Below are 115,343 nucleotides of genomic sequence, written 5' to 3'. Positions count from 1 at the left end.
CTTCTTTAGAGTTTACTAACATGTACTCTGCAATGTTTTTAATTTTAAAATTACTTCTGCATTGTAATTTAATAAGCTGCTCTGTCAGCTCGTCTGCACTATAAGCCACGTGTAATCCCTATTAGTTAAATTTACGCGTTAGATTAACGTATACACACAATAAAATCTGAATTTATTTGTCTACTTTACTTATTTATATCACATACAAAAGCGAGCTTTTCATTGTTGTAGCTCATTCTTGTTATATTTGTTTCGCAGTAGGTGCTTAAATCAAGCCATTGTGATACTTCGTTGCTTCCATCGAGATTACGCTGATAAACACGATTTTTAATAGCATAAGCGATAGTCACGTCATCTTTCAAAATAAAATCTTGAACTTGAACAGGTAACCTTAGTAGGTCTTCAACTTGTTTATTTTTTGGATTAAAACTCGCTAAAATATGTTGATCGTTTTTAGTGTAACTAAATAAAAATGTTGCTGTTGAGCTATTATAAATAAGCGTACGGCCAATATTATTTGCAACCACTTGCCCTTTAGCAGCTTGTACAGAAGTATATTGCAGAGTATGTGGCTGGCCCAAAATAAACATTACTAAATCATTTTGAACACCCCAAGCATGGTATCCAACAGGTTCAATCCAATCAAAAATACGGCTAGGTGCGTTTTCACTGTTAAGTGGGTATTGCCATAACTTTTGCTTGCCGTCCTCTTCAACCACAATCGCTGATAGTGCATCACCACTTGGCATAACCGTTGGTGAATATTCGCTTACAGGAGAATTGCTTATATTGGTAACTTGCTTTGATGTTAAGTCATAATAAGCAATATCGGTTTGGCTTTGCCCATCAGTAATCATTTCATGAGTAAAGTATAAACCTGTACTTGTTAAGTGCGGCTGGTTGTTATAACTGTTTTTATCACTCACTATACTAACTTGTACCCCATAAGGCGTATTTAAATCAGCAAGTAATACTTGGCTTTTTGGCATGCTAGCCTGCACCACAATTGGGCTCAGCGCTGCTATATAGAATAATCCAAGTAATGGTTTAATAAGTTTCATGCTTTCTCTCGTTTTAATTTTAAGCACCTCATGATAACGTTATTTGCTGATGGCGTCACTTGACCTAAATCAGTCAACTCTTAAGATACCCAAACGACTTAAAATAATGTTAAGTTTAGTCTGGTTATAAAATCGGGTCCTAAAAAAGAGAATTAACATGTCAGCTAAAAATCCTATTATTGCAATTACGGGTTCGTCTGGTGCAGGTACAACAACGACAACGAATGCAATTAAACATATTTTCCGTAGCCTTAATATTCAAGCGGCTTTCGTCGAAGGAGATAGCTTTCATCGTTACACTCGCCCCGAAATGGATAAAAAAGTACGAGAAGCACAACAAGAAAGTAAACATATTAGTTATTTTGGTCGAGAGGCCAATGACTTTGGCGCATTAAAAGCATTGTTTGAAAACTATAGTGAAACAGGTCAAGGTAAGCTGCGACGTTACTTACATACTTTTGATGAAGCAGTACCTTACAATCAATTACCTGGCACTTTTACTCCTTGGCAAGATCTTGATCACAATACCGATATTTTGTTTTATGAAGGGCTGCACGGTGGCGTAGTTGATCAAGATGTAGATGTGGCAAAGCATGTTGATTTATTAATAGGCATGGTGCCTATTATTAACCTGGAGTGGATACAAAAACTAATACGTGACACCTCAGAGCGCGGACATTCTCGCGAAGCCGTTATGGGCTCTATTGTTCGCAGTATGGATGATTATATAAATCATATTACCCCGCAGTTTTCTCGCACCCATATTAATTTTCAACGAGTGCCGACTGTTGATACCTCAAATCCGTTTAGCGCAAAAGACATTCCATCGCTTGATGAAAGCTTTGTTGTTATCCGCTTTAGGGGTATTGAAGATGTTGATTTTCCTTACTATTTACGCATGATCGAAGGCAGTTTTATGTCACGTATTAACACGCTTGTCGTACCCGGCGGTAAAATGGGTTTAGCTATGGAGCTTGTACTCACTCCACTAATTAAAGATATTATTTTGAAAAAGCGTGCACTTGAAAACTTAGCCCCGCTTGATTTGCCTATTTAACATTAAGTTAGTCGTATTGCTCTTTTTTGTTAAAGCTAACTCACGTACACTGCTGATTTTGCTCAAGGTGAGATCAGCATGCCACAACAATTAAAAATTATTGTCGGTTCTAAAAATCCTGTAAAAATAAATGCAGCTAAGCATATTTTTACCCTGTATTTTCCAGATCATATTATTAATTGTGAGGGTGTTAACGCCCCTTCTAATGTTCCTGATCAACCTATTGGTGAAGACGAAACCCGAATTGGCGCTCAAAATCGAGTAGATTACTGTAAAACTCACCATCAGGCTGACTATTATGTAGCCATGGAGGGCGGTGCAGAGCAATTTAGCTATGGGCCTGCAACATTTGCTTATGTTGTTATTGATAACGCCTTAAATCAAGTTGTAGGACGCAGCAGCAATCTTCCCCTCCCCCAAGTTCTCTATAACGCATTACTCAAAGGAGAAGAGCTTGGTGATGTAATGGATAAAGCATTTAATACCACCAACGTTAAGCAAAAAGGGGGCGCTATTGGTCTACTTACAAACAATCATGCCACGCGCGAAAGCACTTACACACAAGCACTTACTTTAGCAATGTCACCTTTTCTACACGCAGAGCTTTACAGCCAAACAAATTAATTCAGGAAGTTTAATGAAATACAATTATGTATTGTTTGATGCAGACGAGACCTTATTTAGGTTTGATATTTTAGCGGGCATGACTCGCATGTTTAAAGCTTATGGTGTCAATTTTAGCCAAGACGATTATATTCATTATCAAAAGACCAATAAGCAACTGTGGGTGGATTATCAAAACGGTTCTATAACTGCTGATTACTTACAAGTAACGCGTTTTAATGAATGGGCTGCAAAACTAAATGTGCCAGCAAAAGAGCTAAACGATGCATTTTTAGATGCTATGGCACAAATTTGCGAGCCATTACCTGGTGCGATTGAGCTTTTAAATAAGCTTAAGCCAAATGCTAAGTTAGGTATTATTACTAATGGATTTGCGCGATTACAAACCGTACGCCTTGAGCACACTGGCTTAAAAGATATGTTTGAATGGTTAGTTATATCTGAACTTGTAGGTATAGCAAAACCGAATAAAGCTATTTTTGAGCACACATTTGAGCTAATGGGTAACCCAGATAAAAGCGAAATACTTATGGTAGGTGATACTGCTGCAAGTGACATACTTGGCGGTAACAATGTAGGTATTGATACTTGCTGGTTACAGCACCCTGGTGAGCAACTAGCCGATGGAATAAAGCCAACTTATACTGTAACTAGTTTAAACCAGCTACAAGCTCTTTTGGAGTTATAATAAAGTATAGAGCTATTAAATTTCACGCAAAAAAAATGACGCTAATTAGCGTCATTTTTTATAACTGTTTGGAGCTTCGCTATAACACTTTTTAAGCGTGGGCTAACTCAAGACCGGGTGCAGGCATCGTCACAGGCGTTTCAAATGTTGCCCACTCCCATGCTGACTCTGTAGCCATAATTTTACGAAGTAATTTATTATTTAAATCATGACCTGATTTAAATGCAGTTACCTTACCTAAAAGGTTATGGCCTGTCATAAACATGTCACCAACACAGTCTAATATCTTGTGCTTAACAAACTCATCGCTATAACGTAAACCGTTAGGATTTAACACTTTGAACTCATCAAGTACTACTGCACTATCCATGCTACCACCTAGCGCTAGGTTGTTAGCATGCATGTATTCAATGTCTTTCATAAATCCAAAAGTACGCGCGCGGCTAATTTCTTCAATAAAGCTTTGCGTTGTTATATCCAACCCAATACGTTGGCGACTTTCATTGATAGCTGGGTGGTTAAATGCGATCTCAAAGTCGATATGAAAACCATCATATGGTTCAACTTCGGCCCACTTACCATCTTCTTCAATGCGTACTTTTTCTTTAATACGAATAAAGCGTTTAGCAACGTTTTGCTCTTCAATTCCGCCTTTTTGTAGCAAATATATGAATGGTAATGCACTACCATCCATAATCGGCACTTCTGAGCTGTCTAATTCTACAATTAGATTATCAATGCCCATTGCAGCAACAGCTGCAATAAGATGCTCAGTAGTCGATAAGCGAACACCATCTTTGTTAATTAAACAGGTACACAACTGCGTATCACCAACGGCTTCAGGTGTTGTTTCAAAATCAACAACCGGATCAAGGTCGACACGACGAAATACAATCCCAGTATTTGCGCTCGCAGGTCGGAGAGTTATTGTGACCTTCTCACCTTTATGAAGTCCAATTCCTATGGCTTTGACTACTTCTGCAATCGTACGCTGTTTAATCATAGGTATGCTCACTTTTAAATCAGTTACAGTTATGTGGCGGAGTTTAACATAAATCCTTTTGCCTTTCAATATTCGTACATATTTCAAACAAAAGCATTACTTAATGTTAATCAGCCTGCTTACGTAAAAAAGCGGGGATATCAAAATAATCACCACCTTCTGATTTATCCACTTTTTTACTGTTTTGCGCTGAAGAACTTGCACTGCTCGAACTAGTTGAAGGCGCTTTTTCTTTGCTTTGCGCTTGCTCTTTAGCAGTGTTTTCTTCAGTGTTTGTATCTTGGCTTGCAAAGCTTGGTACGTACATACTGCTCGTTTGGTTTGATGTGCTTGCAACATCAGAACCTGACGCTTTTTTAAAGCCGTTATCAACAATACCAAACTGTGGACGACGATCGCCGCCTAAACCAGTTGCAACAACCGTTACACGTAGCTCATCAGTCATTTCTGGGTCGATTACCGCACCTACAACAACCGTTGCGTTTTCTGACGCAAGTGCTTTAACGTGGTTACCAACAATTTCAAATTCTTCAATCGCAATGTCCATACCAGCGGTGATATTAACTAAGATACCTTTAGCACCGGTTAAATCAACATCTTCTAGTAGTGGGCTTGAGATAGCCGCTTCTGCAGCTTCTTGTGCACGATCAGGACCTGACGCAGACGCCGTTCCCATCATGGCTGTACCCATTGCTGACATTACGGTTCTAACATCGGCGAAATCCACGTTAATTAGACCAGAACGTGTAATTAGCTCAGCTATACCTTGTACCGCGCCAAATAATACGTCATTAGCTTTAGCGAAGGCATCTAGAAGTGTAGTCCCTTTTCCTAAAACTTTAAGCAATTTATTGTTCGGAATTGTAATAAGTGAGTCTACAATTTCTGACAATTCATTAATGCCTTGTTCAGCGGCTGCTGCACGTTTTTTACCTTCAAAATCAAAAGGACGTGTTACAACTGCAACGGTTAAAATACCGAGTTCTTTAGCAATTTTAGCAACTACCGGTGCTGCACCAGTACCTGTACCACCGCCCATACCTGCTGCAATAAATACCATATCGGCGCCTTCAAGGCTGGCACGAATTGTATCTGCATCTTCTTCAGCCGACTTACGACCTACTTCAGGGTTTGCGCCCGCACCTAACCCAGAGGTTATTTGCGTGCCTAGTTGAACTGTAATATCGGCAGCAGAGTTACGTAATGCTTGCGCATCCGTATTAGCGGCTATAAAACGCACGCCTTCTATTTGTTGTTTTACCATGTGCTCAACAGCGTTACCGCCACCACCGCCCACGCCGATTACTTTTATTACAGCTTCTTCGCTGTGTTGTTCCATTATATCAAACATGTTTACTCTCCGACTTGAGTCTTAAAACTCGCCTTGGAACCATTTAGTAATGCGGTTCCACCAATTATTGTTACCCTCTGCTTTCGACTTTTGTGCATTCATCGATTGCATGGTACGTCCGTATTGTAACAAACCAACAGCGGTTGCGTACGAAGGATCGTCTACGTAATCTGTCAAACCAACCATCCCGATTGGTTTGCCTATTCTTACTGGCATTTGGAAGATGTCTTCTGCCACTTCCATCGCGCCAGTCATTTTAGCAGTTCCGCCTGTAATAACGAGACCTGCCGCAATTTGGTCTTCTAAGCCTGAACGACGAATTTCTTCCATCGCAAGTTCAAATAATTCTCTAAAACGAGGCTCTACCACCTCAGATAATGTATGGCGCGACATCAATCTTGCTGGTCGCCCGCCTACACTAGGTACTTCAATCGTGTCTTCACTACTAGCCATTTGGCTACTAGCACATGCGTATTGTACTTTGAGTGACTCTGCATGTGATATAGGTGTACGAAATATTTTTGCAATATCACCAGTAACTTGGTTACCAGCCACAGGTATAACGGCAGAGTGACGAAGCGCACCATTAATATAAATGGTGATATCCATAGTACCGCCGCCAATATCAAGCACTGCAACACCAAGCTCTTTTTCATCTGGCGTAAGCACAGAATAACATGATGCTAACGCAGTAAAGATAAGCTGATCAACTTCAAGACCACAGCGCTCTACGCATTTCTCGATATTTTTTGCCATATCGTTTGAGCACGTAATAATGTGTGCACGCGCTTCCATACGAACACCACTCATGCCCAATGGGTTTTTAATGCCCTCTTGCATGTCGATACTGTATTCTTGCGGCAATGCATGCAGCATTTTACGCTCTGCCGAAATAGGCACAGAACGCGCAATATGAATTACATTTTCAATGTCTTCTTCAGTGACTTCAGTGTTATTAATAGCGACAACACCACTTTCGTTTTGACACTGTATATGTTTGCCAGAAATACCCAAATACACAGAGCTAATACGACAATCAGCCATTAACTCGGCTTCATCTATTGCTCGGCGAATAGACTCAGACACTAAGTTTAAATCGTTAACGCCGCCTTTATCCATACCATGAGATACTTGGCTGCCCACACCAACAATGCTGAGCTTGTTATCTGCGGTGATTTCACCTACCGTGGCAACCACTTTCGAGGTGCCAACGTCTAACCCTATTACTAGGTTTCTTTCTGCTGACTTAGTCATGCCTTACTCTTATTTTGTAATTGTTCTTCTTGCACTGGCTTAAAGCTTACTGCAAGGCCGGTATCATACCGTAAATCGATTGTATCTACTTGTGCATCTGCACGTTGTTCCATTCGTGGGTAAACGTCTATAAAACGTTGTACACGCTTGGCTTTATCTTTACGCCCTAAATTTAAGCGTATTCCGTTATCTAGCCATAGTTGCCACGAAAAGCGCTCCGACAATGCCAAACTTGTTAATGTTAAACCATTAACTTTTAGCATTTCATCAAATTGCTTAAAAGCAACCCACGCCTCTTCTTCGCTACCTTCTGGGCCATATAACTGCGGTAAGTCATCATCTAACTTATCGCTGCTGGCTTGAAATGCTTGGCCACTCTGATTAAGCAATAAGTCGCTATTCCAGTGGGCTACAACTTCATGTTCAACAACATATACTTGTATAGTATCAGGCCATTGTTTACGTACCGAAGCCGTAGCAACCCAAGGCAAGTCTTGAACTAACTGTTGTACGTGCTTAACATCAAGTTCAAAAAAACTACTTAAATCGGCTTTTTTAATCGCTTTTATAATTGCCGTTTCATCTGTGTATTTAGGCTGCCCTTGCACTGTAAGGTGCTTAATTTGAGCATCTTTGTTTTCAACTAACCAATCCGAAACACCTGTGGTTATTTGTATTAGGCCAATAACCACAACCAGAAAAAAACTCACTCCAAAAATCAGCGACCAATTAAAGTTAAGTTGCTGTTTTAATTGCTGAGCTTTTTCTAAAAGGGGATGCATATTAAAGCGTTTGCTCTAAAATGCGAACAACTAATTGTTCAAACGTTGCCCCATTCGCTTTTGCCGCCATTGGCACTAAGGACTTTTCAGTCATGCCTGGTACTGTATTTACTTCAAGCAGATAAAAGTTACCTTGCTCGTCTTGCATAGCATCAACACGACCCCAACCACTTGCGCCTACTAAATCAAATGCATCTAGCGATATAGCTTGTAAGTACTTAGTATCTTGCTCTGATAAATCTGCCGGGCAATGATACAGCGTTGTATTTGATTGATACTTAGCTTGGTAATCGTAGAAGCCATTTGGCGTAGTCATTTCAATGACTGGTTGTACTTCGTCGCCAAGCACTGTAATTGTAAATTCACGCCCTGTGATCCACTGCTCTACAAGCACTTGGTTATCAAACTTAAATGCATTAGCTAATGCGTCTTCAAGCTCTTGTGCTGTACTCGCTTGCGCCATACCTATGCTTGAGCCTTCATGTGATGGCTTAACCATTACTTTTTTAAACTCATCCATAATAGCTGCAGCGTCAAAGCCTTTTTTAGCATCAACTACGGCATAAGGTGCGGTGCTTAAACCTGCTGATTTAAATAAGTGTTTACAACGTACTTTATCCATAGCAAGCGCTGAACCCAGTACATTACTGCCCGTGTAAGGCAGGTTCATAAATTCAAGTGCGCCCTGTACTGTACCATCCTCGCCACCACGACCATGTAAAGCGATAAAAACGCGCTCTACATTTAATTCTTTTAGCTCCCACAAAGAGCGATTTTGCGGGTCAAATGCAATAGCATCAATACCACTATTTTGCAGCGCATTTAAAACAGCCTGACCCGATCGTAAAGACACTTCACGTTCTGCTGAGTTACCACCTAGCAGTACCGCTACTTTACCAAATTGTGTATTTACCTGAGTCATACTTCACCTTGTTTAAGTTTTTCTATCGACATACCCGTTGCAGCTAATGTTTTAACTAACTGACCTATATTACCAGCGCCTTGGGTTAATACTAAATCATTGTTTTGTAAATTTGCGGCCAAAACACCTGCAAGCTCTGCATTTGTTGCTACGTGTAGCGGCTCTTTACCACGCTGGCGAAGGCTACGACATAAGCTTTTGCTGTCTGCGCCAACAATTGGCTCTTCACCAGCGCTATACACGTCGAGTAATAATAACTGATCGACATCAGCGAGTACTCTTACAAAGTCTTCGTATAAGTCGCGTGTGCGAGAAAATCTATGTGGTTGATACACCATAACTAAACGCTTATCAGGCCAACCTTCACGTACTGCTGCAATTGTTGCTGCAACTTCAGAAGGATGATGTCCATAATCATCCACCAACATCACATTGCCACGCTCGTTTTCAAATTCACCATAGTGCTGAAAACGACGACCAATACCTTCAAACTTCTGCAGCGCTTCTAAAATTGCATGGTTCGCAATGTTTTGATCTTTTGCCACCGCAATGGCAGCGGTTGCATTAAGTGCATTATGTCGACCAGGCATATTCAACGTGGCAGTTAAACTTTCGCCTTGCTTGTTAGTTACTGTAAATGTGCACGTGTTAGCTGATTGGCTAAAGTCGCTCATGCGATAATCAGCATCCTTCGATTCGCCGTACGTGATGACTGGACGACCAAAACGCGGTATTAGCTCAGCAGCCACCTCAGAATCAATACATACAACGGCTAAACCATAAAACGGCAAGTTATGAATGAAATCTACATACGTGTCTTTCATTTTTTCAAGACTGCCGCCGTAGGTATCCATGTGATCTTCTTCAATATTTGTGATCACCGATACCATTGGTTGTAAGTGTAAAAACGATGCGTCGCTTTCATCAGCTTCGGCAATTAAAAAATCACTTTTACCTACTTTTGCGTTACTGCCTGCGCTATTTAATAAGCCACCGATAATAAAAGTTGGATCGAGCCCTGCTTGCCCATAAATACTAGCGATCAAGCTTGTTGTTGTTGTTTTACCATGCGTTCCCGCAATAGCTATACCGTGGCGAAAACGCATTAGTTCAGCAAGCATTTCTGCACGGCGAACCACCGGTACTCTCGCTGCCTTTGCTGCAATAATCTCAGGATTTGTTTCGTCAATCGCACTTGAAACAACCACTACATTGGCATCTTTCACGTTATTTTCGTGATGGCCAATAAATACCTCAGCACCGGCTTTAATTAAACGATCTGTCATAGCGCTATGGGCAATGTCAGAACCGGTAATACGGTAGCCTTCAAAAGCGAGTACTTCTGCAATACCGCCCATGCCTGCTCCACCAATACCAATAAAATGAATGGTTTCTATTCGACGCATTGCCGGACGCGTGTGTTTTTCTTGTACTGACGTTTCTTTCACTTATTTTCTCTTATTTGTTACTTGCTCACAGTGCGTTGCTACGCTTGCTGTGGCACCTAAAATGGCTTGTTTTTTTGCATTAGTCGCCATTTCAGTAATTAATGAAGGTTGGGCTAAATAAGGGCTTAATAGTTCAACAATTGATTGCTTATTAAACTGACCTTGTGGCATTAATAATGCGCCATTAGCCATCACTAAATATTGTGCATTCGCTGTTTGATGGTCGTCCACGGCATGTGGAAACGGAACAAACACGGCCATTTTACCTGCTGCTGCAATTTCGCTAACAGTTAACGCACCAGCACGGCAAACTACAATGTCAGCCCAGCTATAGGCTGCGTCCATATCATCAATAAATTCAGCTATTTTTGTATTATCGTCAACAAAGCCATGCGCTTTATAAGCTGCTTCTACAGTGGGTAAATGACCCTTACCTGTTTGATGCCATATACTTATTGGAGCTGTATTATTTAGTACTTTAAATGCTTCTGGTAATGTTTGATTAAGCACTTGTGCACCAAGCGAACCGCCCACTACTAAAATATTAATAGGGCTTGATACATCACGTTTGGCTATATTCATAACGCTTTGGCGGACTGGGTTTCCAACTAATTCAGCTTGGCCTTGTGTAAAAGCGCTTGGAAATGCCGCTAATACACGTGTAGCCACCTTAGCTAACAGTTTATTGCTCATACCCGCTACAGCGTTTTGCTCGTGAATAACCAGCGGAATGCCTAAAATTTTTGCGGCAATTCCCGTTGGACCCGTAACATAACCGCCCATTGCAAGTACTACATCAGGGCGCTGTTTTTTCAATACCTTACGCGCCTGCAATACTGCATTAATTACCATGAATGGGGCTTTAATAAGACGCTTTAATCCGTTACCACGAACACCTTTAACATTAATAAAATCAATATCTATATTGTGTTTAGGTACAACGCTCGCTTCCATTCGATCAGGTGTGCCTATCCAGCTAACTTGCCAGCCTTGCTGTTTTAAATAATCAGCCACTGCAATACCGGGGAAAATATGCCCGCCAGTTCCACCAGCCACTACTACTAATTTTTTACTCATCGCTTACCTCCACCTGAGGTGGCTTGTTTGGTTGCCATTTTGGTTTCAAAATCTACGCGTAATAAAATACCCGTGGCAATTGTCATAATTAATAAACTTGAGCCACCATAAGAAATGAACGGCAGGGTTAAACCCTTCGTCGGTAAAATTCCCGCACTCGCACCTACATTCACCATAGTTTGAAATGCAAACCAAATACCGATAGCAAACGAAAAATAACCTTCGTATTCTTTGCCACATTTAAGCGCTTGTTGACCAATTAATAATGCTCTAAATACCAAGGTACCAAGCACCGTTAAAATACTTACAACGCCTATTAAACCAAGCTCTTCGCCTATTACAGCAAAAATAAAATCGTTATGCGCTTCAGGTAAATACTGTAGCTTTTGTACGCTGTTACCTAAGCCTTGGCCAAACCAACCGCCTTGGCTATACGCCATTAGTGATTGCACCAACTGATAACCCTTACCAAAAGGATCATCCCAAGGGTCTAAAAAGCCTACAACGCGCGCCATACGGTAGGGTTCAACAATAATAAGTAATACAACCAGACCAACGCCCGTTAAAATAAGTACAAAAAATTGCCATAACTTAGCGCCAGCTAAAAACAGCAAACCAACCGTTGTAACAAACATAACAACCACTGTGCCCAAATCGGGCTGTAGTAAAATAAGCAGTGCATACACTGCAAATACAGCAATTGGCTTTGCAAAGCCTTTAATATTTTCTTGTACTTCTTCTCGTTTTCTTACCAAATAACCCGCAATATAACTAAAAAAGTACAATTTAGCAGCCTCAGCCACCTGAAAACCAACGGGGCCAATAGGAATCCATCGTTTAGCGCCATTCACTTCACGACCAATAATCAATACCGCTATTAACAGCACCATACCTAGTATTAATAAATAAGGGTTTGATCGTTTCCACCAATCCATTGGCACACAAACACTTATCCAAAAAAGCACAAAAGCCATTGCCAAAAACATACTGTGGCGAATGGTAATATGGTATGGGTCATCAAATAACCGCTCTGCGGTAGGCATTGAAGCGCTGGTTACCATGATAAAACCAACACCAATTAGCATAATTACACAGTACAGCAGCGGTACATCATACAACTGACCTGAAGGTTTAGGTGTTAATGCATCTTTTATATCGGCAAAGGCAATCATAACTGCCCTTCCATTACGCACTGAACAAAGTCATCACCGCGTTGCATATAGTTGTTATACATATCAATGCTGGCACATGCGGGGGCTAATAAAACGATATTACCAGTACTACTAAGTACTTTGGCCAAAGTAACGGCTTCTTCCATGTTGTTAGTTAAATAGCTTTTATTGGTAATCGCAGCTAAGTCACTTGCATCTTTACCAAAACAAATTAATGCTTTTACATGCTGTTCTATGTAGGGTTTGAGGGGAGTTAAATCAGCGCCTTTGGCATCGCCACCGGCAATAACAATTAGGTTTTCGCCGTTGCTTGCCAAGCTATCTATTGCAGCAATAGTTGCTCCAACATTCGTTGCTTTTGAATCGTTAAAATACTTTACACCGTTAAGATCAGCTACAAACTGGCAGCGATGAGCCAACCCATTAAATTGACCTAACGCGTTCTTATATTGCTCTTTGCTTACTTCAAACGGGCTTAAAAGCGCCATTACTGCAAGCGCATTTAAATAATTGTGCTTACCCACTACCGCAAGCGTATCAACAGGTAAAAAGGCATCGCCTTTAACCATAAAGTGAGTTTCGCCATTATGTTGCGCTAAATGGTAATCACCTTGTTGAGCACCAAAGCTGATTAGGGGGGTTGTACCGCGCTCAACTGGATGTGTTTGCATATCGTCTGCATTGACAACAATAAGCTCTACACCGTCATAAATACTTAGCTTTGAGTCTATATAAGCTTGGTAGCTGTCGTAGCGATCAAGGTGATCTTCTGACACATTTAATACCGTTGCACTCACAGGTTTTAAACTCGTTGTGGTATCTAGCTGAAAACTCGATAACTCAAGTACATACACGTCAAAATCATCACTGAGTAAATCAAGCACCGCAGTGCCAATATTTCCACCCAATGCAACTTTGTAGCCTGCTTGTTTTAACACTTCGTAAGCGAGTGTAACTACGGTTGATTTACCGTTAGAGCCCGTTACTGCAACAACCGGTTTTGTATTAATGCGCGCAAATAACTCAACGTCGCCAATCACTTCAACACCTGCGTTAATTGCATCTGCAACAGCTGGTATTTTTAAGCTAAGCCCAGGGCTTATAATAATCATATTGCTTGAACAAAGCTCTGCGTCATCCAAATTACCAAAGTGAGTATTTAGATTAGGCGCATGCTCTTTTAACCAATCAATCCCCGGCGGGGTTGCTCGGCTATCAACGACCTTTGGTGTAAGGCCATGAGATAATAGAAAACGCACAATGCCCAGACCGGTTACACCGAGTCCGAGCACTGTTATTTGTTTGTTTTTTATCTCGTTTAAATACTGCATTTATCGAATCTTTAAAGTAGCTAAGCCAGCAAGCACTAGCACAACAGAAATAATCCAAAAGCGCACAATAACGCGAGGCTCTGGCCAACCTTTTAATTCATAATGATGATGAATCGGTGCCATTCTAAAAATGCGTTGCCCGCGTAATTTATACGACCCCACTTGTAATATTACCGATAGCGCTTCCATTACAAATACACCACCCATAATAATAAGCAGTAACTCTTGACGTACTAAAACAGCAATAATACCTAATGCACCACCCAGCGCTAATGAGCCAACATCGCCCATAAATACTTGTGCTGGATAAGTGTTAAACCATAAAAAGCCAAGCCCTGCACCCACAATGGCAGTACACACAACCACAAGTTCACTCGCCATCGGTAAATGTGGAATATGTAAGTAAGCCGAAAAGTTAATATTGCCTGTTAAATAAGCAATTATTGCCAGCGCCGCAGCTACCAAAATAATTGGCACAATGGCTAAGCCATCTAAACCATCGGTCAGGTTTACCGCGTTTGATGTACCTACTATCGCAAAGTACGTAAGCACGATATAAAACAAACCTAATTGCGGTAATACGTCTTTAAAAAATGGAACAACAAGTGATGTTTCAGATGCTTGTGCACTGGTAAAGTACAAAGCAGTGGCTACAACTAATGCAATGACCGATTGCCAAAAGTACTTCCACTTAGCAATTAGACCTTTTGGATCTTTACGAATAACTTTACGATAATCATCAACAAAGCCAACAATACCTAAAGAGCCAATTACAAACAGTGTTGCCCATACGTATTTATTTGATAAATCGGCCCAAAGTAGCGTGCTGGTAAAAATAGCCGCTAAAATAAGTAAGCCACCCATGGTAGGTGTGCCCGATTTTGACAAATGTGACTGCGGACCATCATCTCGAACTGTTTGACCTATTTGCATCCGTTGCAAACCACGTATTAACTTAGGCCCTAAATAAAGAGACATAATTAGCGCAGTTAAAATACCTAAAATGGCACGTAGCGTTAAATACGAAAAAACATGAAAACCACTAAAATACTGTGTTAAATACTCTGCCAGCCAAACTAACATTTTGATACTCCATTGATGGCTTGTTGCTGGCCATTTACTAAATCGGTTACTAATAATTCCATGCGAGAACTGCGCGATCCTTTCACTACTATTGTTGTTTTTGTATTCACTTTATTAATACTGTCTTGAATTTTTTGCTGCATCTGTTCACGGCTCGAAAAGTGGCGATTAGGTAGCTCAAACACATCACTTGCGTATTTACTTAATACACCTAATGTAAATAACTCATCAATCCCTTGCTCAAGTGCATACTCGCCCACTTCTTGATGGTACTTACGTGCGTCTTCACCTAGTTCGCCCATGTCTCCCAGTGCTAAAATGCGGTGACCTTGCATATCACTTAACAAGTCAATAGCAGCCTTTACCGACTTAACATTGGCGTTATAGGTATCATCAACCACGGTCAGTAAATCAGACACTTCAATTAAATTAACGCGCCCTTTTACATCACCCATTGTGGCAAGTGCGTTGGCTATTTCTTCAAGAGTTACATCAAATTCACTCGTAAGCGCTGCTGCAATAAGCGCATTGCTAATATTGTGTTTACCAGGCAACGCCAAAGTAACAGGTACTTGCTTGTTTTGAGTGCAAAGCGTAAAGCTTGCTCGTGCATTGGTATCAAGCGTGATGTTCTCTGCCCAAATATCGAGTTTTTCGGTTGTTGAAAAGCGTTTAACTTTGCGTCCTTCAAGTTTATCTAACCAATACTGGCTAAATTCACTATCGCAGTTAACAATCGCAACACCGTCATCTTTAAGGCCGTCAAAAATCTCACCTTTAGCTTTTGCAACCCCCATTAAGCTACCAAAACCTTCTAAGTGGGCTGCTGCAACATTACATACAACGGCTACATCTGGTTTTGTCATTGCCGTGGTGTAGGCAATTTCACCTAAGTGATTTGCACCTAGCTCAATTACCGCAAAACGATGTTGTGGCTCTAAGCGTAATAACGTAAGTGGGACGCCTATATCGTTATTAAAATTACCTTTAGTGGCTAATACATTACCGTGAACCGACAAAATTGCCGCACACATTTCTTTCACGGTGGTTTTACCCACACTCCCTGTAATTGCAATTGTTTTAGGCGCTACTTGCGCCATAACAGCAGTACCAATTACACCTAGCGCAATACGTGTATCGCTTACTATAAATTGTGGAATATCGACATCAACTTTGTGCTGAACAATAACGCCAATAGCGCCTTTTTGTTTAGCCTCAGCTATAAATTTATGGCCATCAAAATTTGGCCCTTTCAGTGCTAAAAACACTTCGCCATCGCACACTGTGCGAGTATCAGTATTTATATTAAGCACGTGTTGATTATCACCTTGATAATCGGTTGTTAGCACATTAGCTAACCAATTAAAATCCATTGGGATCATTGTGTTATCCCTCTTACTGCTTTTTTTAGTTGTTCTTGTACATAACGGCGATCGCAAAAGTCGATGCGCTTATCGCCTATAATTTGATAATCTTCGTGGCCTTTGCCTGCAATCAAAATAACGTCATCAGCTGTAGCGTTTTCAATAGCAAAACGAATTGCAGTTGCTCTATCAACCTCTAAATGTGCATTGTGAGGATGGGTTAAACCGCCCGCCACATCAGCAATAATGTCATCAGGGTTTTCTGAGCGCGGATTATCACTGGTAATAATAACTTTATTAGCGTTTTGCTCTGCAGCTTGCGCCATTAATGCGCGCTTACCTTTATCTCTGTCGCCACCACAACCAAAAACACAACTTACTCCACCTGGCACGTGTTGCTGCAATGCTTGTAATGCAAGCGTAAGTGCATCTGGCGTATGGGCGTAATCAACAACACACGTTGGCATGCCTGCTTGACTAAATGCTTGCATTCGTCCAGCTACTGGCTGTAACTGCGCACAACCTGCAACTAATTGCTCAAGCGGATAACCAAGCCCTAGTAATGTAGCGAGCGCTGCCGTTAAGTTATATAAATTAAATTCGCCAAACAGAGGCGATTTAATCGACATATCACCCCAACTCGTCGATAACTGAGCCGAAATACCTTCACTTGAATATTCAACATCAGAAAAATAAACGTATCGGGCATTCTTAGGGGCTAAGTTTTTGCGGCCATAACAAATTAAGTTATTGAAGTCATACTTTTCAAGCCATTGCTCAGCTTGAGAATCATCTTGATTAAGCACTACAACTTGAGGCTCAAAATCACGAAAAAGCATTAGTTTTGCATCACCATAACTTGCCATATCACCATGGTAATCTAAGTGATCGCGCGAAAGATTAGTAAACACAGCCGCTTTAAACGCGCATTTAGCAACACGCTGTTGTACTAACCCATGAGATGACACTTCCATAGCTACCAGCTTTTTATGCTGCGAATTTAAATCGCTCAAAATATGTTGTAAATCAACCGCAGAAGGCGTGGTATTAATCAGTGGAATTAAATTATCAGGGTGGCCGTAACCTAAAGTCCCTATAATGGCCGACTCTGTATTACAAAATTGCGCCAAGTGGGCAATCATTGCTGTGGTGGTCGATTTACCATTTGTACCTGTCACGCCAATTAAATCAAGAGTCTGACTTGGTTGGTTATAAAAGCGACTTGCTAATTCTGGAAGCTTTTTATCAAGCTCCGAGACTAAATATAGTGGCTCAAAACTTGTTTCAAATTCACATAATCTGTCAGCAATAATAGCTGTTGCGCCATTTTCAATTGCTTTATTAATAAATTGTCCGCCATCAAGTGCATGGCCTTTAATAGCAACAAATACATCGCCTGGCGTTACTTCACGACTATCAAGGCGTAAATGTTTTACCAACTGCGAGGGCGCATCAATTTCGATGTATTTTAAAATGTCCTTTAAATCACGCATCGTTGTCCTTACCTTTTACGTACGCAACCTCTTCCTTGTCAGGCGCTACGTTTAATATTCTTAATGCGTTAGAGATGATTTCTGCAAATGCAGGGCCAGCGGTGGCACCTCCATAGTACACATCACCACCTGGTTCATTAATCATAACTACCACGGCTAAACGAGGATTACTTGCCGGTGCTACACCTGCAAAATAACCTACATATTCATCACCATAACCACCTGCTACAGCTTTTTTAGACGTACCTGTTTTACCAGCAGCACGATACCCATCAACTTTTATGTTACGAGCCGTACCATCTTTTTCAAATACACTTTCCATCATGTGCACTACGGCTTCTACGTCTTTTTGTTTAAAAACACGCTCGCCTTCGGGTATATTATCTTGCTTTAAAATAGTTAGAGGGCGATTAACTCCACCAGCGCCTAACATGGCATAAAAACGCGCCATTTGTGCAGTACTTACCGAAATCGCATAACCGAACGATAAAGTCGCAATTTCAAAATCAGACCAACGGCGATTTGGATAAAATAAACCGCTGCTTTCACCGACCATTCCAGTACCTGTATCACTACCAAAGCCTACTTTTTGGTATAAGCCAACGAAGTAATCTTTAGGCACTAATTGAGCAACTTTAGCGACTCCCATATTTGAGGAATATTTTAGTATTTCGCGCAGTGTTAGTTCGCCGTGATTTCGGGTATCTCTAACTAAACTACCACCTAAACGCATCCAACCTGGGTAGGTATCGATTGTGTCATCTGCCTTAATGGCGCCGTATTCTAGCCCAGCCAAAATGGCTAGAGGCTTAACAGTTGAGCCTGGTTCAAACAAATCGGTAATTGCGCGGTTACGGCGCTTATGAGGGGCTGCATCGCTTAAATTATTTGGATTAAATGAAGGACTGTTTACCATTGCCAGTACTTCACCGGTTTTAACATCAACCACCATAGCCGATCCCGATGTGGCTTTATAAGTCAGTACAGCTGATTTAACGGCTTTGTAAGCAATGGCTTGAATACGTTGGTCAATACTTAGCTGAATACTTTCTGGCTCTACACGCTCGCGCTCATCAAGTACTTCTACTTCACGCCCTTGTGCATCTTTACGAATAGTACGGCGGCCTTCCTCACCCGTTAACGCATTTTCGTATAGCTTTTCAATGCCTTCAATGCCTTTACCATCTATATTAGTAAAACCAATAACATGTGCGGTAACTTCACCTGCAGGATAGTAGCGTTTAGATTCATCTAGTAGATGGATGCCAGGCAAACGCAAATCGCCAATATAATTTGCTACAGCTGGAGTAACTTGGCGCTTTAAATACACAAAACGACGAGAGGGTTCGTTTAAAAGGCGAGAATTAATCTTTTTAGGGTCAATACGCAATACGTCTGCAAGCTCACGCCAGCGTAAATCGTTTTTATAATAAAGTGCGGTACGTTTATCAAGTTCAACAGTATTTTCAGCTAATAATAAGTGATCTTCACCGTTTTTACGCGCTTGTTTGATTACTTTAGAGACAAGCGACTTATGCAATGCTTTAGGGTCTGCATATACGCTCACAACCGGTACGCTTACCGCTAGTTCTTTACCATTACGGTCAAAAATCATTCCGCGCTGCACATGAAGTTTTTCAACACGCACTGTACGTTTATCACTTTCTGAACGTGCTTTGTCAGGTTCTATTACTTGCAAATAAGCGGCGCGAGATACGAGTGTTACAAACACCATAAACACAACTGCACACACCAGCATAAAGCGCCATGTGATTAAATTAGTGACTGGTTTTTTGCCTCTATTTCTCATTGTACTATTATTACCTGCTCATCTTGACTCGTAGGTCGTTTCATTTTTAATTGTGATATAGCAACTTCTTCAATGCGCGCATGTTGCGAATAAAATTCTTCTTCAACAAGTAAGTAGCGCCACTCTAAATCGAGTTCATCACGTTCTTGTAATAACTGATCTTGCTTTATAAGTTGCCCACGAGCTAGGTGTGTTGTTTGCACAACAGTTAAACTAGAAGCGAATATCACAACCAATAAGGCCGAGGTTAGCTTGTTAGCTCCTAGGCCTTTTAATATTTCAAAGAATAAATTAGGTTGCCGATAGCTCGCTTTTTTACTCATCCCAACCTCTGTGCAATCCTAAGTACAGAACTACGAGAACGAGGATTACGCTCTACTTCTACAGCACTTGGCTTAATAGCCTTACCCACTGCTTTTAACGTCAGATTTTTATTTATTTGTGCATCAGTTAAAGGCAGACCTCTGGGTAACACTTCTCCCCGACTCTGTTTTCTAATAAACTGTTTTACAATACGATCCTCTAGTGAATGAAACGAAATCACCACTAAACGCCCACCAGGTTTTAACACTTTAACTGCTGACTGCAACGCTGTTTGAATCTCTTCAAGCTCGCTATTAATGTAAATACGAATAGCCTGAAAAGTACGTGTTGCAGGGTGTTTAAACTTATCTTTTACAGGCACAGCTTCATCAACAAGGTCAGCAAGTTGCTTTGTAGTTGTAATTGGCGTGTGCTCTCGAACTTCAAGCACTTTGTGCGCAATGCGTTTACCAAACTTTTCTTCGCCCAATTTTTTAATTACGTGAGTAATATCATCTAACTCGGCTTCTGCTAACCACTGTGCAGCACTGCGACCTGTTGTTGGGTCCATACGCATATCAAGTGGCCCATCTTTCATGAAACTAAAACCACGCGCAGCGTCGTCAAGTTGTGGCGACGAGACACCAATGTCTAATAAAATGCCGTCTACTTTACCAATCAGATCGTTTTGCTCTGCTACTTCGTAAAGATTTGAAAAACGAGTATGGGCAATTGCAAAACGTGGATCATCTGCAAATTTTTCGGCTGATTGTATCGCTTGTGGATCTTGGTCAATTGCTTGCAGGCGACCTTCATCACCAAGGCGTGCTAAAATTTGTCCAGAGTGGCCGCCACGTCCAAAAGTTCCATCCATGTATATACCGTCTGGCTTAATTGCAAGGGCATCGATGGTTTCGTCCATTAATACGGATACGTGTTCAAATTGCGCTGTCATTAGCTATTATTTGCCTTTTTTTGTGCCGTTAAAGTGTGAAGTTATCTAAATCTTGGTTAGGTTCAAAGTCACCAAGCCTTTCAAGCTCAGTATCTTGTTGCATTTGCTCATGCCAACGCGCCTCATCCCAAATTTCAAATTTATTCATCAAACCAACTAGCATGATTTTTTTGCCAAGTGATGCATGAGCCCGTAATGATGGCGCAAGCAAAATTCGACCGTTTTTATCAAGTTGATACTCTGTCGCGTTACCTAGCAACATACGTTGCATTCGTCGAGCTCGTGGATTCATATTAGAAATTTTTGCTAAACGGCTTTCTATTTCGAGCCACTCAGCCAGCGGATATAACCATAAACACGGCTCATTTAGTGCGACGGTACAAATAACCGTTCCCTGATCTTCAGACAATAGAGATTCTCGGTACTTGGTCGGTACCGCAAAACGCCCCTTATCATCCAAACTCAGCGAACTCGCGCCACGAAACATAAAAAACCTACTTTAAAATTGTTTTATTCAACTTTTGTTTATTTTTATCCAGTGTGATCCACTAAAAACCACTTTTTACCACAGTGCTCCAGTTTAGGGCTTGACAAGCCATTTTGTCAAGTAAGCTGACCAGCTTTAGTAAGTCCCAAAGCTAGAAAAAATAAGGCTTTGAGCGAAGCGTTTGAATTACGTGGGAAAAAGTGGGATTGTAATGAAAAAAATATCGCTTCTGTTTTTTATAACCTTTTGTTTACATGCATTGCTTACTGAATAACCAATGAATATTTACAATTTTTTATGCGCTTTTATCTTCTTTGTAAAATTTACCTAACGATGTAGTAATACTTACTGTTTGGTTTAAATTGCCAACTATAAAAAAATAAAGAAACAAAATAAAAATCATAAAATTCAATATTTTAAATAAAATAACAAGCTTGGTTTAATCATTGCATCATCTAAATCACTATTTAAATTTTTTAACTCATTAAGGATTGATTATGGCTACTGCAACAAATACGAAACCGAACACAACTTCAGATGTTAAGCCTGACGTTAAACTAACAAATACTGAATCTCCTCTTACAGAGAAAGCAACATCAGCGGCCCACGACGCTGTAGATGCACTTTCTAGCAAAGCAGCAACAGCTGAAAGTAGTGTTCGTAAAGGCGCTTCTAGTTCAGCAGAAGCACTAAGTGAAAAACAACTTATTGCACGTGAAAAGCTAGGTGAATGTACAGCTAAAACCCGTGCCTTCGCGTCTGAAAATCCACTAGCAACTGCGGGTATTGCTTTTGCTGCGGGTATGCTAATTACTTCATTGTTCCGTCGTAAGTAATTAGTGATGAATAACCCACAAACAACCGCAACCAAGGATGGTAATGCACAAGACCAAGCTACTGAGCAGCAGCGCCAAAAGGACGATTGGCAAGATCATATAGCAAAGCTTTTAGAGTACTCTAAGCAGCTCAAGGATGATTACCAAACTCAAGGAAAGATCACCCATCAGCTAGCTAAAGCTGAATGGCGGTTGTCGCTTAGATCGCTTGCATTGATCACTATATTTTTAGGCTGTTTTGCCAGTGGTTTGGTGTTGTTGTGGGCAGGAGTATTAGGCGCTGTTGGATACGGTGTATTCGATCTTTTTGGATCAGTATGGCTTAGTATTGCGACAGCTACTCTGCTGCAAGTTGCTTGTTTAGCATGGCTCTGGAAAAATACAGTTTACTTAAGCAATAAAATTGGCTTTAGTAAAACGCTTAAAAGCTTAAAACAACTGTTTAACTTATAAGGAAATTACTATGTTAGTTAACTACTTAATTAAAGCACCGAATGAAAACGTTGATGCTCTTAGTAAGCAGATGGATACGCGCAGCGAGTTGAAACGCCAACATCATGCAGCGTTTCAATACAGACTTAAGCGTTTTGCCGCAACTAAAGTGGGACTAACAAGTGCCTTTTTAGCCGGTGCAGCTGTACAAGCAGGGAAAGGCGAAACCAGCCTGGTAAGAAAATACGGCTGGCTTGTTAGGCTGTTGGCTTAAACGCTAAACATTTCTACCGTGATCGGATAAGTAATCAATACTTGGGCCACTTGGCACAATTTGTGTTGGATTGATCATTGTATGGCTAAAATAGTAATGACGTTTAATGTGGTAAAAATCAACCGTTTCTGCCACACCTTCAACTTGATATAAATCTCTAAGGTATCCGCTCAAAGCTGGGTAGCTTTCAATTGTCCGCAAATTACACTTAAAGTGACCAACATACACACTATCAAATCGAATGAGCGTGGTGAATAATCGCCAATCAGCTTCTGTGAAGTTATCCCCTGTTAAATACCGCTGTTTGTTCAGTATGCTCTCTACTGAATCGAGTGCTTTAAATAAATCGTTAAACGCCTCTTCATACGCATCTTGAGTTGTAGCAAAACCCGTACGATAAACACCATTATTTATATTTGGATAAATCAGTGCATTTAATTCGTCAATTTTTGGTTGCAGTGCCTCAGGATAGTAATCATCTTTATTACCTGTTAATTCATTAAATGCACTATTAAACATACGTATAATATCGGCAGACTCATTACTAACAATTTTATTGAGCTTTTTATCCCACAATACGGGAACCGTTACTCGCCCAGAATACTCAGGGTTATTTTTTGTATAAACTTGATGTAAGTAATTACTATTAAATAATGCATCGCCAGTACTATGATTTTTCGTATCAAACTCCCAACCACTATCAAGCATATCAGGACTAACAACCGACACAGTAATTAAGTTTTGTAACCATTTTAATGCTCTAAATATAAGTGTTCGGTGCGCCCAAGGACATGCCAGCGATACATATAAATGATACCTGTTCGCTTGAGCTTTAAAACCGGCCTCGCCCGTTATTCCAGCGCTACCATCAACAGTTACCCAGTGACGTAATTGCGCCGCCTCGCGCTCAAACTTACCATTACTTGAATCAGTGTCGTACCATTTATCTTGCCATTGACCGTTAACTAATAATCCCATGAAACTCTCCTAAAAATACCGTTAAATTTTGCCAAACTCGCCGTTTTGATAATCACGCACTGCTTGCTGGATTTCAGCTTGAGTCGTCATTACAAACGGCCCCATATGAGCAATCGGCTGATTAAGGGGATCGCCGGCTAAAACCAAAACACCAGCGCCGTGCTCAGAGCTAATATTAATATCACTACCTGATTCTAAAATAAGTAACTTGCCCGTTGGTATTGTTTGATTGTCGCTCATTATTAGTGAGCCGCTATGAATATAAAGCATTACTTTTTGTTGGCTAATAGGCTCTAAATTCATGCTTTTACCAGCAGGTAATGTAATATCAGCAAGCGCCGCATTAGCAGCTAAACTTTGCAGAGCGCTTGTAAGCGTTTCACTTTCGAACTGCCACGATCCTGCCAGTGCTTTTAACGTCACCCCTTGTGTGTTAGTAAAACTCGGAGCTGGATTTTTTGTAGTATCTTGATAGCGTGACTCACGCATTTTTTGCGCGCTTGGCATGTTTATCCAAATTTGAAAGCCATGCAAACCGTCAACAGCATCAGCGAGTGGCATTTCACTGTGCATAACGCCGCGCCCGGTACTCATCCATTGTACATCGCCAGCTTTAATTGCCTCTCTGTTACCCATTTGGTCGCGATGTTCAAAGCCGCCTTTTAGAATATATGTAAACGTTTCAATTCCTCGGTGCGGATGCTCAGGAAAGCCTCCCATATAATCTTTTTTGTCGTCTGACTTAAGTTCATCAATCATTAAAAAGGGATCTAAATATTTACCATCAAATCCTGGAATACGGCTGATGCTTACGCCGTCGCCATCTTGAGTTGTATAAGCGGTAAGTATTTTTGATATTTTCATTTTTTAATTCACTCGAAAGAATAAGTTGATAAAGTTATTAAATCATTCATTAAACAAAACAACTATGTCTTTAAATCGAGCTAAACATTCTATTTTTTAGAATCAAAAATGCAGAATTTATTATTTATGTATTTAGGACAATGATTTACCTTTTTTAAAATGCCATATTTATAGAAAAACACTTAAATTTTAATAACTATTTAATACAACCCTATATGTTGTATGGTTATTTTTATCATTATTGACTACAATCATTTTTTAGAAATTGAGCTTAGGGAAAAACTTATTTTTACTTCATCACTTAAAAGCCAGCTTTACCGGTTATTAATTTTACTCAGTATTCCCGGTGCAGTCGTAACTGCATTTACACTGTGGTTTGAGCGCGACGCTGCGATTGAGAAAAGTGAAGAAAAAATAATTAACATCGCCAAGCACTTGACCCATCATCAAAAAACAATGGTCGACGATGTACAGCGGTTAACTATTTTTTTAGCTGGTAAAGCTGCAAATACTGGAAAGTTACCCACTACCTGCCCTAGCTATTTTTTTGAAATAAAAGCTCTATACAGCAATATTGCAAATATAGGTATTGTTGATAAAAACGGCGACTTAAAATGCGTAACAAATGGCCGAAGTAATAATATTAATATAAGCGATAGACATTATTTTCAAAATGCCATTAATAATAAGAGTTTTTCTGTTGGGTACTTTCAATACGATAGAAGTATTCAAGCTCAAAGCGTTAACTTTGCGTACCCTATAATAAATAGTAATAACCAAGTACAAGGTGCACTTGTTACTGTAATTGCATTAAATTGGTGGAACATTGCGTTAAGCCAAGCTGAGCTACCTAACAATGCCAAGGCAGTTATTGCTGACTCTAACGGCTTAATACTCGCTAATTACCCTAAGCGCCCAAGCGAGTTGGGTAAAAAAATCACAGATACAGATTTACTTCACGACAATAGTTCATTAGCTGTTTTCAAAAATGCGAGCGGCGAAAACCAAGTTTTTCATCGTTCTGTTATCTATAACGACAAACACAATAATAATTTAGATATCTACATCGCGGTCTCGGTAGACGATTTTATTAACGAGGTTAATGCTAATTTTGCTAAAACAATCATCGTATTTTTAGTCGCGATTCTATTACTCGTATTACTTGCCAGACGACTTATTAAAATAAGCATATTTGACCCTATCACTGATTTGTCACATGCAACCGACGAACTTGCTAGCGGCACAATGCCTAAGCACGTAAAAAAACCAAATAGCCCCGAATTACACACACTTTACGACCGTTTTGAAGTAATGGCTGTGACTCGCTTATCGGCAGAAGCTAAATTAAAAAATAAACACAATGAATTAATGAGCTTACTCAATGCACTACCTGATACCTATTTACGTATAAACGCGCTTGGAAAAATACTTTATATCGGTGGTAATATTAATTCGCTATTTGAAATAGAAGCCGGATCAACCTCAAAGCTCTCTGACTTATTATCGAAAGCTAATACCCAATTACTCCTTTCACATTTAGACAGCTCGCAAACTATTGAATTTAAGGTAAGAGAAGGTGTAACAGAGCATTTTTTTGAAGCTCGTATTAATGCGCTTAAAAAAAATAATGAATACATCGTTGTGCTTAGAGATATTAGTCAGAAAAAAACCAATGAAAAAGCACTTCACTTAGCATCGCTTGTGTACAACAACAGTAGTGAAGGCATGACGATAACCGACCCCAACGGCATTATTTACGATGTAAACCCCGCTTTTTGTAAAACAACGCAATACAGTAAAGAAGAAGTCATTGGTAAAACCAGTCATATTTTGTCATCAGGCAAGCACACTAAAGAGTTTTATCAAAAAATGTGGGCAGAACTTAGAAATACTGGCCGTTGGCAAGGTGAAATAGTAAATCGTAAAAAGAACGGTGATATTTATACCGAGTGGCTAAAAATAGACACTGTATACGATGAGAAAAATATTCCAACCCGTCGCGTGGCTATTTTTACGGACATAACAGAAAAAAAACAAGCTGATGAAACCATATGGCGACAAACTCATTTTGACCATCTAACTAGCTTACCCAATCGTTTAGAATTAAAAGAGCGCTTAAATAGACGATTTTCAAGTATTGTTAATTCCGATAATCAATTGGTTGTCATGCTTTTAGATATTGATCACTTTAAAGATATTAATGACACATTGGGCCATCACTATGGCGACAACTTATTAAAACTCGTATCGCAACGCATAGTACAGTCGGCAAAAAATGCTGAGTTTGTAGCAAGAATTGGTGGTGATGAGTTTGTTATTGTATTTAATCACATTAAAAGCACCCGCCATATTAATCAAATTGCGAGTAATATTTTACTTAGCCTATCGTCAGCTTTGTACCTTGAAAACGAAGAGTTATTTATTAGTGCAAGCATGGGTATTGCGTGCTCACCTAATGATGGCGAAAGTACTGAACAGCTTTTAAAAGCAGCCGATCAGGCAATGTACAAGGCAAAAAGTAACGGTCGTAACTGTTTTGAGTTTTTCTCTGCTGACATGCGCGAATATGCACATGCGCGCATGGTGCTATTAAAAGACTTACGAAGTGCCATAGAACTTGAACAGTTTGAGTTATTTTATCAGCCCATAGTTGCTTTAAACGATTTACATATTCATAAAGCTGAAGCGCTTATTCGTTGGCAGCATCCCGAAAAAGGCCTAATTAGCCCTATCGCATTTATTCCACTTGCTGAAGAAACCAGGCAAATAAATGCAATTGGTCAATTTGTATTTGCCCAAGCCCTGCAAACACTTAACGATATAAAAGCAATAACCGATGAAACTTTTCAAATAAGTGTAAACGTATCGCCTGTGCAATTATCCACTCCAGAGAGTGGCATAGATGAATGGTACGATATGCTAAAAGCAGCAAAACTGCCTGCTTCGTCAATTGTCGCAGAAATAACTGAAGGCTTAATGGTTAACCCTGAAGCTCTAACACAAAGACGCCTAAAAGAATTAGTAAAATCGGGGATGCAACTTGCTCTTGATGATTTTGGTACCGGGTATTCGTCGCTCGCTTACTTACAAGAAATGGACACCGATTATTTAAAAATAGATAAACGTTTTGTCGATAATATTAAAGCAGACAGCCAAGAACTTGCATTATGTGAAGCCATAATCGTTATGGCGCATCAATTAGGCTTAAAAGTAATTGCCGAAGGAATTGAAACTAAATTACAAATGGAACTACTACTGGAAGCTGGATGCGATTACGGACAAGGTTATCTATTTTCAAAACCTTTAAATAAAAGCAGTTTTATGGCACTTCTAGCTGATAAAAAAGTAGCTTTATTAAAATAAGTAGACAAAAAATCACTGTTACGCAATAAATAATGCGTCTGTGCGGTCAAGTTAAGCAATCAGATATAAAGTAGTAGCAGGATTTTAAAATGGCAAAAGCAACATTAGAGCAATGGCGAATGTTTAAAGCGGTTGTGGATCATGGCGGGTTTGCAGGCGCAAGCGCAGCTGTACATAAAAGCCAATCAACCGTACACCACGCTGTGCAAAAACTTGAAGCCGCCTTGCAAATTAAGTTGCTTGAAGTAAAAGGTCGTAAAGCATTTTTAACCGATAGCGGTAAGCTCATTTTACGCAGAGCTGAATTTTTAATTGAAGAAGCAACTAAAATAGAATCAGTAGCCAGCACTCTTAGCGAAGGCGTAGAAAGCACCTTAAAAATAGCCGTTGATGAAGTTTTTCCACACGCTATTTTATACCAAGCACTTGCTAAAACGAGTGAGCTTTACCCTCTTTTAAAAATTGATTTAGTAGAAAGCGTGCTAACAGGTGCAAACGAATTATTACATAACTCAGTAGTTGATTTAGCTATTTCGTCAATTCCTATCTATGGAATTAGTTGCAGTACGTTATGCGATATAGAGTTTATAGCGGTTGCGCATAAAAACCATGTATTACAACAACATACTGAACAACTCAACTTTCGTGATTTAAAGCTACACCGGCAAATAGTAGTTCGCGACTCAGCAACTCACACTAGTCACAATGAAGGCTGGCTAGGTGCTGATATGCGCTGGACAGTAAGCCACTTACGCAACTCTATTGATATGGTTAGTCAAAATTTAGGTTACGCTTGGCTGCCAAAAACACAAATTGCACATTTAATTGAAGATCAAACCCTCATTGCACTTAATTTAGATCAAGGGACTACTCGCACTCTTAACTTATATTTAATGTGCAACGACAACGACAGGCTTGGTCCCGCAGCACAAGAGTTTAAAGAGCAGCTTACTGCACTCACTAACTTAGCTAACTAATCGGCAATTTATTCGTTTTTTACATCGAGGTGATCTGCTACATAGGCGCCTCGCTGCCCACGCTCTTTAGCTGGGCCTATAGTACTGTCTTTACCTGTTTGCTGCTCAGTTGCTGCATTAATTACCGCACCTAATGTGATTATATAAGCGCTGATATACAGCCACATCAACATGATCACTACACCACCAAGCGAGCCATACGTTTCGTTGTAACTAGAAAAACGCGACACATAAAATGAAAAACCTATAGACGCCAAAATCCAAAGCACGGTAGCAATAGACGATCCCATTGTGATCCAACGCCATTTAGCAGGTTTACGATGCGGGGCGTAACGATATAAAAGCACCAATGCAAAGTTAAAGGTAAAAGCCAATAATGGCCAAGAAATGAGTTTAATTAATAAATCTATACTTTCTTTTAGCCCCACTAAATTAAGTACAATAGGTAGGATACCAATAATCAATAGCGCAAAAATTGCAACTACAATCGCTCCTACCGAAAATAAAAAGCGTACTAATTGAGCCTGAAAAAATGAGCGTTTTTCATATTCACGATAACTAATATTACATGCAGTAATAAGTGCTTGGCTGCCCTTAGAACTACTCCAAATGGTAAGTATGAGCGTACCAATTGCACTTAAGCTCAAGCTGGCACTTGATGTTTTAGCAAGGTTAGAAACCTGAGATAAAATCAGTTCGCTGGTGCTTGGTGGAAGCAAAGTAACTACTTTACTTAAGTGCTCACTAATATCTGTTGGGGATGAAAAGTACGCATACACTGATACCATCGCCGCAATGGCTGGAAAAATAGCAAGCAGTGCATAAAATGCGACACCGGCAGCTACTATAGATAAATTATCTTCGCTCATTTGCTTAAAAATACGTTTAACAATATCCCACCAGCCTATAAAAGGGATATGTGCAGGCTGCTCTGCTTGCTGTCCTCGTTTAGCTTCTTTCATTCTAAACCTCAATATTTGTATTACATTACTACAGCAAAATGTTTGCCAAGTTAAATAAAGCGTTTGGTACTAAACTTGCTACTGCCTATTATTAACGGTCTATTATTAACGATTATAAAAACTAAACACGGACGATAAGCCATGCCTAGCAGCCAATCAAACAATATAGCGTTAAACAATACGCTCCCCAGCATACAAAGTTTTCAAGGGGATGTGTTTTCGTGGCAGTTTTTTCACGAACAAGCTGTGCAATTACTTCATGCAACAGCGCAAATATTACCCACACTGTTGCTCGGAATAATACTTTTAGCACTAAGCTACTTAATTTCAGGGCCGCTTTCACGATTGCTTATAAAGCCCATTGACTATATGACAGACAGTAAACTGGTTCATTTAGTTGTAAGGCGCAGTATAAGCACTTTAATTATTTTATTTGGCGTGTACTTATTTTTACGTTTAGCAGGGCTTACTCAGTTTGCTGTTGCCATTATGAGTGGTACGGGGCTAATCGGTTTAATACTAGGCTTTGCTTTTAGAGACATAGCAGAGAACTTTATTGCCAGTTTATTACTGAGCGTACAAAGACCTTTTAAAATTGACGATGTAATTGAAGTAGATGGCCGATTAGGTATTGTTAAAAAAGTAACCGCAAGAGCAACCACGCTTGTTGATTACGATGGCAATCATATTCAAATACCCAATGCAACAGTGTACAAAAACACTATTAAAAATCTGACTGCTAATCCAAAAATGCGCGGAAAAGTAGAAATTGGTATTGGCTACGATAACGATATACGCAGCGCACAAACTCTTACCCTAGATATTGCCAATCAACAAAATGCGGTACTTAGCGACCCACCTGCGCAAGTTTTAATAAAAAATTTAGGCTCATCTACTATTAACTTCGTTTTGTATTTTTGGGTTAATAGCGAGCAGCACAGTCCATTAAAAGTAGCCTCGCAGCTTATGCGCGAATTAGTCAATGAGTTCACTAAACAAAATATCAGCATGCCAGATGACGCACGAGAGAGAATTATACTCACAACCCCTAGTGAACATGTTTCTAGCTTAGAGGAAAAACAACCATCGCAAGTACAAAGCGAAAAAAGTGAAACTGTTGAGCAAACTAAAACGCTTGATGATGTGAGCAGTGATACCGACGAAATACGCGAACAGGCAGAGCAGTCTCGCGATCCAGAACAAGGGAAAAATATAATTTAAGGATATTTAAATTATATTGACTACTACAGCAATAGACTATAAATATAGACCTTTGATATATGAAGTCAAGATCTGACCCTGAGGGATCTAAAACACATAAAAACTACTCCGAAATATAAATACAGCTAACCAAAAGCCGATTAGCTTAACATAGAGATGTTAAATGTGAGATGGGGCTAAATTTAAGCACGCTTTAAACTGCTCTTTATAGCGACGAGATATGATTATAAAATTTTTAATTTAGCTGCTATTTCATCTGATTGAGCATTTAGATGTGTGACTGAAGTTAAGTTACCTAATTTTTTTTCTATTTCAGCCACCCTCTTTAAGGATATAGTTAGATCTTGAAGCACTGTTACTGTATCCCCTAAATTAGTTTGAAGTTGCCTGTCGAGCTGTAAGCTTTGCGTATACGCGGCCTTAGCTGCGGGTAAATCCCCGAGTTTCAGCTCAATGTCGCCCACCTTATCAAACGAGACAGACAGGTCTCGTAATACTTGTGGTAAATCACCAAGGCTCGTTTGAAGTTGTTGGAAAATTGCTAAGCTTTGCATATAGGCGGCTTTGGCAGTGGGTAAATCCCCTAGTTTCTGCTCAATATTACCCACCTTATTAAACGAGACAGACAGGTCTCGTAATACTTGTGGTGAGTCACCAAGGCTCGTTTGCAGTTGTTGGCAAATTGCTAAGCTTTGCATATAGGCGGCTTTGGCGGCGGGTACATCCCCGAGTTGCAGCTCAATGTCGCCCACCTTATTAAACGAGACAGACAGGTCTCGTAATACTTGTGGTGAGTCACCAAGGCTCGTTTGCAGTTGTTGGCAAATTGCTAAGCTTTGCGTGTATGCGGCTTTGGCGGCGGGTACATCCCCGAGTTGCAGCTCAATGTCGCCCACATTATTAAACGAAACAGACAGGTCTCGTAATACTTGTGGTGTGTCACCAAGGCTCGTTTGCAATTGCTGGCAAATTGCTAAGCTTTGCATATGGGCGGTTTTGGCGGCGGGTAAATCCCCGAGTTGCAGCTCAATGTTGCCCACATTATTAAACGAGACAGACAGGTCTCGTAATACTTGTGGTGAGTCACCAAGGCTCGTTTGCAGTTGTTGGCAAATTGCTAAGCTTTGCATATAGGCGGCTTTGGCGGCGGGTACATCTCCGAGTTGCAGCTCAATGTCGCCCACATTATTAAACGAGACAGACAGGTCTCGTAATACTTGTGGTGAGTCACCAAGGCTTGTTTGCAGTTGTTGGCGAATTGCTAAGCTTTGCATATATGCTGCTTTGGCGGCGGGTACATCCCCGAGTTGCAGCTCAATGTCGCCCACATTATTAAACGAGACAGACAGGTCTCGTAATACTTGTGGTGAGTCACCAAGGCTTGTTTGCAGTTGTTGGGAAATTGCTAAGCTTTGCATATGGGCGGCTTTGGCGGCGGGTACATCCCCGAGTTGCAGTTCAATGTCGCCCACCTTATTAAACGAGACAGACAGGTCTCGTAATACTTGTGGTGAGTCGCCAAGGCTCGTTTGCAGTTGTTGGCAAATTGCTAAGCTTTGCGTGTATGCGGCCTTGGCGGCGGGTACATCCCCGAGTTGCAGTTCAATATTACCCACCTTTTCAAACGAGATTGACAGGTCTCGTAATACTTGTGGTGAGTCACCAAGGCTCGTTTGCAGTTGTTGGCAAATTGCTAAGCTTTGCGTGTATGCGGCTTTGGCGTCAGGTAATTGGCCGATATTACTTAGTAAGTCACCTAATCTATCTAAGGCGATACTCAAATGCCTTTTTCCTTGGTTTGTAACCGTACTTTGCAATTGCTCTATTTTGGCCCTAGTTTGGTAGATAGCTTCATCAAGTTGTAAAGATGACAATAGTGGTTCATTTAAAGCTTCAGTTTGTGGCAGCTTGGTATTTAATTTAATATTAGAAGGTAGTTCAATTATTTGTTGGCGAACACTCCAGATATCAGGCGCCCAAGTGACAACACTAGCTGCACATGTATAAGGTAGCTCAATAAAAATGGGGCTTTTTACAATATCTTCCAGCTGCGAACGGCGTTTATTTAAAGTTGCTAAGGTTTTGGCTCTTAGCGTATCCCAAATCCCTTCTTGATCTACCTGTGTTAGCGCTAACCAAACGGGAGAGTGGCCTGCGTTAGCGTTAAAAATTTCATCAATAACTTTATTTGGTAAATCTGTTTGAGTTATAGGCTTTATACGGCGTAACGGTTTACTGTGACTGCGCATAAAGTCATCTAGCCGCTGCTTAAGGGCAAAACTCGCTTGAGTATTTTCAACAAATACAAAAAAAAGAGAGAAGTCTTCGTGCCACTCAAGTGTGAGTTTTAATTCTGACCAGATGGCCTCAAAATCATGATTGTTCATCAAAGTAGTCGTTCATAATTGGAGGAACTTGGTACCAAATACTACCATTTTGATAATTTAAAACTAATGAATGATCAAATAAACGAATAATTGGTGGTAAATCGCTGGCAAGGTCATTTATATATTGTGCTAGGTTACCGCTATGCTCTCTGCAATGAATTAACCATTTTCTATCTTGTGCATTTAACCATTGAACATTTTTAGTTTCTTCTAAAATTGCTTGCTTCACAGGAGTGCTATTAACCATATTTACAGGAAAATTGACTTTACCAAGTACTGCTTTTTTAGTGGTATGGCGTATTAAAGCAAACATCCGACGAACGTTACCACCGCATAGCCATGCAAACTCTTCTATCACGGGCTTTGAAATATAATTTTCCCACTCAGGAAAACGTTTTTCTACAACACACACCATTTTTGCGATACCTTCTGGGTTTTTCTCAATTGGCTTTTCTTTTTTAGGTGTTTGCATAACTTTAAAATTAGGCAACGAAAAGCTCCCAGAATAAAATTGATCAATGCTAGGAAGTACAGCATGGATATACGGGGGAACAGTATAAATGACGGTAATATTTTCAAAAGATAATCGGGCAGGAGAGTTAAAAAATAAGTCTTTAAGGGATTCAAATAATACGTTTTCTTGACCATTAGGCGCAGACAGTCTTTCTAATGAATCAACAACAAGAACAACTTTATCTTGATTGGTATGTTGTTTAACTGATGCAGCTACATCGTTTGCAAACTTGATAGCCTCTTGAAAAAACTTATTTGAGCTATTAGCAAATTTTATTAATTCTTGTTTAAAAGTTACATTTTCCTCTAGAGAGAACTCAACCTCAGCCCCTGCTGCTTTTAGCTTAGGTTTTAGCTCTACTTTTGAGTCCATTGCTTTTTTTGTGCGCTCCCAAATTGTTTCAGTAAGGAAGTCATCACCATATGCTTTTTTAACGGCGTGAGATAAGCCTGCTAATGCAGTGAAAATTAATTCAGTTTGAGTAATTGCAGGCTCATTTAAATCTAAAAAAGAGTCTGCACTACAGTAAAAAGCCGGTATGTTTTTTACTTTGAGATCCGCTAATAAACGCTGGAGTTCAGTGGTTTTACCTGCGCCTCTAAGTCCAGAGAATAAGTAACAGCCAGGTGTATCTTCCCATTCGATAGCCTGTTTCATATCTTCAACACTGTCGTGAGCATCATCAGGAGCACGATTAACATAGTAATTTAATATATCATCGCGTTTAGCTGTATCTAAAAATGAATTATGAAAATCTCTAGGAGTGCTCATCAAATGTCTCATTCGTTTGTGTTCGATCTTAATTAAGGTAAAGATAACACGCAAGATAAATTAGTGTCACTAGATTACTACTGTATATTGATGTGTGTTACCCAAATACACACCTAAAACATGCACCTTGTGGTTTTTGTACATAAATTAGCCACCGCCGTGGTTGAGCATAATTTGCCGCGACAAGCTCAAACCAATACCCGAGCCTTGTTGTTTAGTAGGAGCCAGCGGGGTCGGAGCCAGCGTGGCCAAATCTTGACTTCATACATCATAATTTCTCACTATCTGCTTATAGCTCTTTGCTTAAACTTAGCTGAGTATTACAAGCCGACGGCCAAAAACTAATGGCTTATCTTAATTTTTAAACACAAAAAAGCCCGCAGCGTTAACTGCGGGCTTTTTATTGAATGAGTGAGTCAGCCGTATAAGCCGGGTTTTGTCCTTTCCGAAGAAAGTGATAATCATTCGTCTAGGCCATAAATCGCTCTATGGCTCAAGCAACCTACCCGGTTCCAACGTGGGCCACGCCATAAGGAACCCTATTTGGTCTTGCTCCGAGTGGAGTTTACCTTGCAACCGACTATTACTAGCGGCCCGGTGCGCTCTTACCGCACCCTTTCACCCTTACCAACCCGAAGATTGGCGGTCTCCTCTCTGCTGCACTTGTCGTGGGCTCACGCCCCCCAGCCGTTAGCTGGCACTCTGCCCTATGGAGCCCGGACTTTCCTCCCCCTGATCATTTTCGTCACAGGCAGCGATCATCTTGGCTGACTCGGCGCGCAGTATACATGAGGCTAATACCAAGCGCAGTAAAATTTACTCTTTTTCTTCAATAATTGTTTTATATAAAGCGTTTTTCTTCATTCCAAAGTATTCGGCTACAACGCCACAGGCCTTTTTCATGGGCATTTCACTTTCAAGAAGTGCCAGCATTTTGCGCGCTTCAGGCGGAACATCGTCTATTTGCTTTGGTTTACCTGGAAGCATCAGCACTATTTCGCCGCGCTGCTTAGTAGGATCATCCGTCAAAAACTGTTTTAGCTCGCTTACGCTACCGTTAAAAAATGTTTCAAAGGTTTTGGTTAGCTCTTTAGCAAATACAACTTGTTGCTCATCACCAAGGGCTAGTGCTAAATCATCAAGACTTGCCATAATACGGTGCGTACTTTCGTACATTATACTAGTAATGCCCGAGTTAACTGCTTCGGTAAAAAAGTCTTGGCGAGCTTTGCTTTTAGCTGGCGTAAAACCAATAAACTGAAAGCGGTCGGTTGGTAGGCCTGAACAACATACGGCTGTAATTGCTGCACATGCACCGGGTACGGGTGTAACATTAGCGCCTTGTTCGCGGCATAAGTTTACAACGGCATAACCTGGGTCACTAATAAGCGGTGTACCAGCGTCGGATACTAAAGCAATATTTAAACCTTGATTTAGTTGATCGATAATTTGCTGTGCTTTTTGCTTTTCGTTGTGGTCATGTAATGCAAACGTTTTTGCCTTAATACCAAAGTGGCTAAGTAGCTTGCCAGTATGGCGAGTGTCTTCAGCAGCTATTAAGTCAACCTGCGATAATGTCGCGATGGCACGGTGACTTAAGTCGTCATAATTGCCAATTGGGGTGGCAACAATGTAAAGAGTGCCAATTTTCTGTGAATTCTCCTCATTTAACATTGAGGTCTCCTGCGTCAGTCAGTAATATAAGCAAATCGCGTTAACGTATTGGGAAATCATTTGTGCGACTTAAACTAGTTAGTCTATTAATTATATTGTCAGGGTTATCGGCGTGTAGCACAACCGAAAAACCAACTAAAAACAGCGATAACGTAAGTAACCGCACTAATGCACTGCAAAATCAGGCAACCAGTGCGCAATCTATCTATCAATTGGCGCAAAACCGCCAAGGTGCCGATAAAATACAGTTATTGTATAGCGCCCGTGATGCAGCAATTAGTGAGCAAAACTGGCCTTTATTAGAGACAATTGGAAATGAGCTTGAATTAACCGCAAGTGTTGATCAAATTCAAAACCGTCTTTATATTGCATTTGCACAAAAACAACAAAATAAAAACGACCAAGCCTTAGTGATTCTGCAATCGCTAGACGGACAACTTACTCAACCTGAGCATTTTGCATGGCACCAGTTTTTAACTGCCACTATTTACGCATCACAAAATTTTCCTAAAAAAGCAGCACCCTACTTTTTTAAAGCCTCTGAAACAGCAGCAAAAAACAACATAGAAATCCCTCAGCTTAATCAAAGTTTATGGGATAACTTAAAACAGCTTTCTTCTTATGCGCTTGAGCGCTTTAACCGTGGCTCGGTTATTCAGCAAGGCTGGACTAACCTAGCGTTATACCATCAAGTATACGCAGGTAGCGGTGTAGAGTTAGATCAAGCAATCAATAATTGGCGAAGACGCTATATTGGGCACCCCGCTTTTAGTGTTTTACCTAAACAAGATGAAATGCTTACTGAATTTGCGCCTCTGAATATAGAACGCTTAGTTGTATTGTTCCCACAATCAGGCCCTAACGAACGTTTAGGTGATGCTCTTAAGGCCGGTGTATTGGCTGCGCTTGATACGCAAAATATCAACGACACTATTTTTATTGATGAAAACTTAAGTACAGAAGAAATTGCAACACAACTTGAAGAAATAAAGCCTGACTTTGTAATTGGCCCTCTACTTAAAGCAAATATAGATAAACTAGCTAATGCGCAAACGCTTATCGATACGCCAGTACTACATTTAAACACCTTTGATGGTGAACGCATTTCGCTTCAGCATTATTACTTTGCATTGAACCCTGAACACGAAGTAGAACAAGCCCTAGAGCACTTTTTAGCAATGGGTTACCAAAAGCCGATGTTACTTGCGCCTAATAACGCTAACGGGCAACGTCTTATTGATTATTTTAACTTACAGTGGCAACGCTATAGCGAAACTAAGCCGCAAATAGGTTTTTATAACGATAAAAAAGATATGCCAAATACGATTACAAGCTTGCTGGAAGTAGATAAATCAAAAGAGCGCATAAAAACGGTTAAGGCATTATTTAAACAAGAAGTAGAAAATGAAACGCGCTCACGCAGTGATATTGATGTTATTTATATTTTAGGTGATGCAATAGAAACACGCTTAATTAAACCTTATCTTGATGTAAACGTAAGTACTTTTGCAGATCGCATTCCGCTTTACGCTAGCTCTAAAAGCCACAGTAAACAGATTGACAGTACTGACAAAGGCGACTTAGACGGCCTATACTTCACTGAATTACCGTGGATGCTCGATTCGCAAATTAAACAACATAATTTACGCCAGCAGTATGATTCGTTATGGCCGGAACAAGTAGATATTAGCCAACGCTTATTTGCTATGGCGTACGATGCAGTCTCTATATTACCTGACATTAGGCAGTTAAGCGTAATGCCAGGTAATCAATACAGTGGTTTAAGCGGTAAGTTATCTGTTAATACAAGCGGTCATATCGAGCGTATACTTAACTGGGCTCAATACACAAATCGCCGTATTAAACCCGTGCAATTAAAAACACAGCGTCCTGTGCCATTGTTTATGCAATCAGCAAGTGAGATGCAAACTATAAATTAAACTTAATTAAGTTGAGGGGGCGGCATGTCGTGGTTTAAAGAGCTGTGGCACAATAGTCGCGAAAAAGGCCAGTATTATGAGCTTGAAGCGCAAAAATACTTAGTTACTCAAGGGTTAACGCCTATTGAACGTAATTATTACTGCCCCTTTGGTGAGCTTGATGTCATTATGAAAGAAGGCAACACCCTTGTATTTGTTGAGGTTAAGTTTCGCAAAAATAATGCAAGGGGCGGCGCAAACTATGCGCTTAGCCCGCAAAAGCAAGCTCGATTAAAACGTAGTATTTATCATTACTTAGCAGCTAAAAATTTGACTAACCAAGCACTAAGAATTGATTATGTAGCCATTACAGGAGAAGCATCTCCTAATATTAATTGGCTGAAAAATGTATTTTAAACACAAATACAAAGATAAATTATTGGTAGGCTATGCAAGATACAATTAAAGAAATTTTTACAGAGAGCATTCAAGTTCAAATCGCTGCGGGTGAAGTACTACCGAGTGCACTTGAGTCAGCTGCATTTACTATTGCACAAAGTCTGATCAACGGAAATAAACTCATTTGCTGCGGTACTGCAAATTGCCACATGCTCGCCCAGCATATGGCAGGTGTATTGGTTAATCATTATGAAACCGAACGCCCCTGCTTACCTGCAATTGCTCTATCGCAAGAAAACGTTAACCTTGGACAAAGTACTCAGGTAGACGATCACGATACATTTGCTCGTCAAGTCCGTGCTTTTGCCCAGCAAGGCGATTTATTACTGGTGCTGGCTATAAACGGTAACGAAAAGCATGTTATTTCTGCCGTTGAAGCTGCACTAACTAAAGATATGAAGGTCATAGTGATGGTTGGTGATGATGGTGGCGAGTTGGTTGGCCTACTTGGACCTAATGATGTTGAAATTAGATCTCCATCTAAACGCCCTAGCCGCATTATCGAATCCCATTTAGTTAACTTACATTGTTTAAGCGAACTGGTTGATTTAACGCTTTTCCCTCAGGATGAAAATTATGTTTAAACGCTCTCTTATTGTTTTAGGTACTGTTGTATTACTGCAAGGCTGCGCAGCCGCTGTTGTTGCAGGTACAGCCAGTGCAGTAACTGCAGCGAACGACCGCCGTACCATTGGCTCTCAAATTGACGACAACAATATTGAAATAAAAGCCAGTATTGCACTTAGCGAAGTAGAACGTCTTGAAAAGTTTGCCAATATAAGCGCTGTAAGCGTTAATGGTATTGTTTTACTTGTTGGCCAAGTTGCCAATGAAGAAATGAGAAACGAAGCGCAGCGCACCATTGAGGGCGTTGCAGGCATTCGTAAAATACATAACCAAATTCGTATTGGTTCAAATATTGGCATTACTACACAAACTCACGACTCTTGGCTTACTTCTAAAGTAAAGGCCCAATTACTAACAGCAAAAGACATTAGCAGTAATAATATTAAAGTGGTTACAGAAAACGCTGAAGTATTTTTAATGGGTTTAGTGTCTGACTCTGAATCTACCCAGGCGGTAAATATTGCCCGTAATGTATCAGGCGTAGAGCGTGTAATTAAAGTGTTTGAATATATGTAAAGTTAAACACAAACATAAAAAAAACCGCTTATTAAGCGGTTTTTTTGGCATTTACTTATTATTTAATAACGCGTAAATGTGAGCCTTTTTTCTTCTCAGGTTTTTCTGGCGGTGTTTCATCAATAAACTCAGCTGATGTATCAACACTTTCAAGCTCTGGCACAAAATCGTCTTCGTCCTCTAAAAACTCATCTGCGGTAAAGACTGTTCCTTCGCCATTTTCACGCGCGTATATTGCAAGCACAGCACCTAGAGGTACATACACTTGCATTGGCTGACCACCAAAGCGCGCATTGAAGCTAAGTTGGGTTAAGTCTAACGAAAACTGTGTGACCGCTGATGGACTTATGTTTAAAACAATTTGTCCGTCTTGAACAAATTGTGTTGGCACTTGTACATTTGCAAATCCAGCGTCTACCACTAAATGCGGTGTACACTCGTTATCGACTATCCAATCAAAAAAAGCACGTAATAAATAAGGACGATTAGGCGTCATTATAAACGGATCTCACGCTCAGCTTCAGTTAAAGAGGCTTGGAATGACTCACGTTCAAATAAACGGATCATGTACTCTTTAAGTTCTTTAGAACCTGCACCATTAAGCTCAATACCAAACTCTGGTAAACGCCATAATAGTGGAGCTAAATAACAATCTACTAAGCTAAACTCTTCACTCATAAAGTAAGGTGCTTCGCTAAAAATAGGTGCTACAGCAAGTAATGCTTCTGTTAGCTCTTTACGAGCTTGAGCTGCATCTGATGTGTTGTTACTGATTTTGTCAGCTAGGCTGTACCAATCTTTATCAATACGATGCATCATTAAGCGGCTACGACCACGCATTACCGGGTAAACAGGCATTAGTGGAGGATGAGGAAAACGCTCATCAAGGTATTCCATGATGATGTTTGCCTGGTATAAACCAAGCTCACGGTCAATCAGTGTTGGCACTGTACCGTAAGGGTTAATTTCGTGAAGTGCTTCTGGCAAATTATCTTTTTCAGCCAAATGAATATCTACACTTACACCTTTTTCCGCAAGTACAATACGTACTTGGTGGCTATACATACAGTTAGCACCAGAAAAAAGGGTCATTACAGGGCGCTTATTGGCAGCTACGGCCATGCCTATACCTCCATTAAATAACTAAAACAGCAAAAGGGGCTTAAGCCCCTATTGCAAAATTACCTTTAAAAATGTTCAACTTAATGAACATCTCTCCAGTATTCTTTCTTAAGCATAAATGCCAAGATAAATAGGATGATTAAAAATCCAATTACCTTAATACCTAGCGCTTCCGATTCAAGACGTGAAGGTTCACCCACGTATTCAAGGAAGTTCGTTAAATCACGAGCCGCATGGTCATATTCATCTACGCTTAATTCACCCGAACCATCTGTTTCAGTAGCAATAACTTTGGTCACAGTGTGACCATGTTCTTCTACTTCTTTAGTGATAGCCGTTGGTAAACCTTGTAGTTCTTGAAGAACATGCGGCATACCTACCGATGGGAAAACAATATTGTTAACACCAAACGGGCGAGATTCATCTTTATAAAACGATTTTAAGTACGTGTAAATATAATCTGGTGATTTTACACGAGCAATTAGTGTTAAGTCCGGCGGAGCCGCACCAAACCATTTTGCTGCATCGTCTTTTTTAATCGCATTTGTAATATGGCTACCTACTTTAGAACCGTCAAAAATCAACTGCTCTAAACCAACTTCTGTTGGGATACCAATATCACGAAAAGTACGTTCATAACGTTGATACTGCATTTGGTGACAACCAAGGCAGTAGTTCATGAACAACTTTGCACCGCGTTGTAAAGATGCCTGATCAGTAAGGTCGTTATTCGCTTCCATTAAAGGAACCGACGGACCTGCTGCCATAACCATGTTAGGTAACAAGTTTACTGATAAAGCAAATAAACCAATAATAAGCTTTTTCATCATTTCGTTAACCTCTCTGGCAATGGCTTAGTTTTTTCGTTCTTACTGTATACAAACAACAGTACGAAGAACATAAAGTAAGTCACAGTACAGATTTGAGAAATAATCGTTTTCAGATCAGTCTGTGGAGTTGCACCCACCCAACCTAAAAGAACGAAAGTTACAACAAAACCTGCAATGTTCCATTTATGGAAACCACAACGGTAACGAACCGATTTAACTCTACCACGGTCTACCCAAGGTAGTAACGCAAGTACCACAATCGATGCACCCATCGCTGCAACACCGATTAACTTATCAGGGATTGCACGTAAGATTGCATAGAATGGCGTAAAGTACCAAACCGGGAAAATATGCTCAGGTGTTTTAAGTGGGTTAGCTGCCTCGAAGTTTGGACCTTCTAAAAAGAAGCCATTCATCGCAGGCATAAAGAACACAACCCAACAAAACAATATTAAGAAACCAACCACACCCACAATATCTTTAACTGTGTAGTAAGGGTGGAACGGTATCGCATCAACAATATCTTTCTTGTCAGTGTAATACTCGTGAAATTTAAATTTAGGCTTATCTTCTTCAGCTACTGAGCCTTTCTTACGTTTAATCTCAATACCTTCAGGGTTGTTCGAACCCACTTCGTGTAAAGCAACAATGTGTAAGAAAACTAAGATTACAATAACCAGTGGTAGTGCAATTACATGCAATGCAAAAAAGCGGTTAAGCGTTGCACCTGATATAACGTAGTCACCACGGATCCAAAGTGTTAAGTCATCACCAATTACCGGAATCGCCCCGAATAATGAAATGATTACCTGCGCGCCCCAAAACGACATTTGACCCCATGGTAATAAATATCCCATGAACGCCTCAGCCATTAGTGCTAAGAAAATAAACATACCAAATAACCACAGTAATTCACGTGGTTTTTGATAAGAACCGTAGATCATGCCACGGAACATATGCATATATACAACGATGAAAAACGCTGATGCACCTGTTGAGTGCAAATAACGTAATAACCAGCCATATTCTACATCACGCATGATGTATTCTACCGAAGCGAATGCACCTTCAGCAGATGGAACAAAGTTCATCGTTAACCAAATACCGGTAAGGATTTGGTTTACTAGTACTAACATAGCTAGAGAGCCAAAAAAGTACCAGAAGTTAAAGTTTTTAGGTGCTGGATACTGTGCAATGTGCATGTTCCAAACACGTGTCATTGGGATTCGGTCGTCTATCCAACCAATAATCTTACCAAACATTAGGCTACCCCTCTTTCTTCGCCCACTAAAATAGTGGTTTCATCTAGAAAAGTATAAGGTGGTATTTCTAAGTTTAATGGTGCAGGTACCGATTGAAATACACGGCCAGCCATATCAAATTTAGAACCGTGGCACGGGCAGTAGAAACCGTCATCAGTCCCTTCTACTTTCTCACCAAAGTTACCTTGTAAAAAGCCTGGCGAACATCCTAAATGCGTACATATACCTACAGCCAAAAAGATTTCTGGACGTAATGAACGGTAATCATTTGTTGATGATTCTAATTGTTGTGGCTCTTGCGATTGCGGATCACGAAGTTGACCTTCATGTTCTTTCATCTGCTCAAGCATTTTTGGGGTACGTGATACAACCCATACAGGTTTACCACGCCACTCGACACGTATTAATTGTCCAGGCTCAAGTTTGCTGATATCTACTTCTACAGGCGCACCCGCAGATTTAGCTCGCTCACTTGGATTCCAAGACGCAATAAAAGGAACAGCAGCCCCAGCCGCACCAACACCACCTACAACAGAGGTAGCTATGGTTAAAAAGCGACGTCGGCCATTGTCTACAGGCGCATTGCTCATCCACTTATCTCCACTATGATTCTCAACACTTGCTATATTGAGAACATCAGTTACAGCAGGTTAATTATTCGAAATTTTTAAAATAGAAGCGATCATAATTAAAACCCTTGATTAAAACAAGGTTATTCAAAGCCCCATGCTCATAAACCTGACTTGATCAAAAATTTGATTAAGCTAGCTCGAGAATAAAGCCGAACGACTATAATAACGCTTCTGTAAAAACAATATACTGACCAAGATCAACACCACTAAGAAGAAACAGTAAAAAACTGTACATAGTGTCGTTAAACCGCTCATTTTACTTACCGGACAATTGTAGCAAAAAATTCCACCAATTAACTGATGGATTTAAACTAATTACGATAATTATTTAACTTTTTTGCAGCTATCTGAGTATTTTTTAACTTTCGTTCGATTAATACGCAGTTATTGATAAATTTGATCATCATTAATTGCTGCTATTAGCTAGTATAGCTGTAGCAATAAACAAATTTACAGTAAATTAAGAATGTAAACATTTTGATTTAAAAACAAAAAACCCAGCATAAGCTGGGTTTTTGAATTCTTGATAACGTATAGATTAACGTTTTGAGAACTGTGGACGCTTACGCGCTTTCTTAAGACCCACTTTCTTACGTTCAACTTTACGTGCATCACGTGTAACAAAACCTGCTTTACGAAGTTGTGGACGTAATGATTCGTCAAACTCCATAAGTGCACGAGTGATACCGTGACGGATAGCACCAGCTTGACCAGTTGTACCACCACCGGCAACGGTGATGTAAAGGTCAAATTTTTCAGTCATATCAACTAGCTCTAGAGCTTGATGAACAACCATGCGTGCTGTTTCGCGACCAAAATACTCTTCTAGAGAGCGTTTGTTGATTACGATGTTACCAGTGCCTGGGCGTAAGAATACGCGAGCACTTGAACTTTTACGACGACCTGTACCGTAGTATTGATTTGCCATGATGGTGCTCCTTAAATGTCTAGAACCTGAGGCTGTTGTGCAGCATGGTTGTGCTCAGTACCTGTGTAAACTTTAAGTTTACGGTACATAGCGCGGCCTAAAGGACCACGTGGCAACATGCCCTTAACAGCCTTCTCGATGATCATTTCAGGCTTTGCAGCTTGAAGTTTATCAAAAGTAGTAGACTTAAGACCACCTGGAAAACCAGAGTGTGAATAGTACACTTTGTTTTTGAATTTGTTACCAGTTACAGTAACTTTTTCAGCGTTGATAACGATGATATAATCACCAGTATCTACGTGCGGTGTATATTCAACTTTATGCTTACCGCGTAGGCGATGAGCGATTTCAGTAGCGATGCGACCTAAAGTTTTACCTTCAGCGTCAACTACGTACCAGTCACGTTTTACTGTTTCTGGTTTAGCAACAAACGTTTTCATTTATAAAAATCCAATGTTTTTCAATTAAAACCACAAGTAGTTAATATTAACTACTGCTCTAAGTTTGCTATAACCCCTTCGAGTTTTAGACTTTTGCGCCGCTCACAAGTGGCTAGACTATATGAGGGCATAGAACGCAACGTGGCAGACGCGGGAGTATACCAGCACTTAAAACACATTGCTACTCCCGGTTGTTTTTTCCACAAGAAATTTTAAAATAAGAAGTACTATATACAAACTTCTTATTTTTAATGGCCGACCTATTACACTTTTGCCTACTTACTTAAACTAAGTGCTCTTTAGCTAAATACTCTAAAGACTGCATTTCTTGCAAGCGGCTTATACAGCGCTTAAATTCAAAGTTTAAATTACCTTGAGTATAAAGTTCGGTAATAGGTTTTTCAGCCGATATAATTAAAGTTACATGACGCTCGTAAAATTCATCTACTAAAGCAATAAAACGCCTAGCTGCGTCATCATTAGTTTGGCCTAACTGTTTTACGTTAGAAATAATAACCGTATTATATAAACGGCTAATCTCCATGTAATCTACTTGGCTACGTGCCGTTTCACATAACTCACTAAATTCAAACATTACAACGCACTTAGCTACTTTGCGTGTTTTGATTAGGCGTCCTTCTACTTCTATAGGTTCATCTAATTGCCCTGGCTCTGGCGATAGCTTATCGAAGTATTCAAATAGGTTTTTATCTGCATCTTCATCCAGCGGACTATGAAAAATTTCGGCTTGCTCTAAGGTGCGTAACCGGTAATCAATACCTGAATCTACATTAACTATTTCTGTATTGAGCTTAACCAGCTCTATAGCAGGTACAAAGCGTGCACGCTGCAAGCCATTTCTGTAAAGATCATCAGGCACTATATTAGAGGTAGCAACAAGTACAATACCGCGAGCAAATAGCGCCTCCATTAAACCACCAAGTAACATGGCATCGGTAATGTCTTGAACAAAAAATTCATCAAAACAAATTATGTCTGTTTCAGCTTTAAAAGTGTCGGCTATTTTTTCTAAGGGATTAGCCGTGTTGTTTAATTTTTTAAGCTCGTTATGGACTCGATGCATAAATCGATGAAAATGCACTCGCATTTTACGTGTGCCCGGCAGTGATTCGTAAAAAGTATCAACTAAATAGGTTTTACCACGCCCTACTCCGCCCCAAAAGTACAAACCTTTAATAGGCGTTGGCTCATCATTGTTAAATAACTTAGCAAAAAAACCTTTTGGTGCTGGCTTTGCCTGAGTTAAGTCATCGTATAGGCGTTGTAAATGGCGCACAGCATTTTCTTGCGCTGCGTCATGTACAAAGTCATCTCGCTTCAAATCTTGTTGGTATGTTTGCCAAGGAGTCATATCTATTTACAGTAAAAACGCAGTTTAATTTGTAAAGCATATTAACACGCATCTTAACTCGGGGTATATTACACTTAATATGATTTATAATTGAATCAAGCATTCGTTAGTTATTTTCCCAAAGGGGTAGTTTTTATGGGCACAGTTATGTGGGTAGGTTTAATTGTTATTGTTGCTGTTGTAGCATTTTTTATTGGTGCATTTGTTACTAAAAAACAATTCAAACAAGATGAACTAAAAGAGCAAGCTGAACAAGCACAAAGTGCGCTTGAGCAGTATCGTCAAGATGTCGCTGATCATTTAGCGAATACAGGTAAGCTCGTAAATAAAATGAAAGAAAACTATGACCAACTGCTTAGTCATGTTGAGGACACAAACCAGCTTCTTTTAGAAGATAGAAATAAAGCACCAGCAGAACCTTATTTTTCTAAAGAAACGACAGAACAACTACAAGCGTCTTTAAAAGAGCGTCGTTCAGACCGTTCTTCTGCAAAAGCACAACCCGCTGATTACGTATCGGGTGAATCTGGTTTATTTGCTGGTCAAAATAAAGTTTCAGAACATTCTAAAGCATCTTGATGAACTTTTTTTAGACCCCATAGTCTTTAGATATAACAGCTTTGTTGTTTATCTTAACAAACCAAAAAGGGCTGCTGCAAAGTAGCCTTTTTTGGTTTTTGCTTTATCTTAAGTGGAGTTATCCCTGACTATGAAAATGAAATTATCACTTATCAGCGCAGCTATTTTATCTACAAGCTTATTAATGAGCCCTGTAGCGTCTTATGCAAAAATGCCAATTGCAGTAAATGGTCAACAACTACCCACTCTAGCCCCCATGCTAGAGCAAATATCTCCTGGTGTTGTAAGTATCCAAGTTTCAGGCTCTAAAGAAGTACGCCGCCGTGCAGATCCACTCGAATACTTTTTTGGACAACAGCAGCCTCGTAGCCAAAAACGCCAATTTAGTGGTTTAGGCTCAGGGGTAATTATTAATGCCGATGAAGGCTATGTGGTAACTAACAATCATGTTATTCAAGATGCCGAAAAAATGGTGGTTACTCTCGAAGATGGCCGTGAATTTGAAGCAACTAAAATTGGTACCGATACAGAATCTGATATCGCTCTTTTACAAATAGACGCTGATGACTTAACTGAAATAAAACTCGCAAACTCCGATAGCTTACGAGTGGGCGACTTTGCGGTTGCGATTGGTAACCCATTTGGACTTAGTCACACAGTAACCTCTGGTATTGTTAGTGCGCTTGGTCGTAGTGGTTTAAACATTGAAGGTTACGAAGATTTCATTCAAACCGATGCTGCTATTAACCAAGGTAACTCTGGCGGTGCACTCGTTAACTTAAATGGTGAGTTGATTGGTATTAATACCGCTATTTTAGGTGCTTCTGGCGGTAACGTGGGCATTGGTTTTGCCATTCCATCTAATATGATGAAAAATCTAGTTGATCAAATTATTGAACATGGTGAAGTACGTCGTGGCTCGCTAGGTATTTCAGGTCGTCCACTTGATGCAGGACTTGCAAAAGCGCAGCAACTTGATGTGAAACAAGGTGCTTATGTAATGCAAGTAATGGACGACACTGCCGCAAGTAAGGCTGGAATTGAAGCTGGTGATGTTATTGTTAGCATTAACGGTGGCGATATTAGTGGTTTCCACGAACTACGCAGCAAAATAGCGACCCTGGGTGAAGGCCGTGAGATAAAACTAGGCATTTACCGCGATGGTAAAATTAAAACAGTAAAAGTAACGCTTGATGGCGCATCTGGTGTTACAGCGACAGGCGAAGAACTACACCCAGCATTCCAAGGTGCAGAGCTCGAAAACGTGCAAAAAAACAGTAACAAAGGTGTTGAGATTACTTCAGTAGATCCTCGCTCACCTTCTGCCCGTGTTGGCCTTGAAGAAGGCGATATTATTATGCAAGTGAATCGTCAACGAGTAGAAACAATTCGCGACATGAATAAAATCATCGACAGTACAAAAGGTAATATAGTACTTGGCGTGCAACGTGGTCGTGAGTCTATATTTATTTTGATTCAGTAATAAATAGCACTATTAATGTAATAAAAATAACAGTGGCACTTGCCGCTGTTATTTTTTTTATGTCATCATAAAGAGATTGCTCACTTACATAATAAGAAAATCGTGCTGAAACTAATAAAATTTATTCTTCCCCCTTTATTTGCAGGTCTAAGTATTGCTTTTTTAGTGGTTTTTTTCAGCCCTAATATGCGAGCGGCTTTACTTCCAAATGTTCCCCTACCAAGCGCTATGAGTGCGAGTCATCTGAGTTTTTCTGACGCTGTTAAACGAGCGGCCCCTTCTGTGGTTACTATTTTTTCAGAAAGCATTTCCAAAGAACCCCGTTATAAAAGAAAAAACACGGTACAAGAGCTAGGCTCTGGCGTCATCATGTCGCAAGACGGTTATATTCTTACTAACTACCATGTTGTTAATAATGCAGATCAAATTATGGTTATTCTAACCGATGGTCGACGCTTTTTTGATGTGCAGCTAATTGGTTTTGATACTATTACTGATTTAGCCTTACTTAAAATAAATGCAGATCACCTTCCGGTAATTCCTGTAAACGATAGCTATGTATCGAGCGTAGGCGATGTGGTACTTGCTATAGGTAACCCGCTTAACTTAGGTCAAACAATCACCCAAGGCATCATTAGCGCAACGGGTAAGCAAAAAATTACAGACAGTCCGTACAATAACTTATTACAAATGGATGCGGCTATTAACGTGGGCAACTCTGGCGGCGCACTAGTTAACTCCAATGGCGATTTAGTCGGTATTACTTCTGCGCAGTTTAAAACGCGTGAAAACTTGAACATTCAAGGAATATTCTTTGCGGTGCCTTACTCACTTGCTAAAAAAGTAATGGGTAAACTCATTCGCCATGGTCGCGTTGTACGTGGCTATTTAGGCTTTGAAGGCACAGCAGTAGATAGTACCGGTAAAGAAATAAACGACAGCCTAACCCCTGTTACTGGCATGCGCATTACTAATTTAGACCCCTTGGGCCCTGCATGGCAAGCAGGTATTGAAGAGCAAGATATTGTTATTAAAATTGCAGGGTTGTCGGTAGTAAACCCACAAAAAGTGCTCGAAAAAATAGGTAATACAGAACCTGGTAAAGAAATAGAGTTTGAGCTTTACCGAAATGGTAAAATAGAAAAAATAATGGTGGTGGTGGCTGAACTTGAAACAAAGCTATAAAGATAGCTCCCCCTCTATTAGTATTGCTAATAGTGCTGCTAATTCTTACTGGAACGTTACTCTAACAAAAATAGGTTAACGGTTTTAATATAAGGCCAGATTATCTTCGCTTCTGGCCTTATATTAAGCTTATGATTCGAACCAGTACTCTTAAGTTTAAACAAGTATTTATGGATTCAACGCAAAGCTTTATACCAATCTGCTTATATATGGGGTCTATTTAACGTTAAGAAAATTACGCTAAAACTAGGCAAAAATTTTTATATCTAGTTGTTCTCGGCAATTGCTCCCTGCATTGCTCTACCTCCTGCATCCATGCAGTCGTAAATAAAAAATTTTTAACGACGTTATAGTGCAATTTAATTCGTTAAATTGATCAAAGGTTTATGCAGGTTGGTATTACTTTGCCTTTAAAAATACAACTCGTTAATCATATAAATAAACCACCTTTGCCATCAGGATACTTTAGCCAAGTTTATAGCACGCATTTTAAATTTAACGATTGCGTAATAAACTCGACTCTACAAGAGGCATAAAAGCTGCGCCTAATTGACTCGACTTCTAAGCTTTTGGAACAACCAACTTAATCCCACTAACGAAAGCCCTAATCCAATAAACGAAAGCGCTTTAAGTAATCCCGTTAAGTTAGCCATATCAATTAAAAACACTTTAACAATAACAGCAGCTAGTAAACCTAAGCCTACTTTTTGTATTAATAACTGATTTTTAAGGTGACCAAAAATAACAGTACCTGCCCCTAGTATTAACCAAATAACCGAGTAACTATAAAGCTCTGCGCTACTTGCGCCTTTTGATAAGTAAATGTAAGGCCCTTGCCAGTATTGGCGAATAAAACTATTTATTGCCAATAATACAAAGCCACCCGCTACAGCTAATATAAATGGCGTAGCCTTAGCATTTATTGGTTTTATAAGTTTGGCTAGCCAAAGTGTTAGCCCTGCAGGCACTAACCATAATAGTAATAACCAGTTAAATATTGGCAGCTCACCTATGTAAAGTGATTCAAATAATGGGTTATCGTCAAGCAAGGTTTTAATAGCAAAAAGCCCTGCTAATCCTGCAAGTACAAAGCCCGCCACTTGGTATAACTTAGCTAAAGTACCGGCAAGTTTTGATCTGTGTAAATACACACACCCTAATGCAAGCCAGTTACAGGTAAGGAGTATTTGTTCGTAAAAGTTAAGTGAATCAAATTGCGGATAATGCCCTACTAACTGATAACTTGTTTCGGTGGTAATAAAAAGCGCTAAACAATGAAGGGCCGCACCTTCGAGCCATACTTTTAATTGTGATGTTTTAAAGCACTTAGCTGCGGCAAAAAATAACGCAATACATAACGGATAAACCACTATGCTCCAATGCAAACCAAATACCGTAAGTGCATCGTAACTTGGAGTCCAAGGCGCAAGCGTTAAGCGCAGTAATAACGCGGCAACTAATGCTTTAATAGGCCAATGCGGCATAGGCACGCTATAGCGCTTTATAAGTACGCTTATAAGTAATACTTGTACAGCAAGTGCAATAGTTAAACCGCTGTCACTTAGTAGCATAGTAATTGCTAACGTAATATTGGCATTAGCGCCTACCCAATAAGTAAAACGCTGAAAAAGCGTTGTACTATGTTGCGCGAGATGCTGCGCACACTTTATTAAAATAGCCGCCACTACAAACAGTACAACAGCCCAAAGTGGATATGCAGTACTTAACGCAGAATTAGGAATAAGCGAATATAAAGTCGCTATCATTACAAATGCGCTAAACGCCCCCGTAACATGAAATGCCAAACGCTTAATCTGTTTTTTACCGTAATAAAGCCCAAAAGCCGTCAGTAACAACCCGAGTAATAAACCCAAACCGTATTCATTTTTGAATATAAAAAGCGCGTCATCAAATAGATTTGGCGAAAGATGCGTGCGCTCAGCGCCTATCACTAATAGCGTTGAACTTGCTAATGCTACGCCCTGCCAAATATCCCAACGGCTATTTTTGAGTACTAAAAATAACATTAGTACAATACTTAACACGCCGATTGTTTGCCACTGCATATCAAAGTGACTTATTAGCATGGTAAATATTAAGGGCGCTATAAAGGCGAGTAGTAATACATGATCTGGAAGCACGTTAATTAAACGTTTTAAACTGTGCGGACGGAGCTCTATAACGTTCAATTTTAAGCCCAACCGCGGTATAGCAATTAACCCTATAATACTAAGTAAAGCAAACGTCCCCATTAACCAAACGGTATTAACTTTAAGTAACGTAAAACCAACTAAATACCAGCCAATGTGCCCAGCCCATAGTAAATACCATAGCCAAACACGCTGTACTTTATGTGCAACTAACGCAGCCGACAGGCTTACAAAGCCAACATACATTAACAGCGCAAACAAGTTACCACTGCCAGTGCTAACCCATATTGGTACGCTGTAAGCGCCAATAATACCAAGTACGGCTAATAGCGGGCCTAACCTAAGCGCCATCGCACTTGCACTAATTGCTATAATAGCTAATGCAAAAAATGCCACGGTAGGGCTCAGCATGTCGTAACTGCTGTAAGCTAAAAGCGTTAAAGCAAAACAGGTAATAAACCCACCACTAGCAAGCGCTGCGGGTATGTAATTATTAAAGCCTTCAAATATAATGCGTTTATGGTGTAAATAAGCTGCAGCTGCAATTAAGCCAAGTCCAAATAAGCCGCCTAAGCTCAGCCTCATTACAGGCGAGAGTAAACCCGCCTCTAGGCTGTATTTAGCTAAAAATATGCCTCCAAAAGCAAGTGCGATAGCGCCTATCCAGGTCATCCAGTTTTGCTCAAACCCTGCGCGTAGTTTATTAAAGAGTAATTCTATGGCTGATGCTTTAGCTGGTTTGGCTTTTTTAGGAGGTGCTGATGGCTGATTTATTACAGGTGGCGACGCGCTTTGGGACGTTAAGTTTGGCTGTGCTTTATAAGCGATTGGCTCAGACCTTGAAAGCGCTGCCTGAGCAGTAGATGCTTCGCTTTGAGGTTCACTTTGCGATATCGGTTTTTGTGTTTGTAAGTGTGTTACTTTGGCCCTTAAAACAGCAACCTCTTGTTTTAATCCATTTAACTGCACTAGCGCTATTAAGCCGCAAATAGCACCGGCAACTACAACCAGTATTACTATAACGGCTAACCCAACTAAATCATCCATGGCACACTCTTATTAATTATTATGCCCTGAGTGTACCTAATTATTAATGAGTAGGTAAATTTTGTTCAATAAAAAAGCCTAAGCGCTTGTAGGCGTTTAGGCTTTACACTACTTAAAATATGTAAATTTATTCAATACTATCGGTAATAGTGCGCTCTAGGGTCATTTTATAACCTGAGCTTGTTGTTTCATCATGCTCTAAAATCAATATGTAATTACCCTCTTGTGTAAAGTCCATATCGCTTTGTTGAATAAGCACAATTTGCTGACCGTTATCTTCATATACAGCATAAACAGTGTAGACTTGGTTATCTACAACTTGCTCTTCTTGGTCATACTTATCTAGGCTATCAACTACGTTACTGGTGTCGTCTACTGTTTCGCCGTTAAGAGTAAAGTATACATCAACATCTGAAACCGACTGCCCTGCGTAGCTTTCAATTAGGTTTACAACCGATACTGTATGACTGTAGCTACTTGGTGTTAAGTTTTCTTCAACGCTCATCATGCGTAAGCCGTTATCAACGTCGTTATAAAAAATACCCACCGCGCTTTGCTCGCGCTCTAGCGTCATTAAAAAGTTATCAGCGAGTTTAGTACCTTCTTCGTCATACATAGCAACGCTATAACTATTAGGCGAAAGCTCAACGTAGTCAGTATACGAGTCACTTGCTACTGTATTTGTTGTATTTACAGTTGTACCGCGTGTAGTCGAAAAACTTACTGGCGAATAGTCATCAACCGTATTTATAAAGCGTAATTGCCCTAACGCAGATTGGTGCTTAAGTTCAGTTACGTAGTTATTATCGGTTACTACATCAAGCGTAATACCACCGTCTCCTGTTGCATAACTTGGGCGAATCATCGCTACATAACTTGCTTCATCGTATAAATAAACAGATGACGACTCATACATAACATCACTGCTACCTGCTTGAGTTATGTAAATAGTGTAATAACCTTCATCAATACTTTGCAGGTCTAACTCACCTAAATATTGAGCCGATGAAAAAAGTGTCGCGCTTTCAAATACGCCATCATCAGTTGCTAAATAAATATCGTAGTTAGTGTCCTCCCCTGCAATATTATAAAACCCTAAGTTAAACTCACCCGTGTCGCTTGTAATAGGTACGCTAAGCTCTGTAAATGTAGGCTCATCAAAGTTACCACTCATTACGATTAACTGCGTTTTATCGCCTTTAATAGATACTTCTTGGTCGCTAATTGTTATATAGCTGTCGTTAGCATCTAGGTACTCAAAACTTACGTCAAAAGTGCCTGTGCTGTAGTTATGGCGAGTTGTTACATCGGCAAAATCAGCGCCTGAGCGCTCTGTTTCTTCAACAAATAGACGTGTGTATGGGCTGTTATACGAGCCATTATACATTTGAATGTAGCCTGTTGAGCTTGAACTATCATCAGAGCCACAGCCCGACAAAACAGTAATTAGAGTTAAGGGTAATGCAGCTTTTAAAAGGGAGTTGGTCATTAGGGTTATTCCTTATTATTAATATCCCCATTATGACCCAAACGTTCTATTTTAATTTCATGATTTACAAAGCATTACCCTCAATGACACTTCCTTACGAAAACGTTAAAAAGTGTTATAAATGTGCAAATAATAAGGACGTGCTTTTATATAATTAAGAATGCTTACGGGGCAACTTCAAAACGATCTCGACCATTCTTTTTAGCTAAATATAAAGCTTGATCGGCGCGTTTCATTACTGCATCTAGAGACTCGTTTGGCGTTTGCATTGCAACACCTATACTCACTGTTAAGTGGCGAATATTTTGAACATTAATAGTATGCGCAATGGTAATTAATTGCTGTGAAAAATCACAAGCTTGCATCATGCTACTTGTAGGTAAGTAGCCACCAAACTCCTCACCACCTAGGCGAGAAAATTTATTATTATGTACAAAAGCATTGTCATATTTGGTTGCTAATTCTTTAAGTACTAAATCACCAACATCGTGACCAAATTCGTCATTTATAGTTTTAAAGTGGTCTATATCGATAATTAAAATAACGTAAGGCGAATTATGAGAATTTTTAGCGTGTTGATAAAAGTAGCGTCTGTTATGTACCTTCGTTAAATCGTCAATAATTAGCTCACGTGCTAATCGGTTATTAATGACTTGTACAAAGCGCATCGTTTTAAATAAACCATAAGAAGTTAAAAGCATGCCGCTGGTTCTACATAAGTCTTCAAAATAAACACTTACCCAGTAAGGCTGAACAACTAACTCATCAAGCACATCAGCTGTCGTTCCAACGCTCCAAAGTAATAAACCAAAACTAGAAAAAATATATGCCTGTTTAGATAGCTCAGAACATTGAACCATCCAAAACAGAAATATAATGACAATTAAATTAATAAAATCGGTAGTAAAACCATACACATTGTTTTGTACATTTAAAGGAGGGAAAGTATCTAACGCGTAAACTGTAAACGTAACGATATAGATCAATAAAGCTAAACTGAAAACTCTATTGATCAAAGGCATTTTATAAAAGTTAGAAAGTTTAACGGTGAGTTTTACTGTTTCAATCATATTAATTGCTAGGTTTTCAGTACTTCATTTAAAAACTATAGCACAATAATAAAAACCCTCGCGAAGATAAAACCCACGATAACACTCAAAGTTACGCTTAAATCAAGGTACTAAGTCCCCATAATCCCAACACTAAAATAGTGATGCCAATCATCGCTTTAGTTTTATGTTTACTAATGATTCGCTCAGCTTCATTACCTGCATAATAAACAATAATAGCTAAGCCAAAGTAACGAATAGAACGTGCAATACCTGAGGCTAATAAAAACAGCCAAATAGAGTACTTAGTCGCGCCTGCAGCAAGCATCGCTATCTGAAACGGAATAGGCACAATGCCAAGCGTTATAACAAACCAAAAACCTTGGTCTTGCATTTGCTGTTTAACGTTTTCAAATTGCTCTGGGCTCGAAAACGTATTAATGATCCAATCACCAACCGCATCAAATAAATAGTAACCCAATGCATAGCCAAAAAGTGCACCTACAATACAACCTAAAGTAGCCATTAACGCGATAAGCCATAGCTTCTCTCTACGAGCTTGCATTAGCGGCACCAGCACTGCCTCAAGCGGAATGGGCACTATGGTTGATTCTAAAAACGACGCTACGGTAATACCGCTAAGCATATGCTTAGAGTCGATAAAGTTACGTGTTTTTTCTTTTAACTTTTTTTGAATGGCCATATGCATTCCTTATCGTGGCGAAAGTAAGTATGAACGGCTTTAATCATTACACAATCAGGTTAATACAGCCTGAAAATACTTAACTTTGTTGGTCAGCTATTTATCATTAACAAATTCGCAATACTTATAAGAATATTTTATTATGTGCCCATACAGTTAGATTCCCTATCACAGTAGTTATTAATTTATGCAAAGTGCGCGTTTTATTCCCTTCAGAAAGCAAGATATTGTTGATATGTGTAGCGAAGAGCTCAATAACAACACACAAAAAACATCGTTTAAACAGTTTTGTGATTTACTAGCCAGCCTTATTCATTACGATTACCACGCAACACTTGAGTCACTTAAAAACAACTATGCGCCGTTTGATCCCAATAGCGATACGCGATCGTTAGCCCCCGTATCGGTTGATCAAAAAGCGCAGTGCCAACGTGATTTTGCTAAAGATTTTGCCAAGGTACTTAATGCCGCTAATTTTGAAGTGATCACCAATGAAGACTTACAAGATGCATTAAACGAAGAATCATTGTTTAAAGTGCGCCTTGAGGTTGAATTTGACGACTTTGAAGAAGTAGTTTTTTATCGCCGTGGCGAGTCGCAACTTAGTGAAACCATCACCAGCTTTTGGGGCCTTCGTAAAAAGCCGTTGCACTTTACTAATTACGATCGCGTAGCGGTGTTTATTCGCTTTAAAGATAGCGCTTATTTTAAAGCTAAAAATAAAACGCCTCTGGGGTTTGAGCCAAGTTCAACCATAGTAAAGTTGTTTCAAAATGTACCTAAGGCCGATCTTGAAATGCTATTTCCTAATAGCGAAGTGCGCATGCGCCCTATCGATAAGGTCATTATTGGCTCGTCTGCTTTGGTTGGTGGTGCAGTGGTACTTATTACTAAATTGGGCGCATCACTCATATTATTATTTGCAGCGTTTGCTTTTTGGGGTGGCTTTAGAAGTGAGGCCGTAGAAATGACTCAACAACACTTTATTACCTTTGCTATTGGCATGGGCGTGTTTGGCAGCTTTATTTTTAAAGAATGGAGTAAATTTAAAAATCGTAAAATTAAATTTATGAAAGCCCTTAGCGATAACCTCTATTTTAAAAACCTCGATAACAACGCGGGCGTATTTCACACGCTTATAGACGCGGCCGAAGAAGAAGATATAAAAGAAGCCTTACTTGCTTATACTTTTTTATTAAAATCAGAAAATGGCTTAACCGCACAAATACTTGATGAACAAATAGAGCATTGGTTTAAAAGCAAATATCAGTGCAGTCTTGATTTTGAAATTACCGATGCGCTTGAAAAGCTGGTGCGTATGCGTTTAGTAACGTGTAGTAACGAAATAGAGGGAACTGACGTGTATAGTGCGCTAAATCTAGAGCAGGCAAAAACTATTCTTGATGAGCACTGGGATAATCTTTTTCAATATAATTAATATAGTATTTTTGCTAAATAATACCCAAATAAAAAAGCAGCTGTAATTACAGCTGCTTTTTTTATTAACTTTAAATCGATAATATTTAGACTAACTCAGCTTCTTTTTGCTTATTAAACTTTGCATGCACTAATTTATAAAGTGCAGGTAAAATTAACAGCGTAAGTAAAGTTGATGAAATAATACCGCCAACCACCACGGTTGCCAGTGGTCTTTGTAGCTCAGCGCCGGTACCTGTATTTAGCGCCATAGGAACAAACCCTAAGCTTGCCACTAAAGCGGTCATTAGTACTGGGCGCAAACGCGAAAGTGCACCGGTTTCAATCGCATCTATTAAACTAAGTCCATCGGCTCTTAATTGCTTGATAAACGACAGCATAACCACGCCATTTAATACTGCAACACCACTTAGCGCGATAAAGCCAACGCCTGCTGATATTGAAAGCGGCATGTCGCGTAGCAATAACGCAAGCACGCCACCAGTAAGCGCAAGTGGTACGCCGCTAAATATAATTAACGAATCACGCAGCGATCCAAACGCGCTATAAAGTAGGCCAAATATAAGTAATAAAGTAACTGGCACCACTAGCGATAAACGCTTACTTGCCGATTCTAACTGCTCAAATGTGCCGCCATATTCAATCCAATAACCACTCGGTAAATTAAGATCTGAATTTAAAGCGGCTTGCGCGTCGCTTACAAAGCTTGCTAAGTCGCGTCCTTCTACGTTTGCAGTAACAACAACATTACGCTTACCACTTTCACGGTTTATTTGGTTAGGTCCTTTATCAATACTAATAGTTGCCACTTCGCCAAGCGGTACAAATGCAAGATCTGGGTTAGCGCTTTTTGGCACCGCTACTGGCAAACGCGCAAGCTGTGTTATATCGCTCGACCAGCGTTCGTCCAAACGCACTAATAATGAAAAGCGTTTATCACCTTCGTAAATAAGTCCCGTTTGCACACCGCCTACCGCTGCGCTCACACTTTGCTGTATATCAGTTACCGTTAAACCTAACAGCGCCATGTGGTCGCGAAGTGGCGTTACAGAAAGCGTTGGCAGCCCTTCCATTTGCTCAAGGCGTACATCAGTTGCACCGGTTATGTTTTGCACCAAGGTTGTGGCTTTTTCGCCATACTCTTTTAATGTTGATAAGTCATCGCCATAAATACGCACTGCCACATCGGCGCGCACCCCTGCTATTAACTCGTTAAAGCGCATTTCTATTGGCTGCGTAAACTCATAGTTATTACCTGGTACTTCATTTACTAAATGGCGAATTTGCTTAACAAGTTCTTCTTTGCTTAAAGCAGGGTTAGGCCATTGTTCGCGCGGTTTTAACATTAAAAAGGTGTCGGCAACGTTAGGTGGCATAGGATCGTTTGCTACATCGGGCGTACCAATTTTTGAAAATACTTTTTCAACTTCAGGTATGGCTAAAATGGCTTGCTCTAGCTCTTTTTGCATTTTTACTGATTGCTCAATACCGGTGCCGGTAATGCGCAGAGCATGCATGGCTATGTCGCCCTCATCAAGTTGCGGTAAAAACTCAGCGCCCATATTTTTAACTTTAAAGCCAAGCGCAATCACTAAAACACCCGCAATACTAACCATAACCCACGGTAATTTAAGCGATAAACCAAGTAGCGGTTTATAGCCTTTTTTAATACCGCGCATAACCGCATTTTCGCTTTCATCAACTTTGCCACGTACAAATACCGCAATAGCAGCTGGCACAAACGTTACTGCAAAAATAAGTGCGCCTACTAACGCCGCAACCACGGTAAACGCCATTGGCTGAAACATTTTGCCTTCCACGCCGCTCAGTGCAAATAATGGTAAGTACACCAGCATAATAATTAAAATGCCAAATACCGCAGGGCTGAATACTTCTTTAGTGGCGGCGGTTACTACATTTAAACGCTCGTTTAACGTAAGTAGCCTGCCATGTTTATGCTGCGCCACGCCAAGTTGGCGCAAGCAGTTTTCAACCACAATAACAGCGCCATCAACAATTAAGCCAAAGTCGATTGCGCCTAGGCTCATTAAATTACCCGATACCCGATTACCCACCATGCCTGTAATGGCAAATAGCATACTGAGCGGAATAACCATTGCCGTAATAAGTGCACCGGTTACGTTACCTAATAGCAGTAGTAAAATAACGACCACCAGCACTGCGCCTTCAAATAGGTTGGTTTTTACGGTCGCTATGGTTTTATCAACAAGGGTCGTTCTGTCGTACACGGCCTCAACTACAACGCCTTCAGGTAAGCTTAGTTGTACGGCTTTGAGTTTATCAGCCATGGATTTTGCTACTACGCGGCTGTTTTCGCCAATTAGCATCATAGCGGTACCGAGAACGGTTTCTTCGCCGTTGTACGTTGCAGCGCCTGTTCTGAGCTCTTTGCCTAAACGCACGCTAGCCACATCTTTTATGCGAACCGGTGCATCATCGCGCTTAGCAACAACCGTGTTAGCTATGTCATCAATGGTTTTTAATTGCCCAGGTGAGCGCACTAAGTATTGTCCGTCAAAGCGCTCTATAAATCCCGCACCTTGATTACTGTTATTTAATTTAAGTGCCGTAATTACATCACTTAATGTGAGCTTATAAGCCAGTAGTTTTTCAGGCATTGGCGCTACTTGGTATTGGCGCTCAAATCCCCCTTGGCTGTTTATTTCGGTAACCCCTTTTACTTTTAATAACTGCGGACGAATAACCCAATCTTGCAAGGTACGTAAGTCTTCTGCGTTAAATGGGGTACCATCGTCTTTTAATGCGCCTTTATTTGCATGCACTGAGTAAGTAAAAATCTCGCCTAGACCGCTGGCAATAGGTCCTAAATTTGGCTCAATATTGGCTGGCAAGTCTGAGCGAATACTCTGAATGCGCTCACTAATTTGCTGGCGCGCCCAGTAAATATCGGTGCCTTCGTTAAAAATAACGGTTACTTGCGAGAGCCCATAACGCGAAATCGAACGAGTGTAATCAAGTTTTGGTATACCCGCCATTACGGTTTCGATTAAATAGGTAATGCGCTGCTCTGCTTCAAGCGGAGTAAACCCTGGCGCTTTGGTATTTATTTGAACTTGCACGTTAGTAATATCGGGTACGGCATCAACCGCCAAACGCTGCGTGTTATATACACCAAACCCTGCAAATAAAAGCGTGAGCGCAAGCACCATCATGCGGCGTTTAACCGCAAAAGAAACTATCCAGTTAATCATGCTGTCTCCTAGTGTGAGTGGCTTGCGCCGCTTTTTAAAATGTCTGCTTTTATCACATAACTATTCTCAGTTACGTACTCACTATTAGATGAAAGCCCTTCGAGTACTTCTACCCACTCACTGTTTTTAGCACCGAGTTTTACAGGGCGTACTTCAAAAACATTGCCGCTTTTTATAAATACGCTGGGTTTACCGTTAAATTCCTGAACAGCAATCGCTTTAACGCGTACAGCCGCGTCTACTTTTGCAGTGCTAATATCGCTATTAACGTGCATGCCTGGTCGCCAATGTCCGTCTGGGTTTTTAAGCTCAACCCGCGCGCGCGCAATATGCCCACCGCTCATCATGGGCGCTATAAAAAACACCTCGCCTTGTGCGTTTAAATGATGATGTAAGTCGTACACTTTAGCGTTTTGACCTATGGCTAACTTTTCAATATTTTCAGGAAATGCCGATAGCTCTACCCATACGGTTTCTAAGTTTACTATTTGCATTAGCGCACTATTTGCAAGCTCACCGGGCTTTAAATATTGCTCGGTAATAACACCCGTTATGGGGCTTTTTATGATGTAATTTTGCAGTGTTTCGCGGTTAGTTACGCTGGCAAGTTTGTCGCCTTTTTTAACGTTTTGACCAATGCTGAAAAATATATCGTTAACTAAACCGGTGTAAGGCGCCATTACTTCAACAGTGCCGTGCGCGGTTGGCGCTATTACACCAAATAAAGTATCAGTTAGCTCAACTGTGCCGCTCTTTGCTGTCTCAGTTTTAATACCTGCGCGCTCAATTGCTTGCTCGCTTAGTGTGGTGCGCCCTTCTTCTTGCTCATAATGATAATTTATTTCAGCCCCTTTATAGCGTGCCATAACGTCAAGTTTAAATGAGTGCGGCTCGTTTACACTTACGGTACTTACTAAATAATCATCTTCCGCTTTAAAGCGAATAAGCTGTGGTTTTTCACTCAAACGCTGCACATTAATAGTTACGTTTAACTGGTTTATATCAACGGCTTTATTGTTATCAAAACCATATATTCGCAGTTCAGTATTTCCTGCAAATTGCGTTAATTTAAGCTCTAAATTAAGTTTGTTATTAGTTAATAAAAAGCCGCCGTGAGGGCCTTTTTCTGCATGTTCGTCTTTATGACCTTCTTCGTGACTTTCTTCGTGATGATCGTCAGATGCCATAGCCGTGTTACTAAAAAGCGGGAATGCAAATAACTGCGTTATAAATAATGCGATAAGAGTTTTATTCATGATTAATTAGTCTCAATTAAAGGTTGGCCAGTTAAACGCTCAAGGGTAAGGTGCACTTGGTAAAGCTCGCTATGGGTGGTAATAAGTGCGCGTTTAGAGTCAAATAAAGCTTGTTGAGCGTCGAGTAATTGCAATACCGAAATTTGCCCTTGCTGATAGCTTTTTAAGCTTTGCTTTATAAGCGTTTGCGCTTGCGGAATTATCTGCTGCGTTAACAGCTTTGCTTGCGTGGTTTTACCTTTGTAATACGCGTAGAGCGTACGTACTTGTTGGCGCAGCTGAATACGCAATTGCCCTTGTTGTTCACTAAGCAATGTAAGCTGCTGCTGCGCCGCCTCAATATTACCACTGTTAGAATTACTAAGTTGTAGCGGCATAGAAAACGAAAATACAAACGAGCTGGCATCTGTTTGTTGGTTATAACGCACACCGCCGCCAAGTGTTAAATCGCTTTGCCCATTTGATTCTTGTAGCGATAAGTTAGCCGTTTGCTGCATATATTGTTGCTGTAGCAATGCAAATTCTGGTGCTGTATTTACCGCATCAAGTAATGCTTGCTCACTTTTGAGTTCAGTAACGCTAGATAAATCTCCCGCATAATAATCACTAACTAGCGGTTCTTGCCAAAGCTCATTAAGTGCTAAACGAGAGCGCTCAAATTCACTTTGTAGCATTGCAGTATTTAAATCCACTTGGCTTAATGCATAGCGCATACGGGTTACATCGGCTTGTGAAACCGCACCCGCTTCAGCACGTTTTTCAATCGCTTTAAGCGCCTGCTCAACAGTACTTTTACGTTCCTTATTTAAAGCAATTAGTGCCTGAAACTTAAGTACTTGGTAATAGCGTTCAGTTGTGGTGGCTAAAAGCGCTAAGCGCGTATTTTTATACTCAATTGTTTGCGCTTTTATATTTGCAGTTGCGTAATTAACGCGGTTTTGACGCTTATCGCCAAGCTCTATTAACTGGCTTAGCCCAAGCGTGTACTGCGCCCCCGAAAACGCATGAGAGCCGTGAGTTCCTAAAAAGTTTTCAGCTTCAAAATTCACCGTTGGGTTAGGTGAAAGCGTTGCTTGAGTTTTTAATGCACTCAATATTTTTTGATGGTAAGGGTAGCGTTTAAGCTGTAGGTTTTGCTGCTCAGTATTTGTAAGCGCCTGCTTAAGCGTTAATACGTTTTGATTTTCGCTGCTAGCAAATGCGCTAAATGCAGGCAATGCGCACAGTAGCGCCACCAGCATTATTGGTTTTTTATTCATATAGCGTGTCCGTTTTTTAACAAACAGTGGGTGTGTTACAAGTTGTAAGCACCCTAAATAGGCAAAATAGTACCTTTAACGCATATAAGCGCAGGCAATAAAATGCACTGAAATTATCTAAAAAATAATTAAACTAGCTAAGTGAATTAGGCGGCGGAACATCTGGCGGGTAATTTAAACCTTTGTAGCAAGCAGGCTGTGTTGCTTGGCTTTGCTCAGGACTTATTGAATGATTTAGCGTACTGTAGTAACCACAGTGGCAATGTTGGTGGGCATGAATTTCAGTCGGTGATTGAGCATCTTCATCTTCTAAACTTGTTTGAGAATGAATATAGCTAACGTGATCAACTTCTTCTTGTAAATGATACGCAGCAGCATCACAGCTAATAAAGCTGTGTACAAGCACTAATAATATCACGACTAAAAAGTAGTTTGAGCGCATTACCTACCTACAAAGTTTAAAAGAAGAGCTCAACAAATCACTTGAACATAACGAGAGCAGGCAACATAATAAACCGTCTAGTTACTGGAAGGTCAATATGCAAATTAAACAACTTTCAAATTTAGTTAATCTTAACGCAAAAACAATTCGCTATTACGAACAAATAAACCTTATTCCAGCCCCAAAGCGTGCTAGCAATGGATATAGAACCTATACCAAAGCCGATACCGACCGCTTAGTATTTATTCGCCGTTGCCGCGATTTACAAATTCCGATTGACGATATTAAAGCGCTGTTAGCGGCGCAAATACTTGGTGACGCATCGTGCGTAAAAGTTAATGGTATTATTGAAAATCAATTAATAAAAGTACGAGCTGCACAAAAAGAACTTAAAAAGCTCGAAGTATCGTTAGCAAATTTATTAACTAACTGCACCGAAAATACTATAAACGACTGCCAAATAATAAAAGAATTAAATAGTTAATACGCACAAAAAAGCCGCTAACTTTAAACGTTAGCGGCTTTTAGTTTTAAGTTACTTAAAGGTGATTAAGCAACAGCTTGTTCTAAAATTTCGCGGCTTTCTTTAAGCGTAATAGCTTGGTTTTCACCAAGTGCTAGCATGCCGTGCGCTTCAAGTTTACCAATAATATTGTCAATAGCAGCGGCTTTATCATCGCCATGTTCAGTAAGCACAGTAGCTACGTCAAGGCTGTGGTAAAACGCTTCAATTGCTGCAATTGTTTTCTCAGCTAAGTCGTCAGATTGCTCAAGACCAAATACGTTTTTACCCATTTGCTCTAGTTTTGCTTTTTTAACTGCAAATTGGTTGCGCAGTAAAGAAGGCTGAACAATAGCAAGTGAACGTGCATGGTCAACACCGTAAGCGGCTGTAAGCTCGTGGCCAATCATGTGCGTAGCCCAATCTTGCGATACACCAGAACCAATTAAACCATTAAGTGCTTGGTTAGCTGCCCACATAAGGTTTGCGCGCCATGCATCGTCTTGGCTTTCAAAGTTATCGCCTAATGTTTTAAGCGTTCTTAAAAGTGCCTCTGCGTAACCTTCTTGAACCAATGCTGTTTCAGGGAATGTTAGATACTGCTCACAGGTATGAACCCATGCATCTACTAAACCATTCACAAGTTGACGCTGTGGTAATGTTTTCATTACATCAGGGTCCATAATCGCAAATTTAGGCAGTACTTCTGGTGATGCAAACGGTAGTTTTTCCTTTGTTGCTTCTTTGCTCACAACTGAGTTTTGGTTAGACTCTGAACCCGTTGCAGGCAATGTTAATATTGCACCAATTGGTAATGCACTAGTAATAGTATGCTTACCAGTAGGAATATCCCAACCTTCACCATCGTAAACGGCAGATGCTGCAATGTATTTAACGCCGTCGATTACTGAACCGCCGCCTACACCCAGTACAAAGTCGATATCTTGTTCTTTACAAATTTTTACTGCTTGGTCTAACACTTCAATTGTTGGGTTAGCGCCAACGCCCGAAAACTCAACCCAATCAAAGCCTTCAAGTGCTGCTGCAACTTGGTCGTACACGCCGTTCTTTTTAATTGAACCGCCCCCGTACACTACAAGTACTTTTTGATCCTTTGCGATCAAATCAGTTAGTGAGGCAATTTGTTCTTGGCCGAACTGGATAAGTGTTGGATTTACGTAGCTAAATTTCATTATTTTGCTCCTAGGTGACGGTTAAATACTAAATAGAATGCTTAATTACTAACTAAGCCAAACTTCAATGAGTGCATATTAGTGGCAAAACAAACATTAAAAAAGCCCAATAACTCGCAAAAGCTTGCCTAAAACTGGCAAGATTGATATTTTACGCAAAATTCGTACGATAATAGATGTTTTAATGTCCTCAATAGCCAACATGATGCAAAAATTTGCAGAGCACAATAATTTACTCAACTTTGAAGGCAACATGGAAACCATTATTCCAGGTGTGTATTTTCATCGCGCAAGTAAAAGCTCGCCGCGCCAACCACTCATATATAACTCAGGTATTATTATTGTTGGCCAAGGACATAAAATAATTCATTTCCCTGAACATCAAATAAAGTATGGCGAAGGTGACTATCTTGTTTTAGGTGTACCCGTGCCACTTGAGTGCGAAGCTTTTACCGATAACAACCTGCCTGTAATGGGCATTGTTATAGATATAAACCCGGTAATGTTACACAAGCTAGTAAACCAAATAGGTACACATAAGCCATTCACTTCAGGGCAAATGAGTGGCGTTCAATCGGCTAAAATAGATGGCGCTATGGAGCAAGTAACTCACCGCTTACTTAGCGTGCTCAATAACCCTATTGAAGCAGACATTTTTGGCGAAGATATAGTAAAAGAATTGGTATATCGTGTGCTTTGCGGCCCACAAGGCGACACGTTAATAGGCCTTGCCATGCACGACGGTCACTATGCGCGCATAGCACGTACGCTCTCCACTATGCATAGTAGTTATGCAAACCAAATTACGGTTGAAGGGTTAGCTGAAGATGTAAATATGAGTGTATCGTCGTTTCATCGTGCTTTTAGACAAGTAACGTTTGAGTCACCATTACAGTATTTAAAAAAAGTACGCTTAGCTAAGGCCAAAGAGCTTATAACTAGTAGTGGAAGCAAAGCCAATGAAGCTGCATTAAAGGTTGGCTATACCAGCCCATCGCAATTTAGCCGCGAATTTAAGCGTCACTTTAATAAAACGCCAAGTGAAATGTTAACTCAATTACACAGCTAAACTACGCTACAAACAATTAGCTAATTGTTACTTTTATAGCGTAACAATTAGCTAAACGAGTAAGCTCTGCTACTATAAAAAAGTAGCTGAGTTTGGATGCGCTTATGGCCGATAAAAAAAATCATAAAAATACAGACCCTAATATTTTGCAGGGAGGGGTTAAATATGTATTTCTATTTTTTATTTACCTAATAGCATTTATTAGCAATGCAGCCGACAGTAGCAATGCAACCGACTTTTGCAATATAACACCTTTAAATAGCCAATCTGCTCTCTCATCTTTACAACTTAATACAACATCTAAACTTCTGGCCAAACGTGGCACAAACGAATTTCAGCTCAACTGCTCGTTAAAGCATGGTGGCGTACTTTCGTTTTTGCGCCCAGGCCTTGATAGCTTTACATGGCAGCAAAACGATATAATAAAACAGCCATTGAAATCGGGGCAAATTGCCTTTTTAATGGATTCAGGAAGCTTTACTGCCGTTATTACTCTTGAGTCAAAACTCAACTATACACCTCGATTTAAGTGGCAAAATACACAATTATTTTTTAAAAACACACAACAACATAATCTCATTATGGGTGCTTTTTATGGGCTATGTATTACGCTCATTTTTTACGTATTAATAATGGGCTATAGGCTGCATGACAGTATATTTAAGCTATACAGCGCCTATATTTTTTGTATTGGCAGCTTTGTTTTACTTCAAGAAGGCCAGCTCTATTTATTTATAACTGAGCACGTTTCATCACTCCTATTTGATTTATATTTACTCAGCATAGGCCTCACGGTACTCAGTGCTACATGGTTTATATGCGCGCTGCTTGAACTAAACACAAGCTGGCCAAAAACAAGTAAAGCTTTAAAAATTATGGCTAGTATTGTTATGTGCTTTTGTTTAATAAGAATATTGTTCAGCAATATTTTGATTTGGAAAGTAGCAGGCAACATAATGGCTTACGGCTCATTAGTTATTGTTACTATCATTTTTATTTTAGCAGCACTGCAAGCTCGTAAAGGAATACACGAAGCAACACTTGTTGTTATAGCGTTGAGCTTGGTGCTCGTAAGCATGATATTTAGAGTATTACTTATTAATCAAAATCCATTTATGCAGCGTTACGGATTTATTTTAGCTTTCGCTATAGAATCATTTTTACTTGCTGTGGCGGTGTCTAGAAGAATAAGTCGAATGCGTATCGCCAAAAAACAAGCAGAGTCGGAGGCGAACTACGATCACTTGTGTAATATTTTAAATAGGCGAGGTTGGAGCAAAAAGTCCAATTTACTCATTAAACAACACAGCGAGCAATCGGGTATTTTGTGCCTAATGTATATCGATCTTGATAACTTTAAACAAATAAACGATACATACGGCCACGATAGTGGCGACAAAGTTCTGTGCTGTGTAGCCAATTATTTAAAAAACAGCATGCGAAGAAGCGACGCTGTAGGAAGGATTGGTGGTGACGAATTTGTCGTACTTGCTCACTTTAACAATAACGACAAAGTAAACAGCAAAGTACATGAACTAGAACGCCAGTTAAACGAACTTGTAATAACACTAAACGGCAATAAGATTAATATACATGCAAGTGTGGGGCTTACTAATTTTAATGTTCCACCACACAGTATTGATCAAATTTTAAAGGCTGGCGACAGCGCCATGTATCAGCAAAAAATGCTGCGAAAAGTAAAACCACTGACTTTAGTTGATGGTTAGAGTCTCTTAGTTTAATTACTTAAAGCTGACGTTGGTTGGCTAAGCTGTTTACGATTTACAAAATAACTAACAACGATAGTAAACAATGTTGAGCAAACCGCTGCGGCTGCATATACCTGCCAAATAACAAAATTAAGCTTAAGCGCTAAGGCAATAACTGCAAAAAATACACAGCCACCTAGTGAACCAATAATACCGCCATTAAGAATTTTAAACGTTGAGGCTTGTTTGTCACTAAAGTGAGCAACACTGCCCATAACCGCTAAAATAACCGGGAAGGTAGATATTAACCAGCTCCAAGCAGACCCTATATGTTGTGATATAAACGTAACAAGCACAATAAAACTTGTTACTAATAACATTTTTACCGGCAGCTCCCAGCGAGCATTTAATGGTTTTGCATCAACTGATATATTTAGCTTTGTAGAGATAACAGTTAAAACGAGTAAAATACATAGCGACACAACACTCGCCACAATAATATCCACAGGCAAAAATAAAGTAATAACGCTAAATACACACCAAATGCTTAACGCTGTAAAAAGCGACTTAAACACACCAAATCGTCGTGATACAACCAAGTAACTAAAACAAAATAAACCTATACCACTCATGCCATAAAGAGAAGCAACCGCTGAGTTAGCAGCAAATAGCTTACCTTGCTCCAGCGCTATAAAATAAGATATTGGCCCCGAGGTAATAGGCAATCCAGGGATAATCCCACTAACAAAACTGCCAAAGCGTTTTTGGGAAAATGTTATTAGTAAAATAAGCAAAGGTGCGATTGTGAGTTTAAGCAGCATAAATAACAATAAAGTATGAGAATTGAAATAGAGTTTACGTGGCTATACATGCATTGTAGAGTGAATAAAAATCACTCATATAGTGTAATTTTCTTCGTTTATAAATGTTAGCCGATTATTCAGCATATTATTACGCTTATTAGTCCTAAATATGTAAACACTTATTAGAACTATATAAGACACAAATAAGGCGTAGTTAAAAACTACGCCTTATTCTTTTGCTAAAGTTGTTAATTAAGTTAAACCGCTCGAAACATAAAACCCCGAGCTAAACTCACTATTAACTACTTCTACGCTTAATGTTTGCACCAAGTGCACTTAGTTTATCTTCAATGCGCTGATAACCTCTATCAACGTGATAAATACGATCAACAACCGTTTCACCTTGTGCCACTATACCCGTCAAAATTAAGCTAGCTGAAGCGCGCAGATCGGTTGCCATCACTTGCGCACCCGTTAAACTTTCAGTCTCACCACAAATTGCGGTATGCCCTTCTAAACGAATATTAGCGCCCATACGCTGTAACTCTGGCACATGCATAAAACGGTTTTCAAAAATCGTTTCTGTAATAGTCGCACTACCATTTGCTACTACATTTAATGCTGTAAATTGAGCTTGCATATCGGTAGGAAAACCTGGGTGTGGGGCTGTTTTAATATTCACGGCTCTAAGTTCTCGGCCACGCATATCAAGATAAATACTGTCGTTATGTACTTCTAGCTGTGCATTCGTAGCACGTAGCTTTTCAATTACAGGCTCAAGAGAATGAAAGTCAGTGTTTTTACAAAGTACTTCACCGCCTGCCATTGCTGCTGCGACTAAAAATGTACCTGTTTCTATTCTATCAGGTAAAATGCTGTGCTCACAACCAGCTAAACGCTCAACGCCTTCAACTTCAATGCGACTTGTACCTGCACCTGTAATTTTAGCGCCCATAGCAATTAAGCAATTAGCTAAATCGATTATTTCAGGTTCACGTGCAGCATTGTCTAGTATGGTTTTGCCATCAGCGAGGGCTGCTGCCATCAATAGGTTTTCGGTAGCGCCTACGCTTACCATTTCCATAAAGATTTCAGCGCCTTTTAAGCGACCGTTTACCTTGGCATTAATATAACCATTTTCAACGTTAATTACCGCGCCCATGCGCTCCAAACCCTGAATATGAATATCAACCGGGCGAGCACCAATAGCACACCCACCAGGTAAAGACACTTGAGCTTCACCAAAACGTGCAACTAAAGGACCCAACGCAAGCACTGAGGCACGCATTTGCTTTACTAAGTCGTATGGCGCTAGTGTTTTATCAACCGTTGAACCATCAATGATTAATGTATCACCATGCCAATTAACATCTGCACCTAACGTTTTTAATAAGGCTTCAGTAGTCACTATGTCGCGAAGACGCGGTACATTAGTAAATATACTTTTACCATCAGCTAACAGTGAAGCAAATAAAATAGGAAGTGCAGCATTTTTAGCGCCTGAAATAGTCACCTCACCAGCAAGTGAAGTACCACCTTGAATTACAAATTGATCCATTAGGAGGCCCTATTTATTGCGGTAAAATAAATTTTTGTTCGCGCTTCCACTCTACAGGAGTAAATGCACGAATAGATACTGCGTGAATTGTGCCATCTGAAATTGTATTCATTAATGGACCATAAACTAGCTGCTGCTTTTTAACTCGGCTTAAACCGTCAAAGCATTCACCTACTGCAACAACTTCATAATGGCTACCATTGGCTTTTACATGTACTTCAGCTAATTGAAGTTCTTCGCGTAATAATGTTTCGACTTGGCTAGTTTCCATAACTCTCACTCAAATAGGGTTGTAACCTGGCCTAATTGCATTAAATTTTGCAATTGCTCAGGTAGGTTTTGCAACTCAAGGCGAATGCCTTGCTGCTTTAATTCTGCAAAAGAGTGAATTAACCAAGCTAAGCCCGCTGTGTCAACCCTAGATACCTTACTTAGGTCAAAATAGATGGTTTTATGCTTAGTTAATAACTTGTTGTTCAGAAGCTGTTCATCGCCAATTGAATTTCGAGTAAGCTCACCGTTTACTCGAAAATGTTGTCCATCAACTTGGCTTATTGCCAATTTAGTCATTCGAGTTACTGCCTCTAAACTGAACTGGTAGCTGACTCTTTTGCTCTAAAAGGTTACTTACATTATCAATACCTTGCTGACGCAAAATACCTTGTAGCTCACTTTGTTTTGCATCTAGTAAACTAATACCTTCAGCAATCATATCGTACGCGCGCCACTCACCACTTCGGTTTTCACGTACTTTAAAATCTATTTTTATATCTGGTTTGCCGCCTTCGATAATTTTAGTTTTAACGACAACGACATCTTTACCTTTAAATGCTTGTTCTGCACCAAACTCAACTTTTTGGTTTGTATATTGAGTAAACACACCTGCATAAGTAGCAACTAAATACTCTCTAAATACACCAATAAAACGCTGGATTTCTTTAATTGCTTTGGCTTTTTCAGCTTCGTCGGTAATGGCACGTACTTTAGATACTTCACTACCTAGTACGCGAAGTGCTGCATATTTGTAGTCGATATAAGGCATTAATTCTTCTTCAACGATTACGCGAAGATGCTCTTGATCTTTAACAATTAATGGCTGATCTTTTTTAATACGTGCAAATGTATTATCGGCAACTTGGCGTACCATTTTGTTCGGATCCACCAGTTTAACATCTGCTGCACTTACGCTTTGAGTTAGCGTCATTGTGCCTATTGCTACAATAGCTAAAAACTTTTTCAACATAATAATTACTCACTACCTTGGTTGAATAAAAACTGCCCGATTAATTCTTCAAGTACAATGGCAGACTTAGTATCAGTGATTGAATCGCCATCACCTAGTGCTTTACTTTCTACACCAAATAAATCGTCAATTGCTTCATCTTGCTTATTTTCAGTCACTGTTTCGCCTAAACAACGCTGTTTGGCAGAGTCTGGTGAAATAACTGGATGAATGCCTAAATATTGTTCACCTAGTATACCCGATGTTAAAATAGAGATTGAACTTGTGTCTGAAAAACGACATAAGTACTGCGCATCAATAGTCATATTAACCACGGGTAAAAACTCTTGTGGGTGAACATAAATAGAGTCAACACGACCAATAACTACACCACCTACTTTTACAGGTGCACGTGCTTTTAACGAGCCGATGTTTTCAAACTTGGCATTAAGCGTATATGTTTCGCCAGAGCCACTAATACCTGAATTGGCAACTTTAAGTGCAAGCATCGCAAACGCTAAAATGCCAAGTGCTACAAAAAAACCAACTAAAATTTCTAATTTCCGTGAATTCATTATCTATACCCTATTAGCTGGTAAACATTACCGCTGTCAAAATAAAGTCAAAACCTAAAACTGCTAGTGACGAATGAACAACCGTTTCGGTGGTTGCTTTGCTGATCCCTTCCGAGGTCGGCACACAGTCGTATCCTTTATAAAGCGCAATCCAGGTCACCACTATGGCAAATACAAAACTCTTAATAATACCGTTTAGTATGTCTTGCTGAAACGACACTTGTGATTGCATGATTGACCAAAAGCTACCTGTATCAACTCCCAACCAATCTACACCTACTAAGTGAGCGCCTATGATTGCTACGGCTGAAAATATTAAGGCAAGCAATGGCATGCTTATAAAACCTGCCCAAAAGCGCGGTGCAATAATACGTTTTAGCGGATCGATTGCCATCATCTCAAGTGATGAAAGTTGCTCTGTTGCTTTCATTAAGCCAATTTCGGCTGTTAATGCGCTACCTGCGCGCCCTGCAAATAGTAATGCAGTAACAACCGGGCCCAGCTCTCGCAATAAACTCAGTGCCACTAACGGCCCTAAACTATCCTCAGCGCCATAACCAACTAATACGGTGTAACCTTGCAGAGCCAATACCATGCCGATAAACAAACCCGACACCATAATAATGAGTAACGATTGCGAACCGACCATATAAAGTTGGCGAACAAGTAATGGTGTGCCTTTTTTAAAATTAGGAACATGCGCTAGCGCACTAAACAGCATATAAGCCGAACGGCCAAGAGCCGCAAAACGTCCTAGCGTTTTATGCCCCAGCTTTTGAAATAAATCCAACATTATGCTTTTTCTCCAAGCAGTTCATCTGCATAAGCTTGAGCCGGAAAATGAAATGGTACTGGACCATCCGACAAGCCTTTTAAAAACTGTTGAACTAAAGGAGATTCATGATTGCGCATTTCGTCAGGAGTACCGCAACCAATTACCCCTTGATCGGCGATAATTATAACGTGATCGGCAATACTCATTACCTCTGTTACATCGTGTGTCACAATTAAAGACGATAAACCCAATACTTCGTTAAGCGACTTAATTAACTTAACCAATACCCCCATCGAAATAGGGTCTTGTCCTGCAAATGGTTCATCGTACATGATTAGCTCAGGATCAAGCGCTATAGAGCGCGCAAGTGCAGCACGTCTTGCCATACCGCCAGACAACTCAGAGGGCATTAAATCTTTAGCGCCACGTAGCCCAACCGCTTGCAATTTCATTAATACAACTAATCGAATAAGGTCTTCACTTAGCTTTGTGTGCTCTCTTATAGGAAATGCAATATTGTCAAATACCGACATATCAGTAAACAGCGCACCACTTTGAAAAAGCATGCTCATTTTAGTACGTGCTTCGTATAACTCTTTACGAGACATTTTAGGAATGCTGCCACCTTCAAATAAAATATCACCTGAATCGGGTTTAAGCTGACCACCAATTAAACGCAACATAGTGGTTTTGCCAATTCCGCTTGGCCCCATAATCGCAGTAATTTTACCTTTAGGAACGCTAAAACTCATATTTTTATATATGGTTCTATTGCCTCTCGAAAAGCTAACATCCTTGACTTCTACTATTGATTGCGACAAGTCGCTCTCCATAAAAATGTTCACTAGTGCACCTATTTTAAAGCTTTTTTGTCAAAGATGGAAAAAACAATTCGTAAGATTTTGTAATACACCCATTAAAAGGATTATAAGACTCGCTCAAAACAGCTTAATCTCGGCTTAAATTTTTAAATTAGCTGTTTAAAAGCAGCATTGTTACGTAGTTGACCTTACTCTTTTATTTATACTTTCATCTTGGCTTTTGTTACTATTCGCGCCATCCGTATTTTGTATAACTGGCTTAACACAATGGTTACCTCGTTTGTTATTTTAATTCTTGGTTTTGCAGCTCTTGTTTGGAGTGCAGACAGGTTTGTTTATGGCGCTGCGGCTCTTGCTAAAAACTTTGGTGTACCTACACTTATTGTTGGCTTGACCGTTGTAGCAATGGGTTCTTCAGCACCCGAAATGATGGTTTCGGCCTCTGCTGCACTGGCTAACAAAACAGACACAGCCGTTGGTAATGCTGTTGGCTCTAATATTACAAACATTTTACTTGTGTTAGGTATCACAGCTTTATTTCGCCCTCTTTCAGTTTCATCTAGTACGTTAAAGCGCGAAATGCCATTGGTACTGCTGGTATCGCTTGCAACTTGGTATGTATTTTCAGATAACTACTTTTCATTTAATGAAGGTGTTGCGCTTTTAGTTGGCTTTATTGTATTCATCGGTGGGCTAATTATTGTATCTATGCGTGCGAAAAACCAAGATGATCCATTTGTGTCAGAAGCCTGCGACGACGTACCTAGCAATGTACCTACAAAAAAAGCCGTATTTTGGTTAGTAGTCGGCATGATACTCCTACCTGTCAGTTCTCATTTTTTAATTGGATCGGCTGTCGATATTGCTAAATACTTCGGCTTAAGCGACCTAGTAATTGGTTTAACAATTATTGCCATTGGTACTAGCTTGCCAGAACTTGCCGCTTCTATTGCGGGTGTACTTAAAAATGAAGATGATTTAGCACTAGGTAATATTGTTGGCTCAAACATATTTAATATTTTAGCCGTACTGCCACTGGCTGGTATTATCAACCCTTCTGCAATTGACCCGTCATTAGTAAGTCGAGATGTATTAATTATGATTGGTGCAACACTTGCCCTAATTATTATGTCATTGAACTTTAGAGGCACCCAACGTATCAACAGAGTAGAAGGCGGCTTATTGCTAATAGCGTTTTTGGGCTACCAAGGGTATATTTTTAGTCAAGTAGGGTAAGTAATGGCAACGCTAAATTTTATTGAACAAGGCCTTCGCGTTTTAGATGTTGAACGCCAAGCACTTAGTGATATTGCACAATATGTAGATGAGAATTTTCATAACGCATGCCAATTAATGTACGACTGTGAAGGCCGTATTATTGTCATTGGTATGGGTAAATCAGGTCATATTGGCAATAAAATAGCGGCAACCCTTGCAAGTACAGGTAGCCCCGCCTTTTTTGTACACCCTGGTGAAGCAAGTCATGGTGATTTAGGTATGATCACTAAAAATGACGTGGTTATGCTTATTTCTAATTCAGGTGAGACCAGCGAAGTTTTAAATATCATTCCGGTTTTAAAACGACTTGGTGCCAAAATGATATCGATGACTGGCAATACGCAATCAACTATGGCGACCCTTGCTAATGTACATGTGTGTATTAAAGTAGAAAAAGAAGCCTGTTCATTGGGTCTAGCTCCTACATCCAGTACCACTGCAACGCTTGCGATGGGCGATGCCATGGCAGTTGCATTATTAGAAGCTCGCGGGTTTACTGCTGATGACTTCGCGCTATCTCACCCAGGTGGTAGTTTAGGCAAGCGCTTATTACTTACTTTAAAAGATGTTATGCACAGCGGCGCAAATACACCTATTATTGATGTTTCACAAACAGTTAAAGACGCCCTTATTGAAATGTCTGCTAAAGGTTTAGGTATGACAGCCATTGTTGATGAAAATCAGCAGCTCGTGGGATTATTTACCGATGGCGATTTGCGTCGTATTTTAGAGCAAAGAATTGATATTCATACAACACAAATAGATGTTGTTATGACTAAGTCATGTACTACGGCTACGCAAGATATTTTAGCCGCTGAAGCGCTTAATATTATGGAACACAAACGTATAAATGGCTTAATCGTCGTCAATGAGCTAAATCAGCCTATTGGCGCACTAAATATGCAAGACCTATTAAAGGCAGGAGTGTTATAAATGCAATTTGAAGAACTCTATCAACCGCTGAGCGATGATGCAAAAGCACGCGCTAAAAAAGTAAAGCTACTTATATGCGATATTGATGGTGTATTTTCTGATGGCCGTATTTATCTTGGCAATCAAGGTGAAGAGCTAAAAGCATTTAATACAAAAGATGGTTTTGGCATTAAAGCGCTTATAAACAGTGGCTTTGAAGTGGCTGTAATTACTGGTCGTCATTCAAAAATAGTGCAACAACGTATGAGCAGCTTAACCGTACAGCATATTTATCAAGGCCAAGAAAATAAGCTCGTTGCCTATCAAGAGCTAAAAGATAAACTTAACCTTAGCGATGAACAAATTGCTTATATTGGTGATGATGGCCCTGACATGCCCGTTATGGAATTAGTCGGCTTTGCTATTGCAGTAAATGATGCTCATCCGCTTATAAAGCGTTTATCACACTATGTAACGCAAATGCCTGGCGGCTTTGGCGCAGTAAGAGAGCTTACCGACTTGCTCATGCTTGAAAATGGTAAAGCATTGACTACACAAGGCACTAGTTCATGAATGCAGCGCGCATAATATTAAGCGTTTTATTCATTAGCTGTATGGTTTGGCTTTGGTACCCTTATTTTACACAAACTAATGTTGCACCTCAGGCTGAGTCTGAAGTTATTGCAAAACCTGACTACATAGCTATTGAACTCAAACAAACAGCCTATGACGAGCAAGGTAAAATTAGCCACAAAGTCACTGCGGCTAAAATGGAGCTATATCAGCAATTAGGTTTTACATTTTTCGAAAAACCTATTTTTACTTTATATAACGAAAAGCAAACGTGGCAAATAAATGCAGACGAAGCAACATTATACGAAGACAAGCAATTAATTTTAGAAGGCAATGTGGTTGCCAAAAACTTAACCGATAACGCCATGATAGACAAAATCAATGCTGATAATATTCAGGTAGATATAAAGCTATTAACAATGCGTTCGGAGCAACCCGTTATCATCACTGGACCCAATTTAAAAATCACTGGTAAAGGCCTAGAAGCCGACTTAAAAACCGAAGTGATAAAACTAATTAACCATACGCGAACCATATATTATGACCAATAAAATATTAAAATCACTTATTATTCCTACACTTATACTAGCGTTTAATAGTAATGCTGCAGAACAAAACTCGCTATCTGCTGCAAATCAAATTTCAATAAGCGCCGATAAGCAAGAAGGCCAATTAAAAGCTAACGTGGGTATTTTTGAGAAAAACGTTGAGATTATTCACGGTAATCGCCGAATTACAGCAGACCGCCTCGAAGTACATAAGCGCGATGAACTTGGTGATAACCAGCAACTATTAATTGCCACGGGTAGCCCTGCTCGCTTTGAAGAGAAGCAATCAGATGGCACAACTATGAGCGCCAGTGCAGACGAAGTTCGTTACGATGTATCTAAACGTTTTTTAACGCTCGTTGGTAATGCAGAAGTATCGCAAGCAGGACAAAAAATTAATGCCAAAAGTATTACCTACGATATAGAACAACAGCTAATCAGTGCCGAAAAAGATGAAAACTCAACTGACCGCGTTCACACGATTTTAGTGCCTATCGAAACTAAAAAAAGCAAAAAAGACGATAAAGGTCAGCCATGAGTACATTAAAAGCAGAACTATTAGCAAAGAGCTATAAAGGTCGTGAAGTTGTCAAAAACGTCGGCCTTGAAGTCAAAGCAGGCAGTATTGTTGGTTTACTTGGTCCTAACGGCGCAGGTAAAACCACCACGTTTTATATGATTGTGGGACTTGTACCTAGCGACAAAGGTAAAATTTCTATCGATGATAACGATATTACTCTTTTACCTATGCATAGTCGTGCTAGATTAGGCATTGGCTACTTACCACAAGAGTCTTCAATTTTTAGAAAACTGACTGTTTATCAAAACTTAATGGCAATTTTAGAAACACGCAAAGAGTTAAATAAGCAAGCCCGAGAAGACACGCTCGATAAATTATTAGATGAATTTAGCATACAACACATTCGTGATAGCCAAGGTATGGCATTGTCGGGTGGCGAACGTCGCCGCGTGGAAATAGCACGTGCGCTGGCAGCCGATCCTAAATTTATATTATTGGATGAACCATTTGCAGGTGTTGACCCGATTTCGGTATTAGATATAAAGAAAATAATAGAACATCTCAAAAATCGTGGGATTGGTGTATTAATTACCGATCATAACGTAAGAGAAACCCTTGATGTTTGTGAAAAAGCCTACATTGTTTCTCATGGGGAGCTGATTGCATCAGGTACTCCAGAACACGTATTAAATGATAAAACAGTACGCGATGTTTACTTAGGCGAGCAATTTAGGCTGTAACATTTACGCCATGTCTTTAAGCATCTGCTAGTATTAATTATAACAACATAAAAGGATTGTTAGAGATACATGAGGCAATCACTACAGCTGCGCATGGGCCAGCAACTTACAATGACTCCACAGCTGCAACAAGCTATTCGTTTGTTGCAACTCAGTACATTGGATCTCCAGCAAGAAATACAAGAAGCTCTCGACAGCAACCCGCTATTAGAGGTTGAAGAACCAGACTATTCCGAAGACGCTGCTGGTAAAAACGAGCAAAAAGCAGATACCGATGACATAACTGTTAGCGCATCGGCCGACGATGCTCCAAGCGAATACGAACAAGATAGTGGTGAAGCACTTGCAAAAGACACGCTAAGTGACGACATGGCTATGGATGTTAGCTGGGATGAGTACATGAGTGCTGCTCCTGCAGCATCATCAGGTCCAATGCCTGAAGACGAGTCAATCTACCAAGGCGCCTCAACAGAGACGCTCCACGAGTACTTAATGTGGCAGTTACAATTAACGCCATTTAGTCCTACCGATGAAGCTATTGCTATTGCTATCGTAGAAGCCGTTGATGATTCAGGTATTTTAACACTAAGCTGCGAAGAGATTTTAGAAAGCTTTAATCAAGAAAACGAAGAAGATAACGAAGTTGAACTTGATGAAATTGAAGCTGTATTAAAGCGCATCCAACTGTTTGATCCTGTAGGTATTGCTGCACGTAGTTTACAAGAGTGTTTATGTATTCAGCTTAACCAGTTTGATAAAGAAACACCTTACATTAATGAAACTAAAATGATTTTAACCGAGCATATTGATTTATTAGCTGCTCGTGACTATCGTACATTAATGAAGAAGACTAAGCTCAAAGAAGAAGAGCTTAAAGAAGTAATGACATTAATACATACTCTTAGCCCTAAGCCTGCAGATACTATTGTAAGAGAAGAGTCTGAGTATGTTATTCCTGATGTGTCAGTTAAAAAAATTAAAGGCCGCTGGGTTGTTGAATTAAACCCAGATAGCATGCCTAAAATTCGTGTTAATAGCCAATATGCGGCAATGTCTCGCACTGTAAAATCAAGTGGTGATAGCCAGTTTATTCGCTCACATTTACAAGAAGCTAAATGGTTTATTAAAAGCTTAGAAAGTAGAAATGACACACTATTAAAAGTAACTAATTGTATTGTTAAGCAGCAACAAGGCTTTTTTGAACACGGCCCTGAGGCTATGAAACCGATGGTTTTAAATGATGTTGCTGAAATGGTAGAAATGCACGAATCAACAATTTCGCGCGTAACAACTCAAAAATATATGCACACACCTCGTGGCATATTTGAGCTTAAATACTTTTTCTCAAGCCATGTAAGCACCGAAAATGGGGGTGAATGTTCTTCTACAGCAATACGTGCGCTCATCAGAAAATTAATCGCAGCAGAAAACTCAGCAAAACCATTGAGTGATAGTAAAATAGCGGATATATTGGCTGAGCAAGGAATTAAAGTAGCGAGACGTACAATCGCAAAATATCGCGAATCTCTGGCTATTCCACCGTCAAATCAACGTAAAAGTTTGATTTAAGACGCTAAACTAAGAGGGTAATGCTTATGCAACTAAACTTAACTGGTCGTCACGTAGAATTAACCGATTCGCTAAGGGACTACATTAGTACTAAATTTGCGAAGCTAGAAAGACACTCTGATCATATTAATAATGTTCATGTCATTCTTGATGTAGAAAAACTAAACCAAAAAGCAGAAGCGACAATACATGTAAGTGGCGCCGAACTCTTTGCCTCTACAGAACATCAAGATATGTATGCTGCCATTGACTCGTTGATCGACAAGCTAGATCGCCAAGTAATTAAACACAAAGAGAAGCTTGCTCGACACTAATATGATGAAATTAAGCTCACTTATATGCCAGGACTGCAGCAAAGCTGCGGTCCTTTTTAATAGCAAAAAAAGAATTTTAGAGTTTATTAGCGAACTTGCTCATGACAAACTTCCCTACCTACCGCAACAAGACATTCTTAATGCTTTAATGAGCAGAGAGAAGTTAGGTAGTACAGGTATAGGGCGTGGTATTGCGATTCCTCATGGAAGAATGAGCGGTGCAGAAGAGCCTTTGGCTTTAGTGCTCGTTAGCGAAACGCCAATTAATTTTGATGCTATAGATAACCGCCCTGTTGATATTTTCGTCGCACTCATCGTACCAGATGGAGATAACCAGCAGCACTTAAAGACTCTAGCTACCATTGCTGATAGACTCAATAACAAAGATTTTTGTAAGCAGTTACGCTGTGCAAAATCAGATGCTGAACTTTACCAAGTTATTGTTGATCAATCGTAGTTTTATTAAAGGGTGATAAATGGAATTAATTATCATAAGCGGCCGTTCTGGTTCTGGGAAATCGGTTGCTTTACGCGTTGTAGAAGATTTAGGTTATTATTGCGTAGATAATATTCCAGTAAACCTACTGCCTTCATTAGTGCGCAGTGTATCTGATAGCTACGATAGAATTGCTGTCAGCATTGACGTTCGAAACATTCCTAAAGAGCAGGAAGAATTTAACGATATTCTTGAATACCTACCTGATTTTGCAAAACCTACATTATTTTATTTAGACAGCGACGATCAAACATTGATCAAACGCTTTTCTGAAACACGCAGATTACACCCATTATCAATAGATTCACTGCCTCTGGATTTAGCCATCAAAAAAGAAAAAGAATTACTTGATGTATTAATCACCCGCGCCGACTTTATGATAGACACAACTGATTTAAGCGTTCATCAACTCGCTGAATCTATTCGTGAAAAGATTTTAGGTAAAAAAGATAAGCAACTTATTGTCACATTTGAATCGTTTGGTTTTAAACACGGTATCCCAAAAGAAGCAGACTATGTATTTGATGCACGCTTTTTACCAAACCCTCATTGGGAGCCTGAATTAAAACCTTTAAATGGGTTAGATCAACCCGTTAAAGATTATTTGGCTAGTCATAGCATTGTGCAAAAATTCACATGGCAAATTCAAACATTTGTACAAACATGGTTGCCGCATTTAGAGAGAAATAACCGCAGTTATTTGACCATTGCCATTGGGTGTACGGGCGGGCAACATCGCTCTGTGTATTTAGCGCAAACGATTGGTGAAAGTTTTGCAATGACACATCCCAATGTAAAAATTCGCCATCGCGAACAAGAAAAATAATATAGCTGAATAATCACCTGTTCAGCTTAGGTAGAGTAACTTATGCATTGTGAAGATACTTTTTTAATAAAAAACAAATTAGGATTGCACGCCAGAGCAGCCACAGTGCTTGCCCAATTGGCAGTGCAGTTTGATGCGACAATTACATTATTTCAAGATGACAAAGAAGCCGCAGGCGATAGCGTACTTGCACTCATGTTACTTGAAAGTAGCCAAGGAAAAGAAGTAAAAGTTGTATGTAAAGGCCCCGATTCTGAGCAAGCTTTACATGCTGTTGGAGAATTAATAGCACAACGCTTTAATGAACAAGAGTAATCTGTTTTATAAAAACAACACTCGCATTACTAATGCCTCAACTAAAACAGATATATAAAATAAATATGGTTAGTGACGCCAGTTAACTCACCTCTCCCCATAAAGTAATATAAAAATTTATAAAGGACGCCAATGCCTGAAGCTTTTGAACAAGATTACCCACTACAACAACTAAAGCAGGTGACTAAGTCACTTAATAGTGGTCAATTTGTTCAAGTTAGGCGCATGCTCGCAAAAACAGCTCCTTGTGATACCGCACTACTATTAGAATCATCACCGCATAAAATTCGCCGACTACTTTGGCAATTGGTTGATCCCGACGTACAAGGTGATGTTCTTGAAGAACTATCAGAAGATGTACGTTTAGGCATTATTGCCCAAATGGAACCTAAGCACATTGCAGCCGCAACCGAAGATATGGGCCACGATGACTTAGGTGAAGTATTACGTAGTCTGCCAGACACCGTTTATAAAGACGTTGTTAGCGCGATGGACATTCAAGACCGTGAACGTGCAACACAAGCGCTTTCGTATCAAGAGCGTTCTGCTGGCGCGCTAATGAACACCGATACGGTGACCATTCGCCCTGATGTTACGCTTGATGTTGTACTTAGGTATATTAGGTTACGCGGCGAGTTGCCAGAAGGTACCGATGACCTGTACGTTGTTGATAAGCATAACTGCTTTATAGGCGCTTTATCACTCAGTACATTATTAACTAATCCGCCAGAAAAAATTGTTCGCGATTTAATGGATGAAGATTGTGAGTCTATCCCAATCTCAATGGATGAAAGTGAAGTAGCTCAATTATTTGAGCGTCATAATTGGATATCGGCCCCCGTCGTTGATGATAACGATCAGCTCCTTGGTCGTGTCACTATCGATGACATCGTTGACGTAATCCGAGAAGATGCTGAACATAGTTTATTAGGCTTAGCCGGTCTTGATGATGAAGAAGATACTTTTGCCCCCGTACTAAAAAGCTCTAAAAAACGCTCAGTTTGGTTAGGTGTCAACTTACTAACTGCACTTGCAGCTGCTTTTGTAGCTAGCTTTTTTGAAGGTACTTTAGATGTGCTCCCTATTTTGGCTGTACTTAACGGTATTGTCCCTTCTATGGGTGGTGTTGCAGGTAGCCAATCGCTAACGCTTGTTATACGTGGTATTGCAGTAGGTCATATAAATCAAACAAACCAACGCTTCTTGATGATGAAAGAGCTTGCCATTGGCGCGCTAAACGGCATTTTGTGGTCGCTGTTAATTGCAGGTGTTATTGCCCTATGGCAATGGGACTTTATGCTTGGTGGTGTACTCGCCTTCGCTATGTTTATGAACTTAGTTGTTGCAGGTGTAGCTGGTGCAAGTATTCCAATAATTCTTAAAAGAATGAATATAGATCCTGCACTTGCTGGTAGCGTAGTACTGACTACAGTGACAGACATTGTAGGTATATTCGCCTTTTTAGGTACTGCTACCTGGTTGCTGGTTTAAATTAGAAACCTTTGTAAATAACTAAAGTAAAAAACACTTAGGGTAAAGCTGTAACTATGACAACGGATATCAAAAATAAAAAAGACACACCTAAAAAAACACCAAAACAAAAAGGCCTATCAATATTAAAAAGTGTATTGGTATATGGCTCTATATTTTTCGTTATTTACACTGCAGTTAATTGGTGGCGACAACCTGTGATGCCAGCTAATCCGCAATTGCAATTAACAGATTATAAAGGGCGAAATATTGACTTAGCCGCAATGAGCCAAGATAAACCAACACTTGTCTATTTTTGGGGAACTTGGTGTCCTATATGTAGCGTGACATCTCCTGCAATAAATGAACTCTCCGCAGAAAAAAATTATCCCGTAGTCACCATCGCAATAAAGTCAGATTCAGCTCAAGAACTACATAATTATTTAAATGAGCATGGCTACAGCTTTACCACTGTAAACGATCAACATGGTGAGATATTTGCCGATTGGCAAGGGCAAGTCACGCCATCTTATATAATCTTAAAAGATAATAAAATGACGCAAGGGCTGACAGGTATTCAGCCGTTATGGTCACTTAAATTGCGTTTGTGGTTATCATCAACGTTTTAAGAAAAACTAAGTATTAGATATTAAAAAACGACGTCTTAAAGTAGACATTTATTGGCTATATTAATTATAGCCAATAAATACAGGGGTTCACTTAGTTTGCGATCTTACAACTGTAGAGCAAACTACTAACGTGTACTTTGACGATTACCGCCTACTTTTGGTTTAGTGTTTGCCTTTTTAAATTGGCTAAAACCAGTATGCCTGGTTAGTGCCGGACGTCCGCCTTTACTGCCACCTTTACCTGCTTTTTCATCACGCCCTTCCTCAGGCACTAAACAGTTAGGCCCTTTACCAATTAAATTGGCTTTACCCATTTTACGTAGAGCTTCACGTATCATCGGCCAACCTGCTGCATCATGGTAGCGTAAAATAGCTTTATGTAATCGACGCTGGCGAGCACCTTTAGGTACTGGAACAACTTCGGTATTATTTTTAATATTACGTAAAGAGTTCATTTCTGTGTGGTAAATAGTCGTCGCATTAGCCATAGGTGACGGGTAAAAATTTTGTACCTGATCAAGCTTAAAGTCGTTTGATTTAAGCCATAAAGCCATATTTACCATGTCTTCATCTTTTGTCCCTGGATGAGCCGAGATAAAGTAAGGAATTAAATACTGCTTTTTACCGGCTTCTTTAGAGTACTTATCAAATAATTCTTTAAATTGATCGTACGCGCCCATACCTGGTTTCATCATTTTTGATAATGGACCGTCCTCTGTATGCTCTGGCGCTATTTTTAAGTAGCCGCCCACATGATGGGTTACTAATTCTTTAACGTAACGCGGGTCGCGTACAGCTAAGTCGTAACGTACACCAGAAGCAATCAATACCTTTTTAATACCTTTAACTTCACGTGCTTTTTTATATAAATCTATTGTTGGCGTGTGGTCGGTATCCATGTGCTTACAAATCTCAGGATACACACATGATAAACGTCTACAGGTACTTTCTGCCTTTTTACTCGTACAACGCAGTTTATACATATTCGCTGTTGGACCACCTAAATCAGAAATAACACCAGTAAAGCCCGGCACTTTATCTCTGATCTGTTCAATTTCTTCAATAATTGATTCTTGCGAACGGCTTTGAATAATACGCCCTTCATGCTCCGTAATTGAGCAAAACGAACAACCACCAAAACAACCGCGCATAATATTAACTGACGTTTTAATCATGTCATAAGCAGGAATTTTAGAGTCGCCGTAACTTGGGTGAGGAATACGCTGATACGGTAAACCAAACACAGCATCCATCTCATGTGTTTCTAATGGGTATGCTGGCGGGTTTACCCAAATAGATCGATCGCCGTGTCGCTGAAACAGCGCTCTTGCACAACCAGGGTTTGTTTCTTGATGTAGAATACGTGAAGCATGGGCGTATAAAGGTTTGTTAACACTTACTTGCTCATAAGCAGGTAACTTAACATAGGTTTTTTCCCACGGCTTAGGACGCGCAGGCTGAACCATAATTGGTTTTGCAGCTTCTGCCTTTAAATCTATACCCGCTTGTTTAAACTCTGATTTACTACAACCAACATCATCAGCGCCGTATGGATTTGGAATAGGATCAATTTTACCAATTTTATCAATAGCGGTAGAGTCGCTACCACGCCAACCCGGTAAAGGCTCCTTTCGAATAACAGCTGTGCCGCGAATATCTTGAATAGTGTCCATTGTTTCACCCGCGGCAATGCGGTGTGCAACTTCAACTAACGGGCGCTCTGCGTTACCGTAAATTAAAATATCAGCTTTTGCATCAAACAAAATACTACGACGTACTTTTTCTTGCCAATAGTCGTAATGAGCTATACGACGAAGACTCGCTTCAATACCACCAATAACAATTGGGATACCTTTGTATGCTTCACGGCATTTTTGCGAGTAAATCATTACGGCGCGATCTGGGCGTTTACCGCCTACGTTATCTGGCGTGTAAGCATCATCGTGGCGCATACGCTTTTCAGCTGTATAGCGGTTAATCATCGAATCCATGTTACCGGCTGTTACACCAAAAAATAAATTTGGCCTGCCGAGTTCCATAAATGCGTCTTTAGAATCCCATGCAGGCTGGGCAATAATACCCACTCTAAAGCCCTGCGCTTCAAGTACACGGCCAATTACCGCCATACCAAAACTTGGATGATCAACGTACGCGTCGCCACTAATTATTATTATGTCGCAGCTATCCCAGCCAAGTGCATCCATTTCTTCACGTGTAGTTGGTAAAAATGGCGCGGTGCCATAGCATTCAGCCCAGTATTTAGGGTATGAAAATAAGGCGCGCTTAGCTTTGAGAGTGCTCATAATTGTGGCCGTAGAATAACAAAAGGCGCGAATTATACCCTACTAAATTGTTTATATATACAAAGTAGTCAAAGCATATTGCGCCTTAAATCTAAATCGTTCATTATCTTGAATAATAAAAATAGCCTTTGTTAAGCGTTTATTTATAAGTTCGATTTTTAAAATAAGTATGCATACATAAAACACTCTCCACTTCCCCACATTTTTCATCAATTTTACTGATTCTATGCTTCAACACCTTATTAGTTCATTTTTCAAAACCAAGAAATATAGAATAAAAATTTTAAACAAGTGCATTTATTTCATAGCTTTATTAAAAATACGGCTCTAACGGGATTCATGTAACTAAGTAACTATTAATTATTTTTGGTTTATAATCTGAATCATACTATAGTCAGTTAGTAAATATTTGTTGTATCACAACTCAAAAAAATATAAAGGTGTGCTTATTAAACTATTAAAAATATTAATTAAATGCTTACTGTTATTACTATTAGTACTCGTACTGATAGGACTAATACTTCCTCAAAGTTATAGTGTAAATAAAACAGTAGAAATCAATGCCAATATTGAAATAGTAAAGCCACTAGTCACCGACTTTAATCAATGGCAAAAATGGTCTCCATGGGGGAAAGTCGACCCCAGCATACGCTTTACTTTAGGTGAACCAAGCTCTGGCGTTGGTGCTCATCAGTCATGGACAGGTAAATGGGGGTATGGAGAAATGATTATAACCTCAGTAAGTCAAAATAAGGTCAGCTTTAACATACTTTTAAATGCTGAACATATTATCAGAGGAACATTTAATTTTAGTGAGCAAAACGGTATTGTTACTTTAATATGTAATATTGAAGGCCAAACTACAGCGCCTTTAATATCAGGCTACACCGCAATTTTGAGCGAGTATGTACTGAGTAATACAGTGTCCCTGGGATTAAATAACCTTCAAACCGCTGCACAACTCATTGATCCACAAAGGATAATATACAGTCATGACAGTCAAAACAGCACAAGCGAGAATTAACCTTGCCAACATTATTGAATCCTTACTTGGTTATCCTATAACTAAAGTAGGAAGTAACGGCGTGCTACCTACTAACGAGCAAAGTTACGATATTAAAGGTCAAATTAAACCGCTTTATCATATAAACAGTGAGAACTCTATTTTAGCTCGCGCCCAAAAGCGCCAAGATTTATTACTAATAAAACAACAACAAAATATAGAGTCAATTTTAGCAATGGCTATGGGGTTTTGCCCTGATGTAGCAAGCAGTAAGCAACCTGATGTTGATTGGGTAGAGCATTTTATAGCGCTGTGTGAAGATACTTCAAATGAGTCAATGCAAACTTTATGGGCTAAAATTTTAACGGGAGAAACGCTTAACCCGGGGACGTTTTCAATTAAAAGCCTGCAAACGTTAAAGCATATGACACAGCGAGAAGCAGACTCTTTACAAAAGTGTGTTTCGCTTTCAGGTTACAACGAAAAAGACGACAGTCACTTTATTTTACTCGGCTTTTATAAAAAACCATCTTTGTTCGATTTACTACGAAAAGGCAATAAAGTATCTCTAAATTTAGGAAAAACAGGCATTAGCTTTCCTGATATTTTAACGCTCATGGATCTTAATTTACTGTATAGAAAAGAGATTGAATCTGCAGTACTTAAAGCGGGACAAGAGCTTACGCTTTCATTTTTATCACAAAAAGTAACATTAAAAGCAAAAAGTAGCGATTTGGTATTAAGCTATTACAAATTTACTCAAACAGGTGATGAACTATCTAAACTCATTAATTTCCCTGTCAATAAGGTCTATAAGCAGTTGATTAATAATGCGTTGGAGGGAGAATTTGATTTAGCGTGGCACGCTATAAAATAATATGCCACGCTTTTTTTAATTAGAAGGTACTAATTAAAAATGAACCTGAAGACCCACAAATGGACCCGATGCATCAATATCAGTAGTAATATCATCTACATCATCAAGTTCTAATATCATAGAACGGTAACCTGCTTTAACAGCAACATCTACCGCTAGATTATCAATAAGTTCATACGCTACGCCTACTTGATAATCTTGTACTTTGCTATCGTCAATAGCCAAAAAGCTACCTTCAAAAAATACACTTAAACCAGTAAATGGTAAGCCCGCTTCGGCACGGCCATACGCAAGAGGCACAAAACCAGAGAAATCTTTGGTTTCGGTGAAGTCAGTGCCACCTTGTTGCGAAGTACCATTTACAACAATATCACCATCAAATTGTTTAACGTTTAAACCTAAGTCAATCGAGATTAGATCGTTATCAAAAATTTCGTAGTAAAAGATATAATCAATATGCGTTAAATCACTAACTGTATTTACAGTAGATCCCACAACATAATCAGAGCCATTAAAGCTAAATGTATCTGTAAGCTGTGCAGAACCATTTAGCTCAAGCTCTGTATACTTTAGTTTAATGTTTGGAACTAGTGGCACTGGGTGCTCAAGTGCCGCGTAGTAACTTACAAAAGTCTCATCTTCAAAATCAAAATCTTGAGATGATTTATCTTTATAAGAAAATTGACCATCGTTATCTGACTTCCACCCATCAACACCTACGTATAAACCTAGTAGGGTGTCAGCTTGCGCTGCGGGTGCTAAACATGCCATTGTAAGGGCTGCTGCTAAACAATACTTTTTCATTTTTTATCCTTGAGCTAATAGCTCGCTAAGTTCGATTAAAGCCGCATTGGCTCTAGAAATATAATTTGCCATAACTAAAGAATGGTTAGCCACATAGCCAAAACCATTCCCGTTTAAAATAAGTGGGCTCCACACTGTTTCTTGGGTTGCCTCAAGCTCACGTATAATTTGCTGAACACTTACACGTGCATTTTTCTTTTCAAGCACATCATTAAAGTCATACTCTATCGCTTGTAAAAAGTGCAGTAACGCCCAAGTAGCACCACGCGACTCGTAAAATACATCGTCAATTTCTAACCACGGTGTTCTTACTTGCTGCTGCAGTGGCGCAAGAGTTGCTTGTTTATTAGATGAATTACCCGCTAAATCGGTATTCACTTTTTCCTGGCCTACACTGGCACTTAAACGCTGGCTTAAGCTACCCAAACGTTTTTCAGCTTCTTTAAGCCAACTACGTAAGTTATCTGCTCGTGCGTAAAACTGGCTATCGCGTTCATGCTCATTGGCAATTTGTGCACGGTATACCATTAAATAATCAATACCTTTTTGGTACTCACCTTCAGCACTTGGCCACGCCCATGCTTCAGAGCTTATATTAAACTGTGGCTGCGCCTTTTTAAGTGCTTCATGCTCAGTTGATTGTGATTGTGAACGGCTAAAATCTTTTCGCATTGAAAGCGATAAATCACGTACCATTTCTAGCGCGCCATATTCCCACGCCGGCATATCATCCATAATAATACTTGGTGGTATTACATCATTTGATAAGTAGCCACCAGGTTTATCTAGTAAGGTATTTGCTACTGTAATTAACGTAGAAGTAGTTACATAACCCGTAACTATTTTTTCATTACGAAGCTGCGCTTGCTCTTTGGCGTTTGCAACAACATCAAAACGTGAAGGCTCAGTGCTCCAGTAAACAGCAATTGCGTAAAATATGATAAGCAGTAAAACAACTATTCCTGCTATTTTTCCTTTATGTTGCGACATGTGTACTCCTAGTGATGAGCGTGTTGAGTAGATGGTTTTGACTGCGTAGCTTGCGCTTCAAGCGACACGACTTGAGCATTAGTAAACAAGCGATTACCGTCACTAAAATATAGCGTGAGTTTACGTTCTTGCCCTACTTTTAATGGCTCTTGTGGTTCAAATACCATTAAATGATAGCCGCCAGGTTGAAAACTGACACTTTCGTGTGCTTTAATTTCAACCGATTCAACTTGTTGCATTTTCATCATGCCGTCTACATGTGAATGCTCGTGTATTTCGACACGTCCTAAGCCATCAATAGTTGCCTTAGTTAAAGTTGCTGCGGCTCCACTGTGATTTATTAGCGTTAAATAGCCTACAGTAGAAGTACTTGCAGGTAAAAACTCTCTAATTTGCGCGTTAGTTACTTCGAGCACAGCCACATCAGAACCATGATCGTGCCCTGAGTGCGCCGCCAACGATGACGAAAAAAAACTAAATAGTAATGCAGAAGCCATCGAAAAACATAGTTTCGTCATCATTCTTATCCTTATGAAAACTGTAAATTACAGGCTAAATTTAACATAGTTAACCTATAATAGTCAGTCAAATTAAGGATTAAGAGGCTACTTTTTTGTTATCGGCCACAAGCCAGCACAACACTGCAACAAATAGTAACGGCCATGCAATCATTATAGATCCAAATAAAAGCGCTAAAACAGTCCCTGCTAATGCCACCACACCCGCACCAACTAATCCCATAGTAATTAAAGCCACTACAGCCACTACAGCAACAATTGCGGCCAAAGCACCTACAAGCTCGAGCCCAGCCCAACTAATATCAGCAATCCATAACGGCAACTGCCAAGAATCAATATGCATAAACGCTATTAAATCAGTAAACAGTAATAAATAGATAAATACACATACTGCCAAAGCTTTCATAGTAATTCTCCTTATACCAACCGGCTTATATATGGGGTCCATTTAACGATAAGAAAATTGCGCTATAACTAGGCAAAAATTTTTATATCTAGTTGTTCTAAATATAAAATTTTTAACAACGTTATAGAGTGATTTAATTCGTTAAATTGTTCAAATATTTATGCCTGTTGGTATTAATATTCTTTATTTTCAAGGCAGCAATGCGCTATAAAATAACCAAGTGCAATTACAAACGGAAAACTCAAAAATAATAAAATAGTAACTACACGTGTTGCCCATACCGGAAAGTCCAATCGATGAGCTAAACCACTACAAACACCCGATATTTTTTTATTCAGAGTATCTTTATACCAACCTCGTTGACGATTAAAGCTATTCATAATATTCCCCTTAAGCAGTCTGTTTTAAATCAGTTTTTAAACTTGTTTTTAACTGGGCTAACTCAGCATCTATTTTTTCATTTTTAACTAAAGCTTCAATTTGTGAAGCCGTAGTATTTGCAGAGTCAGTTAGCTCATATGCTTCTATTTGCGCTTCAATACTTTCTACACGCTGCTCTACTTGATCAAATCGAGATAGTGCATGAGCTACTTTATCGCTTTGTAATTGCGTACTGATTCGCCCTCTAGCAATAACAACATTATGACGCTGCATTAATTGAGCTTGCTTAGTTTTAGCCATAGCCATTTTTTGCTGCAGGCGCTCGCAATCAGCTTTAATTTTTGCGATAGACTCTTGCAAAGTTTCTAATTGCGTTTGCTTATTTACAATGCTTTCACTAACACGTTGCTTTTCAAGTAAGGCAGACTTAGCAAGGTCATCATTGCCCTTTTTAATCGCATGCTCTGCTTTAGTTTGCCAAGCTGCTAATTCTGTTTTTTTAGTATCAATTTGACGATTAATTATTTTTTCTTCACACAATAAAGCGGCAGCTGTAGTACGACACTCATTTAATGCATCTTGCATGTCGGTAAGCATTAGGTTTAAAAGCTTTTCAGGGTCTTCTGCTTTATCAAGCATGGCGACAATGTTTGATTGAATAACATCATTTACGCGGTTAAATATTCCCATGGTATTCTCCTGTTGATTTTTAATTGATTACAACAAGAGGATTCCAAGAGTTGTGCCAAGTCCATAAAAACCAAAATAAACTATTTTATATCAATAAGATGAATTAAAAACTTAGTGACTTCCAGCTGAATATAATAGAGTGTAATTGGCCAATAAATTATGCTTTTGACTAATTTTTAGGATCAAAAAAGCCACTCGAAAGTGGCTCATATTTAGATTATTTTAAACCTAAGCTTTATTCTGGTACAAAGCTCAATGCTTTATCCATTACCGTTAAATCGGCCTGCTTACCATGGCCACTTTCAGAAAGGTGACGTCTAAAACCACGTGCGCCAGGTTGTCCCTGAAAAATACCGAGCATGTGTCGAGCAATGTGCCAAAAATTAGCACCCAAACGCATTTCTTCTTCAATGTAGCTGTACATTGAGCGTACTACATCATGACGAGATTGTGTGTTTGCAGCATCACCATAAATTTTCTCATCAACGTCATTAAGCATAAATGGATTACTGTAAGCTTCACGGCCAATCATTACACCATCTATATGTTGTAAATGTTCTAGGCTCTGCTCAATTGTTTTAACACCGCCATTTAAGCTTAAATCGAGTTGCGGATAATCTTTTTTAAGTTGATAAACACGTGGATAATCAAGCGGTGGAACTTCACGATTTTCTTTTGGGCTTAAGCCATTGAGCCATGCTTTACGAGCATGAATAATAAAGTCATCACACCCTACTTTATGAGACGCCTCAATAAGCGCACATAAAAACTCATACGAATCTTGCTCATCAATACCAATGCGCGTTTTAACGGTAACCGGAATGCTTACTTCGCTTTTCATTGCTGCAACACACTCAGCAACTAATTGAGGTTCAGCCATTAAACATGCGCCAAATCGACCATTTTGAACTCGGTCTGACGGGCAACCTACATTTAAATTTATTTCGTCATAACCACGTTCACCTGCCAGCTTTGCACATTGCGCAAGCGCTTTAGGATCAGAGCCACCAAGCTGCAACGCAACGGGACCTTCGTGTTCATTAAAATGTAAGTAGTCGCCTCGACCAAATAAAATAGCCCCTGTGGTTATCATTTCAGTATAAAGCACAGTATGTTTAGTCATTTTGCGATGAAAAGTACGACAATGGCGATCGGTCCAATCAAGCATGGGTGCAACGGAAAATTTTCTATCTAACGCATTCGACTGCGGCGCAGGGTTTTTCATTAATTTACCTTATACATCAATAATTTATAACTTGATAACAGGTTGGTTATCTTTCATTATTCTTCACGTTATTTAGATATTTTAACAAGTTCGGTCTCCCTATGGTCTCCCAAGGAACCGAGTAAAGAATGAATTAAGGCACCTGCACAATGAATGTTTATTATATAAAAAACCAACCAATTGATCATGAACAATCGGCTTGTCAGGCAAAGATATTTTTATAGGTAGTATTATGTCCTCACATTACGTCGAAAAACGAAAGCGCGCCGATGGAACAACGAAGTACCGTTGCAAGGTTGTAGTAAAAGAAAAAGGCAAAGTTATACATCAGGAAAGTAAAACTTTTGATAAAAAAGCCAGTGCTGACACGTGGGGAAAACGTCGCTCTAATGAAATAGATTTAAATGGTCTTTCCAGACCCATAGAGTACATAAAAATTAACGACCTTATCGATCGTTATTTAACAGATCCTAAAATAGCTCCCAACGTAAAGCGGACTAAGGGGGCTTGCCTAACCATGCTTAAAAGTTATGGCATTGCTAAGCTATATGCTCACGATCTTAAATCATCAGATATTATTGAGCATTGTCATCAGCGAATAAGCTCTGGTGCTAAGCCTGCAACAGTTGCCCATGACTACTTTTATTTAAAGTCAGTCTTTAAAGCTGCAAAGCCTTTCTGGGGTATGGAAATCACTGAACAGCCTTATGTTGATGCGAAACCCATGTTAGAGCAGATGAACTTAATTGGAAAAAGCCAAAGAAGGACACGTCGTTTAAAAAAAGGCGAATATGAAGCACTTGAACAAGGCTTAAAGATCAGAGAAGAGCACCGCTCTGCACATATTCCTTTTGTTGATATATTTCAATTCAGTATTTTAACTTGCATGCGTTTAGGCGAAGTAACCAACCTCAAATGGGTCGATTTAGATAACGATACAAGGACTATTTTGTGTAGAGATAGAAAAGATCCTCGTAAAAAAGAAGGTAACCATATGCGAGTCCCTCTTTTAGGTGAAGCCTATAGCATAACAATTAGACAACCCAGAAAAGGAGAATTAATTTTCCCTTACAACCCTAAATCTATTGGTTCAGGCTTTCGCAGCGTTCGAAAGAAGCTAGGCATCAAAGAGCTAACTTATCATGATTTAAGGCGTGAGGGAGCAAGCCGTCTATTTGAGAGAGACTACCGCATCGAAGAGGTCGCTCAAGTGACAGGGCATAAAGACTTAAAAGTATTATGGAATGTCTACACAGCATTAAACCCTGAAAATTTACACAGAGACTTGTAGCATGTGCAACTTAATAAAATAATTTGAATTAGCCTGAATGTAATCTGTCAGTTTAGTTTGCTCGATGTGACTAGACCTGACAGGCTACCCTAAATCGGTTCTGTCCCATTCAGTGCTGGTGACAAGGAGGTATTCCTTCAGGCTTGGTTGTTCAAAATTTACACTCTATTAAAGCATTCACATCCAATCTTAGATCATGCATAGTAGAATGAAGAACCACCTACTCGGAGTAAGTGCATGTTTAAGAGTGTAAAGTCCATAAAAAACTTCGGTATCTTTAAGGATGCCAACACTAATGCTGGTCAACCTTTCTATCAATTTAACTTATTCTATGGCTTTAATTACTCTGGAAAGACCACGCTTTCACGTGTTTTCCGAGCAATGCAGCTAGGTGAAATACCAGAAGGCTTCTCTGGGGCATCTTTTGAAGTGGACTGTCACGAAGCTAGCTCTATCAAAAGTAACAACTTACAAAAAGTAGAAAACCTACGTGTTTTCAATTCAGATTACATCGTTAAAAACGTTAATTTTGATGAATCAAGCGTAAACCCAGTTTTGATCGTAGGTGAACGTAACATCGAACTAGAAACAGAACTTCAAGGATTGGAAGAGACTATTCCTGCAAAAGAAGTTAAGCGAGATCAAGACATAGGGTTCGCAGCAAGCAAAGAAAAAGAGAAAAACAATCGTTTAACTGAAGTAGGTCGAAACGTTGCGGTATTGAGTATTCTAGGTAGGTCTACATTCAACGCTTCAAGCGCTAGATCCATGCTTGCATCTGCTGAAGCTAGTCATGATCTAACACCAGAAAAAATGAGTGCTTACATTGATACAGCAAGAGCCAGTAATGTATCAAGCGTGCCTAAAGTTAAACTTAGCACCCCAGAAATGAAAGGTATTTTGGGTGATATTGAATCAATCATGGCTACTTCAGTAACACAGACAACTATTGCTGAGTTGGATTCAGATAGAAGCCTTAGAAGTTGGGTTGAAGAAGGGATAGAGCGTAACGCTGGACACACTACCTGCCAGTTCTGTCACAACACGATTAGTCAGGCAAGAATTGATGAGCTAAATGCTTATTTTTCGAAAGCGTACAAAGACCTTAGCCAAAGGATTGATGTTGCTATCGCTTCGGTTCAATCACAAGCATTCATATCAAGTATTCCAGATACCAGTCAACTTTACCCAGATCTACAGAAAGGTTTTGACGAATTAAGAAGCCAAATCCAGCCAATCGATGATTCTGTCGAAGAACTAAAAGCGTCACTGGTTAAGTTGCTGACTGACAAGAAAGAACACATGGCTGAGGTACTTCCATTCAATGCATCAGACTATCCTTTACCGCTAGTTACAGACTTGGTGGAGCAGTTCAACACACCAATAACAGCGCATAATAAGCGGGCTGCTAACCATTCCACAGAGCAGCGTCAGGCTATTGAAGCAATCAAACGCCACTATGTGTACCAAGAAACACAGAACTACGATCACCCGCAAGCGCAGCTTGATATACAAGCGTTTAAAGATGCTTCTGTCACCGCACAAACCGAGATCAACGCTAATCTGGCACGTATCGATGCGATAAAGGCTGAACTTAATAACACTAAACAGGGAGCGCATAGTCTAAACGACAACTTGCGACAGTACTTCGGTAAGACTGATATAGAGATTAAGCCTGTAGGTGGCACATATAAATTCATGCGCGAAGATCGAGAGGCAAAGCACTTATCTGATGGTGAACGTACTGCAATAGCATTTGCGTACTTCATTACACAATTAGAAGATGAATCCTTAAATGGCATCAAACCTATCGTGTATTTGGATGACCCGATCTGTAGCCTTGATTCAAACCACATTTATAACGTTCTTGGCATTATCAAAAGTAAGCTAGGTCATGAGCACGTAGAACAGCTTTTCATTTCTACGCATAACTTTGAGTTCTTCAACTTAGTAAAAACGTGGCTGTTCTATTTCAGTAGGACTAAGACGGGCACAGCAAAGCGAGCACAGTTCTTCTTAGTTAATCGTACAGGCGAACAATCTAAGATTGCTCCATTGCCTAAGCTGCTTAAAGACCACAGATCCGAGTATGCTTATTTGATCAGCAAGGTTAAAGAAGCTGTAGAACGACCAGAGAATTGTGATTCTATTGCAGTGCAGTCGTACGTGAGGAAGATACTGGAAGTGTACTTTTCGTTCCGTTTCAATCTGACTGAATTTCGGGGTAATGGCAAAGACCAGATAGCACCTAATCTACTGAAGGACATTGAAGGTGCGGAAGTTAAAGCAAATACGTTGTATGAGTACGTGAATGAAAAATGTCATGCTAAGTCAATGGAACTAGGCGTTCAGTTTCCCGAAGCTATGCAGCCGCAATTAACTAACGCATGGGAGATCATTACAAACGCCATAGAAGCAAATGACAAGCCACATTATGACGCATATTATGCCTAACTTTTGAATATCACGTTATTTGTATTCTTGTTAACAATGAGATAAACGAATATATCCTTCTCTAAACAAACGATTATCGCCTGATAAAGTCAAATGGAGGTGTGTGATATCCAGATATGATGGCAGTTGTTGCTCCCCCTTGACACTCAGTAGTCAGGTTAACTAGCTTCTGTCCATAGACGGGTTATAAGTATAACTCGCCTTTGCCCCAAAACGTGTTAAAGCAATTATTCTATAGGTCGGCTTTGAGCGATAACCGGACACTGAAAAAGTTAAATTTATTCCTGTGTTTTAAGTAGAAATCTAATTTTGTCCAATAACATTATTAAACGCCGTTTTGGGGCAAAATAACATGCTTAATTCCTAGCTGTTTTAATTACTTGTTTACAAAGGTAATTATTGGTGAAATTATCAGGGTATGTAATATACGCCGTTTCGGTGTGTTATAAACCACCAAAATGGTGTTCAATAAGCTGTTAGCTGTTTTGCTATGTTCTAGGCTTTTTTCAAATAAAAACATCGACTTTCTTTTTGTCGGTTAACAATAAAGCAGCCTTTTCTTGATATAAATCAAAAGTATCGTCTGATATAAATTTATCAAACGTATTAATTATTTCTTTCATGTAAGAGGCTCTTACTTGATAAGTCTGACGTTCAGGATATTCTTTAGCAAGTCCATCTAATTTCTCTGAACTATTAGAAAAATACTCCATAACATTAATTTTTTTATCAGGATCTACATCCCCTCCACCATAAGAAAGGATCCTAAGTTTAGACTCTAAACTATTCATATCTTCTCTTTTTTTGGATATTATGGGGTTTCCTGACTTACCTAATCTAACTGGTTCATCACTATCGTATTTTTGTGTGTATTCTCGTTCCATTTCATTCACATTTTTAACAATACTATGAAGTTCTTTTATACTCATATTAGAAAAGTTGAGCTCTTCTTTTTTAAATACTTTTTCATATGCACTTCCCTCAATTAATGATGAATCAAAAGCATTATTGTCTTTTTTTTCTTTAACTTTAGGATCAAGGTGAGTTGTGTTTATATTAATTTTTAAGCCACTTTCGCTTGTTTTAGTAGAAAAGCTTTTTATTTTTTCATCATCACTGTTTGTAAAAATAGATATTTTACTTTCAAATAGAGTAGGTAGTAGATTGGTGCTGATTTTCATAAAAATCCTTTTTCATATGTCGTTTTCTTTTATCGACATAATTTTATAAAACTTAAGCTTTTATTTTAGATTGTTTTCTATTAACGACTCATAGGGCTGAGTCGTTAATAGAAAGTTTAACTAGCCACCAGATCTTACTTCATAAGTAATTCCACCATAAGTAGATCCAGTTGTTGTTTTATTTTCAACTTCCCAATAATAAGTGCCTGCATTAAAGATAGAAGTGGAAACTGCTACGCTATATCCGCCAGCAACTCTATCTCCATTGCTATCAACCAAAGTCACTTTGAAATCATGTCCGTCATAGTTTCTTAAAATTGCAAAACCGTATCTACGGCAATTACCACCATCATAAGTAAAGCTTGCAATAGTTCGAGTCTGCTCCAATTTAAGACTAGTGTATCTAGTGTAAATTGTAGGGCTACAACGTTCATATTCACTGGTTGTTTGCTCATTTTTAGCTGCTTCTTCAAAATCAAGAATAGAATTCAATGATGCAACTTGATCATGTTGCTCTTGTACTTGAATCGAAGATGACTCTGTAACCGAAGTATCAGCACTGATTGCATTGAAAGAAAAACTTGCAGCAGCAACAACAAACATTGTTGCAGGGAGTAAATGTGAATATTTCATAACTTAAAATCCTTTATTGAGTTAGTTTACAAAAAGCTATACTTTATGATAACTATATTTGACTATTATCAAAAGTACTCTCATAATGTTTTTATCAAAACATCTTAAAGTATACGATAAAAAAATGTCAAAAATTGGATACGCGAGAGTAAGCTCAACAGGTCAAAGTTTAGAAGTGCAACTTGATAAGTTAAATCAAGTTGGCTGCGATAAAATTTATCATGAAAAGCAAAGTGGTAAAACAGCGGCTCGACCAGAGTTTCAAAAGTGCATGAATTATCTTCGGGAAGGGGACACTTTTGTTATCACCAGATTAGACCGTCTTGCGCGTTCCGTTATTCACTTATCACAAGTTGCGGAGCGCTTTCAGGCAGAAAATATTGATCTAGTAGTAATTGACCAAGCAATTGATACATCTACTCCCACTGGAAGGTTAATGTTTAACATGTTAGCAGCCATTGCCGAATTTGAAACTGATTTACGCTCTGAGCGGCAACTAGAGGGTATTGCTAAAGCTAAAGAGCACGGCGTTAAATTTGGTCGACCAACAAAAAGAACCGATGAAATAGATTTAGAAATTTATAATAAAAGGAAAGAAGGTGTACCCATTGGTCAATTGGCAAAAGATTATGACTTGGGTTCGGCTACGATTTATAGAATATTGAATGATGTATTTGAAAAAGTATCAACTGAAGCAACAAAATTATCGCTAGGCTAGATCTCATTCATTCGAGATTTAAATGAATACTTAATTATCCCCTTATTTAATCGGCAATAGTTTGCCGTTATTAAACCATACTATTTCCCATTTGCCGCTTCTGTTGGCTAAAATCACTGACATTTCTACCTCGATGTGTACTTTCGTGCTTATACCACTTTCATTAATTAAGTGATCTATTTTAGGCGGAGGAAAATCATTAAACACAAGGCTTTTTTACATAACTAGCTGTTCTAATAATTAAATAAATAACGCAGTAGTTAGTGGTTTTAACCCATATAAATGATCACTTAGTTTGTGAGATTAGTATTAATACTTCTAAAAAACCTGTTGCAAATAACAGGTTTCGATTTGTTGGCCTGCTACTTGCTCTGATATAAGCATTGTCGTTGCAATATTTAATAAGGGAGCAAATATGCAAATTACTAATACACCGTATGTTAATCATGCTGAGTCAGCCCAACATAGCGCGTTAAGCACAAGAATAAATGATGGACAGGCTACTAACACAACCAAGAAAACCGAAACAGACACCGTTTCAATCAGCTCTGCCGGTCGCAATGCTGAAGCTAAATGGCAAGAAATTGCAAATAAATACGATATGACCAATATTTCTGGAAATGAAGTAATGGGAATGGCTAAAGAGCTTTATGACAATAAGTTAATTTCTAGCGGTCAAATGCTTGATATGTATACACCACCAAGTATTGATTTTAATTTAGATGAAAAAGTTAATTATGTAGCTCACGTGACTAAGGAATTGGAAAGCCTAAAATTACATAGTGACGGGTCAGCTCAAATGAGAAATGCAATTGAAGCTAAGTCTAGAGTGTTTGATATTGTAAAACTTATTGGTTAAATACCCATGTTCGTGTGTCATTGTGAACATGGGTTGTGCTCTAATTCTTGTGTGTTAATTATTGAACGAAAACAGAATCACTCCAAAAACCAAATGGTGATGCTATCGAATTTGCTGAAACATTAACAGTACCACTTATATTTGATGCGCCAAAAAAATCGAATTGATGGAGGAATCCAGTAACTGTTTGGCCTGCACTACAAGTACTTAGGTTTGCTCCACATCTAGGAGTGCTAGATGTGGCAGATACACTAGAACCTGCAAACGTTGCGTTGTTTGTATTACCGTAACCGAACTGAAATACATAAACTCTAACTTGGCCACCGCCATGATTTTGAGTGGTTGAGAACTGATTAGCTGATACAGGGTCTATATTAGGATAGTATAAATGATATTGATTACTATCAGTTTACAGTCGTTAGAGGGCAAGATATATCTATACGCTTATTAGATGAAACTCTTAGTGACGAGTTTATCTTTGAGATAAATAACAATGGCTGGACTCCTTTAGTAGCAAATAATAATTATTTATTATCAAACCTTCAGGCAAACCAGTCGATTAGTTTAAGAGTTAGAGCTAATACCGCTCTACCAGCTGATCCCAGTAACAATTACACGTTGACAACATCATCAATAGTGACTTCATTTACTAATGATGTTATTTCTGGTGAAAGTAATGTAAATAGAATACCCTTAATAGCATACAGTCAACCTTATCTAACTACACAAGCATACAACAGATTGAATTGGTCACTGGTATTACGTGATTCAACAGGGGCGCCAATTGAAGGAGCTATTGCTTATTTTAATTTCATTAAAGATGTTGAAGATCAAGCAAATACTTCAACCTCATATCAAGCGTTATCAAATACTAACGGAAAGATATCAGATCAAATAAATTTAAACTCTTGCACTCCGAATGTTAAGGGTATTTTACATACGGAATATAGCTTGGGGTATAAAAATGTTTGGGAATCAGATGTCGAAGTTGGTGCTTGGCAAATTGTAATACCAACAAATAGAGGCCTTGATGAAAATGGAGAAATAGACACTATTGGGATAGGTGGCGATAATGTGCCATATGTATATTTTGGTCATATTTGCGATCAGGATTTAATTTCTAGCGAACCTTCATAATTTAAAAGGGCCTCTAAATGAGGCCCTTTCGCAATAAATTACTCTCGTTCTGCATTTCTTCTAAGTTGAGATGAGATATTATCGTTTAACTCAAGCCAACTAAAGTCCTTATTCCAAGCCTGTTTAAAGCTTTCTCCTCCTTGTGAATTATCCAGAATTTCTTTTAAATCAAATATTTTTGAGAAATTATCTTCGTTTACGTCGTAACTTGACCACCCCCTAACTCCCAAGTCAATGTGCTCTAGAAAGCTCGATTTAAACTCGTTAGCTGCGGCCACAAAATCCCCGTTGTCATTTAATTTTTCAGATATCAGACTTTTCTCTTTATCATTAATAGAACCTGTAACTTCTAGCTCACCTGATTGACTGATTGATATCCCCCAGTCTTTATTCGCTAATGATGGTTGTTCGGCCGCTATTTCAGCCACAATATTGTCATACTGAGTAAACATTTTTTCAACAGAGTTGGAAACTTCACCACCCGGCATATAAAGATTCACAGTAGCGATTCGAATATTATTTAACGCTTTTTCTTCTGCTTCCCTTGTTGATACAACATTATTTGTTGATATATTCATTGGCTTATCATAGGTCGCTTTAGGCTCTTTAGGCTGATCATTATGATATATGTCCTTAGCTAGTCGCTCCATTTCACTATTTATTTGTTCTTTACCATTTACAGGTTTATTAATTTTCACTTCTGAACCGTTCGATATAAACTGCGATGCTAGATTAGTATCATTTGAATTAACTTTCATATCATTTTCCTTGTTCGTTATTTATTACTAGTTATCGGCAGGTTATTATCTTACTTTAGTTGTTTCTAATAAGAAAAATTAACTTAATATACATAGATAATAAGCATTACTTAAATCTTAGACTCGGCATATCTTTGTAGAGGTAATGTGGGCGTAGTTTTTTATACTTAATGGCTTCATTTATCTTCCTTGGGTATTTTTCGATTAACCACCATGCGAGCTCTAAAATATAATGCCGCTCAGATAAAGAGCGCTGCTCAAATGCTATTTTTACATCACTTATATGTTGATACGGCATATTTGTTTTGTCACATAAGTATTGTTGTAAATCGGGAGCCAATGAGTGTGAGGCAATAATTCTACAAAGCTGATGCAGTAAATTAAGCCTCTGAGTTTTTACTTGACCTGAATTAACAAAACCACGGTCTAATACCGCTAACTTCCATTTCCACCTTCGATGTACGTTCTGGTGCCAAATATTAACAGGAATAGGAGTGAAATCAGTTAAACTTACCCCGCATTTCCAACACACCGCTAGATCTGGAGCATCTAACTGGTGATATTTTCCAAGCTCTATTCGGTGAAAAGCAACTGCCATTCCACAATGTCTACACCTATCTTCCATGAGTATTAAGTGTTTTGGGCAAAAAGTATAAAAAGCCACTCGCCAAGCAATTCGATAATAAGCGTCTGTACTTTCAGCTAAGCATAGGGGACAATACTGCATGCCAAAACCTGTATGAGTACGATGATATAATTTAAGCGGTGTTATCCAGCGTAGCTGACCTGACAGGCTTGTAGACTCAAATAAACGCCCCTCAAATAGACTTAGCGTTGTTTTCTTTGCTTCCCTAAGTGTTACCCCCGTTTTTACTGACATCTGCTCTAACAACCTTTCAGGCGCTAGCCTATCTATATCCCTATTCCAAAGTTCATAACGCTTATTAAAAGCAAAATGACCAAAGCTTTGTACTTTCAGGCCATTGTGATGTGCAGTTCGCACCATCCATGAAGATAAACACTCCCCTGGTAATGGGTGCGGATGAGCTGGCTATAATTTTCCAGACAACATTTAAATTGCCTTGTCTAACTGACGCTTTCTTTGTGAAGGTGTTACCCAGTTTATTTTATCTAATACTATTGGTGTGATTGCTTCTATATTATTTTTAACCGCATAAACGGCTGCATCATTAAGTAATCGTGAAAGCTCTCCAATATAGCCCTCACACATTGAGAATAGTTGCATAGCTAAGCTTTTAGCATGTAAATTTGAGGGCTTTCTTAATGGCAACATACGTTCAAAACTCACTAGTAACCTTAAAAAATCCTGATTAAACTCCCATCGAGGTAATAATACTGGCTCAAAACGGTTAGCTAATTGAGGGTCTGACTGCAACGCCCTAAACGCGTCTTTAGTCCCAACCCCAACAATTGATATTTGTAACTCATTACCAAGGTATTTAAGTACATTCAAAAATGCACGTTGTCGATTTAAATTACCCGCCAAGATATGATGAATTTCATCTATGACCAACATTTTTGTACCAATGTAGCGCAATAATTTGATCACTTGAAATTGCTTTTTATCAACTCGTTCACTTGGCCTATATGGCGCAAATAGTAACTCCAGTATTGCATTATAAAAACGTCCCTCATCGGGAACAGGAGGCGCTTGCACTAATAATACAGGTGCAAGCACTCCATCACCATTAGGATTATCTTTAGCTGGGTACTGTTTCAAAAATCGTTTAGTAAGCATTGTTTTACCATTGTTGGTATCACCAACAATCAGCATATTGGGCATTCGCTCAATTCGTGGGTACGACATTAGGTCATCCAACTTTGTCAGTACAGACTTTGCTTTAGGGTAGCCAATCCAACGATCAGAACGAATTTTTTCAATTCGTAGTTCATCATCAAGCGTTAATTGCTCAATGGCTTGCTCACTTAAATGCTTATAGCTCATGACCAGTCATCCATTTCATCGAACGGCTCTATTTCAATTTCAGTAATATCATCAAAATCCACATCTGCTATTCGATCATTTTGGGGGGTTGGGTTTTCAGTTTGTGCATGTATTTTTCTTCGCTGTACTGAGCGCCGTGCGGCTTTGGTTTTATGAACGGCTGACAATTACATTGCTATTAGATAATTTACATCGATAAAATAAATTTACATCAATAAAGTGTTTTGTTCTTTTTGCATGTAATCGAATTTTTGTTGATTAGTAATGTAATCTAGCCTTATGGTTAGATTCAACGCATATGAGTAAGCGATATCATAAGTGAATAAAGCAATTTGGTATGCGAGCAAGTATGGATGTTGGTATTTGTTGGGATACTGTTATTGAAAGATTCTTTGGTAGTTTGAAACATGATTGGTTACTCAAAGTTGCTCAACCAACTCGTGAACCCATGAAAAGTGATGTTGCTGAATATATGAAGTGTTAAAATCCTGAAAGGCTGCACTCAGAAAAAAATGTTAAATTACCAGCGGAGTATGAAAATTATTTAAGAAAAGTGTCCGGCTGAAGTTGACCAGAACATTAATAAGAGTGACTATATTAATAGTCACTCCAAGTCAAAATAAGAACATTTATTCTTATAGCCAACCTGTTGTATCTATGACGTAATTATCAGAAGTAATGATTTCTTCAATGACATTGTTGCCACCAAGGAAAAAATCTTCAATAACAATCCCTGAATCCATAGTACCATCAGCAGCATCAGCATTAGTGGTAATTAGTAAATTATTGCCACTTTGAGTAACAAATAAATCAGCCAACGCAACATCTTGCATAAACAGTTTATCGTTTCCACCACCATAACCTGTTTGACCTGTAGGAGATTTGTCATCATTAATCGTATCTATACCAGAGTCACTTACATAACCTACATAGCTATCATCACCAGTTCCTCCCCAAAGACGATCATTCCCTTGTCCACCATAAAGAATATCATTATTGTCACCACCTAGTAACAAATCCTCCCCTGTATACATTCGACAGCGTGCCTATTATCTCATTTTGTCATACACAGTTTTCATCTAAAATAACCTGTTGCGCCTTTAAAAATAGGCGTATACGCTTTGTTTACACCCGTATACATCAGAGGTATTTTAGAATGGCTATTCTAAGCATCCGAATTGACGATAAATTAAAAGAGTCTTTAAGTAGTGAGGCGCAAAAGGAAGGTATTTCTTTATCTGAATATGTGAAGAAATCACTGGAAATTAAGAGCGTTGATACTCATATACTAGCAACAGAGAAAAACTTAAAAAGCTCTGTTGATAGTATTAAAGATTTAGCGCTCGTCTCTCAGGAGACTGTACACGAAGTTGAACTAAATATTCAGCGGCTAAATGAATCGCTTAAAAATGCAAATCACTTAAAAGAAATCAAAAAATTGAAATGGATATTGATTTCTATATCCCTCATCTTTGTATCAATCTCGATCCCAATATTTCACTTTAATATTGCTTATTTCAAAACCTTCTTTTATTAGGCTTTATCCTGAATAATTTAAGGCCTATGAGCCAAGCCTATTAGTAAATATTCCAGTTACCGGAAAGCCTTTGCCGTCCAACACCTCTGTATTAAGCTTTTCACTTTACGATGAATTACCTTCAACAACTTAATTTAAATAAACTTTTTAAAGGCGTTTTCAAAAGACTATAAGTGTATAATTATGGCGCAGGTTTTGCAGTTAATATCACTCATACGATCATACTAAGGAAAAGAACCTATGCGAGTTGATGCAAACGTACATTATTTTAATGGGAACCAGCGTACCAAGCCTTCAACAGAGGCCTCAACGTCATTTTCGGCTGCATTAACAGCAGCACAAACAGACAATGATAAGACTGACAGCAGCACAAAACAGGCGGATTTCACTAGTATGACCCGGCAAGAAATGCGGGACTGGGCCAACACTCAAATCCGCAATGGAGAAATGTCTCTCGATGACGGCAGGCCTTTCATGGCTATGACTATGAAAATACCCGTAAATGGAGGCGAACTGGCAGGTGCACACAGTGATGAAACACGATATAACTTCATTCAAAAAACGCGTGATGGCATCCAAGGCGCACTGTCACGCAATGACGAGACTACTTTGAAGATGTTAGAATCAGCTATGTCTATCATGCAAGACAAAAGTACTGGTGTTAACATTCGTATTTAGAAATATAAAAAGGCCAGAATGTCTGGCCTACATCATTAATAAATCAAAGAATACTGATCTGGACTGACATAGTATTCCATGGCGAATTAGTCGAAGTATTTTGGTATTTGAATAATCCGTTTTGATGACCATCGACATTGTATTCATTGAGGAAACCCACGACAGTTTGCCCAGCGGTACAAGGCCATGTGTAATTACTACCAGTCACACAAACAGGCGTACTTGAGTACATTGTGGAACTCGGAAGTAACCCACCGTTCATCCAAGCAATATGATTATAACCATAACCAATTTCTAAAACAGCAGTACGCAGCTGCTCTCCCCCATGATCACATGCAGTTGTTGTCATACCAACAGTGGACTCCCACCCACAATCAGTTGAACCAACAGCATATACCCACATTGAAGATAGCGGCGGAGCTGATGCTCGAGCCATTAATTCAGACTCCATGCGGATGTTTTTGATTTCGGCAGGAGCTGGAGCATTCTGACTAGTGAGTACAGGAAGGGAGGTAATTACTTGTTGACTGCGCGGAACTTCCTCAGCATAACTCATATTACTTACACCAGTTGCTATGACTACAGATAGCAGGCAATTAATTAAATTTATTTTCATAGTCCTTGAATTTCCCTTTTAATATCAATTGAAAGGTATTTATAGTTCACGCCTTTAGCATTGTCAAAAAATGAAAACATAATGATAAATAATTAATTTTTATATTTGTTAACTGATAGCAGAAAATCAAACACAAGACCTTCATCCAACAACTGAGTTTCACCGGTGAAACTTTAATTTTAGCGGCTAAAATAATGGGGTATCACACTTTGACCTGCAATACCCCCTACCTAACAATTAACCTATTAAACTTATAACCAATTGGGCTACAGAAATTAGGGAAATTAAATTAATAGAAAACCTTCCTTCTACTTTCACTTTATAATGAATATCTATTTTCATTCGCGTGCTCATTAATATTGATAGTGCCCCAACCGCAGTGTAATCTTAAATTGCCGTAAAAGATTGGCGGTTAGAACGTGGCATCCATGCCATTTTACTATCGTTGATTTTCAACCAGGCCTCGTGCCTGGTTACCTTCATTTTTTATGTTTCTTTGATACTAACAAAATTTTTTAACTATCTGCGGCGCTGAAAAAATTAACCTGTCGCCTTAGTTCCGCTTAATCATAATTTAACGCATAGCACTTTTACGAATAAGCAAAAGGTGAGTATTTATTAAAATAATTGCCGGTGTATCTACCATTTCACATTAAAAACAGGTGCGGCGGCACTCTAGGTTACACTGTCGTATTAACCTAGAGGCCTTGCCATGTAAGCGCTAATAACGAATTGCACACGGGAAAGTTACACGCGTGATGTGAACGGTACTTTTGAACGGACTCGATAAAGTTATTGAATAAACAGGTCTGATAAACACAGCCGTACGTATTGCTATCTGTGCGTTGCTAATTTAGAAAAGTCCCTGACACGTTTCTGTCCAAATGTGAGTTAGGTTAAATGTCCGTTATTTTAGTTTTATTAGTCATTTGATAAACTAGCTGAACGACAGCTTCTGTCACAAAGCCGCCCTCAGTTTAAAGCTCATTTTGTCCAATTGTGACTTGCCGATACCAGCAGACCCACTGAACAATTTAGTCATGGCTAACCAGTAAATGTAAGATCGAGTATGGGTTACTACACCTAAGGCAATATCAGAAATTACAGCACGCTTCCCCATGCCGCATAATATCTTCTTGAATCGAGTGAAGGTCTAACTTTGCGTAGACGCTACGTACCGTTTCTTCCTTATCGTTTAACAGTATTGATAATCCAGCGTAATCTTGGCGATTTTTTGATAGATAGTAAGTCGCAGCAAAATGCCTTAAAGCATGAGGGTTGATCCCCTTAACGATCCAATCCCGTTCAGGCCATATTAGCTGAATCACACGATAAGTCTGTTCCGACATATTAACTCGTAAGCCACCACGGCTGTTTATGCCATTCCAGATAAATAACCTATTGTCCATACCATGGTAATGAAGCGCTCTTTGCTCAATGAACTCATTAATTTTGTCGCTTAGCGCTATAGGTAATTTGTTTTCAATGCCTTTAGCATGTTTGCCAAGGTGAGCTCTATTTTTAACGAGCGGCAAAGGAATAAAGGTACTATAACTATCATCGGCATTTGATATCAGAGCAGCGGCTTTAGAATTGGCAGCTTCTTCAACTGTTCTGTATGGTTCAGCGATTAAGTCTTCAAAGTTACTAATTCTAAGTGGATTAACCAAAGCAATCCTCATCGCTAATGCGATAGATAAATACCTTAGTCGGTCATCCCCATTACTACATGGTTCATAAGCTAACTCTTCAAACTTTCTAACTATTTTTTGATACTCTATGACCCCATCTTCAACGCCGCCTTGAAGGCCTTTGTTGGCACGGTAACTAGTGTCTATTAACCACTTGATATTACGATTCCCGTCACTAGGGTTAGCCTCGCCACTAGAATTAATTAGTGTTATCAAGCCCTCCACTTTACTTACCAGCTTACTAATATCAAAACAGTATTCTTGTAAATTTTTAGCTGGAGAGCTCGGGATAAAGTAGAACATTGGTAAGTAAGGGACTAACGAAATATTTGGAGATTTAATTAATACCAGCAGCTTCATTAGGCATTTCTTTGCTTGCTTATGATTGTCTCCGCCTAGAAAATCATACTCTACTATACTCTTTACCTTGAGAGCACGGCGCTGGTTATACTCGGCTTGATTAATAATATCATTATAGCTATTAACCCAGATGCCATTAGTATGGTAATCATAAAAAAGCTGTAAATTACGCCCGTTCAATAGCATGGAAAAATCAAATTCTTCTATTGACTGTATTAGCCCGCACTTAACAAACGTAGTTGAAAAATTACGCAAGATATTGCGCCAAATCTCAACCGTCGGCGTATCTCCACGACCATTAGTACTCCAATACTTCTTAGGGGATTTGAACTGAGCGGTGCTTAAAAAGTTATTCGCTAGTTGCATATGATGATGGGTTTCAAGAATCTCATCAACTGTCATTGGTTGCATAAAATAGCTAGCTAAAGTCATAAAGTGTTTTTCAGCGTTTTTCCCTAAGTCTAATAACTCACTCGGCTTCTTCGTTCCATTCGGACAAGACTTACGTTGTGGTATGTGGATCATTTTAGGTATGAAGCGAGTGATGAGACCTTCTGGCAGCGAGAAATGCGCCTCTACCTTAGTCCATCCATTAATAATATTCTCAGCTGCTTTACCATGTGTTTTAGTAGTAAAATTTTTAATTCTTTTTTCACGAACTCGAGCAAAATGATTTTTCGAAAGACAATCCTGTGTGATAACAGAAAAAGCAGCGTCCTTGTCCCGATATGTTAAATCCGAAAAGTAGTGCTCCCCTAACGCATTATATATATCATGAAGCTCTGTGAGTTTTTTAAGCTCATCAATATTCATAGGCTCTATAGTCGCCGCCTTTAAAATGCTTTGAGAGTTAAACCTAGCAAATTTATGCTTAATTGGAATTAGCGCTTCACTGGCCTTATTTAGCATTGATGCCTTTACTCTTGCCGTCCCAACTTTTGCTGAACTGCCACCAGCTTTATCGATCAGGTATTCTTGAAACGCTTTTTTGGAGTTTCGGTAATGATGCCCCAATAGCGCTTTCAACGGGTTATCACATACACCAGATTCAACAAAATCTTTAGCCGATTTTAAAATTGCCACAGCTTTATCTTCACCAATTAGAGCTGCCTCAAGTTCGAGTAGCATTGTTTGGTTCATGTCTTTCTGTAACGGATTAGAGTGCATTACTACTTACCTTAAATATGAATTAATATTTGACTAGGAACTCCCACCTCTCCTAATCACTAATGCTACACGCAGATAAATAGCCTTTTGCTTTATGGAAAACTAAATTTACACACATAACCCTTTAAAATTAGCACATAAACTCACTTACCCACAACTACAGATTCGATTTAACCATATGATATATAGCGATATTTTTAGTTTTTATTAGGGCGTAATAGACTGCAACGCAGTCAATTACGTTAGAAATAAAGTGCTTAGAAAAAGCTGAAAATAATTTCAACTCTTTAGCTTATAGCTATAAAAAACTAATAATTTTGACATGTTTTTATTAGTTTTATGAGAAGCCCGATGGGATAGTTGATGGCTATATTTAAAAGGTAACGCTATATAAGTTGATATAACCAACTATACAGATATACTATTTACTCGTAGCCAAAGTTGACGCATTTCTTAGAAATTCAACTTGGTGAATGTTTCTCCAGTCACATAGGCCGTAACCCAGACTGCGTTGCGATAACCTGAGATTCATTAGCCTCCTTCAACATACCTGTCTAGCACTTTCCTTTGACTACCAAACCCTCATTTTTGATTTGGCTCTTTATGAGCTTTAACGGTTTAGGAAAGATTATGAACACAGTATTTATGCTACTTGCTCAATTTGAAGAAGCCATTATCCCTTTGGGTAAGGTTTGTGATGACTATTTTGGCTGTTCGCTCCGTACAGCTATGAATAAAGCCAAAGCAGAAGATCTGCCAATTCCTACATTCAAAATAGGAAGCTCGGCAAAAGCACCATATTACATTCACTTAAATGATCTAGCTGAGTATATTGATGCTCAAAGAGCTAAAGCTAAGGAAGAGTGGTTTAGAGTAAATACATAGCCAGATTGTAAGTCAGCTACCTTTTAGGTAGCTGACTATGCAGTAAGCATTAGCCCATCAGATACAACGATTCTTACACTGGCTAAATCCAAGCAATAGTAATAACAAATGACTATTACTGTTTCATAACCTCCTATGTGATAAGGCAGAAGGTACTTACCCATGAAAGTGCAAATGTAGTGCTACTTAAATCCCATCTACAACAGCTGTGAAATTAGTCGCAATAAGAAGTTGGATCTGACTGGCAATGTTAATAATCTCCCTCCAGTTTGGATATAGACTTTTAGAAGTGAGGCATCACAGATAGGATCTGCTAATAAGTAAGTTTGCTAAGTTACTACCAAACCCCACTGTTTTGGTAGCAGATAACTCTTTGGTATTGGATTTTTACTACCTAACCCCACCTTTTTGGAGATTATCCCATACTTTGCTCTTGGTTTTTACTACCTAATCCCACCCATTTAAACTAAACGTAGTCGCTGAACACGGTTTATACTACCTAATCCAGTCCTTTTTAAGCTGAATATGCGTGCTGACCACGGTTTTTACTACCTAATCTTGACAGTTTTAAGCTAAACGTGGACGTTGAACACGGTTTTTACTACCTAATCCTACTGTTTTGTTCACGAAGATCTAATTAGTAACAACTATTGGATCCAATAATGATAACCTCTTGGGTATACAAACTTGCTTTAAATTCGCGGTTCACAATCAAGATCAGTCTCAATTCTAAAATCACCAACGCTTTTCAAAAACCACTGTGAACTAACAAGTGTTATCGAAGTTATAAGTTGAATCATAAACTAACAGTCTGACACCGTGTCAGACTGTAGCCTCAGTTCTAACTTAACTACATGTCGTTGCATAATGACTTTAGTTAATGATAACCACTAAACATGCAACCCAATGTGAACTAATAAGTGTTATCGAAGTTACAAGTTGAATCATTAACTAATAGTCTGACAACGTGTCAGACTGTAACCTCAGTTTTAACTTGACTAAAATCGTTGTACAACGATTTTAGTCAACAGTAATGCCTTGAATTTAAAATTGATTTCAATTCTCGGTTCAAAATAAAGCGCCAGCTCAATTACAGAATTACCAACACTTTCCAATCACAACAACATTGGGGACTAATAAGAGTTATCGTAGTTATAAGTTGAACCATAAACTAGCAGTCTGACACCGTGTCAGACTGTCGCTTTGGTTCTAATCCATATACATCGTTGTACAACGATTTTAAGTAATGTGAATTAGTCTTAACTTGATCTTTCAGGTTAGACTAATAGAACTTAATCAAATCGATGAATAAAGCCAAAGCAAAGGATCTGCCAATTCCTACATTCAAAATAGGAAGCTCGGCAAAAGCACCATATTACATTCACTTAAATGATCTAGCTGAGTATATTGATGCTCAGAGGGCTAAAGCTAAGGAAGAATGGTCTAGAGTAAATACATAGCCAGATTGTTTTTAGGTGGCTGACTATACTAGTAAGTATTAGTCCATCAGATACAACAACTCTTAAACTACTTAAATTAAAAAACTAACCAATATTTTTAATTTTGCAAAATCTCCTGCGTAACAGGGAAAAACAAATAACAACATATTTTTAAGCAAATTAACCCCTTGAGCTCTATGCTTATATTCGTATAATCAAAAGCAAGAATGAGATTTGAGAAAAATAACCTCATAATATTTAGCCTTCCGGTTCTGAGCCAGATACGTCTCAGAACAAACGGGCTGTCATGGGGATGGTAGGATAAGAGACGCTTGCCCATGAGAGTGCAAATGCTGTGCTGCTTAAAGCAGCTGATATTCGAGCATTGAATATCAACAAGGGGATCTACCTACAGCAGCAGTGAGATGAGTCGCAATAAAAAGTTGGATCTGATTGGGCAATGTTAATAATCTCCCTCCAGTTTGGATATAGACTTTTAGTAAATGAGGCATCGCAGATAGGCGTTACTAACAATTAAGTTTACTAAGTTACTACCAACATGCCTTACAGTAAGTATCGTGGCATAAATCAAATGTTTTTGGTACACCCAAAGCTAACCTGCATCCACTTACTACCAAATCCCACTGTTTGCCACCAAGCTATGTGTGTTGAAATCGTTGTACAACTATTTTTTATTAGCTATACCGAGTTTTATTTAACACTGGACTAGGAGCACAAGCCAAATAAACCTTGATGAAAAGGCCTCTTTCAATTAATGTATAAACTCAAGCTCTAATAGCTTGTAGTAACTTACAATTCAGATTTCGATACTAAAGAGACCTAGGACTCCTTTTTTTAAAGGGGTAGCTACTTTTTAGTATCAATTCTAGGCTCTTGTATCCTGTCTTTAAATTAATAAAGAGGATTTCATGCCTACACCAAAACAAAAATTACCTAATCTCAAAACCTTAGCAAATAAATTTACCGATCTTGCACCAGTTATATATATGAGTGTCCTAAGAACCAAAGGGGGATCAGGTGAATCACGTGTTGTCCAAGAGCTAGCAGATAAACTTTCGCAAATACACCATAAAGTGTTAATTGTTACATCTCAAAAAGCCCAGAAATATGGCCACAAGGTGCGTGGTTACGACACCACTCCAAATGTGCCAATGGAAATCATGCAAGCGCTGAAAAATTCAATGTTAAATTCATCTTTCAAATTTGGAAAGCTTATTTCTGCTGAAGATATTCCAAACTCCGAAATTTCACTTGCAAATACATACTACGATTGGATGTACTCAGAAATTGATACTTTAAAAAAGACTATTGCAAAATCACATTATACAGCTGTAATTCTTACGACCGGAGAAGGAAGTGCAGTTAGTGGAAGAGAGGTTGAATACGCTTTAAAGCATTCCGAAGTTACGATCTTATCAATTGCATCAGATGTCCGTGACAGTACAAAGAAGGCTAATGACATCGTCAACTACATTTCAAGTTGCCCAGTTGATAACAGCGAGCTATGGTCATTAAAATGGGGTAGCAGCAAAAAAGAAATTCATACATACCAATTAGTGTGTCATAACTAGTTTTAAGAATTAGTTTTAAGATTCAAATAAATAGCAGTTAGATAGGTATGATTTTAGATTTCTGTTTAGCTGCTATTATCATTTTTAAAGAGTTCAAACAAGTTATGCAAAACCATATTGATAAAGTAATAAGCTCTAACCTTCAAAAAAAACCAAGCAATTGATTTAAAAAGAGATTGACATTCACAATTGTCAATTAGAATTGAGAGTCTTCTATGTGAATAAACAGGTGCAGGTAACGAGACTGTAGAATAACTCCAACAGCCAAATTCAATTAAAAACGAGCTCCTATAATTAACTCTAAGCGTTTTTAAAGCATTAGGTAATGCATTTGGAACCCATAAAACGGACTGATTTTCTTTAAAAATAGTAATTCTACAGCCTCAACGCCCTCATCAAGCGGCGTAAAATACAGTCGCTTGCACGTGCATGTTATCTGTCTTTCACTATGCTTTTATAAATAACTGCAAAGCTGTTAATTAGGTTTGTCACTAAATTATTCATGACTGGTACTATTGGCTGAAAATTAGAAGCTATGTCTTCACGCACTATCTTTTTTATGTTTTCCATTGACATCACTTTTTCTATTTCGGATGAAAATTCATCTGAAGGACCTTCCATAGCTTGAATAACAATAAGATTTTTGTTCGAATAGCCCTCTTGATGGGCTACTTTATTTCGCGAACACCTTAATTGCGATACCGAATCATTTAACTTCTTTATTGTTTCAGCCGCCTGCGGATAATCTTTTTTTAGGAGGTCTAAAACATATCTATTTCCTCCCGCTCTCTCCATTTTACTTTTATCCAAAAGCACTGTTGTACCTGCTA

General features: G+C 39.2%; 112 protein-coding genes, 1 other RNA gene and 3 pseudogenes (1 of these 116 running past the window's edge). 46 read left to right on the top strand and 70 right to left on the bottom strand.

From position 1 onward, the window contains the following. Together PX700_RS14510 and PX700_RS14505 are read right to left on the bottom strand one after the other, a co-directional pair. Positions 1-109, bottom strand: the 5' portion of a protein-coding gene (locus PX700_RS14510) for a hypothetical protein (protein WP_479521079.1). The gene continues 257 nt to the left of window position 1, outside the view; 109 of the gene's 366 nt are visible here — the first part of the coding sequence; it begins with the start codon at positions 107-109; its stop codon lies off the left edge, out of view. Between the two features lie 76 nt (positions 110-185). Continuing rightward, complete coding sequence (locus PX700_RS14505; protein WP_479521078.1) at positions 186-1,061, bottom strand: TolB-like translocation protein; 876 nt, start codon at positions 1,059-1,061, stop codon at positions 186-188. A gap of 157 nt (positions 1,062-1,218) precedes the next feature. Here PX700_RS14505 and PX700_RS14500 point away from each other — a divergent pair, with 157 nt between their 5' ends. From PX700_RS14500 to yjjG, 3 genes are all read left to right on the top strand, one after another. Beyond that, a complete protein-coding gene (locus tag PX700_RS14500; protein ID WP_166419348.1) occupies positions 1,219-2,118 on the top strand; it encodes a phosphoribulokinase in 900 nt (299 codons plus the stop codon). A 78-nt stretch (positions 2,119-2,196) separates the two neighbouring features. Next, positions 2,197-2,742: an inosine/xanthosine triphosphatase gene (gene yjjX / locus PX700_RS14495; protein ID WP_479521077.1), complete on the top strand. Its 546-nt coding sequence runs from the start codon at positions 2,197-2,199 to the stop codon at positions 2,740-2,742. Positions 2,743-2,755: 13 nt separating this feature from the next. Continuing rightward, the gene (gene yjjG, locus PX700_RS14490; protein ID WP_197179398.1) at positions 2,756-3,430 is read left to right on the top strand and encodes a pyrimidine 5'-nucleotidase; all 675 of its coding nucleotides are present in this window, start codon (positions 2,756-2,758) and stop codon (positions 3,428-3,430) included. A gap of 91 nt (positions 3,431-3,521) precedes the next feature. Here yjjG and lpxC read toward each other — a convergent pair whose 3' ends face one another. From lpxC to mraZ, 16 genes are all read right to left on the bottom strand, one after another. Continuing rightward, positions 3,522-4,433, bottom strand: a complete 912-nt coding sequence (gene lpxC, locus PX700_RS14485; protein ID WP_024599295.1) for a UDP-3-O-acyl-N-acetylglucosamine deacetylase — start codon at positions 4,431-4,433, stop codon at positions 3,522-3,524. A gap of 106 nt (positions 4,434-4,539) precedes the next feature. Continuing rightward, positions 4,540-5,784, bottom strand: a complete 1,245-nt coding sequence (gene ftsZ / locus PX700_RS14480) for a cell division protein FtsZ (protein WP_415636683.1) — start codon at positions 5,782-5,784, stop codon at positions 4,540-4,542. 21 nt (positions 5,785-5,805) lie between these two features. After that, entirely contained in the window at positions 5,806-7,038 is a 1,233-nt protein-coding gene (gene ftsA / locus PX700_RS14475; protein ID WP_415636684.1) for a cell division protein FtsA, read from the bottom strand. Then, entirely contained in the window at positions 7,035-7,820 is a 786-nt protein-coding gene (locus PX700_RS14470) for a cell division protein FtsQ/DivIB (RefSeq protein ID WP_415636685.1), read from the bottom strand. Before PX700_RS14470 ends, ftsA begins: the two co-directional genes overlap by 4 nt. A 1-nt stretch (position 7,821) precedes the next feature. Next, positions 7,822-8,742: a D-alanine--D-alanine ligase gene (locus PX700_RS14465; protein ID WP_479521076.1), complete on the bottom strand. Its 921-nt coding sequence runs from the start codon at positions 8,740-8,742 to the stop codon at positions 7,822-7,824. Continuing rightward, on the bottom strand, positions 8,739-10,190 hold the full coding sequence (gene murC / locus PX700_RS14460; protein WP_415636687.1) for a UDP-N-acetylmuramate--L-alanine ligase: 1,452 nt from the start codon (positions 10,188-10,190) through the stop codon (positions 8,739-8,741). Before murC ends, PX700_RS14465 begins: the two co-directional genes overlap by 4 nt. Then, positions 10,191-11,267: an undecaprenyldiphospho-muramoylpentapeptide beta-N-acetylglucosaminyltransferase gene (gene murG / locus PX700_RS14455; protein WP_479521075.1), complete on the bottom strand. Its 1,077-nt coding sequence runs from the start codon at positions 11,265-11,267 to the stop codon at positions 10,191-10,193. It lies immediately after the preceding gene. Continuing rightward, on the bottom strand, positions 11,264-12,439 hold the full coding sequence (gene ftsW / locus PX700_RS14450; protein WP_479521074.1) for a cell division protein FtsW: 1,176 nt from the start codon (positions 12,437-12,439) through the stop codon (positions 11,264-11,266). Before ftsW ends, murG begins: the two co-directional genes overlap by 4 nt. After that, on the bottom strand, positions 12,436-13,770 hold the full coding sequence (gene murD, locus PX700_RS14445) for a UDP-N-acetylmuramoyl-L-alanine--D-glutamate ligase (RefSeq protein ID WP_479521073.1): 1,335 nt from the start codon (positions 13,768-13,770) through the stop codon (positions 12,436-12,438). Before murD ends, ftsW begins: the two co-directional genes overlap by 4 nt. Next, on the bottom strand, positions 13,771-14,853 hold the full coding sequence (gene mraY, locus PX700_RS14440) for a phospho-N-acetylmuramoyl-pentapeptide-transferase (RefSeq protein WP_479521072.1): 1,083 nt from the start codon (positions 14,851-14,853) through the stop codon (positions 13,771-13,773). Beyond that, complete coding sequence (locus PX700_RS14435) at positions 14,847-16,235, bottom strand: UDP-N-acetylmuramoyl-tripeptide--D-alanyl-D-alanine ligase (protein WP_479521071.1); 1,389 nt, start codon at positions 16,233-16,235, stop codon at positions 14,847-14,849. Before PX700_RS14435 ends, mraY begins: the two co-directional genes overlap by 7 nt. Continuing rightward, positions 16,232-17,710: a UDP-N-acetylmuramoyl-L-alanyl-D-glutamate--2,6-diaminopimelate ligase gene (murE, locus tag PX700_RS14430; protein ID WP_479521070.1), complete on the bottom strand. Its 1,479-nt coding sequence runs from the start codon at positions 17,708-17,710 to the stop codon at positions 16,232-16,234. The genes PX700_RS14435 and murE overlap by 4 nt, the downstream gene beginning before the upstream one ends. Beyond that, the gene (locus PX700_RS14425; protein WP_479521069.1) at positions 17,703-19,520 is read right to left on the bottom strand and encodes a peptidoglycan D,D-transpeptidase FtsI family protein; all 1,818 of its coding nucleotides are present in this window, start codon (positions 19,518-19,520) and stop codon (positions 17,703-17,705) included. The genes murE and PX700_RS14425 overlap by 8 nt, the downstream gene beginning before the upstream one ends. Next, complete coding sequence (gene ftsL, locus PX700_RS14420) at positions 19,517-19,843, bottom strand: cell division protein FtsL (RefSeq protein WP_415636695.1); 327 nt, start codon at positions 19,841-19,843, stop codon at positions 19,517-19,519. The genes PX700_RS14425 and ftsL overlap by 4 nt, the downstream gene beginning before the upstream one ends. After that, positions 19,840-20,778, bottom strand: a complete 939-nt coding sequence (gene rsmH, locus PX700_RS14415) for a 16S rRNA (cytosine(1402)-N(4))-methyltransferase RsmH (protein WP_197179423.1) — start codon at positions 20,776-20,778, stop codon at positions 19,840-19,842. The genes ftsL and rsmH overlap by 4 nt, the downstream gene beginning before the upstream one ends. A gap of 28 nt (positions 20,779-20,806) precedes the next feature. Next, complete coding sequence (mraZ, locus tag PX700_RS14410; RefSeq protein ID WP_007582904.1) at positions 20,807-21,265, bottom strand: division/cell wall cluster transcriptional repressor MraZ; 459 nt, start codon at positions 21,263-21,265, stop codon at positions 20,807-20,809. Positions 21,266-21,762: 497 nt separating this feature from the next. Between mraZ and PX700_RS14405 the strand changes: the two genes are divergently transcribed. From PX700_RS14405 to PX700_RS14395, 3 genes are read left to right on the top strand one after another with little or no spacing between them, the layout of a single operon-like run. After that, on the top strand, positions 21,763-22,101 hold the full coding sequence (locus tag PX700_RS14405) for a DUF883 domain-containing protein (protein ID WP_197118610.1): 339 nt from the start codon (positions 21,763-21,765) through the stop codon (positions 22,099-22,101). Positions 22,102-22,107: 6 nt separating this feature from the next. Continuing rightward, entirely contained in the window at positions 22,108-22,554 is a 447-nt protein-coding gene (locus tag PX700_RS14400; protein ID WP_197179427.1) for a hypothetical protein, read from the top strand. 10 nt (positions 22,555-22,564) lie between these two features. Continuing rightward, complete coding sequence (locus PX700_RS14395) at positions 22,565-22,807, top strand: hypothetical protein (RefSeq protein ID WP_197179429.1); 243 nt, start codon at positions 22,565-22,567, stop codon at positions 22,805-22,807. Positions 22,808-22,810: 3 nt separating this feature from the next. On the opposite strand, the gene PX700_RS14390 is transcribed toward PX700_RS14395, so the two are convergent. Further along, positions 22,811-23,785, bottom strand: a complete 975-nt coding sequence (locus PX700_RS14390; RefSeq protein ID WP_479521068.1) for a glutathione S-transferase family protein — start codon at positions 23,783-23,785, stop codon at positions 22,811-22,813. Positions 23,786-23,806: 21 nt separating this feature from the next. Then, on the bottom strand, positions 23,807-24,649 hold the full coding sequence (locus PX700_RS14385) for a pirin family protein (RefSeq protein ID WP_479521067.1): 843 nt from the start codon (positions 24,647-24,649) through the stop codon (positions 23,807-23,809). 222 nt (positions 24,650-24,871) lie between these two features. On the opposite strand from PX700_RS14385, the gene PX700_RS14380 reads away from it, so the two are divergent. Beyond that, the gene (locus PX700_RS14380) at positions 24,872-28,012 is read left to right on the top strand and encodes an EAL domain-containing protein (protein ID WP_479521066.1); all 3,141 of its coding nucleotides are present in this window, start codon (positions 24,872-24,874) and stop codon (positions 28,010-28,012) included. Positions 28,013-28,101: 89 nt separating this feature from the next. Further along, a complete protein-coding gene (locus PX700_RS14375) occupies positions 28,102-28,989 on the top strand; it encodes a LysR family transcriptional regulator (protein WP_415636702.1) in 888 nt (295 codons plus the stop codon). Between the two features lie 8 nt (positions 28,990-28,997). Here PX700_RS14375 and PX700_RS14370 read toward each other — a convergent pair whose 3' ends face one another. Next, the gene (locus PX700_RS14370) at positions 28,998-29,951 is read right to left on the bottom strand and encodes a YihY/virulence factor BrkB family protein (RefSeq protein ID WP_479521065.1); all 954 of its coding nucleotides are present in this window, start codon (positions 29,949-29,951) and stop codon (positions 28,998-29,000) included. A gap of 141 nt (positions 29,952-30,092) precedes the next feature. On the opposite strand from PX700_RS14370, the gene PX700_RS14365 reads away from it, so the two are divergent. Beyond that, positions 30,093-31,172: a mechanosensitive ion channel family protein gene (locus PX700_RS14365; protein ID WP_479521064.1), complete on the top strand. Its 1,080-nt coding sequence runs from the start codon at positions 30,093-30,095 to the stop codon at positions 31,170-31,172. Positions 31,173-31,396: 224 nt separating this feature from the next. Here the strand turns inward: PX700_RS14365 and PX700_RS14360 are convergent, their stop codons facing one another. From PX700_RS14360 to rsmI, 5 genes and pseudogenes are all read right to left on the bottom strand, one after another. Next, positions 31,397-33,559 (bottom strand): NEL-type E3 ubiquitin ligase domain-containing protein, encoded by a 2,163-nt coding sequence (locus PX700_RS14360; RefSeq protein WP_479521063.1) that lies wholly within the window; start codon positions 33,557-33,559, stop codon positions 31,397-31,399. Beyond that, positions 33,546-34,844 carry a hypothetical protein gene (locus PX700_RS14355; protein WP_479521062.1) on the bottom strand — a complete coding sequence of 433 codons (1,299 nt, stop codon included), beginning with the start codon at positions 34,842-34,844 and terminating at the stop codon, positions 33,546-33,548. Before PX700_RS14355 ends, PX700_RS14360 begins: the two co-directional genes overlap by 14 nt. Positions 34,845-34,941: 97 nt before the next feature. After that, positions 34,942-35,075, bottom strand: a pseudogene (locus tag PX700_RS14350) (sensor histidine kinase); the annotation flags it as partial. Between the two features lie 178 nt (positions 35,076-35,253). Continuing rightward, positions 35,254-35,618: RNase P RNA component class A (rnpB, locus tag PX700_RS14345), an RNA gene on the bottom strand. 42 nt (positions 35,619-35,660) lie between these two features. Then, positions 35,661-36,518 (bottom strand): 16S rRNA (cytidine(1402)-2'-O)-methyltransferase, encoded by an 858-nt coding sequence (gene rsmI / locus PX700_RS14340; protein WP_166419362.1) that lies wholly within the window; start codon positions 36,516-36,518, stop codon positions 35,661-35,663. Positions 36,519-36,580: 62 nt separating this feature from the next. Here rsmI and PX700_RS14335 point away from each other — a divergent pair, with 62 nt between their 5' ends. From PX700_RS14335 to dolP, 4 genes are read left to right on the top strand one after another with little or no spacing between them, the layout of a single operon-like run. Further along, on the top strand, positions 36,581-38,458 hold the full coding sequence (locus PX700_RS14335; protein ID WP_479521061.1) for a penicillin-binding protein activator: 1,878 nt from the start codon (positions 36,581-36,583) through the stop codon (positions 38,456-38,458). Positions 38,459-38,482: 24 nt separating this feature from the next. Next, the gene (locus PX700_RS14330) at positions 38,483-38,854 is read left to right on the top strand and encodes a YraN family protein (protein ID WP_024599272.1); all 372 of its coding nucleotides are present in this window, start codon (positions 38,483-38,485) and stop codon (positions 38,852-38,854) included. 32 nt (positions 38,855-38,886) lie between these two features. After that, positions 38,887-39,480 carry an SIS domain-containing protein gene (locus tag PX700_RS14325; RefSeq protein WP_002957968.1) on the top strand — a complete coding sequence of 198 codons (594 nt, stop codon included), beginning with the start codon at positions 38,887-38,889 and terminating at the stop codon, positions 39,478-39,480. Further along, complete coding sequence (gene dolP, locus PX700_RS14320) at positions 39,473-40,039, top strand: division/outer membrane stress-associated lipid-binding lipoprotein (RefSeq protein ID WP_166419365.1); 567 nt, start codon at positions 39,473-39,475, stop codon at positions 40,037-40,039. Before PX700_RS14325 ends, dolP begins: the two co-directional genes overlap by 8 nt. Positions 40,040-40,097: 58 nt before the next feature. On the opposite strand, the gene PX700_RS14315 is transcribed toward dolP, so the two are convergent. The 8 genes from PX700_RS14315 to zapE all read right to left on the bottom strand — a co-directional run bounded on the left by PX700_RS14315 (position 40,098) and on the right by zapE (position 46,625). Further along, a complete protein-coding gene (locus PX700_RS14315) occupies positions 40,098-40,535 on the bottom strand; it encodes a ClpXP protease specificity-enhancing factor (RefSeq protein ID WP_166419366.1) in 438 nt (145 codons plus the stop codon). After that, positions 40,535-41,161, bottom strand: a complete 627-nt coding sequence (gene sspA / locus PX700_RS14310) for a stringent starvation protein SspA (protein ID WP_165741632.1) — start codon at positions 41,159-41,161, stop codon at positions 40,535-40,537. Before sspA ends, PX700_RS14315 begins: the two co-directional genes overlap by 1 nt. Before the next feature lie 80 nt (positions 41,162-41,241). Next, positions 41,242-41,991, bottom strand: a complete 750-nt coding sequence (locus PX700_RS14305) for a cytochrome c1 (RefSeq protein ID WP_479521060.1) — start codon at positions 41,989-41,991, stop codon at positions 41,242-41,244. Then, positions 41,988-43,253: a cytochrome b gene (locus PX700_RS14300; protein WP_007378320.1), complete on the bottom strand. Its 1,266-nt coding sequence runs from the start codon at positions 43,251-43,253 to the stop codon at positions 41,988-41,990. The genes PX700_RS14305 and PX700_RS14300 overlap by 4 nt, the downstream gene beginning before the upstream one ends. Next, entirely contained in the window at positions 43,253-43,843 is a 591-nt protein-coding gene (gene petA, locus PX700_RS14295; RefSeq protein ID WP_024599269.1) for a ubiquinol-cytochrome c reductase iron-sulfur subunit, read from the bottom strand. Before petA ends, PX700_RS14300 begins: the two co-directional genes overlap by 1 nt. Before the next feature lie 580 nt (positions 43,844-44,423). Next, positions 44,424-44,816, bottom strand: a complete 393-nt coding sequence (gene rpsI / locus PX700_RS14290; RefSeq protein ID WP_024599268.1) for a 30S ribosomal protein S9 — start codon at positions 44,814-44,816, stop codon at positions 44,424-44,426. A gap of 8 nt (positions 44,817-44,824) precedes the next feature. Beyond that, positions 44,825-45,253, bottom strand: a complete 429-nt coding sequence (gene rplM / locus PX700_RS14285; RefSeq protein ID WP_007378318.1) for a 50S ribosomal protein L13 — start codon at positions 45,251-45,253, stop codon at positions 44,825-44,827. A 283-nt stretch (positions 45,254-45,536) separates the two neighbouring features. Then, the gene (zapE, locus tag PX700_RS14280) at positions 45,537-46,625 is read right to left on the bottom strand and encodes a cell division protein ZapE (RefSeq protein ID WP_479521059.1); all 1,089 of its coding nucleotides are present in this window, start codon (positions 46,623-46,625) and stop codon (positions 45,537-45,539) included. A gap of 135 nt (positions 46,626-46,760) precedes the next feature. Between zapE and PX700_RS14275 the strand changes: the two genes are divergently transcribed. From PX700_RS14275 to PX700_RS14265, 3 genes are all read left to right on the top strand, one after another. Next, on the top strand, positions 46,761-47,204 hold the full coding sequence (locus tag PX700_RS14275) for a Z-ring associated ZapG family protein (RefSeq protein ID WP_479521058.1): 444 nt from the start codon (positions 46,761-46,763) through the stop codon (positions 47,202-47,204). Positions 47,205-47,334: 130 nt separating this feature from the next. Then, complete coding sequence (locus tag PX700_RS14270; protein WP_479521057.1) at positions 47,335-48,687, top strand: Do family serine endopeptidase; 1,353 nt, start codon at positions 47,335-47,337, stop codon at positions 48,685-48,687. Between the two features lie 102 nt (positions 48,688-48,789). Further along, positions 48,790-49,872, top strand: coding sequence for a trypsin-like peptidase domain-containing protein (locus PX700_RS14265; protein ID WP_479521056.1), 1,083 nt, complete (start codon positions 48,790-48,792; stop codon positions 49,870-49,872). 545 nt (positions 49,873-50,417) lie between these two features. On the opposite strand, the gene PX700_RS14260 is transcribed toward PX700_RS14265, so the two are convergent. The 4 genes from PX700_RS14260 to PX700_RS14245 form a co-directional block, all read right to left on the bottom strand. Continuing rightward, positions 50,418-53,069, bottom strand: a complete 2,652-nt coding sequence (locus tag PX700_RS14260; RefSeq protein ID WP_479521055.1) for a DUF2339 domain-containing protein — start codon at positions 53,067-53,069, stop codon at positions 50,418-50,420. Between the two features lie 127 nt (positions 53,070-53,196). After that, the gene (locus PX700_RS14255) at positions 53,197-54,558 is read right to left on the bottom strand and encodes a hypothetical protein (protein WP_479521054.1); all 1,362 of its coding nucleotides are present in this window, start codon (positions 54,556-54,558) and stop codon (positions 53,197-53,199) included. A 164-nt stretch (positions 54,559-54,722) separates the two neighbouring features. Continuing rightward, positions 54,723-55,628: a GGDEF domain-containing protein gene (locus PX700_RS14250; RefSeq protein WP_479521053.1), complete on the bottom strand. Its 906-nt coding sequence runs from the start codon at positions 55,626-55,628 to the stop codon at positions 54,723-54,725. A gap of 97 nt (positions 55,629-55,725) precedes the next feature. Continuing rightward, the gene (locus PX700_RS14245) at positions 55,726-56,310 is read right to left on the bottom strand and encodes a YqaA family protein (protein ID WP_169061197.1); all 585 of its coding nucleotides are present in this window, start codon (positions 56,308-56,310) and stop codon (positions 55,726-55,728) included. 187 nt (positions 56,311-56,497) lie between these two features. Here PX700_RS14245 and PX700_RS14240 point away from each other — a divergent pair, with 187 nt between their 5' ends. After that, the gene (locus PX700_RS14240; protein WP_479521052.1) at positions 56,498-57,748 is read left to right on the top strand and encodes a TMEM143 family protein; all 1,251 of its coding nucleotides are present in this window, start codon (positions 56,498-56,500) and stop codon (positions 57,746-57,748) included. 85 nt (positions 57,749-57,833) lie between these two features. Here the strand turns inward: PX700_RS14240 and PX700_RS14235 are convergent, their stop codons facing one another. The 4 genes from PX700_RS14235 to PX700_RS14220 form a co-directional block, all read right to left on the bottom strand. After that, positions 57,834-60,980, bottom strand: coding sequence for an efflux RND transporter permease subunit (locus PX700_RS14235; RefSeq protein ID WP_479521051.1), 3,147 nt, complete (start codon positions 60,978-60,980; stop codon positions 57,834-57,836). Positions 60,981-60,988: 8 nt separating this feature from the next. Beyond that, on the bottom strand, positions 60,989-62,236 hold the full coding sequence (locus PX700_RS14230; protein WP_479521050.1) for an efflux RND transporter periplasmic adaptor subunit: 1,248 nt from the start codon (positions 62,234-62,236) through the stop codon (positions 60,989-60,991). Between the two features lie 2 nt (positions 62,237-62,238). Then, positions 62,239-63,495 carry a TolC family protein gene (locus tag PX700_RS14225; RefSeq protein ID WP_479521049.1) on the bottom strand — a complete coding sequence of 419 codons (1,257 nt, stop codon included), beginning with the start codon at positions 63,493-63,495 and terminating at the stop codon, positions 62,239-62,241. Positions 63,496-63,628: 133 nt separating this feature from the next. Beyond that, the gene (locus PX700_RS14220; protein WP_415636719.1) at positions 63,629-63,937 is read right to left on the bottom strand and encodes a hypothetical protein; all 309 of its coding nucleotides are present in this window, start codon (positions 63,935-63,937) and stop codon (positions 63,629-63,631) included. A gap of 97 nt (positions 63,938-64,034) precedes the next feature. Between PX700_RS14220 and PX700_RS14215 the strand changes: the two genes are divergently transcribed. Then, complete coding sequence (locus PX700_RS14215) at positions 64,035-64,421, top strand: MerR family transcriptional regulator (RefSeq protein WP_415636720.1); 387 nt, start codon at positions 64,035-64,037, stop codon at positions 64,419-64,421. A gap of 65 nt (positions 64,422-64,486) precedes the next feature. Here PX700_RS14215 and PX700_RS14210 read toward each other — a convergent pair whose 3' ends face one another. Continuing rightward, positions 64,487-65,632 carry an iron-containing alcohol dehydrogenase gene (locus PX700_RS14210; RefSeq protein ID WP_415636721.1) on the bottom strand — a complete coding sequence of 382 codons (1,146 nt, stop codon included), beginning with the start codon at positions 65,630-65,632 and terminating at the stop codon, positions 64,487-64,489. 184 nt (positions 65,633-65,816) lie between these two features. On the opposite strand from PX700_RS14210, the gene PX700_RS14205 reads away from it, so the two are divergent. After that, the gene (locus PX700_RS14205) at positions 65,817-66,701 is read left to right on the top strand and encodes an AraC family transcriptional regulator (protein ID WP_479521048.1); all 885 of its coding nucleotides are present in this window, start codon (positions 65,817-65,819) and stop codon (positions 66,699-66,701) included. Between the two features lie 104 nt (positions 66,702-66,805). After that, on the top strand, positions 66,806-68,428 hold the full coding sequence (locus tag PX700_RS14200) for a sensor domain-containing diguanylate cyclase (protein ID WP_479521047.1): 1,623 nt from the start codon (positions 66,806-66,808) through the stop codon (positions 68,426-68,428). An 11-nt stretch (positions 68,429-68,439) separates the two neighbouring features. On the opposite strand, the gene PX700_RS14195 is transcribed toward PX700_RS14200, so the two are convergent. The 8 genes from PX700_RS14195 to PX700_RS14160 form a co-directional block, all read right to left on the bottom strand. Beyond that, positions 68,440-69,135 (bottom strand): hypothetical protein, encoded by a 696-nt coding sequence (locus tag PX700_RS14195; protein ID WP_479521046.1) that lies wholly within the window; start codon positions 69,133-69,135, stop codon positions 68,440-68,442. A 376-nt stretch (positions 69,136-69,511) separates the two neighbouring features. Next, positions 69,512-70,771 carry a UDP-N-acetylglucosamine 1-carboxyvinyltransferase gene (gene murA / locus PX700_RS14190; protein ID WP_479521045.1) on the bottom strand — a complete coding sequence of 420 codons (1,260 nt, stop codon included), beginning with the start codon at positions 70,769-70,771 and terminating at the stop codon, positions 69,512-69,514. Positions 70,772-70,784: 13 nt separating this feature from the next. Further along, positions 70,785-71,042, bottom strand: coding sequence for a BolA family protein (locus PX700_RS14185; protein WP_002957953.1), 258 nt, complete (start codon positions 71,040-71,042; stop codon positions 70,785-70,787). 5 nt (positions 71,043-71,047) lie between these two features. Beyond that, positions 71,048-71,341 (bottom strand): STAS domain-containing protein, encoded by a 294-nt coding sequence (locus PX700_RS14180; protein WP_415636726.1) that lies wholly within the window; start codon positions 71,339-71,341, stop codon positions 71,048-71,050. Further along, positions 71,334-72,014, bottom strand: a complete 681-nt coding sequence (locus PX700_RS14175; protein WP_479521044.1) for an MlaC/ttg2D family ABC transporter substrate-binding protein — start codon at positions 72,012-72,014, stop codon at positions 71,334-71,336. Before PX700_RS14175 ends, PX700_RS14180 begins: the two co-directional genes overlap by 8 nt. Before the next feature lie 5 nt (positions 72,015-72,019). Next, the gene (gene mlaD / locus PX700_RS14170; protein ID WP_197179463.1) at positions 72,020-72,568 is read right to left on the bottom strand and encodes an outer membrane lipid asymmetry maintenance protein MlaD; all 549 of its coding nucleotides are present in this window, start codon (positions 72,566-72,568) and stop codon (positions 72,020-72,022) included. A 13-nt stretch (positions 72,569-72,581) separates the two neighbouring features. Then, the gene (gene mlaE / locus PX700_RS14165; RefSeq protein ID WP_002957949.1) at positions 72,582-73,361 is read right to left on the bottom strand and encodes a lipid asymmetry maintenance ABC transporter permease subunit MlaE; all 780 of its coding nucleotides are present in this window, start codon (positions 73,359-73,361) and stop codon (positions 72,582-72,584) included. After that, on the bottom strand, positions 73,361-74,176 hold the full coding sequence (locus PX700_RS14160; RefSeq protein ID WP_182702878.1) for an ATP-binding cassette domain-containing protein: 816 nt from the start codon (positions 74,174-74,176) through the stop codon (positions 73,361-73,363). Before PX700_RS14160 ends, mlaE begins: the two co-directional genes overlap by 1 nt. 255 nt (positions 74,177-74,431) lie before the next feature. Here PX700_RS14160 and PX700_RS14155 point away from each other — a divergent pair, with 255 nt between their 5' ends. The 13 genes from PX700_RS14155 (at position 74,432) to PX700_RS14095 (ending at position 84,354) form a co-directional block, all read left to right on the top strand. After that, entirely contained in the window at positions 74,432-75,400 is a 969-nt protein-coding gene (locus PX700_RS14155) for a calcium/sodium antiporter (protein WP_479521043.1), read from the top strand. A 3-nt stretch (positions 75,401-75,403) separates the two neighbouring features. Next, positions 75,404-76,375 (top strand): KpsF/GutQ family sugar-phosphate isomerase, encoded by a 972-nt coding sequence (locus PX700_RS14150; RefSeq protein WP_479521042.1) that lies wholly within the window; start codon positions 75,404-75,406, stop codon positions 76,373-76,375. After that, complete coding sequence (kdsC, locus tag PX700_RS14145; RefSeq protein WP_479521041.1) at positions 76,376-76,927, top strand: 3-deoxy-manno-octulosonate-8-phosphatase KdsC; 552 nt, start codon at positions 76,376-76,378, stop codon at positions 76,925-76,927. After that, positions 76,924-77,478, top strand: coding sequence for an LPS export ABC transporter periplasmic protein LptC (gene lptC / locus PX700_RS14140; RefSeq protein WP_479521040.1), 555 nt, complete (start codon positions 76,924-76,926; stop codon positions 77,476-77,478). Before kdsC ends, lptC begins: the two co-directional genes overlap by 4 nt. Continuing rightward, positions 77,468-78,013 carry a lipopolysaccharide transport periplasmic protein LptA gene (lptA, locus tag PX700_RS14135; protein ID WP_479521039.1) on the top strand — a complete coding sequence of 182 codons (546 nt, stop codon included), beginning with the start codon at positions 77,468-77,470 and terminating at the stop codon, positions 78,011-78,013. Before lptC ends, lptA begins: the two co-directional genes overlap by 11 nt. Beyond that, positions 78,010-78,735 (top strand): LPS export ABC transporter ATP-binding protein, encoded by a 726-nt coding sequence (gene lptB, locus PX700_RS14130; RefSeq protein ID WP_007580304.1) that lies wholly within the window; start codon positions 78,010-78,012, stop codon positions 78,733-78,735. The genes lptA and lptB overlap by 4 nt, the downstream gene beginning before the upstream one ends. A gap of 69 nt (positions 78,736-78,804) precedes the next feature. Next, entirely contained in the window at positions 78,805-80,304 is a 1,500-nt protein-coding gene (locus PX700_RS14125; RefSeq protein ID WP_165739998.1) for an RNA polymerase factor sigma-54, read from the top strand. A 26-nt stretch (positions 80,305-80,330) separates the two neighbouring features. Continuing rightward, positions 80,331-80,618, top strand: coding sequence for a ribosome hibernation promoting factor (gene hpf, locus PX700_RS14120; RefSeq protein WP_415636794.1), 288 nt, complete (start codon positions 80,331-80,333; stop codon positions 80,616-80,618). A 4-nt stretch (positions 80,619-80,622) separates the two neighbouring features. Further along, entirely contained in the window at positions 80,623-81,075 is a 453-nt protein-coding gene (gene ptsN, locus PX700_RS14115; RefSeq protein ID WP_415636795.1) for a PTS IIA-like nitrogen regulatory protein PtsN, read from the top strand. 19 nt (positions 81,076-81,094) lie between these two features. After that, positions 81,095-81,940, top strand: a complete 846-nt coding sequence (rapZ, locus tag PX700_RS14110; RefSeq protein WP_166419375.1) for an RNase adapter RapZ — start codon at positions 81,095-81,097, stop codon at positions 81,938-81,940. Positions 81,941-81,982: 42 nt separating this feature from the next. Next, the gene (locus PX700_RS14105; protein WP_002957937.1) at positions 81,983-82,255 is read left to right on the top strand and encodes an HPr family phosphocarrier protein; all 273 of its coding nucleotides are present in this window, start codon (positions 81,983-81,985) and stop codon (positions 82,253-82,255) included. A 132-nt stretch (positions 82,256-82,387) separates the two neighbouring features. Further along, positions 82,388-83,746, top strand: a complete 1,359-nt coding sequence (mgtE, locus tag PX700_RS14100) for a magnesium transporter (protein WP_415636734.1) — start codon at positions 82,388-82,390, stop codon at positions 83,744-83,746. A gap of 56 nt (positions 83,747-83,802) precedes the next feature. Next, positions 83,803-84,354 (top strand): protein disulfide oxidoreductase, encoded by a 552-nt coding sequence (locus tag PX700_RS14095; RefSeq protein WP_479521038.1) that lies wholly within the window; start codon positions 83,803-83,805, stop codon positions 84,352-84,354. A gap of 125 nt (positions 84,355-84,479) precedes the next feature. On the opposite strand, the gene PX700_RS14090 is transcribed toward PX700_RS14095, so the two are convergent. Then, complete coding sequence (locus PX700_RS14090) at positions 84,480-86,657, bottom strand: YgiQ family radical SAM protein (RefSeq protein ID WP_007580292.1); 2,178 nt, start codon at positions 86,655-86,657, stop codon at positions 84,480-84,482. 442 nt (positions 86,658-87,099) lie between these two features. On the opposite strand from PX700_RS14090, the gene PX700_RS14085 reads away from it, so the two are divergent. Further along, a complete protein-coding gene (locus PX700_RS14085) occupies positions 87,100-87,681 on the top strand; it encodes an SRPBCC family protein (protein WP_479521037.1) in 582 nt (193 codons plus the stop codon). Next, on the top strand, positions 87,650-88,537 hold the full coding sequence (locus PX700_RS14080; RefSeq protein WP_479521036.1) for a TIGR03899 family protein: 888 nt from the start codon (positions 87,650-87,652) through the stop codon (positions 88,535-88,537). The genes PX700_RS14085 and PX700_RS14080 overlap by 32 nt, the downstream gene beginning before the upstream one ends. A gap of 33 nt (positions 88,538-88,570) precedes the next feature. Here the strand turns inward: PX700_RS14080 and PX700_RS14075 are convergent, their stop codons facing one another. The 7 genes from PX700_RS14075 to dusA form a co-directional block, all read right to left on the bottom strand. After that, on the bottom strand, positions 88,571-89,341 hold the full coding sequence (locus PX700_RS14075; RefSeq protein WP_415636738.1) for a TIGR04219 family outer membrane beta-barrel protein: 771 nt from the start codon (positions 89,339-89,341) through the stop codon (positions 88,571-88,573). A gap of 3 nt (positions 89,342-89,344) precedes the next feature. Beyond that, positions 89,345-90,331: a DUF2333 family protein gene (locus PX700_RS14070; RefSeq protein ID WP_415636739.1), complete on the bottom strand. Its 987-nt coding sequence runs from the start codon at positions 90,329-90,331 to the stop codon at positions 89,345-89,347. A gap of 8 nt (positions 90,332-90,339) precedes the next feature. Next, on the bottom strand, positions 90,340-90,849 hold the full coding sequence (locus PX700_RS14065) for a copper chaperone PCu(A)C (protein WP_415636796.1): 510 nt from the start codon (positions 90,847-90,849) through the stop codon (positions 90,340-90,342). 79 nt (positions 90,850-90,928) lie between these two features. Then, a complete protein-coding gene (locus PX700_RS14060; RefSeq protein WP_415636740.1) occupies positions 90,929-91,255 on the bottom strand; it encodes a hypothetical protein in 327 nt (108 codons plus the stop codon). Positions 91,256-91,428: 173 nt separating this feature from the next. Continuing rightward, a complete protein-coding gene (locus PX700_RS14055; protein WP_341595407.1) occupies positions 91,429-91,635 on the bottom strand; it encodes a PspC domain-containing protein in 207 nt (68 codons plus the stop codon). A 10-nt stretch (positions 91,636-91,645) separates the two neighbouring features. Continuing rightward, on the bottom strand, positions 91,646-92,326 hold the full coding sequence (locus tag PX700_RS14050; protein WP_479521035.1) for a PspA/IM30 family protein: 681 nt from the start codon (positions 92,324-92,326) through the stop codon (positions 91,646-91,648). Between the two features lie 235 nt (positions 92,327-92,561). Continuing rightward, a complete protein-coding gene (gene dusA / locus PX700_RS14045) occupies positions 92,562-93,551 on the bottom strand; it encodes a tRNA dihydrouridine(20/20a) synthase DusA (protein WP_479521034.1) in 990 nt (329 codons plus the stop codon). 232 nt (positions 93,552-93,783) lie between these two features. Here dusA and PX700_RS14040 point away from each other — a divergent pair, with 232 nt between their 5' ends. After that, on the top strand, positions 93,784-94,842 hold the full coding sequence (locus PX700_RS14040) for a tyrosine-type recombinase/integrase (RefSeq protein WP_154945331.1): 1,059 nt from the start codon (positions 93,784-93,786) through the stop codon (positions 94,840-94,842). 237 nt (positions 94,843-95,079) lie between these two features. Next, positions 95,080-97,296 (top strand): AAA family ATPase, encoded by a 2,217-nt coding sequence (locus PX700_RS14035; protein ID WP_138577948.1) that lies wholly within the window; start codon positions 95,080-95,082, stop codon positions 97,294-97,296. A 506-nt stretch (positions 97,297-97,802) separates the two neighbouring features. On the opposite strand, the gene PX700_RS14030 is transcribed toward PX700_RS14035, so the two are convergent. Together PX700_RS14030 and PX700_RS14025 are read right to left on the bottom strand one after the other, a co-directional pair. Further along, a complete protein-coding gene (locus PX700_RS14030) occupies positions 97,803-98,477 on the bottom strand; it encodes a hypothetical protein (RefSeq protein WP_013463096.1) in 675 nt (224 codons plus the stop codon). A gap of 120 nt (positions 98,478-98,597) precedes the next feature. After that, positions 98,598-99,110 carry a hypothetical protein gene (locus PX700_RS14025; RefSeq protein WP_024604506.1) on the bottom strand — a complete coding sequence of 171 codons (513 nt, stop codon included), beginning with the start codon at positions 99,108-99,110 and terminating at the stop codon, positions 98,598-98,600. A gap of 85 nt (positions 99,111-99,195) precedes the next feature. On the opposite strand from PX700_RS14025, the gene PX700_RS14020 reads away from it, so the two are divergent. Next, positions 99,196-99,828: a recombinase family protein gene (locus PX700_RS14020; RefSeq protein WP_263972598.1), complete on the top strand. Its 633-nt coding sequence runs from the start codon at positions 99,196-99,198 to the stop codon at positions 99,826-99,828. 415 nt (positions 99,829-100,243) lie between these two features. After that, positions 100,244-100,687, top strand: a complete 444-nt coding sequence (locus tag PX700_RS14015) for a hypothetical protein (RefSeq protein WP_024604508.1) — start codon at positions 100,244-100,246, stop codon at positions 100,685-100,687. Positions 100,688-100,745: 58 nt separating this feature from the next. On the opposite strand, the gene PX700_RS14010 is transcribed toward PX700_RS14015, so the two are convergent. Continuing rightward, positions 100,746-101,060, bottom strand: coding sequence for a DUF4879 domain-containing protein (locus PX700_RS14010; protein WP_089368985.1), 315 nt, complete (start codon positions 101,058-101,060; stop codon positions 100,746-100,748). Between the two features lie 263 nt (positions 101,061-101,323). Between PX700_RS14010 and PX700_RS14005 the strand changes: the two genes are divergently transcribed. Continuing rightward, positions 101,324-101,824: a hypothetical protein gene (locus tag PX700_RS14005; protein WP_479521033.1), complete on the top strand. Its 501-nt coding sequence runs from the start codon at positions 101,324-101,326 to the stop codon at positions 101,822-101,824. A 38-nt stretch (positions 101,825-101,862) separates the two neighbouring features. On the opposite strand, the gene PX700_RS14000 is transcribed toward PX700_RS14005, so the two are convergent. The 4 genes and pseudogenes from PX700_RS14000 to PX700_RS13985 all read right to left on the bottom strand — a co-directional run bounded on the left by PX700_RS14000 (position 101,863) and on the right by PX700_RS13985 (position 104,715). After that, positions 101,863-102,582, bottom strand: coding sequence for a hypothetical protein (locus PX700_RS14000; RefSeq protein ID WP_024606314.1), 720 nt, complete (start codon positions 102,580-102,582; stop codon positions 101,863-101,865). 106 nt (positions 102,583-102,688) lie between these two features. After that, a pseudogene (locus PX700_RS13995) lies at positions 102,689-103,621 on the bottom strand (TniQ family protein); the annotation flags it as partial. A gap of 33 nt (positions 103,622-103,654) precedes the next feature. Next, the gene (locus PX700_RS13990) at positions 103,655-104,548 is read right to left on the bottom strand and encodes a TniB family NTP-binding protein (protein WP_210797393.1); all 894 of its coding nucleotides are present in this window, start codon (positions 104,546-104,548) and stop codon (positions 103,655-103,657) included. Continuing rightward, the gene (locus tag PX700_RS13985; protein WP_479521032.1) at positions 104,545-104,715 is read right to left on the bottom strand and encodes a hypothetical protein; all 171 of its coding nucleotides are present in this window, start codon (positions 104,713-104,715) and stop codon (positions 104,545-104,547) included. Before PX700_RS13985 ends, PX700_RS13990 begins: the two co-directional genes overlap by 4 nt. A gap of 167 nt (positions 104,716-104,882) precedes the next feature. Between PX700_RS13985 and PX700_RS13980 the strand changes: the two are divergent. After that, positions 104,883-105,113 (top strand): annotated as a pseudogene (locus tag PX700_RS13980) (IS3 family transposase); the annotation flags it as partial. Positions 105,114-105,183: 70 nt separating this feature from the next. Here PX700_RS13980 and PX700_RS13975 read toward each other — a convergent pair. Next, positions 105,184-105,582 carry a calcium-binding protein gene (locus tag PX700_RS13975; protein ID WP_479521031.1) on the bottom strand — a complete coding sequence of 133 codons (399 nt, stop codon included), beginning with the start codon at positions 105,580-105,582 and terminating at the stop codon, positions 105,184-105,186. Positions 105,583-105,704: 122 nt separating this feature from the next. On the opposite strand from PX700_RS13975, the gene PX700_RS13970 reads away from it, so the two are divergent. Continuing rightward, entirely contained in the window at positions 105,705-106,085 is a 381-nt protein-coding gene (locus tag PX700_RS13970; RefSeq protein WP_024606317.1) for a hypothetical protein, read from the top strand. Between the two features lie 240 nt (positions 106,086-106,325). Beyond that, entirely contained in the window at positions 106,326-106,763 is a 438-nt protein-coding gene (locus tag PX700_RS13965; RefSeq protein ID WP_013463093.1) for a hypothetical protein, read from the top strand. 43 nt (positions 106,764-106,806) lie between these two features. Here the strand turns inward: PX700_RS13965 and PX700_RS13960 are convergent, their stop codons facing one another. Next, complete coding sequence (locus PX700_RS13960) at positions 106,807-107,379, bottom strand: YolA family protein (protein WP_013463092.1); 573 nt, start codon at positions 107,377-107,379, stop codon at positions 106,807-106,809. Between the two features lie 1,094 nt (positions 107,380-108,473). Continuing rightward, positions 108,474-110,597: a hypothetical protein gene (locus PX700_RS13955; RefSeq protein WP_154945332.1), complete on the bottom strand. Its 2,124-nt coding sequence runs from the start codon at positions 110,595-110,597 to the stop codon at positions 108,474-108,476. Between the two features lie 630 nt (positions 110,598-111,227). Between PX700_RS13955 and PX700_RS13950 the strand changes: the two genes are divergently transcribed. The 3 genes from PX700_RS13950 (at position 111,228) to PX700_RS13940 (ending at position 114,513) form a co-directional block, all read left to right on the top strand. After that, positions 111,228-111,482: a pyocin activator PrtN family protein gene (locus PX700_RS13950; protein WP_182197799.1), complete on the top strand. Its 255-nt coding sequence runs from the start codon at positions 111,228-111,230 to the stop codon at positions 111,480-111,482. A gap of 1,304 nt (positions 111,483-112,786) precedes the next feature. After that, the gene (locus PX700_RS13945) at positions 112,787-112,942 is read left to right on the top strand and encodes a pyocin activator PrtN family protein (protein WP_182197801.1); all 156 of its coding nucleotides are present in this window, start codon (positions 112,787-112,789) and stop codon (positions 112,940-112,942) included. A 908-nt stretch (positions 112,943-113,850) separates the two neighbouring features. Beyond that, on the top strand, positions 113,851-114,513 hold the full coding sequence (locus tag PX700_RS13940; RefSeq protein WP_182197803.1) for a hypothetical protein: 663 nt from the start codon (positions 113,851-113,853) through the stop codon (positions 114,511-114,513). Between the two features lie 432 nt (positions 114,514-114,945). Here the strand turns inward: PX700_RS13940 and PX700_RS13935 are convergent. Beyond that, positions 114,946-115,343 (bottom strand): hypothetical protein (locus PX700_RS13935; protein ID WP_479521030.1); only part of this gene is annotated, 398 nt, incomplete at its 5' end.

The sequence above is a fragment of the Pseudoalteromonas sp. TP27 genome (genome assembly GCF_056470645.1).
Note: the sequence above shows the minus strand (reverse complement) of the source record. Positions and strands in the feature narration are given on the sequence as shown.

What these genes read in the sequence shown, in the direction of transcription:
- PX700_RS14505 (WP_479521078.1), bottom strand. Translation starts at nt 1,061, where the DNA reads ATGAAACTTATTAAACCATTACTTGGATTATTCTATATAGCAGCGCTG.
- PX700_RS14500 (WP_166419348.1), top strand. Translation starts at nt 1,219, where the DNA reads ATGTCAGCTAAAAATCCTATTATTGCAATTACGGGTTCGTCTGGTGCA.
- yjjX (WP_479521077.1), top strand. Translation starts at nt 2,197, where the DNA reads ATGCCACAACAATTAAAAATTATTGTCGGTTCTAAAAATCCTGTAAAA.
- yjjG (WP_197179398.1), top strand. Translation starts at nt 2,756, where the DNA reads ATGAAATACAATTATGTATTGTTTGATGCAGACGAGACCTTATTTAGG.
- lpxC (WP_024599295.1), bottom strand. Translation starts at nt 4,433, where the DNA reads ATGATTAAACAGCGTACGATTGCAGAAGTAGTCAAAGCCATAGGAATT.
- ftsZ (WP_415636683.1), bottom strand. Translation starts at nt 5,784, where the DNA reads ATGTTTGATATAATGGAACAACACAGCGAAGAAGCTGTAATAAAAGTA.
- ftsA (WP_415636684.1), bottom strand. Translation starts at nt 7,038, where the DNA reads ATGACTAAGTCAGCAGAAAGAAACCTAGTAATAGGGTTAGACGTTGGC.
- PX700_RS14470 (WP_415636685.1), bottom strand. Translation starts at nt 7,820, where the DNA reads ATGCATCCCCTTTTAGAAAAAGCTCAGCAATTAAAACAGCAACTTAAC.
- PX700_RS14465 (WP_479521076.1), bottom strand. Translation starts at nt 8,742, where the DNA reads ATGACTCAGGTAAATACACAATTTGGTAAAGTAGCGGTACTGCTAGGT.
- murG (WP_479521075.1), bottom strand. Translation starts at nt 11,267, where the DNA reads ATGAGTAAAAAATTAGTAGTAGTGGCTGGTGGAACTGGCGGGCATATT.
- ftsW (WP_479521074.1), bottom strand. Translation starts at nt 12,439, where the DNA reads ATGATTGCCTTTGCCGATATAAAAGATGCATTAACACCTAAACCTTCA.
- murD (WP_479521073.1), bottom strand. Translation starts at nt 13,770, where the DNA reads ATGCAGTATTTAAACGAGATAAAAAACAAACAAATAACAGTGCTCGGA.
- mraY (WP_479521072.1), bottom strand. Translation starts at nt 14,853, where the DNA reads ATGTTAGTTTGGCTGGCAGAGTATTTAACACAGTATTTTAGTGGTTTT.
- PX700_RS14435 (WP_479521071.1), bottom strand. Translation starts at nt 16,235, where the DNA reads ATGATCCCAATGGATTTTAATTGGTTAGCTAATGTGCTAACAACCGAT.
- murE (WP_479521070.1), bottom strand. Translation starts at nt 17,710, where the DNA reads ATGCGTGATTTAAAGGACATTTTAAAATACATCGAAATTGATGCGCCC.
- PX700_RS14425 (WP_479521069.1), bottom strand. Translation starts at nt 19,520, where the DNA reads ATGAGAAATAGAGGCAAAAAACCAGTCACTAATTTAATCACATGGCGC.
- ftsL (WP_415636695.1), bottom strand. Translation starts at nt 19,843, where the DNA reads ATGAGTAAAAAAGCGAGCTATCGGCAACCTAATTTATTCTTTGAAATA.
- rsmH (WP_197179423.1), bottom strand. Translation starts at nt 20,778, where the DNA reads ATGACAGCGCAATTTGAACACGTATCCGTATTAATGGACGAAACCATC.
- mraZ (WP_007582904.1), bottom strand. Translation starts at nt 21,265, where the DNA reads ATGTTTCGTGGCGCGAGTTCGCTGAGTTTGGATGATAAGGGGCGTTTT.
- PX700_RS14405 (WP_197118610.1), top strand. Translation starts at nt 21,763, where the DNA reads ATGGCTACTGCAACAAATACGAAACCGAACACAACTTCAGATGTTAAG.
- PX700_RS14400 (WP_197179427.1), top strand. Translation starts at nt 22,108, where the DNA reads ATGAATAACCCACAAACAACCGCAACCAAGGATGGTAATGCACAAGAC.
- PX700_RS14395 (WP_197179429.1), top strand. Translation starts at nt 22,565, where the DNA reads ATGTTAGTTAACTACTTAATTAAAGCACCGAATGAAAACGTTGATGCT.
- PX700_RS14390 (WP_479521068.1), bottom strand. Translation starts at nt 23,785, where the DNA reads ATGGGATTATTAGTTAACGGTCAATGGCAAGATAAATGGTACGACACT.
- PX700_RS14385 (WP_479521067.1), bottom strand. Translation starts at nt 24,649, where the DNA reads ATGAAAATATCAAAAATACTTACCGCTTATACAACTCAAGATGGCGAC.
- PX700_RS14380 (WP_479521066.1), top strand. Translation starts at nt 24,872, where the DNA reads ATGGTTATTTTTATCATTATTGACTACAATCATTTTTTAGAAATTGAG.
- PX700_RS14375 (WP_415636702.1), top strand. Translation starts at nt 28,102, where the DNA reads ATGGCAAAAGCAACATTAGAGCAATGGCGAATGTTTAAAGCGGTTGTG.
- PX700_RS14370 (WP_479521065.1), bottom strand. Translation starts at nt 29,951, where the DNA reads ATGAAAGAAGCTAAACGAGGACAGCAAGCAGAGCAGCCTGCACATATC.
- PX700_RS14365 (WP_479521064.1), top strand. Translation starts at nt 30,093, where the DNA reads ATGCCTAGCAGCCAATCAAACAATATAGCGTTAAACAATACGCTCCCC.
- PX700_RS14360 (WP_479521063.1), bottom strand. Translation starts at nt 33,559, where the DNA reads ATGAACAATCATGATTTTGAGGCCATCTGGTCAGAATTAAAACTCACA.
- PX700_RS14355 (WP_479521062.1), bottom strand. Translation starts at nt 34,844, where the DNA reads ATGAGCACTCCTAGAGATTTTCATAATTCATTTTTAGATACAGCTAAA.
- rsmI (WP_166419362.1), bottom strand. Translation starts at nt 36,518, where the DNA reads ATGTTAAATGAGGAGAATTCACAGAAAATTGGCACTCTTTACATTGTT.
- PX700_RS14330 (WP_024599272.1), top strand. Translation starts at nt 38,483, where the DNA reads ATGTCGTGGTTTAAAGAGCTGTGGCACAATAGTCGCGAAAAAGGCCAG.
- PX700_RS14325 (WP_002957968.1), top strand. Translation starts at nt 38,887, where the DNA reads ATGCAAGATACAATTAAAGAAATTTTTACAGAGAGCATTCAAGTTCAA.
- dolP (WP_166419365.1), top strand. Translation starts at nt 39,473, where the DNA reads ATGTTTAAACGCTCTCTTATTGTTTTAGGTACTGTTGTATTACTGCAA.
- PX700_RS14315 (WP_166419366.1), bottom strand. Translation starts at nt 40,535, where the DNA reads ATGACGCCTAATCGTCCTTATTTATTACGTGCTTTTTTTGATTGGATA.
- sspA (WP_165741632.1), bottom strand. Translation starts at nt 41,161, where the DNA reads ATGGCCGTAGCTGCCAATAAGCGCCCTGTAATGACCCTTTTTTCTGGT.
- PX700_RS14305 (WP_479521060.1), bottom strand. Translation starts at nt 41,991, where the DNA reads ATGATGAAAAAGCTTATTATTGGTTTATTTGCTTTATCAGTAAACTTG.
- PX700_RS14300 (WP_007378320.1), bottom strand. Translation starts at nt 43,253, where the DNA reads ATGTTTGGTAAGATTATTGGTTGGATAGACGACCGAATCCCAATGACA.
- petA (WP_024599269.1), bottom strand. Translation starts at nt 43,843, where the DNA reads ATGAGCAATGCGCCTGTAGACAATGGCCGACGTCGCTTTTTAACCATA.
- rplM (WP_007378318.1), bottom strand. Translation starts at nt 45,253, where the DNA reads ATGAAAACGTTTGTTGCTAAACCAGAAACAGTAAAACGTGACTGGTAC.
- zapE (WP_479521059.1), bottom strand. Translation starts at nt 46,625, where the DNA reads ATGACTCCTTGGCAAACATACCAACAAGATTTGAAGCGAGATGACTTT.
- PX700_RS14275 (WP_479521058.1), top strand. Translation starts at nt 46,761, where the DNA reads ATGGGCACAGTTATGTGGGTAGGTTTAATTGTTATTGTTGCTGTTGTA.
- PX700_RS14270 (WP_479521057.1), top strand. Translation starts at nt 47,335, where the DNA reads ATGAAAATGAAATTATCACTTATCAGCGCAGCTATTTTATCTACAAGC.
- PX700_RS14260 (WP_479521055.1), bottom strand. Translation starts at nt 53,069, where the DNA reads ATGGATGATTTAGTTGGGTTAGCCGTTATAGTAATACTGGTTGTAGTT.
- PX700_RS14255 (WP_479521054.1), bottom strand. Translation starts at nt 54,558, where the DNA reads ATGACCAACTCCCTTTTAAAAGCTGCATTACCCTTAACTCTAATTACT.
- PX700_RS14250 (WP_479521053.1), bottom strand. Translation starts at nt 55,628, where the DNA reads ATGATTGAAACAGTAAAACTCACCGTTAAACTTTCTAACTTTTATAAA.
- PX700_RS14245 (WP_169061197.1), bottom strand. Translation starts at nt 56,310, where the DNA reads ATGGCCATTCAAAAAAAGTTAAAAGAAAAAACACGTAACTTTATCGAC.
- PX700_RS14240 (WP_479521052.1), top strand. Translation starts at nt 56,498, where the DNA reads ATGCAAAGTGCGCGTTTTATTCCCTTCAGAAAGCAAGATATTGTTGAT.
- PX700_RS14235 (WP_479521051.1), bottom strand. Translation starts at nt 60,980, where the DNA reads ATGATTAACTGGATAGTTTCTTTTGCGGTTAAACGCCGCATGATGGTG.
- PX700_RS14230 (WP_479521050.1), bottom strand. Translation starts at nt 62,236, where the DNA reads ATGAATAAAACTCTTATCGCATTATTTATAACGCAGTTATTTGCATTC.
- PX700_RS14225 (WP_479521049.1), bottom strand. Translation starts at nt 63,495, where the DNA reads ATGAATAAAAAACCAATAATGCTGGTGGCGCTACTGTGCGCATTGCCT.
- PX700_RS14220 (WP_415636719.1), bottom strand. Translation starts at nt 63,937, where the DNA reads ATGCGCTCAAACTACTTTTTAGTCGTGATATTATTAGTGCTTGTACAC.
- PX700_RS14215 (WP_415636720.1), top strand. Translation starts at nt 64,035, where the DNA reads ATGCAAATTAAACAACTTTCAAATTTAGTTAATCTTAACGCAAAAACA.
- PX700_RS14210 (WP_415636721.1), bottom strand. Translation starts at nt 65,632, where the DNA reads ATGAAATTTAGCTACGTAAATCCAACACTTATCCAGTTCGGCCAAGAA.
- PX700_RS14205 (WP_479521048.1), top strand. Translation starts at nt 65,817, where the DNA reads ATGTCCTCAATAGCCAACATGATGCAAAAATTTGCAGAGCACAATAAT.
- PX700_RS14200 (WP_479521047.1), top strand. Translation starts at nt 66,806, where the DNA reads ATGGCCGATAAAAAAAATCATAAAAATACAGACCCTAATATTTTGCAG.
- murA (WP_479521045.1), bottom strand. Translation starts at nt 70,771, where the DNA reads ATGGATCAATTTGTAATTCAAGGTGGTACTTCACTTGCTGGTGAGGTG.
- PX700_RS14185 (WP_002957953.1), bottom strand. Translation starts at nt 71,042, where the DNA reads ATGGAAACTAGCCAAGTCGAAACATTATTACGCGAAGAACTTCAATTA.
- PX700_RS14180 (WP_415636726.1), bottom strand. Translation starts at nt 71,341, where the DNA reads ATGACTAAATTGGCAATAAGCCAAGTTGATGGACAACATTTTCGAGTA.
- PX700_RS14175 (WP_479521044.1), bottom strand. Translation starts at nt 72,014, where the DNA reads ATGTTGAAAAAGTTTTTAGCTATTGTAGCAATAGGCACAATGACGCTA.
- mlaD (WP_197179463.1), bottom strand. Translation starts at nt 72,568, where the DNA reads ATGAATTCACGGAAATTAGAAATTTTAGTTGGTTTTTTTGTAGCACTT.
- mlaE (WP_002957949.1), bottom strand. Translation starts at nt 73,361, where the DNA reads ATGTTGGATTTATTTCAAAAGCTGGGGCATAAAACGCTAGGACGTTTT.
- PX700_RS14160 (WP_182702878.1), bottom strand. Translation starts at nt 74,176, where the DNA reads ATGGAGAGCGACTTGTCGCAATCAATAGTAGAAGTCAAGGATGTTAGC.
- PX700_RS14155 (WP_479521043.1), top strand. Translation starts at nt 74,432, where the DNA reads ATGGTTACCTCGTTTGTTATTTTAATTCTTGGTTTTGCAGCTCTTGTT.
- PX700_RS14150 (WP_479521042.1), top strand. Translation starts at nt 75,404, where the DNA reads ATGGCAACGCTAAATTTTATTGAACAAGGCCTTCGCGTTTTAGATGTT.
- kdsC (WP_479521041.1), top strand. Translation starts at nt 76,376, where the DNA reads ATGCAATTTGAAGAACTCTATCAACCGCTGAGCGATGATGCAAAAGCA.
- lptC (WP_479521040.1), top strand. Translation starts at nt 76,924, where the DNA reads ATGAATGCAGCGCGCATAATATTAAGCGTTTTATTCATTAGCTGTATG.
- lptA (WP_479521039.1), top strand. Translation starts at nt 77,468, where the DNA reads ATGACCAATAAAATATTAAAATCACTTATTATTCCTACACTTATACTA.
- lptB (WP_007580304.1), top strand. Translation starts at nt 78,010, where the DNA reads ATGAGTACATTAAAAGCAGAACTATTAGCAAAGAGCTATAAAGGTCGT.
- PX700_RS14125 (WP_165739998.1), top strand. Translation starts at nt 78,805, where the DNA reads ATGAGGCAATCACTACAGCTGCGCATGGGCCAGCAACTTACAATGACT.
- hpf (WP_415636794.1), top strand. Translation starts at nt 80,331, where the DNA reads ATGCAACTAAACTTAACTGGTCGTCACGTAGAATTAACCGATTCGCTA.
- ptsN (WP_415636795.1), top strand. Translation starts at nt 80,623, where the DNA reads ATGAAATTAAGCTCACTTATATGCCAGGACTGCAGCAAAGCTGCGGTC.
- rapZ (WP_166419375.1), top strand. Translation starts at nt 81,095, where the DNA reads ATGGAATTAATTATCATAAGCGGCCGTTCTGGTTCTGGGAAATCGGTT.
- PX700_RS14105 (WP_002957937.1), top strand. Translation starts at nt 81,983, where the DNA reads ATGCATTGTGAAGATACTTTTTTAATAAAAAACAAATTAGGATTGCAC.
- mgtE (WP_415636734.1), top strand. Translation starts at nt 82,388, where the DNA reads ATGCCTGAAGCTTTTGAACAAGATTACCCACTACAACAACTAAAGCAG.
- PX700_RS14095 (WP_479521038.1), top strand. Translation starts at nt 83,803, where the DNA reads ATGACAACGGATATCAAAAATAAAAAAGACACACCTAAAAAAACACCA.
- PX700_RS14090 (WP_007580292.1), bottom strand. Translation starts at nt 86,657, where the DNA reads ATGAGCACTCTCAAAGCTAAGCGCGCCTTATTTTCATACCCTAAATAC.
- PX700_RS14080 (WP_479521036.1), top strand. Translation starts at nt 87,650, where the DNA reads ATGACAGTCAAAACAGCACAAGCGAGAATTAACCTTGCCAACATTATT.
- PX700_RS14075 (WP_415636738.1), bottom strand. Translation starts at nt 89,341, where the DNA reads ATGAAAAAGTATTGTTTAGCAGCAGCCCTTACAATGGCATGTTTAGCA.
- PX700_RS14070 (WP_415636739.1), bottom strand. Translation starts at nt 90,331, where the DNA reads ATGTCGCAACATAAAGGAAAAATAGCAGGAATAGTTGTTTTACTGCTT.
- PX700_RS14065 (WP_415636796.1), bottom strand. Translation starts at nt 90,849, where the DNA reads ATGACGAAACTATGTTTTTCGATGGCTTCTGCATTACTATTTAGTTTT.
- PX700_RS14060 (WP_415636740.1), bottom strand. Translation starts at nt 91,255, where the DNA reads ATGAAAGCTTTGGCAGTATGTGTATTTATCTATTTATTACTGTTTACT.
- PX700_RS14055 (WP_341595407.1), bottom strand. Translation starts at nt 91,635, where the DNA reads ATGAATAGCTTTAATCGTCAACGAGGTTGGTATAAAGATACTCTGAAT.
- PX700_RS14050 (WP_479521035.1), bottom strand. Translation starts at nt 92,326, where the DNA reads ATGGGAATATTTAACCGCGTAAATGATGTTATTCAATCAAACATTGTC.
- dusA (WP_479521034.1), bottom strand. Translation starts at nt 93,551, where the DNA reads ATGAAAAACCCTGCGCCGCAGTCGAATGCGTTAGATAGAAAATTTTCC.
- PX700_RS14040 (WP_154945331.1), top strand. Translation starts at nt 93,784, where the DNA reads ATGTCCTCACATTACGTCGAAAAACGAAAGCGCGCCGATGGAACAACG.
- PX700_RS14035 (WP_138577948.1), top strand. Translation starts at nt 95,080, where the DNA reads ATGTTTAAGAGTGTAAAGTCCATAAAAAACTTCGGTATCTTTAAGGAT.
- PX700_RS14030 (WP_013463096.1), bottom strand. Translation starts at nt 98,477, where the DNA reads ATGAAAATCAGCACCAATCTACTACCTACTCTATTTGAAAGTAAAATA.
- PX700_RS14025 (WP_024604506.1), bottom strand. Translation starts at nt 99,110, where the DNA reads ATGAAATATTCACATTTACTCCCTGCAACAATGTTTGTTGTTGCTGCT.
- PX700_RS14020 (WP_263972598.1), top strand. Translation starts at nt 99,196, where the DNA reads ATGTTTTTATCAAAACATCTTAAAGTATACGATAAAAAAATGTCAAAA.
- PX700_RS14015 (WP_024604508.1), top strand. Translation starts at nt 100,244, where the DNA reads ATGCAAATTACTAATACACCGTATGTTAATCATGCTGAGTCAGCCCAA.
- PX700_RS14000 (WP_024606314.1), bottom strand. Translation starts at nt 102,582, where the DNA reads ATGAAAGTTAATTCAAATGATACTAATCTAGCATCGCAGTTTATATCG.
- PX700_RS13990 (WP_210797393.1), bottom strand. Translation starts at nt 104,548, where the DNA reads ATGAGCTATAAGCATTTAAGTGAGCAAGCCATTGAGCAATTAACGCTT.
- PX700_RS13975 (WP_479521031.1), bottom strand. Translation starts at nt 105,582, where the DNA reads ATGTATACAGGGGAGGATTTGTTACTAGGTGGTGACAATAATGATATT.
- PX700_RS13970 (WP_024606317.1), top strand. Translation starts at nt 105,705, where the DNA reads ATGGCTATTCTAAGCATCCGAATTGACGATAAATTAAAAGAGTCTTTA.
- PX700_RS13965 (WP_013463093.1), top strand. Translation starts at nt 106,326, where the DNA reads ATGCGAGTTGATGCAAACGTACATTATTTTAATGGGAACCAGCGTACC.
- PX700_RS13960 (WP_013463092.1), bottom strand. Translation starts at nt 107,379, where the DNA reads ATGAAAATAAATTTAATTAATTGCCTGCTATCTGTAGTCATAGCAACT.
- PX700_RS13955 (WP_154945332.1), bottom strand. Translation starts at nt 110,597, where the DNA reads ATGCACTCTAATCCGTTACAGAAAGACATGAACCAAACAATGCTACTC.
- PX700_RS13950 (WP_182197799.1), top strand. Translation starts at nt 111,228, where the DNA reads ATGAACACAGTATTTATGCTACTTGCTCAATTTGAAGAAGCCATTATC.
- PX700_RS13945 (WP_182197801.1), top strand. Translation starts at nt 112,787, where the DNA reads ATGAATAAAGCCAAAGCAAAGGATCTGCCAATTCCTACATTCAAAATA.
- PX700_RS13940 (WP_182197803.1), top strand. Translation starts at nt 113,851, where the DNA reads ATGCCTACACCAAAACAAAAATTACCTAATCTCAAAACCTTAGCAAAT.